The sequence below is a fragment of the Verrucosispora sp. NA02020 genome, assembly GCF_013364215.1.
In the GTDB taxonomy this organism is placed as follows: domain Bacteria; phylum Actinomycetota; class Actinomycetes; order Mycobacteriales; family Micromonosporaceae; genus Micromonospora.
Map to the genome: position 1 here is coordinate 1428908 of NZ_CP054923.1, position 115343 is coordinate 1544250.

The 115343-nt window shown below is 71.7% G+C and carries 88 protein-coding genes and 1 pseudogene (2 of these 89 running past the window's edge); 59 read left to right on the forward strand and 30 right to left on the reverse strand.

The window, feature by feature from the left end; translation table 11 throughout:
* The 16 genes from HUT12_RS06245 to HUT12_RS06320 form a co-directional block, all read left to right on the forward strand.
* Nucleotides 1-785: the 3' portion of an amino acid adenylation domain-containing protein gene (locus HUT12_RS06245; RefSeq protein WP_176092781.1), read on the forward strand. Its footprint begins 1090 nt before the window's first position; only the last 785 of its 1875 coding nucleotides appear in the window; its start codon lies beyond the left edge, outside the window; it ends in the stop codon at nucleotides 783-785.
* A complete protein-coding gene (locus HUT12_RS06250; protein WP_176092782.1) occupies nucleotides 782-2563 on the forward strand; it encodes a carbamoyltransferase C-terminal domain-containing protein in 1782 nt (593 codons plus the stop codon). Before HUT12_RS06245 ends, HUT12_RS06250 begins: the two co-directional genes overlap by 4 nt.
* On the forward strand, nucleotides 2560-6783 hold the full coding sequence (locus tag HUT12_RS06255) for a non-ribosomal peptide synthetase (RefSeq protein WP_176092783.1): 4224 nt from the start codon (nucleotides 2560-2562) through the stop codon (nucleotides 6781-6783). Before HUT12_RS06250 ends, HUT12_RS06255 begins: the two co-directional genes overlap by 4 nt.
* Nucleotides 6770-13390 carry a non-ribosomal peptide synthetase gene (locus HUT12_RS06260; protein WP_176092784.1) on the forward strand — a complete coding sequence of 2207 codons (6621 nt, stop codon included), beginning with the start codon at nucleotides 6770-6772 and terminating at the stop codon, nucleotides 13388-13390. The genes HUT12_RS06255 and HUT12_RS06260 overlap by 14 nt, the downstream gene beginning before the upstream one ends.
* 35 nt (nucleotides 13391-13425) lie before the next feature.
* Nucleotides 13426-23862 carry a non-ribosomal peptide synthetase gene (locus tag HUT12_RS06265; RefSeq protein ID WP_176092785.1) on the forward strand — a complete coding sequence of 3479 codons (10437 nt, stop codon included), beginning with the start codon at nucleotides 13426-13428 and terminating at the stop codon, nucleotides 23860-23862.
* Nucleotides 23863-23874: 12 nt separating this feature from the next.
* Nucleotides 23875-24093, forward strand: coding sequence for an MbtH family protein (locus HUT12_RS06270; RefSeq protein WP_131051449.1), 219 nt, complete (start codon nucleotides 23875-23877; stop codon nucleotides 24091-24093).
* Nucleotides 24090-25646 (forward strand): tryptophan halogenase family protein, encoded by a 1557-nt coding sequence (locus tag HUT12_RS06275; RefSeq protein ID WP_201272278.1) that lies wholly within the window; start codon nucleotides 24090-24092, stop codon nucleotides 25644-25646. Before HUT12_RS06270 ends, HUT12_RS06275 begins: the two co-directional genes overlap by 4 nt.
* Nucleotides 25646-26188, forward strand: a complete 543-nt coding sequence (locus HUT12_RS06280; RefSeq protein WP_131051450.1) for a flavin reductase family protein — start codon at nucleotides 25646-25648, stop codon at nucleotides 26186-26188. Before HUT12_RS06275 ends, HUT12_RS06280 begins: the two co-directional genes overlap by 1 nt.
* Entirely contained in the window at nucleotides 26176-28125 is a 1950-nt protein-coding gene (locus HUT12_RS06285; RefSeq protein WP_176092786.1) for a RiPP maturation radical SAM C-methyltransferase, read from the forward strand. The genes HUT12_RS06280 and HUT12_RS06285 overlap by 13 nt, the downstream gene beginning before the upstream one ends.
* 22 nt (nucleotides 28126-28147) lie before the next feature.
* Nucleotides 28148-28966 carry an alpha/beta fold hydrolase gene (locus HUT12_RS06290; RefSeq protein ID WP_176092787.1) on the forward strand — a complete coding sequence of 273 codons (819 nt, stop codon included), beginning with the start codon at nucleotides 28148-28150 and terminating at the stop codon, nucleotides 28964-28966.
* A 108-nt stretch (nucleotides 28967-29074) separates the two neighbouring features.
* Nucleotides 29075-29836, forward strand: coding sequence for a hypothetical protein (locus HUT12_RS06295; RefSeq protein ID WP_176092788.1), 762 nt, complete (start codon nucleotides 29075-29077; stop codon nucleotides 29834-29836).
* Between the two features lie 10 nt (nucleotides 29837-29846).
* On the forward strand, nucleotides 29847-30887 hold the full coding sequence (locus tag HUT12_RS06300; protein WP_176092789.1) for a class I SAM-dependent methyltransferase: 1041 nt from the start codon (nucleotides 29847-29849) through the stop codon (nucleotides 30885-30887).
* Nucleotide 30888: 1 nt separating this feature from the next.
* Nucleotides 30889-31116, forward strand: a complete 228-nt coding sequence (locus tag HUT12_RS06305; RefSeq protein WP_131051455.1) for an MbtH family protein — start codon at nucleotides 30889-30891, stop codon at nucleotides 31114-31116.
* Nucleotides 31113-32132 (forward strand): guanitoxin biosynthesis L-enduracididine beta-hydroxylase GntD, encoded by a 1020-nt coding sequence (gene gntD, locus HUT12_RS06310; protein ID WP_176092790.1) that lies wholly within the window; start codon nucleotides 31113-31115, stop codon nucleotides 32130-32132. Before HUT12_RS06305 ends, gntD begins: the two co-directional genes overlap by 4 nt.
* A 67-nt stretch (nucleotides 32133-32199) precedes the next feature.
* Nucleotides 32200-33039, forward strand: coding sequence for an SDR family NAD(P)-dependent oxidoreductase (locus tag HUT12_RS06315; RefSeq protein ID WP_131051457.1), 840 nt, complete (start codon nucleotides 32200-32202; stop codon nucleotides 33037-33039).
* Nucleotides 33036-33464: a hypothetical protein gene (locus HUT12_RS06320; RefSeq protein WP_176092791.1), complete on the forward strand. Its 429-nt coding sequence runs from the start codon at nucleotides 33036-33038 to the stop codon at nucleotides 33462-33464. Before HUT12_RS06315 ends, HUT12_RS06320 begins: the two co-directional genes overlap by 4 nt.
* A gap of 64 nt (nucleotides 33465-33528) precedes the next feature.
* On the opposite strand, the gene HUT12_RS06325 is transcribed toward HUT12_RS06320, so the two are convergent.
* Nucleotides 33529-34509 carry a helix-turn-helix transcriptional regulator gene (locus HUT12_RS06325; protein ID WP_131051459.1) on the reverse strand — a complete coding sequence of 327 codons (981 nt, stop codon included), beginning with the start codon at nucleotides 34507-34509 and terminating at the stop codon, nucleotides 33529-33531.
* A gap of 247 nt (nucleotides 34510-34756) precedes the next feature.
* On the opposite strand from HUT12_RS06325, the gene HUT12_RS33120 reads away from it, so the two are divergent.
* Both HUT12_RS33120 and HUT12_RS06330 read left to right on the forward strand, forming a co-directional pair.
* A complete protein-coding gene (locus HUT12_RS33120) occupies nucleotides 34757-34879 on the forward strand; it encodes a hypothetical protein (RefSeq protein WP_255446594.1) in 123 nt (40 codons plus the stop codon).
* A 491-nt stretch (nucleotides 34880-35370) separates the two neighbouring features.
* On the forward strand, nucleotides 35371-36075 hold the full coding sequence (locus tag HUT12_RS06330; protein WP_176092792.1) for a response regulator transcription factor: 705 nt from the start codon (nucleotides 35371-35373) through the stop codon (nucleotides 36073-36075).
* On the opposite strand, the gene HUT12_RS06335 is transcribed toward HUT12_RS06330, so the two are convergent.
* From HUT12_RS06335 to HUT12_RS06345, 3 genes are all read right to left on the reverse strand, one after another.
* A complete protein-coding gene (locus HUT12_RS06335) occupies nucleotides 36076-36639 on the reverse strand; it encodes a DUF5825 family protein (protein WP_176092793.1) in 564 nt (187 codons plus the stop codon).
* A gap of 4 nt (nucleotides 36640-36643) precedes the next feature.
* Entirely contained in the window at nucleotides 36644-38473 is a 1830-nt protein-coding gene (locus HUT12_RS06340; protein WP_176092794.1) for a RiPP maturation radical SAM C-methyltransferase, read from the reverse strand.
* Nucleotides 38474-38648: 175 nt separating this feature from the next.
* Nucleotides 38649-39419: a ferritin-like domain-containing protein gene (locus tag HUT12_RS06345; protein WP_131051463.1), complete on the reverse strand. Its 771-nt coding sequence runs from the start codon at nucleotides 39417-39419 to the stop codon at nucleotides 38649-38651.
* A gap of 241 nt (nucleotides 39420-39660) precedes the next feature.
* Between HUT12_RS06345 and HUT12_RS06350 the strand changes: the two genes are divergently transcribed.
* The 6 genes from HUT12_RS06350 (at nucleotide 39661) to HUT12_RS06375 (ending at nucleotide 46376) form a co-directional block, all read left to right on the forward strand.
* A complete protein-coding gene (locus tag HUT12_RS06350) occupies nucleotides 39661-41019 on the forward strand; it encodes an MFS transporter (RefSeq protein WP_176092795.1) in 1359 nt (452 codons plus the stop codon).
* 91 nt (nucleotides 41020-41110) lie between these two features.
* On the forward strand, nucleotides 41111-42058 hold the full coding sequence (locus tag HUT12_RS06355) for a thiamine pyrophosphate-dependent dehydrogenase E1 component subunit alpha (protein WP_161594891.1): 948 nt from the start codon (nucleotides 41111-41113) through the stop codon (nucleotides 42056-42058).
* The gene (locus tag HUT12_RS06360; RefSeq protein WP_176092796.1) at nucleotides 42055-43020 is read left to right on the forward strand and encodes an alpha-ketoacid dehydrogenase subunit beta; all 966 of its coding nucleotides are present in this window, start codon (nucleotides 42055-42057) and stop codon (nucleotides 43018-43020) included. Before HUT12_RS06355 ends, HUT12_RS06360 begins: the two co-directional genes overlap by 4 nt.
* A 2-nt stretch (nucleotides 43021-43022) precedes the next feature.
* The gene (locus tag HUT12_RS06365; RefSeq protein ID WP_176092797.1) at nucleotides 43023-44336 is read left to right on the forward strand and encodes an aspartate aminotransferase family protein; all 1314 of its coding nucleotides are present in this window, start codon (nucleotides 43023-43025) and stop codon (nucleotides 44334-44336) included.
* A 92-nt stretch (nucleotides 44337-44428) separates the two neighbouring features.
* Nucleotides 44429-45340, forward strand: a complete 912-nt coding sequence (locus HUT12_RS06370; protein WP_176092798.1) for a lytic polysaccharide monooxygenase — start codon at nucleotides 44429-44431, stop codon at nucleotides 45338-45340.
* Nucleotides 45341-45407: 67 nt separating this feature from the next.
* Nucleotides 45408-46376 carry an aldo/keto reductase gene (locus HUT12_RS06375; protein ID WP_131051469.1) on the forward strand — a complete coding sequence of 323 codons (969 nt, stop codon included), beginning with the start codon at nucleotides 45408-45410 and terminating at the stop codon, nucleotides 46374-46376.
* A 398-nt stretch (nucleotides 46377-46774) separates the two neighbouring features.
* Here HUT12_RS06375 and HUT12_RS06380 read toward each other — a convergent pair whose 3' ends face one another.
* Nucleotides 46775-47230: a GNAT family N-acetyltransferase gene (locus HUT12_RS06380; RefSeq protein ID WP_131051470.1), complete on the reverse strand. Its 456-nt coding sequence runs from the start codon at nucleotides 47228-47230 to the stop codon at nucleotides 46775-46777.
* An 81-nt stretch (nucleotides 47231-47311) separates the two neighbouring features.
* Here HUT12_RS06380 and HUT12_RS06385 point away from each other — a divergent pair, with 81 nt between their 5' ends.
* The 4 genes from HUT12_RS06385 to HUT12_RS06400 are packed head-to-tail and all read left to right on the forward strand — an operon-like array spanning nucleotide 47312 to nucleotide 51931.
* Entirely contained in the window at nucleotides 47312-47914 is a 603-nt protein-coding gene (locus HUT12_RS06385; protein ID WP_176092799.1) for a TetR/AcrR family transcriptional regulator, read from the forward strand.
* Between the two features lie 48 nt (nucleotides 47915-47962).
* Nucleotides 47963-49504, forward strand: a complete 1542-nt coding sequence (locus HUT12_RS06390; RefSeq protein WP_176095668.1) for a magnesium chelatase — start codon at nucleotides 47963-47965, stop codon at nucleotides 49502-49504.
* 2 nt (nucleotides 49505-49506) lie between these two features.
* A complete protein-coding gene (locus tag HUT12_RS06395) occupies nucleotides 49507-51459 on the forward strand; it encodes a VWA domain-containing protein (protein WP_131057059.1) in 1953 nt (650 codons plus the stop codon).
* A gap of 10 nt (nucleotides 51460-51469) precedes the next feature.
* Nucleotides 51470-51931 carry a hypothetical protein gene (locus HUT12_RS06400; RefSeq protein ID WP_176092800.1) on the forward strand — a complete coding sequence of 154 codons (462 nt, stop codon included), beginning with the start codon at nucleotides 51470-51472 and terminating at the stop codon, nucleotides 51929-51931.
* A 109-nt stretch (nucleotides 51932-52040) separates the two neighbouring features.
* Here HUT12_RS06400 and HUT12_RS33125 read toward each other — a convergent pair whose 3' ends face one another.
* On the reverse strand, nucleotides 52041-52739 hold the full coding sequence (locus HUT12_RS33125; protein ID WP_176092801.1) for an RICIN domain-containing protein: 699 nt from the start codon (nucleotides 52737-52739) through the stop codon (nucleotides 52041-52043).
* A gap of 102 nt (nucleotides 52740-52841) precedes the next feature.
* Between HUT12_RS33125 and HUT12_RS06410 the strand changes: the two genes are divergently transcribed.
* Nucleotides 52842-54224: an FAD-binding oxidoreductase gene (locus HUT12_RS06410; RefSeq protein ID WP_131055638.1), complete on the forward strand. Its 1383-nt coding sequence runs from the start codon at nucleotides 52842-52844 to the stop codon at nucleotides 54222-54224.
* 76 nt (nucleotides 54225-54300) lie between these two features.
* The gene (locus HUT12_RS06415; protein ID WP_131055636.1) at nucleotides 54301-55644 is read left to right on the forward strand and encodes a class I SAM-dependent methyltransferase; all 1344 of its coding nucleotides are present in this window, start codon (nucleotides 54301-54303) and stop codon (nucleotides 55642-55644) included.
* 153 nt (nucleotides 55645-55797) lie between these two features.
* On the opposite strand, the gene HUT12_RS06420 is transcribed toward HUT12_RS06415, so the two are convergent.
* Nucleotides 55798-56850, reverse strand: a complete 1053-nt coding sequence (locus HUT12_RS06420; RefSeq protein ID WP_131055634.1) for an alpha/beta fold hydrolase — start codon at nucleotides 56848-56850, stop codon at nucleotides 55798-55800.
* A gap of 326 nt (nucleotides 56851-57176) precedes the next feature.
* Between HUT12_RS06420 and HUT12_RS06425 the strand changes: the two genes are divergently transcribed.
* Nucleotides 57177-57356 carry a hypothetical protein gene (locus tag HUT12_RS06425; protein ID WP_117228938.1) on the forward strand — a complete coding sequence of 60 codons (180 nt, stop codon included), beginning with the start codon at nucleotides 57177-57179 and terminating at the stop codon, nucleotides 57354-57356.
* A gap of 26 nt (nucleotides 57357-57382) precedes the next feature.
* A complete protein-coding gene (locus HUT12_RS06430) occupies nucleotides 57383-59236 on the forward strand; it encodes an HEXXH motif domain-containing protein (RefSeq protein WP_176092802.1) in 1854 nt (617 codons plus the stop codon).
* A gap of 48 nt (nucleotides 59237-59284) precedes the next feature.
* Here the strand turns inward: HUT12_RS06430 and fxsT are convergent, their stop codons facing one another.
* The 4 genes from fxsT to HUT12_RS06450 form a co-directional block, all read right to left on the reverse strand.
* Nucleotides 59285-63337 carry an FxSxx-COOH system tetratricopeptide repeat protein gene (gene fxsT, locus HUT12_RS06435; RefSeq protein WP_176092803.1) on the reverse strand — a complete coding sequence of 1351 codons (4053 nt, stop codon included), beginning with the start codon at nucleotides 63335-63337 and terminating at the stop codon, nucleotides 59285-59287.
* A complete protein-coding gene (locus tag HUT12_RS06440; protein WP_131051621.1) occupies nucleotides 63334-64377 on the reverse strand; it encodes an ATP-binding protein in 1044 nt (347 codons plus the stop codon). Before HUT12_RS06440 ends, fxsT begins: the two co-directional genes overlap by 4 nt.
* Nucleotides 64374-65873 (reverse strand): hypothetical protein, encoded by a 1500-nt coding sequence (locus HUT12_RS06445; protein ID WP_131051622.1) that lies wholly within the window; start codon nucleotides 65871-65873, stop codon nucleotides 64374-64376. Before HUT12_RS06445 ends, HUT12_RS06440 begins: the two co-directional genes overlap by 4 nt.
* Nucleotides 65874-66011: 138 nt before the next feature.
* Nucleotides 66012-66260, reverse strand: coding sequence for a hypothetical protein (locus HUT12_RS06450; protein WP_131051623.1), 249 nt, complete (start codon nucleotides 66258-66260; stop codon nucleotides 66012-66014).
* Nucleotides 66261-66572: 312 nt separating this feature from the next.
* Between HUT12_RS06450 and HUT12_RS06455 the strand changes: the two genes are divergently transcribed.
* The 5 genes from HUT12_RS06455 (at nucleotide 66573) to HUT12_RS06475 (ending at nucleotide 72923) form a co-directional block, all read left to right on the forward strand.
* A complete protein-coding gene (locus HUT12_RS06455; RefSeq protein ID WP_176092804.1) occupies nucleotides 66573-67670 on the forward strand; it encodes a hypothetical protein in 1098 nt (365 codons plus the stop codon).
* A gap of 43 nt (nucleotides 67671-67713) precedes the next feature.
* Nucleotides 67714-69195: a hypothetical protein gene (locus tag HUT12_RS06460; RefSeq protein ID WP_176092805.1), complete on the forward strand. Its 1482-nt coding sequence runs from the start codon at nucleotides 67714-67716 to the stop codon at nucleotides 69193-69195.
* Nucleotides 69196-69430: 235 nt separating this feature from the next.
* Complete coding sequence (locus tag HUT12_RS06465) at nucleotides 69431-71719, forward strand: bifunctional diguanylate cyclase/phosphodiesterase (protein WP_176092806.1); 2289 nt, start codon at nucleotides 69431-69433, stop codon at nucleotides 71717-71719.
* Nucleotides 71720-71793: 74 nt separating this feature from the next.
* Nucleotides 71794-72552: a MerR family transcriptional regulator gene (locus HUT12_RS06470; protein ID WP_131051626.1), complete on the forward strand. Its 759-nt coding sequence runs from the start codon at nucleotides 71794-71796 to the stop codon at nucleotides 72550-72552.
* An 86-nt stretch (nucleotides 72553-72638) separates the two neighbouring features.
* On the forward strand, nucleotides 72639-72923 hold the full coding sequence (locus tag HUT12_RS06475) for a putative quinol monooxygenase (RefSeq protein WP_131051627.1): 285 nt from the start codon (nucleotides 72639-72641) through the stop codon (nucleotides 72921-72923).
* Here HUT12_RS06475 and HUT12_RS06480 read toward each other — a convergent pair.
* On the reverse strand, nucleotides 72901-73128 hold the full coding sequence (locus tag HUT12_RS06480) for a hypothetical protein (protein WP_176092807.1): 228 nt from the start codon (nucleotides 73126-73128) through the stop codon (nucleotides 72901-72903). The genes HUT12_RS06475 and HUT12_RS06480 overlap by 23 nt on opposite strands.
* A 289-nt stretch (nucleotides 73129-73417) precedes the next feature.
* Between HUT12_RS06480 and HUT12_RS06485 the strand changes: the two genes are divergently transcribed.
* Nucleotides 73418-74527, forward strand: coding sequence for a hypothetical protein (locus HUT12_RS06485; RefSeq protein WP_176092808.1), 1110 nt, complete (start codon nucleotides 73418-73420; stop codon nucleotides 74525-74527).
* A gap of 58 nt (nucleotides 74528-74585) precedes the next feature.
* On the opposite strand, the gene HUT12_RS06490 is transcribed toward HUT12_RS06485, so the two are convergent.
* The gene (locus HUT12_RS06490; protein WP_131053096.1) at nucleotides 74586-75029 is read right to left on the reverse strand and encodes a MarR family winged helix-turn-helix transcriptional regulator; all 444 of its coding nucleotides are present in this window, start codon (nucleotides 75027-75029) and stop codon (nucleotides 74586-74588) included.
* Nucleotides 75030-75106: 77 nt separating this feature from the next.
* On the opposite strand from HUT12_RS06490, the gene HUT12_RS06495 reads away from it, so the two are divergent.
* Both HUT12_RS06495 and HUT12_RS06500 read left to right on the forward strand, forming a co-directional pair.
* Nucleotides 75107-76345, forward strand: coding sequence for a multidrug effflux MFS transporter (locus HUT12_RS06495; RefSeq protein WP_176092809.1), 1239 nt, complete (start codon nucleotides 75107-75109; stop codon nucleotides 76343-76345).
* Between the two features lie 561 nt (nucleotides 76346-76906).
* Nucleotides 76907-77803, forward strand: coding sequence for a cyclopropane-fatty-acyl-phospholipid synthase family protein (locus HUT12_RS06500; RefSeq protein ID WP_176092810.1), 897 nt, complete (start codon nucleotides 76907-76909; stop codon nucleotides 77801-77803).
* Here the strand turns inward: HUT12_RS06500 and HUT12_RS06505 are convergent.
* Entirely contained in the window at nucleotides 77772-78209 is a 438-nt protein-coding gene (locus tag HUT12_RS06505; RefSeq protein WP_176092811.1) for a VOC family protein, read from the reverse strand. The two genes, HUT12_RS06500 and HUT12_RS06505, sit on opposite strands and share 32 nt — an antisense overlap.
* Before the next feature lie 110 nt (nucleotides 78210-78319).
* The gene (locus tag HUT12_RS06510) at nucleotides 78320-80527 is read right to left on the reverse strand and encodes a choice-of-anchor J domain-containing protein (RefSeq protein ID WP_254876732.1); all 2208 of its coding nucleotides are present in this window, start codon (nucleotides 80525-80527) and stop codon (nucleotides 78320-78322) included.
* A gap of 204 nt (nucleotides 80528-80731) precedes the next feature.
* On the opposite strand from HUT12_RS06510, the gene yidD reads away from it, so the two are divergent.
* Nucleotides 80732-81145, forward strand: coding sequence for a membrane protein insertion efficiency factor YidD (gene yidD, locus HUT12_RS06515; RefSeq protein ID WP_131053100.1), 414 nt, complete (start codon nucleotides 80732-80734; stop codon nucleotides 81143-81145).
* Here the strand turns inward: yidD and HUT12_RS06520 are convergent.
* Nucleotides 81129-81665 carry a hypothetical protein gene (locus HUT12_RS06520; protein WP_217705960.1) on the reverse strand — a complete coding sequence of 179 codons (537 nt, stop codon included), beginning with the start codon at nucleotides 81663-81665 and terminating at the stop codon, nucleotides 81129-81131. The two genes, yidD and HUT12_RS06520, sit on opposite strands and share 17 nt — an antisense overlap.
* Nucleotides 81655-81846 (reverse strand): helix-turn-helix transcriptional regulator, encoded by a 192-nt coding sequence (locus HUT12_RS06525; RefSeq protein ID WP_131053101.1) that lies wholly within the window; start codon nucleotides 81844-81846, stop codon nucleotides 81655-81657. Before HUT12_RS06525 ends, HUT12_RS06520 begins: the two co-directional genes overlap by 11 nt.
* Nucleotides 81847-82281: 435 nt before the next feature.
* On the opposite strand from HUT12_RS06525, the gene HUT12_RS06530 reads away from it, so the two are divergent.
* Both HUT12_RS06530 and HUT12_RS06535 read left to right on the forward strand, forming a co-directional pair.
* Nucleotides 82282-83232, forward strand: a complete 951-nt coding sequence (locus HUT12_RS06530; RefSeq protein ID WP_176092812.1) for a helix-turn-helix domain-containing protein — start codon at nucleotides 82282-82284, stop codon at nucleotides 83230-83232.
* 343 nt (nucleotides 83233-83575) lie between these two features.
* Nucleotides 83576-84031 carry a hypothetical protein gene (locus HUT12_RS06535; protein ID WP_176092813.1) on the forward strand — a complete coding sequence of 152 codons (456 nt, stop codon included), beginning with the start codon at nucleotides 83576-83578 and terminating at the stop codon, nucleotides 84029-84031.
* 104 nt (nucleotides 84032-84135) lie between these two features.
* Here HUT12_RS06535 and HUT12_RS06540 read toward each other — a convergent pair whose 3' ends face one another.
* From HUT12_RS06540 to HUT12_RS06560, 5 genes are all read right to left on the reverse strand, one after another.
* Complete coding sequence (locus HUT12_RS06540; RefSeq protein ID WP_176092814.1) at nucleotides 84136-87204, reverse strand: DUF3427 domain-containing protein; 3069 nt, start codon at nucleotides 87202-87204, stop codon at nucleotides 84136-84138.
* The gene (locus HUT12_RS06545) at nucleotides 87201-87719 is read right to left on the reverse strand and encodes a macro domain-containing protein (protein WP_176092815.1); all 519 of its coding nucleotides are present in this window, start codon (nucleotides 87717-87719) and stop codon (nucleotides 87201-87203) included. The genes HUT12_RS06540 and HUT12_RS06545 overlap by 4 nt, the downstream gene beginning before the upstream one ends.
* A gap of 262 nt (nucleotides 87720-87981) precedes the next feature.
* Nucleotides 87982-88788: an inositol monophosphatase family protein gene (locus tag HUT12_RS06550; protein WP_176092816.1), complete on the reverse strand. Its 807-nt coding sequence runs from the start codon at nucleotides 88786-88788 to the stop codon at nucleotides 87982-87984.
* A 202-nt stretch (nucleotides 88789-88990) separates the two neighbouring features.
* A complete protein-coding gene (locus tag HUT12_RS06555) occupies nucleotides 88991-89470 on the reverse strand; it encodes a flavoprotein (protein WP_254876733.1) in 480 nt (159 codons plus the stop codon).
* Between the two features lie 11 nt (nucleotides 89471-89481).
* Nucleotides 89482-90726: a helix-turn-helix transcriptional regulator gene (locus tag HUT12_RS06560; protein ID WP_176092818.1), complete on the reverse strand. Its 1245-nt coding sequence runs from the start codon at nucleotides 90724-90726 to the stop codon at nucleotides 89482-89484.
* 281 nt (nucleotides 90727-91007) lie between these two features.
* On the opposite strand from HUT12_RS06560, the gene HUT12_RS06565 reads away from it, so the two are divergent.
* The 5 genes from HUT12_RS06565 (at nucleotide 91008) to HUT12_RS06580 (ending at nucleotide 94542) form a co-directional block, all read left to right on the forward strand.
* Nucleotides 91008-91268 (forward strand): DivIVA domain-containing protein, encoded by a 261-nt coding sequence (locus tag HUT12_RS06565; protein WP_176092819.1) that lies wholly within the window; start codon nucleotides 91008-91010, stop codon nucleotides 91266-91268.
* Nucleotides 91265-92290 (forward strand): FAD-binding oxidoreductase, encoded by a 1026-nt coding sequence (locus HUT12_RS06570; protein WP_254876734.1) that lies wholly within the window; start codon nucleotides 91265-91267, stop codon nucleotides 92288-92290. The genes HUT12_RS06565 and HUT12_RS06570 overlap by 4 nt, the downstream gene beginning before the upstream one ends.
* Nucleotides 92291-92300: 10 nt before the next feature.
* Complete coding sequence (locus tag HUT12_RS32700; RefSeq protein WP_254876735.1) at nucleotides 92301-92543, forward strand: hypothetical protein; 243 nt, start codon at nucleotides 92301-92303, stop codon at nucleotides 92541-92543.
* 1077 nt (nucleotides 92544-93620) lie between these two features.
* Nucleotides 93621-93980 (forward strand): hypothetical protein, encoded by a 360-nt coding sequence (locus HUT12_RS06575; RefSeq protein ID WP_176092820.1) that lies wholly within the window; start codon nucleotides 93621-93623, stop codon nucleotides 93978-93980.
* Nucleotides 93981-94173: 193 nt separating this feature from the next.
* Nucleotides 94174-94542 (forward strand): globin, encoded by a 369-nt coding sequence (locus HUT12_RS06580; RefSeq protein WP_254876736.1) that lies wholly within the window; start codon nucleotides 94174-94176, stop codon nucleotides 94540-94542.
* A gap of 45 nt (nucleotides 94543-94587) precedes the next feature.
* On the opposite strand, the gene HUT12_RS06585 is transcribed toward HUT12_RS06580, so the two are convergent.
* Together HUT12_RS06585 and HUT12_RS06590 are read right to left on the reverse strand one after the other, a co-directional pair.
* Complete coding sequence (locus tag HUT12_RS06585) at nucleotides 94588-95607, reverse strand: hypothetical protein (RefSeq protein ID WP_131053105.1); 1020 nt, start codon at nucleotides 95605-95607, stop codon at nucleotides 94588-94590.
* The gene (locus tag HUT12_RS06590) at nucleotides 95604-95954 is read right to left on the reverse strand and encodes a PadR family transcriptional regulator (protein ID WP_176092821.1); all 351 of its coding nucleotides are present in this window, start codon (nucleotides 95952-95954) and stop codon (nucleotides 95604-95606) included. Before HUT12_RS06590 ends, HUT12_RS06585 begins: the two co-directional genes overlap by 4 nt.
* Before the next feature lie 279 nt (nucleotides 95955-96233).
* On the opposite strand from HUT12_RS06590, the gene HUT12_RS06595 reads away from it, so the two are divergent.
* The 3 genes from HUT12_RS06595 (at nucleotide 96234) to HUT12_RS06605 (ending at nucleotide 103078) form a co-directional block, all read left to right on the forward strand.
* Nucleotides 96234-97844, forward strand: coding sequence for a DHA2 family efflux MFS transporter permease subunit (locus HUT12_RS06595; protein WP_176092822.1), 1611 nt, complete (start codon nucleotides 96234-96236; stop codon nucleotides 97842-97844).
* A gap of 472 nt (nucleotides 97845-98316) precedes the next feature.
* On the forward strand, nucleotides 98317-99651 hold the full coding sequence (locus HUT12_RS06600; protein ID WP_131054712.1) for an AAA domain-containing protein: 1335 nt from the start codon (nucleotides 98317-98319) through the stop codon (nucleotides 99649-99651).
* Nucleotides 99652-99826: 175 nt separating this feature from the next.
* Nucleotides 99827-103078, forward strand: a complete 3252-nt coding sequence (locus tag HUT12_RS06605; protein ID WP_176092823.1) for an AAA family ATPase — start codon at nucleotides 99827-99829, stop codon at nucleotides 103076-103078.
* Nucleotides 103079-103145: 67 nt separating this feature from the next.
* On the opposite strand, the gene HUT12_RS06610 is transcribed toward HUT12_RS06605, so the two are convergent.
* The 5 genes from HUT12_RS06610 to HUT12_RS06630 form a co-directional block, all read right to left on the reverse strand.
* On the reverse strand, nucleotides 103146-104003 hold the full coding sequence (locus HUT12_RS06610) for an ABC transporter permease (RefSeq protein ID WP_176092824.1): 858 nt from the start codon (nucleotides 104001-104003) through the stop codon (nucleotides 103146-103148).
* Nucleotides 104000-105016 carry an ATP-binding cassette domain-containing protein gene (locus tag HUT12_RS06615; RefSeq protein WP_176092825.1) on the reverse strand — a complete coding sequence of 339 codons (1017 nt, stop codon included), beginning with the start codon at nucleotides 105014-105016 and terminating at the stop codon, nucleotides 104000-104002. Before HUT12_RS06615 ends, HUT12_RS06610 begins: the two co-directional genes overlap by 4 nt.
* A 160-nt stretch (nucleotides 105017-105176) precedes the next feature.
* Nucleotides 105177-106028, reverse strand: coding sequence for an aldo/keto reductase (locus tag HUT12_RS06620; protein WP_176092826.1), 852 nt, complete (start codon nucleotides 106026-106028; stop codon nucleotides 105177-105179).
* 52 nt (nucleotides 106029-106080) lie between these two features.
* Nucleotides 106081-106317 carry a Rho termination factor N-terminal domain-containing protein gene (locus tag HUT12_RS06625; RefSeq protein WP_176092827.1) on the reverse strand — a complete coding sequence of 79 codons (237 nt, stop codon included), beginning with the start codon at nucleotides 106315-106317 and terminating at the stop codon, nucleotides 106081-106083.
* Nucleotides 106314-107234, reverse strand: coding sequence for an AAA family ATPase (locus HUT12_RS06630; RefSeq protein WP_176092828.1), 921 nt, complete (start codon nucleotides 107232-107234; stop codon nucleotides 106314-106316). The genes HUT12_RS06625 and HUT12_RS06630 overlap by 4 nt, the downstream gene beginning before the upstream one ends.
* A 111-nt stretch (nucleotides 107235-107345) precedes the next feature.
* On the opposite strand from HUT12_RS06630, the gene HUT12_RS06635 reads away from it, so the two are divergent.
* The 8 genes and pseudogenes from HUT12_RS06635 to HUT12_RS33130 form a co-directional block, all read left to right on the forward strand.
* A complete protein-coding gene (locus HUT12_RS06635; protein ID WP_176092829.1) occupies nucleotides 107346-107858 on the forward strand; it encodes a helix-turn-helix transcriptional regulator in 513 nt (170 codons plus the stop codon).
* Between the two features lie 86 nt (nucleotides 107859-107944).
* Entirely contained in the window at nucleotides 107945-109417 is a 1473-nt protein-coding gene (locus tag HUT12_RS06640; RefSeq protein WP_176092830.1) for a serine hydrolase, read from the forward strand.
* Nucleotides 109418-109524: 107 nt separating this feature from the next.
* On the forward strand, nucleotides 109525-111153 hold the full coding sequence (locus HUT12_RS06645; RefSeq protein ID WP_176092831.1) for an AAA family ATPase: 1629 nt from the start codon (nucleotides 109525-109527) through the stop codon (nucleotides 111151-111153).
* 28 nt (nucleotides 111154-111181) lie between these two features.
* The gene (locus HUT12_RS06650) at nucleotides 111182-111637 is read left to right on the forward strand and encodes a hypothetical protein (RefSeq protein WP_131054252.1); all 456 of its coding nucleotides are present in this window, start codon (nucleotides 111182-111184) and stop codon (nucleotides 111635-111637) included.
* Entirely contained in the window at nucleotides 111634-111849 is a 216-nt protein-coding gene (locus HUT12_RS06655; protein WP_131054253.1) for a DUF2997 domain-containing protein, read from the forward strand. Before HUT12_RS06650 ends, HUT12_RS06655 begins: the two co-directional genes overlap by 4 nt.
* Entirely contained in the window at nucleotides 111833-112747 is a 915-nt protein-coding gene (locus HUT12_RS06660) for a helix-hairpin-helix domain-containing protein (RefSeq protein ID WP_176092832.1), read from the forward strand. Before HUT12_RS06655 ends, HUT12_RS06660 begins: the two co-directional genes overlap by 17 nt.
* Nucleotides 112740-113426 (forward strand): 4Fe-4S single cluster domain-containing protein, encoded by a 687-nt coding sequence (locus HUT12_RS06665; protein ID WP_176092833.1) that lies wholly within the window; start codon nucleotides 112740-112742, stop codon nucleotides 113424-113426. The genes HUT12_RS06660 and HUT12_RS06665 overlap by 8 nt, the downstream gene beginning before the upstream one ends.
* 546 nt (nucleotides 113427-113972) lie before the next feature.
* A pseudogene (locus HUT12_RS33130) lies at nucleotides 113973-115043 on the forward strand (M28 family peptidase); the annotation flags it as partial.
* Between the two features lie 182 nt (nucleotides 115044-115225).
* On the opposite strand, the gene HUT12_RS06675 reads toward HUT12_RS33130, so the two are convergent.
* A protein-coding gene (locus HUT12_RS06675) for a hypothetical protein (RefSeq protein WP_176092834.1) crosses the window boundary here: on the reverse strand, nucleotides 115226-115343 show its 3' end. 584 nt of this gene lie beyond the right edge of the window; only the last 118 of its 702 coding nucleotides appear in the window; its start codon lies beyond the right edge, outside the window — the gene reads right to left on this strand; the stop codon is at nucleotides 115226-115228.

The window sequence follows — 115343 nt, forward strand, 5'->3', positions numbered from 1 at the left end:
CGCCGTCGGGCTGGCGGCTGATCCTGCCGCACCTCTCGGGCGACCTGGCCGGGCGGACGCTCCTCTGCGGCGGCGAGGCGGTCACCGCCGACCTGGCGGCCCGCCTGGTGGACACCGGTGCCACCGTGTGGAACGTCTACGGCCCGACCGAGGCCACCATCTGGTGCACCGCCCACCGGCTCGGCCCTCCGGTGCCCGACCCGGTGCCGATCGGCGCACCGCTGCCGGGCACCGTCGCCGTCGTCCGGGGCCGGGACGGGCGGCCGGTCCCGGTGGGCCAGGTCGGTGAGCTGCACGTCGGCGGTCCGCAGCTCGCCGTCGGGTACCTCGGCGACCCCGCGCGCACCGCCGTGGTGTTCCGGGACGACGAGTACCGCACCGGTGACCTGTGCGCCTGGCGTCCGGACGGCACGTTGTCGTACCACGGGCGCGCCGACAACCAGGTCAAGATCCGGGGACACCGGATCGAGCTCGAAGAGATCGAGACGTACGCCGAGCGCCATCCGGCGGTGATCCAGGCGGCGGCGGTGGTCGTCACCGCGGCCGAGGACGACCAGCGGCTCGTGCTGTACGTGCGGACCGGCGGGGACGGTCCGGCCGTCACCGACACGGCGCTCCGCGAGCACCTGGCGGCGTCGCTGCCCACCGCGTTGCTGCCGCAACGGATCGTCGCGCTACCGGAGCTGCCCCTCACGCCCAGCCAGAAGGTCGACCGGCGGGCGTTGCGGGAGGCGGCGACGGCACACATCCACCGTCGGGCCGGCTCCGAGGAGACGCCATCATGAAGGTTCTGGGCATCAGCGGGCTGCACAACAGCGTCGACTTCAAACGCCGCGAGCTGCCGGACCTCAGTGCCCGCGAGTACCGGGTGGTGCAGGGCCTGGACTCGGCGGCGGCACTCGTGGTGGACGGTGTGGTGCGGGCCGCGGCGGCCGAGGAGCGGTACACCGCCGAGAAGGCGACCGGCAGCTTCCCGGCGCACGCGATCCGCGACGCGCTCCGGCGTACCGGCGTCACCCCCGACGAGATCGACGTCGTCGCACACGGTTTCGCCCACCGGTCCGCCGACCTGGACCTGTCCGACCCCTACCTGGCGGCCCGTTACGCCGAGGTCTACGACCCCGACGTGCAGCTGACCTGGCTGCGGCGGGAGTTCCCGAGCGTGGACTGGGCCGCCAAGCTGGTGCCGGTCCCGCACCACCTCGCCCACGCCGCGAGCGCCTACTACCCCAGCGGGTACGACGAGGCGCTGGTCCTGGTCGCGGACGGGATGGGGGAGACGGAGAGCCTGACCGTGGCGGCCGGCACCGGCGGCAAGCTGGAGGTCCTGCACCGCATTCCCGCGCTGCACTCGATCGGCACGCTCTACGGCGTCTTCACCATGTACCTCGGCTTCGACATGATGATGGACGAGTACAAGGTGATGGGCCTGGCCGCCTTCGGGGACCGGCGGGTCCACTACGCCGAGATGTCGAAGCTGGTCAAGCTGCTCGACGGCGGCACGTTCACGGTGTCCGCGCTCGCCGCCGACCGGAACCTGCGGGAGCGGGAGACGCACCGGGGCGTGCTGGCCCTGCTCGCCGAGCGCTTCGGCCCGCCCCGCCAGCCGGGTACGCCGATCGAGCAGCGGCACCGGGACGTCGCCGCCGCCCTCCAGGCGGTGGTGGAACTCTGCCTGGTGCACGTGCTGCGGCACTTCCGGCGCGAGACCGGGCTGCGGGACCTGTGCTACGCCGGTGGTGTCGCCCTGAACTGCTCCGCCAACGGGGTGATCGCCCGCAGTCGACTCTTCGAGCGCATCTTCATCCCGCCGGGCGCGGGCGACGACGGCTCGGCTGTCGGCGCGGCCCTCTACGTGCAGGCCCAGCAGGAGCCGTCGACGCGGATCCCGGCGATGTCCATGCCGTACTGGGGCACCTCCTACACCGACGAGGAGATCGGCGCGGCCGTCGGGAGCCGGACCGACGTGGTGGTGCGGCACGTACCGGAGCGGGCGCGGCTGCTCGCCGAGACCGCCGAGGCGCTGGAGGCCGGCGAGGTCGTCTCGTGGTTCCAGGGCGGGATGGAGTTCGGCCCCCGGGCGCTGGGCAACCGCAGCATCCTCGCCGATCCCCGCGAGGCGCGGATGCGCGACCACATCAACGCGTTGATCAAGCGCCGGGAGGACTTCCGTCCGTTCGCGCCGGTGGTCACCGAAGAGGCGGCGTCCACGTACTTCGAGATCGAGCCGGGGGACGAGGAGCGCTTCCGGCACATGCTGTTCACCACCCGCACCAGGTCGGAACACCGGGACTCGCTGGGCGCGGTCACCCACTTCGACGGCACCGCCCGGGTGCAGGTCGTCACCCGCGAGGGCAACCCGCTGCTCTGGGAGCTGCTCACGGCGTTCGCCGACCGCACCGGCATCCCGGTCCTGCTGAACACCTCCTTCAACCTGCGCGGACAGCCCATCGTGCGGACCCCGGAGATCGCCGTCGACACGCTGCTGCGCGGCGGCCTGTCCCGCCTGGTCATCGGGGCGTACACGGTCACGCCGCCGGATGCCGGCGGGGACCGGCCATGACCGTCGAGGTCAGCCGGGACCCGCTGGTGGCCGCGACGCTGGCCGCCGACGACGAGGTGATGCCCGGCCTGTCGTTCCGTCGTGGTGAGGTCACCCGAGCGCTCGCCGTCGGCGAGGCGGACCTGACCGCCCTCGCCGACGACCTCGGCACCACGACGGCGGCGGTGCTGACCGCCGCGACGCAGGCCCTGGTGGCCGGCGACCGGGGCCGGACGGCCGCGACGACGGCGGTGGTCGGCGTGATCGTCGCCGACGCCACCGACGGCGTCTCCCTGCGCGCGGTGCACTGCGCGGTCGAACCGGAGCTGCCGCTGCGGCGGCTGGCCGAGCGCGCCGCCACGGCGCTGCCGGCGGCGCGTCCGGCGGGCGACGGCGAGGTACGGATCGCCGTGGTCCCGCTCGGCGCGCTCGGCGGCGGACTCGACCCCGGTAATGTGGCCGCCCTCGAACACGAGATCGTCTGGTGCGACGCCGTCCTGGAGGTCACCGCCCGCGACGGCGGGCTGGTGGTGCGCTGCGACCACGACGAGGACCGGTACGGCCCGGTGAGCGTCGCCGCCCACCTGGACCGTCTCGACGGGATCCTGACCGCATTGGTGGCCGGCACCGGACAGCTGCCGGGCGCGGGTGCGGCGGACGCCGTGGCGGCGGCCGTGGAGAGCCTGCCCGCCGGTGAGCCGATCGAGCCCGCCACCCCGACCGAGCGACTGCTCGCCGCCGTCTGGGCCGACGTCCTGCACCTGGACCGGGTCGGCGCCGACGACAACTTCTTCGCCCTCGGCGGGCACTCCCTGCTGGCCGCCAAGGTCGTCGCCCGGACGGCGGCCGAGCGCGGGGTGGCCCTCACCGTGGACCAGCTCTTCGCCCATCCGGTCCTCACCGACTTCGCCGCGCTGGTCGACGCCGGTGAGCCGGCGCCCGCGCTGCCCGCCCTCACCTCGCACGGCGGCGAGCCGGTGGTGTCGTTCGGGCAGGAACGGTTGTGGTATCTGGACCGGCTGCGGGACGGCTCGGCCCTCTACAACGTCCCGGTGCTGGTGCGGCTGACCGGCACGGTCGACCCCGGACGGCTCCACGACGCCGTCCGGGCGGTGGTGGCCGCCCATCCGGCGCTCCGGACGGCGCTGGTGACCGTCGACGGTCGTCCGGTCGCCCGCACCGCCGACCGTACGGAGATCGACTGGACCGTGTCGGACGCCCGCGCCGGAGGTGAGCGGGAGGGGCGACGACTGGCCGCCGCCGGTGTCGCCCGCCCCTTCGACCTGTCACAGGCACCGCTGCTGCGGGGCGGAGTGGTCCGGGTCGCCGACGACGAGTGGCTGCTCTGGCTCTCCGTCCACCACGCCGCCTGCGACGGCTGGTCGCTGGACATCCTGCTCGCCGAGATCCTCACCGGCCGGCCCTCGGGTAAGGAAGGGCCCCCTGCTAACGCCTCGTGTCGTACAGGGGACCCCTCCTTGCTCGCGCCGACGTACGCCGACTTCGCCGCCTGGCAGCGCGAGGTCCTCACCCCGCAGGTGATCGCCGACGAGGTCGCCTGGTGGCGGCAGCGGCTGGCCGGGGCACCGCGCCTGCTGGAACTGCCGGCCGACCGCCGTCGCCCGCCGGTCGCGAGTCACGCCGGTGCGACTCTGCGGCAGCGCCTGCACCCCTCGACGGTGTCGGCGCTGCGGGCCGCCGCGAGGACCCACTCGGTCACCGTCTTCGACCTGCTGATGACCGCGTACCTGCTGCTGGTCGGCCGCTGGTCGGGCCGGACCGACGTGGTGGTGGCGACCCCGGCCGCCGGGCGTCCGCTGCCCGAACTCGACGACCTGGTCGGGTTCTTCGTCAACACCGTCGTGCTCCGGGCCGACCTGGGTGGCACACCCACCTTCGTGGAACTGGTCGAGCGGGTACGCGCCGTCTCGGCCGCCGCCCAGGCCCACCAGCAGATCCCGTTCGCGTCGCTGGTGGACGCGCTCGACCCGGACCGTGACCAGAGCCGGGCCCCGCTCGCACAGGTGGCCTTCGGGATGAACCAGCACGCCCGGGGCCGCTGGGAGTCCGACGGCCTGGTCGCCGAGCTGGACTCGGTGGACACCGGCACCGCGAAGTTCGACCTCACCCTGGCGGTGGTCGACACCGGCGGCCCGGACCTCGGCGTCGAGGTCGAGTACGCGACCGACCTCTTCGACGAGTCGACCGCCGACCGTTTCGCCACCCAGTGGACGGTGCTGCTGGAGCGGCTGCTCGCCGACGTCGACGCCCCGGTCACGTCGGTGTCCGCGCTGCCCGCCGAGGAGGAGCGGCGGCTCCTGGACTGGGCCGGGCAGCCCCGCGACTACCCCGCCGAGTCGACCGTGGACGCGCTGGTGGCCGGGTGGGCCCGGACGTCACCGGACGCGGTGGCGGTGGTGGACGGCGAGATGTCGCTGTCGTACGGGTCGCTGGTGGCCCGGGCCGACGCGGTGGCGGCGCGGTTGACCGGACTGGGGGTGGGTCGGGGTTCCCTGGTGGGTCTCTGTTGTCGGCGGTCGGCCGATCTCGTGGTGGGGATGTTGGGGGTGTTGCGGGCCGGTGGCGCGTACGTGCCGTTGGACCCGGACTATCCGCCGCAGCGGTTGGCTTTCATGCTGGCCGACACGGCCGCGCGGGTGGTGGTCGGGCATCGGGATCTGCTCGACCAACTCCCGCTCGGCGACCGGCACGCCGTCACCCTGCCCGAGGCGACCGGTGCGGTGACCCCGACCGGTGCCGCCCCGGACCGGTCGGCGTGCGGCGGGGACGACGCCGCCTACGTCATCTACACCTCCGGCTCGACCGGCGACCCGAAGGGCGTGGTGGTGCCGCATCGCGGCATCACCCGCCTGGTGGGTGGAGCCGACTACGTCGAGCTGACCCCACGGACCGTCCTCGCCCAGCTCGCCAACGCCAGCTTCGACGCCATCACCTTCGAGGTGTGGGGCGCGCTCGCCAACGGCGGGCAGGTGGTGATCGTGCCCACCGAGACGGTGCTCTCCCCGCCGGGCCTCGCCGCCCTGCTGCGTACCCGGGCGGTGACCACGGTCTTCATCACCACCGCGTTGTTCAACGCCACCGTCAACACGGTGCCCGACGCCTTCGCCGGGGTGGACCAGCTCTACTTCGGCGGCGAGAGCCTCGACCCGGGGACGGTGGGCCGGGTCGTCGAGGGCGGACAGGGTCCGGCGCGGCTGCACAACATCTACGGCCCGACCGAGGTGACCACCTTCGCCACCTACACCCGTTTGACGGCGCGACCCACCAGCACCGGAGGCATCGGTACGGCGATCGCGAACACCTGGGCGTACGTGGTGGACGACGCGGGTCGCCTGGCCGGCGTCGGCATCCCCGGCGAACTGTGGCTGGGCGGCCCGGGAGTGGCCTGGGGGTACTGGGACCGGTCGGGGCTGACCGCCGACCGGTTCGTACCGGACGGCTTCTCCGGCGTGCCGGGTGCCCGGCTGTACCGGACCGGCGACGTGGTGTTCCGCCGGCCGGACGGGTCGCTGGAGTTCGTCGGCCGCGCCGACCACCAGGTGAAGGTCCGGGGTTTCCGGGTCGAGCTGGGCGAGGTCGAGTCGGCGCTGCTGGGGTATCCGGCGGTGGCGTCGGCGGTGGTGGTCGCGGCGCGGTCGGAGGGCGCGCCGGTACGCCTGGTCGGCTACGTGGAGCCGGTGGCGGGTGCCCCGGTCAGCGTGGCGGAGCTGCGGGAGTTCCTGGCCGAACGGCTGCCGGAGCACGCGGTGCCGTCGGCGTTCGTGGTGATGGACACGCTTCCGCTGACTCCGAACGGCAAGATCGACCGGGCGGCGCTGCCCGACCCGGACACCGACCAACGGGCCGACCAGGCCGCCTTCCGGGCGCCGGCCGACCCGCTCGAACAGATCATCGCCGAGGTCTGGGGCGAGGTGCTCGACGTCGCCGGGATCGGTCTCGACGACAACTTCTTCGGCCTCGGCGGGCACTCCCTGCACGCGGTGCAGGTCTGTGGCCGACTGGAACGCACGCTGCGTACCCCGGTCTCCGTGCGCCACCTCGTCGAACAACCCACCGTCGTCGACCTGGCCCGACGCCTGCGCGCCGAGGGACCCGACGCCGGCCGGCTCGACCGGATCGCCGCCGTCGTCATGCAGGTCCGCCGACTCAGCCCCACCGAACGCGCCGCACGACTCGGCACCGCGTCCGCAACGAAGGAGAACACTGGTGACGACCACTGATTCCGCCGGGTCGCTGGGGCCGACCGAGGACGACCTCATCGACCACCTGCTCGCGCAGGCGGGGATCACCGACACCGCCGCCCGTCCGGTCATCGCCGCGACCGGTGCGCCGACGGTGCTGTCGCCGGGCCAGGAACGCCTCTGGTTCCTCGACCGGTGGCGGCCGGGACTGCCGCTCTACAACGTGCCGGTCGCCTTCGCGCTGACCGGCGCGGTGGACCCCGACGCGCTGGGCGCCGCGGTGCAGCTCCTGGTCGACCGGCACGAGTCGCTGCGGACCGCCATCGACACCGAGCAGGGGCGGCCCCGGCTGCTCCGGGCCGAGGCGGGTACGCCGGTGTCGTGGCGCGTCGACGACCTGCGCGCCGCCGGGACGGGAGCCGAGGCGGCGGCGCGGGACGCGGCGCGTGCCGCCGTCGCCGAACCCTTCGACCTGTCGCGGGCACCACTGCTGCGCGCCGGGCTGATCCGGCACGCCGACGACGGGTGGCTGCTCTGGCTGTCGATCCACCACGTCGCCTGCGACGGGCAGTCGCTGGAGATCCTGCTCGGCGAACTCGCCGAGGCGTACCGGGCGCTGGTCGCCGGCACCCGCCCGCCGGCCCGGGACCGGTCCCTCGGCTACGGCGACTTCGCCGCCTGGCAGCGGGACCAGCTCACCGGTGACCGCCTGTCCGACGGCGTCGAGTGGTGGCGGCAGCAGCTCGACGACCTGCCGCCGGTGCTGGAACTGCCCGCCGACCGGGTCCGCCGCCCGGTGCAGAGCTACGCCGGGCACACCCGGCACGCCGAGCTGGCGCCCGACGTGGCCGACGCCGTCCGGGCACTGGCCCGGCAGCGCTCCAGCACCGTCTTCGACGTCCTCTTCGCCAGCTTCGCCCTGCTGCTCGGGCGCTGGTCGCGCCGCACCGACGTGGTGGTGGCCACGCCGGTCGCCGGTCGGCCGGTGCCGGAGGTGGACGACCTGGTCGGGTTCTTCGTCAACACCCTCGCGCTGCGGGTGGACACCTCCGGCGCACCGACCTTCGCCGACCTGGTCGGTCGGGTCCGGGCCGCCTCGGCCGACGCCCAGGACCACCAGGACGTGCCGTTCGCGGCCCTGGTGGAGGCGCTCGCGCCGGAACGGGAGCTGGCCTGGTCGCCGCTGGTGCAGGTGCAGTTCGTGCTGCAACGCCAGGACCCCACCGGATGGCGGCTCGGCGACGGCGTGAACGCCGCCCCGGTCGGCATCGACACCGGCACCGCCAAGTTCGACGTCACCCTGCTGGTCTACGACACCGGCGCCGACGGCATGCGGGTGGAGCTGGAGTACGCCACCGACCTCTTCGACGCCTCCACCATGGACCGCTTCGCCGCGCAGTGGTTCACGCTGGTGCAGCGGTTGGTCGCCGACGCGGACCGGTCCGTCGCCGAGGTCTGCGGCCTGCCGGAGCAGGAGCGCGACACGATCGAGGGCTGGTCGGGCATCACCCGGACCTTCCCCGTCGACGCGCCCATCGGCGACCTGGTCGCCCGGCACGCGCAGCAGCGCCCCGACCACGTCGCGGTGCTCGACGGCGAGACCCGCACCACGTACGCGGACCTGCTGGCCGCCGCCGACGCGGTGGCCGCCACCCTGCGCCGGGCCGGTGTCGGTCGGGGCGACATGGTGGGGGTGTGCTGCCGCCGCTCGACCGACCTGGTCGTCGGGATGCTCGGTGCGCTGCGGGCGGGGGCGGCCTACGTGCCGCTGGACCCCAACTACCCGGCCGACCGGCTCGACTTCATCGTGCGCGACAGCGGCCTGCGGGTCGTGGTGGCCCAGAGCGACGCGATCCCGGCCGACCTGACGCTGCCCGAGGACGTCCGCACCGTGGCGATCGAGCAGGCGGTACGCGTCGACACCGCCGACGCCCCGGACCTCGTCCCACCGGCGGTCGACGACCCCGCGTACCTCATCTACACCTCCGGATCGACCGGGCTGCCGAAGGCGGTCATGGTCTCGCACCGCAACGTGCTGCGGCTGTTCGCGGCCACCGAGGAGCAGTTCCACTTCGGCCCGCAGGACGTGTTCAGCCTCTTCCACTCCGCCTCGTTCGACGTCTCCGTCTTCGAGGCGTGGGGCGCGCTGACCCACGGCGCCACGCTGGCGGTGGTGCGCTACTGGGAGAGCCGCGACCCGGAGGCGTTCTACGAGTTGGTGGAGCGCGCCGGAGTCACCGTGCTCAGCCAGACGCCGGGGGCGTTCCGGCAGTTCGAGGCCGTCGACGAGCGGCGTCGGGCGGACCTGGCCGTCCGGGTGGTCATCTTCGCGGGCGAGGCGCTGGACCCCGACGCGGTGCGTCGCTGGTGGACCCGGCACCCGGAGACCAGCCCCGAGATGGTCAACATGTACGGCATCACCGAGACCACGGTGCACACCACGTACTGCCTGCTCACCGCCGATCTGCTGGCCGAGCGGCACAGCCCGATCGGGCGGCAGGTGGCCGACCTGAGCCTGCACGTGCTGGACGAGTACGGCCGTCCCGCCCCGATCGGCGTACCCGGTGAGCTCTATGTCGGCGGTGACGGCGTGGCGCACGGCTACTGGCGTCGGCCGGAGCTGACCGCGCAGCGTTTCGTCGCCGACCCGGTGGTCCCGGGCGGACGGCGCTACCGCAGCGGCGACCTGGCGACCTGGCGTCCCGACGGCACGCTGGAGTACCTGGGCCGCCTCGACCACCAGGTCAAGATCCGGGGCTTCCGGATCGAACCGGCCGAGGTCGAGGCCGCGCTGCTGGCCCACCCCGCGGTGAGCGCCTGCCTGGTGATCGCGCACGGCGAGGCGGGCACCGAACGTCGGCTCGTCGCCTACCTGGTCGCCGACGGCGACCTGACCGTTCCCGAGGTGCACGAGTTCCTCGAACCGACGCTGCCCAGCCACATGATCCCGTCGGTGGTGACGGTGCTCGACGCCTTCCCGCTGACCGCCAACGGCAAGATCGACCGGCGACGGCTGCCGGAGCCCGGCGTCGACCGCCCGGCGCTGGCCCGGGCGTACGTGGCGCCCCGCAACGAGACCGAGCAGGCTCTCGCCGAGATCTGGGCGACCGTGCTGGAACTCGACCAGGTCAGCGTCGAGGACAACTTCTTCCACCTCGGCGGCGACTCGATCCGCAGCGTCCAGGTGATCGGCCTGGCCCGCGCCAAGGGGCTCGACTTCTCGTTGCAGCAACTGTTCCAGCGCACCACCATCGCCGCGCTGGCCGGTGAGGTCACCACCGCGCAGGCGCCCGCCGCCGAGCGGCGGCCCTTCGCGCTGATCTCCGAGGCGGACCGGGAGCGGCTGCCCGAGGACGCGGTGGACGCGTACCCGATGGCGGTGCTCCAGGCCGGGATGATCTTCCACATGGAGGCCGACGAGGGACGTCGGCTGTACCAGAACGTCGACAGCTTCCACGTCCGCGCGCCGTTCGACGAGGCGTTGATCCGGCGGGCCGTCGGGCAGATCGTCGACCGGCACGACATCCTGCGGACCTCGTTCCACCTCAGCGAGTACAGCGAGATGCTCCAGGTGGTGCACCGCGAGGCGGACCTGCCGATCGAGGTGTACGACGTCCGCGAGCTGGACGAGCAGGAGCAGGACCGCCGCATCGTCGAGGTGATCGAGGGGCTGCGCGAGGTCCCGTTCGACCTGGCCCGGCCGCCGCTGTGGCGCTTCGTCTTCCACTGGCGCAGCGCGGAGTCCTTCGAGTGGACCCTGGTCGAGCACCACGCCATCCTCGACGGCTGGAGCCTGCACTCCTCGATCACCGAGATCCTGCAGCGCTATATGGAACTGATGCGCGACCCGTCGAGCAGCGCCGATCCGAAGCCCGCCTCGACCTACCGCGAGTTCGTCGAGGCCGAGCGGGAGGCGCTCGCCTCGACGGAGGAGCGGGAGTTCTGGTCGGCGCGGGTCCGGCAGGCCAACCGCCTCCGGCTGCCGCGCTGGCCGCAGGGCGCCGAGGTGGAGCCGCTGCCGGAGCCGGAGCCCGCCGCGGACGAGCAGCCGCTGCTGGAGTGGGAACTGCCGCCGGGACACTCCGACTTCTACCGCTGGCTGGAGACGAAGATCCCGGACGACCTCTGTGCCGGGTTGGAGCGGGTGGCCGCCGGTGTCGGCGTACCGCTGAAGAGCGTGCTGCTCGCCGCGCACATGCGGGTGCTGGCCCACCTGACCGGCAGCCGTGAGGTGTCCACCGGGATGGCCTTCAACGGCCGCCTGGAGGTGCTCGACGGCACCGAGTCGCGGGGCCTGTTCCTCAACTCGTTGCCGGTCACCGCGACCGTGGCCGGTGGCACCTGGGCGGACCTGATCCGGGCGATGCTCGACGAGGAGAACGAGCTGCTGCCGCACCGCCGCTTCCCGATGGCGGAGATCCAGCGCCTGGCCGGCGGGGAGTCGCTCTACGAGTCGCACTTCGTCTACAACCACTTCCACGTCATGCGGGGCCTGGCCGACCGGGACGTCCGGATCGTCGATCCGAAGATCAACTCCTTCACCACCATGCGGGTCGAGCCGACCAACTACCCGTTCGTCTGCGGCTTCCTACGTGACCCGGGCGCCAGCGGGCTGCTGATGGGGCTCGACTACCACACCACCGAGTTCTCGCCGGAGCAGATCCGGCGCGTACGCGGCTACTACCTGGCCGCGCTGCGCTCCATCGCGGCCGACCCGGACCGCTCGTTGGTCGAGGTGGACCTCACCTCGCCCGCCGAACGCGCCCAGGTCGACGGGTGGAACCGGACCGGGCGGGAGCAGTCCCCGGAGCTGACCGTGGACGCGCTGGTGGCCGGCTGGGCGCAGGCGACGCCGGATGCCGTCGCGGTGGTCGACGGCGAGGTGTCGGTGTCGTACGCGTCGCTGCTGGCCCGCGCGGACGCGCTGGCGGCGCGCTTGACGGAGTCCGGCGTGGGCCGGGGTTCGTTGGTCGGCCTGTGCTGCCGGCGCTCCGCCGACCTCGTGGTGGGGATGCTCGGCGTGCTGCGGGCCGGTGGCGCGTACGTGCCGCTGGACCCGGACTACCCGGCGCAGCGGTTGGAGTTCATGCTGACCGACACCGACGTGCGGGTGGTGGTGGGGCACCGGGACCTGCTCGACCAGCTCCCGCTGACCGGCCGCGAGACCGTCGACATCACCGACGTGCCGCCGCTGCCCGACGGCCGGGGGACGCCGACCGTGGCCGGCACCGTCACCGAGGACGCCGCGTCGCTCATCTACACCTCCGGTTCGACCGGTCGGCCCAAGGGCGCGGTCGTGCCGCACCGTGGCATCGTCCGCCTGGTCCGCGACACCGACCTGATCCGGCCCGAGGAACTGCGCGCCGTCGGCCAGGTCTCCAACGCCTCCTTCGACCCGCTGCTGTTCGAGGTCTGGGGGCCGCTGCTCAACGGCGGCCGGGTGGTGGTGGTCCCCACCGACGTGGCGCTCTCGCCGCCGCGCTTCGTCGAACTGCTGCGCCGGGAGAACGTCAGCGCCGTCGCGATCGTCACCGCGTTGTTCAACTCCACGGTCAACGAGATCCCGGACGCCTTCACCACGCTCCAGCAGGTCTACATCGGCGGTGAGCGGATCAACCTCGGCGCGATCGACGCCGCGGTGCGGGCGGGCGGTGCCCGGATGAACAACATCTACGGCCCGACCGAGGTCACCAGCATCTCGACCTGCAACCCGCTGCCCGAGGTCCCGGCCAGCTCCGGCGCGATCGGTGCGGCGATCACCAACACCACCACGTACGTGGTGGACGAGTGGGGCCGTCCGGTCGGCGTGGGGGTTCCCGGCGAGCTGTGGCTGGGCGGCCCCGGTGTCGCCTGGTGCTACTGGAACCGGCCGGGGCTGACCGCCGACCGGTTCGTGCCGGACGCCTTCTCCGGTGTGCCCGGTGCCCGGCTCTACCGGACCGGGGACGTGGTCTCCTGGCGTGCCGACGGGACGTTGGAGTTCGTCGGCCGCGCCGACCACCAGGTCAAGGTCCGGGGTTTCCGGGTCGAGCTGGGTGAGGTCGAGGCGGTGCTGGTGGCGCACCCGACGGTGGCCTCCGGGGTGGTGCTGGCGCTGCGGTCCGGCACCGGCCCGGTGCGCCTGGTCGGCTACGTCGAGCCGGCGGCCGGCACGTCCGTGGACGTGGCCGGGCTGCGCGCGTTCATGGCCGAGCGCCTGCCGGAGTACGAGGTGCCGTCCGCGTTCGTGGTGATGGGCACGCTGCCGCTCACCCCGAACGGGAAGATCGACCGGGCGGTGCTGCCGGAGCCCGACCCCGAGCGGCCGGAGGCCGCAGGTGCGCACGTTGCCCCGCGCGACGCCCTGGAACGGGAGGTCGCCGCCGTCTGGGCCGACATCCTCGGCGTCGAGCGGGTCGGCATCGGCGACAACTTCTTCGCCCTCGGCGGGCACTCGCTCCAGGCCGTGCAGGTGGCGTTCCGCATCCGCACCACGTTCGGGGTGGACCTGGAACTGCGCCGGATCCTCGAAGCGCCGTACGTCGAGGACCTGGCCAAGGCCATCAACGAGGCGCTCGGCGAACAGGACGACCTCCTCGCCGAGGCGCTGGAGAGCGTCGAGTCGATGTCCGACGAGGACGTCCGGGCGCTCCTGGCGAACTCCTAGCCGGCCACCGACGGCCCAGTTCCGAAGGGACCTCCATGTCTGACACCCTCGCCGAGCGGCTCGCCCAGCTCTCCCCGGAGCGACGCCGGCTGCTGCTGGAGCGGCTCGGCCGCGGCGACGCCCGTCCCACCGGGATTCCGCGTGCCCCGCGCGACGAGGCCCTGCCGCTGTCGTTCGCCCAGGAACGGCTCTACTTCCTGTGGCGGCTGGCGCCGGCCTCGGCGGCGTACCACGCGCCGGTGGCGGTGCGGCTGACGGGGCGGGTGGACGTGGCGGCGCTGGGCACCGCGCTGTCGGCGGTGGTGGCTCGGCACGAGGTGCTGCGGACCCGGTACGTCGACGGGGCGCAGGGCCCGGAGCAGGTGGTCGAGGCGGCGGCCCCGGTGCCGCTGCCGGTGGTGGACGTACCGGCCGGGGCCGGGGCGCAGGCGGCGCTGCGGGAGCTGATCGACGCCGAGACGCTGCGGCCGTTCGACCTGGCCGAGGGGCCGGTGCTGCGGGCCACGCTGTTCCGGCGGTCACCCGAGGAACACGTACTGCTGCTGGTGATGCACCACATCGCCTGCGACGGGTGGTCCCTGCCGATCATGTGGCGGGAGCTGTCCACGGTCTACCGGGACGGCGCGGCGGCGGCCCAGCGGCTGCCCGCGCTACCGGTGCAGGTCGCCGACGTCGCCTGGTGGCAGCGACGCCGCCAGGCCGACGGCGGGTACGAGCCCGGCCTGCGGCACTGGCAGGAGCAACTGACCGACGTTCCGGTGCTGGACCTGCCGGTCGCCCGGCCCCGCCCGACCACCCCCACCTTCGCCGGTGACCGGGTGCCGGTCCGGCTGCCCGTTGCGGTCGCCGACGGGCTGCGGGAACTCGGCCGGTCCACCGGCTGCACCCCGTTCGTCGTGCTGCTCGCCGCCTTCCAGGTGCTGCTGTCCCGGCTCTCCGGCCAGCCGGACATCGCCGTCGGCACGCCGGTCGCCGGCCGGGACTCCGACGCCGTCGCCGGGCTGGTCGGCTTCTTCGCCAACACCGTCGTGCTCCGCGGTGACCTCTCCGGCAACCCCACCTTCACCGAGCTGCTCGGCCGCGTCCGGAGCGTCGTGCTCGACGGACTGGCCCACCAGGACGTGCCGTTCGACCAGGTCGTCGAGCGGATCAACCCGGCCCGGGACGCCAGCGCCACCCCGCTGTTCCAGGTCATGTTCACCACCGACGGCGACGCGGCCGGCGCCAACGACGCCTGGGACCTGGGCGACGTCGACGTCGAGCCGTACTCGGGGGCGGCCCAGGGCGCGCAGGTCGACCTCACGCTCGGCCTGCGGGACGGTCCCGAGGGGCTGACCGGTGAACTCGAGTACAGCGTGGACCTCTTCGACGCCGACGCCGCCGAGCGGATCGTGGAGCACCTGGAACAGTTGCTCACCGGCATCGCCGAGGCACCGGACCGCCCGATCGGCGACTACCGCCTCTCCACCAGCCACGAGCGCCGTCTGGTGCGGGACTGGAACAGCACCCGGCTCAGCTACTCGCCGTCGATCTCCGTGGAGCAGCACTTCGAGGCGTACGCGGACGCCACCCCGGACGCACCCGCGCTGGTCTGGGACGGACGGACGCTCGACTACGGCACCGTCGAGGACCGCGCGAACCGGATCGCGAACCTGCTGCGCGGGCTCGGTGTCGGCATCGACGACCGGGTGGCGATCTGTGTCGGACGCGGCCACGACACCGTGGTCGCGCCGCTGGCCGTGCTCAAGGCCGACGCCGCGTTCATGCCGGTGGACCCGGAGCAGCCGGCGGCCCGCATCGCCGTGCTGCTCGACGACGCCGCGCCGACGGTGGTGCTCTGTGACGCCAGCACCGCAGCCGACCTGCCCACCGGTCCGTGGCGGCAGGTCCGGCTCGACGACCCGGCCACGCTCGCCGACGTGTCGGCCGCCCGTCCGCCGCGTACCGCCCCGCCGTCCGCCCTCGCGTACGTGATCTACACCTCCGGTTCGACCGGTACGCCGAAGGGCGTGATGGTCACCCGGGGCGGCACGGCGAACCTGCGCGCGGCCTGGACCACCTGGGACCCGGGACCGCTGCGCCGCTGGATGACGATCGCCAGCTCCGCCTTTGACGTCTTCGTCGGTGACGTCGTCCGTAGCCTGGCCTTCGGTAGCTGTCTGGTGCTCGGCCCCCGCTCGCTGGCCCGTGACCCGCAGGCGCTGGTGGGCGAGTTGGCGGCGGAGCGCGTCGACGCCTTCGACACGGTGCCCGCCGTGCTGACCGCCGTCACCGCGCACCTGACCGAGAGCGGCCGGCGGCTGCCCGACCTCAAGCTGCTGATGGTCGGCGCGGACAGCTTCGCGATCAGCGACTACGCCGCCGCGCTGGAGGTGCTGCCGCCCGGGGTGCGGATCGTCAACGCCTGGGGTGCCACCGAGACGTCGATCGACAGCACCATGTTCGCGGCCCGGCCCGGCGTGAGCACCGCCTCCGGCATCGTGCCGGTGGGTTCCCCGGTGGCCAACACCGCCGTGTACGTGCTCGACGAGCGGCTGCGTCCGGTCCCGATCGGAGTGGTCGGTGACCTGTACGTCGGCGGCCACGGGGTGACCCGGGGCTACCTCAACCGGCCCGGCCTCACCGCCGACCGGTTCCTGCCCGACCCGTACGGCAGCGACAGCGGCAGTCGGCTCTACCGCACCGGTGACCGGGGCCGGTGGCTCGCCGACGGGGCCGTCGAGTTCATCGGCCGCAGCGACGACCAGGTGCAGATCCGGGGTCACCGGGTCGAGCCGGGCGAGATCGAGGCGGTGCTGCGCGGGCACCACGCGGTCAGCGAGGCGTGCGTGGTGGCGGTCCGGGACGGGGTCTCCCACCACCGGCTGGTGGCGTACGTGGTGGCCGCGACCGGCACCGCGCCCACCGGCGGCGACCTCCGCGCGTACCTGGACGAGCGCCTGCCGGCGCAGTTGCGGGTCTCGGCGTTCGTGCCGATCGACCGGCTGCCCCGCACGCTCAGCGGCAAGGTGGACAAGTCCCGGCTGCCGGCGGTCACGCCCGAGGACGGCACGGTGGACCGGGTCGCCCCGCGCGACGAGACCGAACGGGCCGTGGCGCAGGTGTGGCAGCAGGTGCTGGGCCGGACCGACCCGATCGGCGTGCACGACGACTTCTTCGAGATCGGCGGGCACTCGCTGCTGGCCACCCGGGTCGTCTTCGGCCTGCGTCAGGCGCTCGGGATCGAGCTGCCGGTGCAGGCGGTGTTCGACGCCCCCACGGTCGCCTCGATGGCCGCCCGGCTCGCCACCACCGTGCACATCGCCGGCCCGGCCCCGATACCGGTGCCCCGCCTCTCCGACGGGATGCCGCTGTCGTACGCGCAGGAGCGGCTCTACTTCCTCTGGCAGTACGCGCCGGAGTCACCGGCGTACAACATGCCGGTCGCGGTGCGGCTGCACGGCGCGCTCGACGTGGACGCCCTGGCCGGCGCGCTCGGTGACGTGGTCGCCCGGCACGAGATCCTGCGGACCCACTACGTCGCCACCGACGACGGCCCGGTGCAGGTGGTCGACGCGCCGTACCCGGTCGAGCTGCCCGTGGTCACGGTCACCGGCCTCGCCGACGACCTGATCACCCGGGTCCTGCACGACGAGTGGGCCCGCCCGTTCGACCTGGGCAGCGGCCCGGTGCTGCGCGGTTTCCTGCTGCGGGTCGGCGAGCACGACCACGTGCTGCTGGTGGTGCTGCACCACATCGCCTACGACGGCTGGTCCCACCAGGTCGTGTGGCGCGAGGTGACCGAGTGCTACCGGGCCCGGCGGGCCGGCAGCGCGCCCGACCTCGACCCGGTGACCCTGCACTACGCCGACTTCGCCTGGTGGCAGCGGGAGCGGCGGGACAGCGGCCGGTACGAGGAGGCGCTCGACTACTGGCAGGGGCAACTCGCCGACCTGCCGGTGCTGCGACTGCCGCTGGACCGGCCGCGCCCGGCGACGCCCAGCTTCGCCGCCGACCGGGTCCGGCTGGAGGTGCCGGCCGAGACCGTCCGGCGGCTGCGCGACCTCTCCGCGGCACGCGGCGTCACGCCGTTCATGGTGCTGCTGGCCGCCTTCCAGGTGCTCCTGGCGCGGGTGAGCGGCCAGCGCGACATCGCCGTCGGCACCCCGGTCACCGGCCGTGACCACCCCGAACTCGCCGACGTGGTCGGCTTCCTGGTCAACAGCGTGGTGGTCCGCACCGAGCTCGGCGACGGCCCGCACGGCCCGACCTTCGCCGAACTGCTGGAGCGGGTACGCGGCACGGTGCTCGGCGCGCTCAGCCACGCCGAGGTGCCCTTCGACCAGGTGGTGGAGCGGCTCAACCCGGTCCGGGACCAGAGCATGTCGCCGCTGTTCCAGGTGATGTTCACGCTGGCCGGGGCCGAGGACGAGCCCACCGGCCTGGCCGACGTCGAGGTGCGGACGCAGGATCTCGCGCTCTCGTCGCTCCAGTTCGACCTGGCGCTGATGATGCACCTGGTCGACGACCGGCTCACCGGTGAGGTCTACTTCGCCACCGACCTGTTCGACCACACCACCGTGGAGCTGCTGGCCGACCGGCTGGTCCGGCTGGTGGGCAACCTGGTGGCGGAGCCGACGGCACCGGTCTGTGCGGTGGAGATCCTGGCCGAGCGGGAACGGCGGGAACTGCTCACCACCTGGGCGGGCAGTGCCGGTGCGGTGTCCGCCCTGACCCTGCCGGAACTGTTCGAGGCGCAGGTCGCGGCCACCCCGTCGGCCCCCGCCGTCGAGGCGGACGGGCGCACGCTGCGCTACACCGAACTCAACGAGCGGGCCAACCGCCTGGCCCGTACCCTCGTCGCCCGGGGCGTCGGCCCGGAGCGGACGGTCGCGCTCGCGTTGCCCCGCTCGATCGACCTGATCGTCGCCATCGTCGCGGTCGCCAAGACCGGTGCGGCCTACCTGGCGGTGGACCTCACGTATCCCGCCGAGCGGCTCGCCTTCCTGCTCGACGACAGCGCGCCCACGGTGGTGCTCACCACCCGGGCGGGGCTGGCCGTGCCACCGGTGGCGGCGGCGTCCACCGCGGTGGTGCTGGAGGAGATCGACCTGGCGGCGGCCTCTCCGGCGAACCTCTCCGACACCGACCGGCTCGGCCCGCTGCGGGTTGCCGACCCGGCGTACCTCATCTACACCTCGGGCTCCACCGGCGTGCCCAAGGGCGTCGAGGTGACCCACGCCGGTCTGGCCGGGCTGCTGGCCAACCAGATCGTCCGGCACGACGCCCGGCCCGGCGCGCGAGTGTCGCAGCTGGTGTCGCCGAGCTTCGACGTGATGGTGGCGGAGGTGTCGATGGCGCTGCTGGCCGGCGGCTGCCTCGTGGTGTCGCCGACCACCGTGGCCGGCGAGGAACTCCACGCCTACCTGGCCGAGCACCGGATCAGCCACGCGCACATCCCGCCGTCGGTGCTGGCCACCGTCCCGCAACGGGAACTGCCGCACCTGAGAGCGATCATCACGGGCGGCGAGGGCTGCCCGCCCGACGTGGCCGCGTACTGGTCGACGGGCCGTCGCATGGTCATCGCCTACGGGCCGACCGAGGCGACCATCGACGTCAGCTCCCGGGTGTACGAGGCCGACGGCCCGCCCGACCCGCAGTCGGTCCGCTCCGACATCGGTCGCCCCATCTCGGGTGCCCGGGTCTACGTGCTGGACGAGGGGCTGCGGCTGGTGGCGCCCGGGGCGGCCGGCGAACTGTACGTGGCCGGTCCCGGGCTGGCCCGTGGCTACCGGGGACGGCCCGGCCTGACCGCCTCGCGGTTCGTCGCCGATCCGTACGGACCGGCCGGATCGCGTATGTACCGCACCGGTGACCTGGTGCGGTGGCGGCCCGACGGCGGGTTGAGCTTCCTCGGCCGCGCCGACGAGCAGGTCAAGGTCCGCGGGTTCCGGGTCGAGCTGGGTGAGATCGAGGCGGTGCTGGCGGCGGGCCCCGGAGTGGGCCAGGTCGCGGTGGTGGTCCGCGAGGACCGCCCCGGCGACCAGCGGCTGGTGGGTTACGTCTGTGCGGCGGACGGTGCCCGGGTCGACGTGGAGGAGCTGCGGGCCTCGGCGGCCGAGCGGCTGCCCGGTTTCATGGTGCCGTCGGCGATCGTGAAGCTGTCGGCGCTGCCGCTGACGCCGAACGGCAAGCTGGACCGGGCCGCGTTGCCGGCACCGACCCGTGGCGCCGGTGGCGGCCGCCGGCCGGTCGGTCCCCGCGAGTCGGTGCTGTGCGGGCTCTTCGCCGAGGTGCTCGGCGTCGACCGGGTCGGCGTCGACGACGGCTTCTTCGACCTGGGCGGGCACTCGCTGCTGGCCACCCGCCTGGTCTCCCGGGTGCGGTCGGTGCTGGGGGTGGAGCTGACCATCCGGGCGTTGTTCGAGAACCCGACCGTGGCCGCGCTCGCCAAGGCGATCGACCCCACGGTGACGGCCCGACCGGCGGTCCGCCCGGTGCCGCGCGGCGAGCGGATCCCGCTCTCCTTCGGCCAGCAGCGCCTCTGGTTCCTGGACCGGATGGACGGCACCGACACCGGTGCCCGCAACACGCCGATCGCGTTGCGGCTGGCCGGTTCGCTCGACGCCGACGCGCTCGCCGCCGCCGTCGCCGACCTGGTGGCGCGGCACGAGCCGCTGCGCACCGTGTTCGGCGAGGAGGGCGGGGTGCCGTTCCAGACGGTCCTGCCGCCGACCCGGCCGCCGATGCCGGTGCGGGACATCACCGAGGCGGACCTCGCCGACGCGCTGGCCTCGGCCACCGCGCAGGGTTTCGACCTCGCCGCGCAGATCCCGCTGCGGGCGCAGCTGTTCCGGATCGACCCGGAACTGCACGTGCTGCTGCTGGTCATGCACCACATCGCGGTCGACGGGGCGTCGCTCGCCCCGCTGAGCCGGGATCTGGCCGACGCCTACTCGCTGCGCCGGCAGGGCAGGGCCCCGCAGTGGTCGCCGCTGCCGGTGCAGTACGCCGACTACGCGGTCTGGCAGCGGGAGATCCTCGGCGACGACGGCGACCGGGACAGCGAGGTCAACCGGCAGCTCGACTACTGGCGGGCCAACCTGGCCGGTGCGCCGGAGGAACTGTCGCTGCCCACCGACCGGGCCCGCCCGCCGGTGGCCAGCTACGCGGGGGACACCGTCGCCCTGCGGCTCGACTCCGACCAGCACGACGGGCTGCTGCGCCTGGCCCGCGACCGGCGACTGAGCCTGTTCATGGTGGTGCAGGCCGGGCTCGCCGCGCTGCTGTCCCGGATGGGCGCGGGCACCGACATCCCGATCGGCACCCCGTCGGCGGGCCGGGGTGACCCGGCGCTGGAGGCGATGGTCGGCTACTTCGTCAACACGCTGGTGTTGCGCACCGACGTCGGCGGCGACCCGAGCTTCGCCGAGCTGCTCGACCGGGTACGTGACACCGACCTGGCCGCCTACGACCACCAGGACGTGCCCTTCGAGCGTGTCGTGGAGGCGGTCAGCCCGACCCGTTCGCTGGCCCGGTTCCCGCTGTTCCAGGTGCTGCTGGCCTTCCAGAACAACGCCTCGGCCGCGTTCGACTTCGCCGGGTTGCAGGTCAGCCACGAGGCGGTCCGGCACGGGGTGTCCGAGTACGACCTGACGCTCGACGTGTTCGAGGACTACGGTCCGGACGGCTCTCCGGCGGGCCTGCGCGGCTACCTGGAGTACTCGACCGACCTGTTCGACGAGCCGTCGGTGGCGGCCCTGGCCGAGCGCCTGGTGCGGCTGCTCTCCGCCGCGGCGACCGACCCGCACCTGCCGGTCAGCGAGCTGGAGGTGATGTCGGCGCAGGAACGTCAGGCGCTCACCGTGGACTGGATGGGCCCGAGTCGGCCCGCGCCGCCGGTGCGGCTGATCGACCTGCTCGCCGAGCAGGTGGCCGCCACCGGTGACGAGGTGGCGGTGGTCCACGACGACACCCGGATGACCTTCGCCGAGCTGGACGGGCGGGCCAACCGGCTGGCCCGGTTGCTGGTCGACCGGGGGGTCGGCCCGGAGCGGGTGGTCGCGCTGGCCGTACCGAGGTCGGCGGAGATGGTCGTGGCGCTGTTCGCGGTACTCAAGGCCGGTGGCGCGTACCTGCCGCTGGACCTGGAGCATCCGGCGGACCGGCTGGCGTTCATGCTGGCCGACGCCGCGCCGGTGGTGGTGCTCGGCACCGCCGCCGGGCTCGCGGCGCTGCCCCCGCTGACCACCCCCGTGGTCCGGCTCGACGACGAGGCGGTCCGCACCGAGCTGGCCGCGCTCTCCGACGCGGAGCTGGCCGACCCGGAACGCCTTGCGCCGCTGCGGCCTGAGAACCCCGCGTACGTCATCTACACCTCCGGGTCGACGGGTCGGCCGAAGGCCGTCGTGATCGAACACCGGGGCATGGTCAACCTGTACTGGAGCCACCGCACCACGTTCTTCCGGCCCGAGGTGGCGGCGGCCGGCGGCGGCCGGTTGCGGATCGGCTTCACCGCGCCGCTGACGTTCGACACCTCGTGGGACTCGCTGCTCTGGATGCTCGACGGGCACGAGCTGCACGTCATCAACGACTTCGTGCGCCGCGACGCGGAGGCCTTCGTCGACTACATCGACCGGCAGCGCATCGGGTTCGTGGACCTGACGCCGTCGTTCATGCAGCAGCTCGTCGCGGCCGGCATGTTCGCCGACGGCCGGCACCACCCGACCGTGCTGATGGTCGGCGGCGAGGCCGTCACCGAGACGCTGTGGAACGCGATGCGGGCCACCCCGGACACCGCCAGCTACAACTTCTACGGCCAGACCGAGTGCTCGAACGACACCGCGTCGTACCGGGTCTCCGACGGGGACGTGCCGCTGATCGGCAAGCCGATCCTCAACTCCCGGCTGTACGTGCTGGACGAGGCGCTGCGGATGGTGGCACCCGGCGCCGCCGGTGAGCTGTACGTGGCCGGTGCCGGCCTGGGCCGGGGCTACTGGGGACGCGCCGGACTCACCGCGACCCGGTTCGTCGCCGACCCGTTCGGCCCGCCCGGATCGCGCATGTACCGCACCGGCGACGTGGTGCGCTGGGGGCTGGACGGCAACCTGAGCTTCGTCGGCCGCGCCGACGACCAGGTGAAGGTCCGCGGGTTCCGGGTGGAGCTCGGCGAGATCGAGGCCGTCCTGGCCGCCGACCCCGCCGTCGGACAGGTCGCCGTGGTGGTACGCGAGGACCGCCCCGGCGACCAGCGACTGGTCGGGTACGTCTGCCCGGTCGCCGGTGGCCAGGTCGACCTGGCCGCCCTGCGGGCGCAGGCCGGCGAACAACTCCCCGGCTTCATGGTGCCCTCGGCGCTGGTGCCGATGGACTCGCTGCCGCTGACTCCCAACGGCAAGCTGGACCGCACGGCGCTGCCCGTCCCGGAGTCGACCGGCGGCTCCGGTGGCCGGGGACCGGTGGGCCCCCGCGAGACGGTGCTCTGCGGCCTGTTCGCCGAGGTGCTGGGCCTGGACACGGTCGGTGTCGACGACGGCTTCTTCGACCTGGGCGGTCACTCGCTGCTGGCGACCCGCCTGGTCTCCCGGGTGCGGGCCGCGCTGGGCGTGGAGCTGACCATCCGGGCGCTGTTCGAGAACCCGACCGTGGCCAGCCTCGCGTCGGCCGTCGAGTCCGGGGTGGCCGCCGACCCGTTCGACGTGCTGATGCCGATGCGCGTGCACGGCGACGGCGCGCCGCTGTTCTGCGTACACCCGGTCGGTGGTCTGAGCTGGTGCTACTCGGGGCTGCTCCGGCAGTCGGGCATCGACCGGCCGATCTACGGGTTGCAGGCGCGCGGCGCGGACGGCGGTGAGGTGCTGGCCGGCAGCGTCGAGGAGATGGCCGCCGACTACCTCGCCGAGATCCGGCGGATCCAGCCGCACGGCCCCTACCACCTGCTCGGCTGGTCCTTCGGTGGTCTGGTCGCGCACGCCATGGCCACCCGCCTGCAGGCCGACGGGGAGCAGGTCGCGGTGCTCACGCTGATCGACAGCTACCCGGCGATGGACGTGGAGGACGTCCGGGTGGAGACCGCGGCCGAGGCCCGGGCGCTGCTCTTCGACGCCCTCGGCCGGCCGGGTGCGGCCACCGACCGGGACGCGACGACCGGGGACCCGGAGGACGGGGAGCGGCCCGATCCGGGCGACGAACTGCTCGACGCGAAGACCGTGGAGGCGCTGACCGGGGTGGTGCTCAACAACGCCCGCCTGATGGACGCGTTCACGCCCGAACGCTTCCACGGCGACGTGCAGTTGTTCGTGGCCACCCGGACCTGGGACGACCGCCTCGACCCGGCCACGGTCTGGCAGGCGTACGTCGACGGCCGCGTCGACGTGCTGCCGGTCGACGACGAGCACGACCGGATGACGCAGGCTCCGGCACTGGACACCATCGGCCCGGCGTTGGCCGACCGGTTGCGGCACGCCCGTGACCACGAGATCCCCACGGCATGAGAGGAACCACCGATGACGCAGCCGGATGACGTCCGTTTCAAGGTCGTGGTCAACCACGAGGAGCAGTACTCGGTGTGGTGGTCGGACCGGCCCAACCCGCCGGGCTGGCAGGACGAGGGCACCGACGGCACCCGTCAGGAGTGCCTCGACCACATCGACCGGGTGTGGAAGGACATGCGGCCGCGCAGCGTGCGGACCGTTCGGGAAGCGATCCAGGGAGCGCAGGCATGATGATCCGCGACGTTGTCATCGTCGGTGGCGGGACCGCCGGCTGGATGACCGCCACCTACCTCAAGACCGCCTTCCAGGACCGGATCTCGGTCACCCTCGTGGAGTCGGCGGCGGTCGGCACGATCGGCGTCGGCGAGGCGACGTTCAGCACCATCCGGCACTTCTTCGACTACCTGGGGCTGGACGAGCGGGAGTGGATGCCGCAGTGCAGCGGCTCCTACAAGCTGGCCATCAAGTACGACAACTGGCGCGGCGACGGCAGCCACTTCTTCCACCCGTTCGAGCGGCTGCGGACCTCCGACGGGTTCACCGCGGCGGAGTGGAACCTGGCCCTCGGCGACCCGACCGAGAGCTTCGACCGGGGCTCGTTCATCACGCCGTACCTCTGCGAGGCGCAGCGCTCCCCGCGCATGCTCGACGGCAGCCTGTTCACCGCGAGCCTCGACGGTGAGCTGGGCCGCTCCACCCTGGACGAGCAGCGGGCGCAGTTCCCGTACGCCTACCACTTCGACGCCGCGCTGATGGCCCGCTACCTGACCAAGCTCGGTGTCGCGCAGGGCGTCCGGCACGTCGTCGACGACGTGGTGGGTGTCGGGCAGGACGAGCGCGGCTGGATCACCCACGTCTCCACCCGCGACCAGGGCGACGTCACCGGTGACCTCTTCGTCGACTGCACCGGCTTCCGGGGCCTGCTGATCAACCAGACGTTGAAGGAGAAGTTCGTCTCCTTCACCGACGTGCTGCCGAACAACCGCGCGGTGGCGCTGCGGGTGCCCCGCGACATGGCGGAGCACGGGATCGCCCCCTACACCAGGGCCACCGCCAAGGACGCCGGCTGGATCTGGACCATCCCGCTGTACGGCCGGATCGGCACCGGCTACGTCTACTCCGACGAGTTCTGCGAGCCGGAGGAGGCGGAGCGCACGCTGCGCGAGTTCGCCGCGCCCGGTCAGGACGACCTGCAGGCCAACCACATCCGGATGCGGATCGGTCGCAACGAGCGGTCCTGGGTGAACAACTGCGTCGCGGTCGGCCTCTCCAGCGGTTTCGTCGAGCCGCTGGAGTCCACCGGCATCTTCTTCATCCAGCACGCCATCGAGCAGTTGGTGAAGCACTTCCCGGACAACACCTGGGACGAGACGCTCATCCGTGGCTACAACGACAAGGTCGCGCGGGTGATCGACGGGGTCAAGGAGTTCCTGGTCCTGCACTACGTCGCCTCGCCCCGGCAGGACACCGACTACTGGCGGGAGACCAAGGTCCGGGCGATTCCGGACGGGCTGGCCGAGCGCCTGGAGACCGCGGCCGTGCGGCTGCTCGACGAGAGCACCATCTACCCGTACTACCACGGGTTCGAGGTCTACTCGTGGATCACGATCTGCCTCGGGATGGGTCTCGCCCCGAAGAGTCCCCGGCCGGCGCTGGCGCACATCGACCCCACCCGCGCGTCGGCCGAGCTGGCCGCGATCCGGGCCGACGCGGAGCGGCTGGTGAGCACCCTGCCGAGCGCGTACGAGTACCTGAGCACCATCCAACCGGCGGCGGAGGGGTGATGACGGTCGTACCGATGCGTCCCGGGTCCGAGCCGTCGCTGGCCGACGGCTGCCGGACCTTCATGAGCGGTTTCCCGACCGGCGTGGCGGTGGTGACCAGTGTGGACGGCGAGGGGGCGCCGTGGGGGCTGACCTGCTCGTCGCTGATGAGCGTCACGCTGGAGCCGCCGACGCTGCTGGTCAGCCTCAAGGTGGGCAGCCGCACGCTGGCCGCCATCGAGGACCGGGGGAGGTTCGGGGTCAACCTGCTGCACGCCGGGGGCCAGCGGGCCGCCGAGGTCTTCGCCACCGGTCAGGCGGACCGCTTCCACCAGGTGAGGTGGCAGCCCCGAGGCGACGACCGGTTGCCGTGGCTGGTGGAGGACGCCTGCGGGTTCGCCGCCTGCGCCCTCTCCGACGTCCGGGTCGTCGGTGACCACGCGCTGGTGGTGGGCCAGGTCTCCGACGTCCAGTACACCGCCGACACCCCGCTGCTGTACGGGTTGCGCCAGTACTCGCGCTGGCAGCCCTCGATCGTGGAAGGGTCCACGTGCGCCAGCTAGTCCTCGTCAACATGCCCTTCGCCGACCGGCGTCGACCGTCGTTCGCGCTCAGTCAGCTCTCCGCGTTGGTCCGCCGGGACTTCCCGGACGACTTCGACGTGCGGGTCTGCTACCTCAACCACGACTTCGTCCGCTACTTCGGCGCGCAGGAGTACGACGCCATCGCCGGGGACATGGACTTCCACGTCGCCGGGGTGGGGGACTGGATGTTCCGGCAGCTCGCCTTCCCGGAGCTGCCGGACAACGTGGACGAGTACTTCAGCCGCTACTTCACCGGCCCGGCAAAGGCCGACCTGCGGCGTACCGTGCTGCGCCGGCGCGAGGGTCTCAAGGACTTCCTCCGTGGCATGGTGGAGAAGTACCGCCTCGACGAGGCGGACCTGCTCGGCTTCAGCTCGATGTTCACGCAGAACCTGCCCAGCCTCGCGGCGGCCCGGATGGTCAAGGACCGCAACCCGGCGGTGACCACGCTGATCGGCGGCGCCAACTGCGAGGCGCCGATGGGCGCGGCGTTGGCGCAGAACTGCCCGCAGCTCGACTTCGTCTTCTCCGGCCCGGCGCTGGTCACGTTCCCCGAGTTCCTGCGCAGCGTGCTCGACGACGACCTGGAGCGGGCGCACCGGATCCGTGGGGTCGTCACCCGGCGGAACCAGATGGAGAGCCGCTACCGCAAGGGGATCGGCCCCAACGCCGACATCGACGACTACTTCGACCCCGACTACACCGAGTTCCGCGAGTCGTTCGACCAGATGGTGCAGCTACCGGCCGCCGCGGCGGAGCCGATGCTGTTCTTCGAGACCTCGCGGGGCTGCTGGTGGGGGGAGCGGGCACACTGCACGTTCTGCGGCCTCAACGGTCAGACCATGGCCTACCGGGCGATGCGACCGGAGAACGCGCTCAAGCAGTTCGACTGGCTCTTCTCGCACGCGCCGTGGGCGAAGAAGTACTGCTGCACGGACAACATCATGCCGATGGACTACCTCACCGACGTGTTCCCGAAGCTCGATCCGCCCGAGGGCATCTCGATCTTCTACGAGGTGAAGGTCGGCCTGGACATCGAGGACATGACGGTGCTGGAACGCGCCGGGGTGAACGAGATCCAGCCGGGCATCGAGGCGATGGCGACGCCGACGCTCAAGCTGATGCGCAAGGGCACGTCGTCGTTCCAGAACATCCAGTTCCTGAAGAACTGCCTGCGGCTCGGGATCAGCCCGGTGTGGAACCTGCTGATCGGGTTCCCCGGCGAGGCCGAGGAGACCTACCGGCGCTACGTCGAGGACCTGCCGCTGCTGGCCCATCTGCCGCCGCCGCAGGGCTGCTTCCCGGTGCGGTTCGACCGGTTCAGCCCGTACTTCAACAACGCCGCCGAGTACGGGCTGGACCTGGAACCGGTGGACCACTACCGGCTGACGTACCCGTTCGACCGCGACGGCCTGCGCGACGTGGCCTACTACTTCGCCGACCAGAACGTCTCCGACTACATGATCTCGTCGGCGACCTGGCTGCGTCCGCTGCGCGAGCGGGTCGGGCAGTGGAACTCGGCGTGGGCGGCGGGCAGCGGCCCGGCGCTGACCCTGACCCGGACCGCCGGTGGCACCACGATCCGGGACACCCGCGCGGGTGCGGAGCTGGTCTACCCGATCGACGAGGTCGACACCGAGCTGCTGCTGCACCTCGACAAGCCGGTACGGGTGGACAAGCTGGGCGCCGAGCTGCCGCATCTGGCCGAGGTGCTGGAGGCGCGGCTGGCCGGACTGCGGGAACGCGGGCTGCTCTTCTTCGAGGGACACCGGGTCATGAGCGTCTGCGTCTCCGACAGCGACGTCGACCCGATGCCCCGCCCCCGCCGCACCGTGGTCGGCGGGACGCGGTCGCTGCCGCTGTCGCCGACCCGGCCGCCCCGGGACGTCCGGAACCTGTCCCTTCCGGTGGCCTGACCCAGGAGCGAGGGAGTCAGTCATGCCACTCGTCGTGGCCAACGGCACGAAGATCAGCTATGCCGAGCGCGGCACCGGGGAACCCGTCGTCCTGGTGATGGGGACCGGTAGCCCGGGCAGCGTGTGGCAGCTGCACCAGGTGCCGGCGCTGGTGACGGCCGGGTACCGGGTCGTCACCTTCGACAACCGTGGCGTCGCGCCGGTGCCGCCGGGCGCGGCGAAGCCGACCGTGGAAGACCTCGTCGGCGACGTCGTCGCCCTGGTCGAGCGAATCTGCGGCGGCCGGGCCCGGCTGGTCGGCACGTCGATGGGCGCGCACGTGGTGCAGGAGGTGATGGTCACCCGGCCGGACCTGGTGCGGCAGGCGGTGCTGATGGCGACGCGGGGCCGGACCGACACGTTCCGGGGCGCGCTCGCCACGGCGGAGGCGGCCATCGCGCTGGGGGAGGCGACGCTGCCGCCGCAGGCGTACGCCGTGTGGCGGCTGATCCAGAGCCTGTCCCCGCACACGCTCAACGACGAGAAGCAGGCCCGCTCCTGGCTGGACCTGATGGAGTTCTTCCCGCCCTCTCTGGAGGTGGCCGAGGCCCAGACCGAACTGGAACGGATGGCGGACCGGCTCGACGCGTACCGGGCCGTCACACCGCCGACGGACGGCACTCTGGTGGTCGGCTTCGCCGACGACCTGGTGACTCCGCCGCATCTCGGTCGGGAGGTCGCCGAGGCGATCCCCGGCGCCCGGTTCACCGAGGTCGCCCGGTGCGGGCACTTCGGTTATCTGGAACGGCCGGACGCCGTCAACGCCCTGCTCGTCGAGTTCTTCCGGTCAACCGTGGCGTGACCGTGTTCCTTCCGCATGTTCGACGCGATGAAAGTGCGTTGTCCGCGCCGCGGCCGGTGGCTCGGGCATGGGCGAAAACGGCGTAAGAGAAGCGAATAGGAGGTAACTGTGGAAGCTTCTGTGGTGGATCCCCTCGCGAAACTCGCGGCGCACGAGGTCAGCTCGGAACAGCTGACCGAGGCACGTGAGCACCTCGCGAAGTTCGGTTTCACGAAAGTGTCCTTCGTCGTTCCGGAGGAGTTGAAGGAGACCGTCGCGACCGAGGTGCTGAACCTGGTCGGCGAGGCCGGTGTCCGACGCGACCTGCGGTTCGCCGCGACCGGCAACACCCTGCGCCGGATGCGCAACGTGCGACGGGACGAGGTGGCCGAGCGCAGCACGGTCATCCCGGCGGTGTACCAGTCCGAGGCCCTGCTCGCGCTGCTCTCGAAGGTGGCCGGCGAAGCCGTGCTGCCCTGCCCGTACGAGCCGGAGCAGTACGTGATCACCCGGCTCGAGGAGAGCGGGGACACGCACGGCTGGCACTGGGACGACTACGCCTTCGCGCTGGTCTGGATCATCGAGTGCCCGGCGGTCGAGCACGGCGGCTTCGTGCAGTGCGTGCCGGGGACGACGTGGAACAAGGAGAACCCGGAGATCCACCGGGCCTTCCTGGCCGGCCCGACCTATTCGGCCTCCTTCGTGCCCGGTGACCTCTATCTGATGCGCACCGACACCACCTTGCACAGGGTCTATCCGATCACCGGGGGAGTACGGACGATCATCAATATGGGTTACGCCGCCACCACCGATCTGGAACGGCACATCTCACACGAGACGATGGACGCGTTGTGGGCTGAGTCGTCTCCGGCGGCGCCACAAATCCGCTAAGGAGGAAACAATGACCGACACCATCGTCGAGACTAATTCTGCGGACGCTCCCTCGTACACGGTCGGAGCAGCCGCGAGCCTCTTCTCGTCCTATGTGGTCACCTCGGCGATCTCCGCCAGCCACCAGATCGGCCTGCTCGACCTGTTGCACGCCGAGGGCGGCACGGACGTGGCCACGGCCGCCGGCAACCGCCTCGACCACGGCGTGGTCCGGGGGCTGCTGGACACGCTGGTCTGGGCGAAGGTGGTCGAGGCCGACGGGGACCGGTACCGGACCGGGCCGGGCTTCGCCGACGTCTACGCCGCCCGGGGCTACTTCTACTGGGTGGTCAAGGGGTGCGGCGAACTGTTCTCCATCGCCCCGGACGTCGCCGCACCCGAACAGCGGACGGGCGACTTCTACCACCGCGACATGCGGGCCGTGGCGATCGGCTCCCGGCTGATCGGCGACAGCGAGGTGGAGCCGCTCTTCGACGAGATCGTCACCGGGCTCGACTTCGCCGTGATCGCCGACCTCGGCTGCGGCTCCGGGCAGCGCCTGATCCGGATCGCCCAGCGCGACCCGTCGGTGAGCGCGGTCGGCGTCGACATCGCCCGGGGCTCGGTGGAACTGGCCGAGAAGTCGGTGGCCGACGCGGGCCTGGAGGGTCGCGTCCACATCGTCCAGGGTGACGTGCTGGCCCTGGAGCCCACCGAGGTCTTCGCCGACGTGGAGGTGGTGACCTGCGTCTTCATGGGCCACGACTTCTGGCCGATGCAGCGGTGCGTCGACGGGCTGGCCAACCTGCGCCGGGCGTTCCCGAACGTCAAGCGACTGATGCTCTGCGACGTGGTCCGTACCCCGGGTCCGGCCAGCCCGGAGACGACCACCATCTTCACCCTCGGCTTCGAGCTGATCCACGCCCTGATGGGCGTCTACATCCCCAGTCGGGAGGAGTGGTTGGAGGCGTTCGAGGCAGCCGGGTGGGACCTGGTCCGCGAGCGTCACGTCGCCGCGCCTCCGTCCGGGATCCTCTTCGAGCTGGTCCCGTCGGCCCCCAGGAGCGCCTGAGATGTCCAACCCGTTCGACCGGCCGGACGGCACATACCTGGTGCTGGTCAACGCCGAAGCGCAGTACTCCCTGTGGCCCGAGTCGAACCCGGTGCCCGACGGCTGGTCGGTGGCGCACGGCCCGGCCGGGCGCGACGACTGCCTCGCCTTCGTCGAGATCACCTGGGCGGACATGCGGCCGGCGAGCCTCGCCCGGGCGATGGCGGCGGACTCCGGAGCGTCCCGGTGACCACCGACTGGCCCCGATACCAGCTCAGCGACGCCGATCTGACGGCGTTGCGCGCGATCAGCGAGACCGTACGCGCGACGCCCGACGTGGACCCCCGGCAGCCGGACTTCTACGACCGCCACCGGTACGCGGTGCGGCACCTGCCGGCCGGTCTCTGGGAGTTCCTGGACGAGTTCCGGCACGGCGAGCCGGCCGCGGCCTGCTCGGTGCTCGGCTTCCCGGTCGACGACGGGCAGGTCGGGCCGACGCCGACGCACTGGGACGCCGAGCGGCGCGGCAGCCACGTCACCGAGGTCGAGGTGTTCATGGCGCTGTGCGGCATGGCGCTGGGGGATCCGTTCACCTGGACCACCCTCCAGGGCGGGCGGCTCATCCAGAACATCGTGCCGATCGCCGGTGACGAGGTGCGGCAGAACGGTCACGGCAGCGAGGCGTTGCTGGAGTTCCACACCGAGGACGCCTTCCACCCGAGCCGCTGCGACTACCTGCTGCTGTTCGGCGTCCGCAACGAGGACAAGGTGGCCACCACGGTGGCGTCGGTCCGGGAACTGGACCTGGACCCGGCCGACGTCGAGGTGCTGCGGCAGCCGCGCTATCACATCCTTCCCGACGACGAGCACATCCGTCAGCTCACCCTGAGCCAGCCGGACCATCCGGCCCTCAAGCTGGTCGAGCGGATGCGGGACGACCCGGATCCGGTCGCCGTGCTGTTCGGCGATCCGTCCCGGCCGTACCTGCGGATCGACCTGCCGTTCATGCGGTGCGTGGGCGGTGACGACGACGCGGCCGCCCGGCGGGCGCTGGACGCGCTGCACTCGCAGTTGCTCGCCCACCAGCACGACGTGGTGGTGGAGCACGGCACGCTGCTCATCGTCGACAACTACCAGGCGGTGCACGGCCGCAAGTCGTTCCGGGCCCGGTACGACGGGACCGATCGGTGGCTCAAGAAGTTGACGGTCAGCCGCAACCTGCGGTCGGGCAGCGGGTCGCCGGCGGGCGGCCGGGTGCTGGTCTGACCGGGAACACCGGTGGTGGGCGCGGTCACCGCGCCCACCACGACCCAACGAGAACTGGGAGAGTTCGATGCGGACGGTAATCATCTCCGGTGCCTCCAGCGGCATCGGCTGGGCCACGGCCCAACGGTTCGCCGCGGGCGGGGACCGGGTGTTCAACCTGGACGTGCAGGCCCCCGCCGATCCGCAGAACCCGGCGGTGCAGTGGATCGAGACCGACGTCGCGGACTGGTCGGCGGTCCGCGACGCGGTCACTCAGGTCGCCGAGACCGCCCCGATCGACGTGGTGATCGCCAATGCCGGCATCAGCGTGCGGCACGGGGTGCTGGACCTGTCCGAGGCCGACGCGCGCCGCGTCATCGACGTCAATCTGCTGGGCGTGCTCGGACTGTGGCAGGCGGCGGCCCGGGTGATGGTGCGGCAGCGGGCCGGCGTCCTGCTGGCCACCGCATCGGTCAACGGCGCGCGCGGATACCCGCTCTACGCCGACTACAACGCGACCAAGGCCGGCATCGTGGCGCTGTGCCGCACGTTCGCCCTGGAGCTGAGCCCGTGGATCCGGGTCGCCTGCGTCAGCCCGGGTGCGGTGCTCACGCCGATGCAGTTGGCCGAGTACACGCCGGCGATGCTCGACGAGGTGAACGCGAAGATCCCTGCCGGACGGCACGCGTCACCGGACGAGATCGCGGCGGCGTTCCACTATCTCGCCTCCCCGGAGGCGAGCTTCCTGACCGGGCAGGAGTTGGTGATCGACGGCGCGGAGACCGCCGGCGCGACCACCGCCGTGTTCGGCGCCGACACGAGCGAACGGAGTGAGCAGATCATCGAGGCAGACGCGCCCGGGGGCGGCACGCAGGGCGGTGCCGGTCGCAGGGAGCAGGGGACGACGCGGAGCGGAGTGCCGGCATGAGGAAGCAGGAGTCGGAACAGACCAGGAAGACGGTGTTGCTGGTGGTGATCGGTGCGGTCGTGTTGCTGGTGCTCGCCGGAGCGGGGTCGGCCGTGTTCCTGACGGCCCGCAGTGGTGGTGTCGCCAAGGACGTGGTGGACGACTACTACCGTGCGTTGGAGGAGCGGCGCTTCGACGACGCGTACGGGTCGCTCTGCGCCGACGTCCGCGCCGACCAGTCCCGGGAGGCGTTCACCTCGGCGGCCGAGGCGCGGCTGCCCAGCTCCCACGAGATGACCGGTGAGCTGCGGGTCAACGGCCTGCCGTGGAAGACCACCGGCACGGTCGGGGTCAGCGTCAGCTACGCCGACGGCACCACCCAGGCACGGCTGGTGTCGATGCTCCGCGAGGACGGCGACTGGTTCATCTGCGAACCGTCGGTATGACCCGCCGCGCCCTCGCCCCGTGGTCCCGCGTCGCGGGACCTCCCGGGGCGGGGCGCGGACCGGATCACAGCCAGCGTTGCCGCACCGCGTTGGCGCCGGCCTGGAAACGGCTCTCCGCGCCCAGCCGGGTGGTCAGGTCGGACATCATCCGTTGCACGGTGCGGACCGACAGGCCGAGTTTGCGGGCGGTGGCCTCGTCGGTGTAGCCGTCACCGAGGAGTTGGAGCAACTGCCGCTCGGTCGGTTCCAACCCGTTCTCGTCGGCGTTCGCGGCGGCGCCGAACGGTGTCGCGGTGGACCAGGCGTGGTCGAACAGCGCACTGAGGGCGGCGGTGACGCCCGGGTTGTGGATCTCGACGGCGCCCTTGCGGGCGTCGGTGGGGTCGACCGGCAACAGGGCGATCCGACGGTCCACGATGATCATCTGGAACAGCACCACCGGCAGGCAGCGGGTCTCGCCGCCGAGGTTGTTGAACCAGCGGGCGTAGGCCAGCGTGTCCGGGTCGTTCCGGAAACTCTCCTGATAGATCGACTTGATGGTCACGCCCCGCTCCAGGGCCTCCTGGTTGACCGGCTTGCTGGCGGCCATCGCGTCCGGCCGGTGCGCCCCGCCCGGGTTGAACGAGAGGCACTCCACCTGCGTCAGCCGGGCGAGTTGCTGGAGGCGTTGGCGCACCGAGTCGAGCTGCACGATCTGGATCAGTTGGTCCTGCTGGTCGGGCTGGTCGACGTGGTGCGCCTCGGAGAGCGCGTCGATGGCCGCCTGGGTCGCCTCGATCTCGTACTGCTGTTGGGCGATGTCCGCCTTGGCGCGGGCGAGCAGCGCCGCGAGACCGACCTTGGGACTGGTCGGCGTGATCTTGCCAGGGCTGACGGGCGACTCGCGGACCAGAGCGAGTTCGATCAGCTCGTCGAGTGCGTCGTGCACCTGCCGCGCGTCGATGCGTAGGGACTCGGCGATCTCGGCGACCCCCCAGGTCGACTGGCGCAACATGGTCATGTAAACGGCCTCTGCGGTGGTCGATATGCCCAGGGTGCTGAACACGCTGCTCCCTTCCACTAGTACTCCGTGCCTGACCGGTGGCGTGCCGGGAAAGAGATTGTCAGATGGCAAAGACGGCTGGCAAGATCCTGCCACGCTGACGTGAACCCGCCTGGCGCGATCCCGTCACTTCGATCTTGTTGACCGTATCCGGGCGTCGCAAGAGACTGGCTTCGCCGACGCGGTAATCGGGGAAACCGTTAGGCAGGTTGCCTGATTCGGGAAGGAAAGACGCCGTATGTCTCGTCGCATGAAGTTCGCCCTTGCCGCCCTGGCTCTCGTGGTCAGCGCCTCCGCTCCGGTGCTCGGAGACCGGGTTCCCAAAACCGACGGGCCGACCGCCGGGTACTCCTGGGGAATGCCGCTGCGCTAGGTCGCGGATGCCGTTCGCTGAACGTGGGGGTGTGTTGGCGGGGGGATGTCTACGACACATTGGATGGAAACGTGCAGCTGTCAGCCGTAACGCTCATTCCGGTGACGACGGCACGGACGCCGCTGACGCCCGAACGGCTAAGGGACCTGATTCTCGGCTGTCGTGTGGACGGCGATCGGGTCGAACACGTCAAGGTTATAGAACGAGCGGGTTTGATGTGGATAGGGGCCTATGTCGCTATCTGTGACATGAGATCCGCCGAACTGAGTCTGGCTGATCTTTGTGTACGGGCCGCCGAGCGACTCGACGGCTGGGAGGTGATCCGGCAGTGGGAGCTGTGATCATCGTCCGGTCGCGCGGCGTCCGACACCCGCTCTGAATGGGCGGCGGAGGGTCCGACTTTCACTCTCCGTGGTCCGGTGGAAATGCAGCAGGACCGTGCCGGCCGATGGTCGGTCGGTGACGCGTGCCGTTATCGATGGGCATATAAGGTGATATACGATAGCCCAAGCTCAATACCCGTCCGTTCCACCATTACTGATAGAAACCTCGTCCAGCGGGCTGCTTATCAGGATCGGCGCGTACTCAGCGCCGACATCAGCGCCCTGCTGCTCAGCGCCGAGTTGACCGACCTCACCCGGACCGAACTCCTGGTCGTGGCGCCCGTACCCGGTCAGATGCCGCTGCCGGCGGAGGTGTTCGGCGAGCTACGGGCCCGCAACCTGACGGTCCGCCTGCTCTTCACGCCCGGCCGGGAGTCGCCGGCCGAGCCGGTGGCCGCCCTCGCCCGGGACGGGATCGCCCTGCCGGCCCCGGTGGACCTGCCCTACTTCCTCGTGGTGCGGGACCGGGCCGTGGTCTATCTGCCCCACCAGGATCCGGTGAACCCGTGCAACGGCCGGCTCACGCGGATCCGTAGCGTGGTGATGGGTGACTCGATGGCCACGGTGTTCGGCCTGATGTGGGACACCGCGGTGCAGCGCACCCGGGCCGCCCGCACCACGACCGCCCGGGTCGACGAGGGCGAGGAGCTGATCCGCGCGCTCGGCGAGGGACTCACCGACGACCAGGCCGCGGCGACGTTGCACATGAGCCGGCGGACCTTTGCCCGGCGGGTGTCCGACATGATGCACCGGCTCGACGCCAACACCCGATTCCAGGCCGGTGTCCATGCCGCGCGGCGCGGCCTGGTCTGATCAGACCGCCAGGTATGGCACCGGCCAGTGCCGCATCCGGAACGGGAGTACGAGCGTGCGGCCGTCGGCTTCGACGGCCAGACCTGCCTCGACCGCGTCAGCGACCAGCTCCGCGTCGTCGGCCTCCGGGCGGCCGTCCGCCGACTCGGCGAGAATTTCGAACCGGTCGGCACCGTCCTCGATGACCATCCGCGAGGCCGGCTGGCCGGGCCGGACGTCCTTGATCGTGACGATCCCGGGCCCCCGGCGGTAGTAGAACGACCCGTAGCGGTAGTCCCGCGCCCACGCCACCGTGTGGGTGACGTCGTCCAGCTTCACGCCGAGGCACGGTGGCAACAGGTGCGAGTAGGTGTGCAGCGGGAACGACGGACGACCGCTCAGCGTCCACCGCAGCCGCACCGCGTGGCTGGTGACCGCACGGAGCAGCCGCAGCAGGTCGAGGTCCTGCGCCGGGGACTGCCCGAACCGCAACGGCTCGGGCAGCTCGACCGCGAGCAGGCTGTACGCCGCCGGGTCCGTCCGCAGTGCGTCGAAGGCGATCACCGCGCTCGTCGCCGTCGTCATGGGATCAGCTCACCTTCAACGGTTCGGTGGGGGTGGCCAGGGAGATCCAGTGGCCCTGCTCGGTGAAGAGCAGCCCGTCACCGGCCAGCTTCGCCAACCAGTCCTGCAACTCCTCCGGGGGCAGGCCGTACTCGGCGACCCGGGCGGCCAGGGCCTTCGCGGTCCGCCCGTTCTCCAACTCGCGGTACGCGGCCACGAACCCGGCCCCGGTGATCCGGTGGTCCTGCTCCGGCCAGCCGACCCGCCGGTCCTCGATCACGATCTCCTCGTCGTCGGCGTGCAGGATCCGCAGCGAGCTGGACGGGTACGCGTCGATCCAGATCCCGATGAGCTTGTGCAGCCCCTCGGCGTCGGTCTCGGAGAGCCCGGCCGGATCGGTGTCGAACAGATAGACCATGTCGGTCAGCTGTTCCGGCGCGAGTGCGTAGACGTGGTCGTACATCCTGGCGGGCCGGCGGTTCGGGAACCCCAGCAGCGGGTTCTCGAAGTACGGGCTGAAGCGCTCCAGCAGGATCCGGGCGGCACCGGCCGGTGGTTGCAGGTGCACCAGTGCCGGTAGTTGCCGCAGGACCGCCTCGTAGTCGGCGGTGGACTCGGTCGGGAATCCGTAGAGCCAGCTCCAGGAGACGGTCAGCGAGGCGGCCTCGCAGTCGCGCAGCGTGCGGACGTTGCGTACCCCGGTGACGCCCTTGTCCATCAGCTTGAGGACCGGGCTGACCAGCGACTCGATGCCCGGCTGCACGTGGGTGACGCCGGCCTGCCGCAACACGGTGATCTCGTCCGGGCGCAGGTTCGACTTGACCTCGTAGTGGATGCGCAGGTCCCAGTCGAGCGCGGCCACGCTGGGCAGCAGGTCACGGTAGTAGCGGTTGTCGATGATGTTGTCGACCATGATCGCGTCCAGCGTCTGGTGCCGGCGGACCAGCGAGGTCAGCTCCTCGATGACCGTCTCCGGCGCCTTGGCCCGGAACTGCATGCCGGTGCCGTTCAGGCCGCAGAAGGTGCAGTGGTGCTTCTCGCCCCACCAGCAGCCCCGGGCACTCTCCAGCACCAGCTTCGGCTCCACGTACTCGCCGACCGGCGACTCGGCGATGAGCGCGAACCAGTCGTCGTAGTCCGGCACCGGCATCAGGGCCGGCGGGATCAGCTTTCCCTGCGGGTTGTCGTGCCGGCCGTCCTGGTCACGCCAGCACAGTCCGGGTACGGCGGCCAGGGCTATCCGGCCGTCCAGCGCGTCGAGCAGGGCGGGGAAGGCGATCTCGCCCTCGCCGCGGACGACGTAGTCGACGAAGGGGAAGTTCTCGTGGATCGCGGCGCCCATCATCCCGTCGCAGTTGCCGCCGCCGAGCACGATGGGCACGTGCGGAGCCAGCTCCTTGATCCGCTTGGCGGTGGCGAGGCTCGGCGCGTTCTGCATGAACGTCGTGGTGAAGCCGACCAGGGTCGGTTCGGTGGCGAGGATCTCGCGGGCCGCGACCTCGACGAAGCCGGCGGCGTACTCGCGCATCCGGGTGACCCGGTCGATGTCGAGGCCACGGTCCTCGGCGTAGCGGCGCAACTCCGGCACACCGAACGCGTCGTCGCCGCGCAACACTCCGGCGAACACCCAGTCGCCGAGCCCGTGGAACAGCCCCTCCTCCGCGACCTCGGTGTACTCCGGCGGTCCCAGTTCGCCGCCGGAGGCCTCAAGCAGGTACTCGGCCCACCGGATGCCGCCGTGGTAGCTGAGTGGTTCCGGTCGGCCGGCGGCGACGGTGACGGCCTTCAGTAGTCCGATGGGCAGCGACGGGCAGTCCAGGGACTGCCACGGCATGGCCGCGAGGCAGATGGTCATCGTCTCGTCTCCGGGATCCGGCGCGGGTGGCAGGAACTGGTGGGCAGCGCGGGCTACCGGTGGTCCGGGCGGGTCACCCCACCCGGACCACCGGATCAGTCACCTGTGTTTCACAGGATGACGGCGTACTTGCAGGAGCCGTGCGTGACCTTCTTGATCGCCACCTTCTTGATCTTCATTTACGTTCACCTCCTTCGAGGTCGAGGAAGGACAGACCGGCGGCCCGCAGTCGGGCCCGGTGCCGCCGGACGAACCAGGACCGCACCTTCTCGGGGTCGCGGCCGGTCAACGTGGCGCACGACGTCGCGATGCTGTTCAGCGCCGTGATGTCGAAGCCGATGTCGTGCCACTCCTGACCGTGCGCGCGCCAGAGTTCGGCGCCGGCCGGGGTGGCGGAGACCCGGGAGAGATAGTTCAGCCCGATGGCGATGTGCTGCATCTCGTCGGTCCGCACCGCCTCGTACAGGCGGGCGAGCGGGTCACCGGCGAAGATCTCGCTGAAGAGGATGAACTCGTCCGACGCGAGCCCTTCGAGGATCGTGTGGACCAGCGCCCGACCCATGTGCGGCAGGCTCAGCAGCATCTCGTCGAGCGGTTCCATCGTCTCCTGCGCGTCCGGCTCGACGTCGCCGCCGATCGCGCGGGCGTACTGGTAGAAGGCGTCCGCGTGGCGTGCCTCGTCGGCGGTGGCCAGGGCCAGGCTGAAGCGGAACGGCGCGTCCTCGGTGTTCGCCGCCAGCGTGGCGGCGGCGACCAGTCCGGCCTGCTCGGCGTAGTACCCGCGCGAGGCGGCCCGCCAGGCGATCTCGGTGCGGTCCCAGTCCTTGCGGCGCAGTCCGTCGCCGATGATGTCGCTCGCGCGCCAGGCCTTCTTGTCCCGGGTCACACCGAAGACGCGGTACGCGACGGCGTCGCTGTCGAGTTCATCGTGACGAATGAGTGCCATGACCAGCTCCACTACCGACAGGGGAAGGGATCTCGGCCTCACGTCTGGCAGGGCGATCCGGCGGCGAACCCGTGGGTTCGGCTGGGACCGGCCACGCGCCTCGTGTCCTGCCTGCGGCCGGTGCTACCAGCCACTTCTCCGCCCGGAGCTTGGCGCCACGGTAACGGCGGTGTGAACCATGGTCAAGGTGCCCGTCGGGCGGTGGCACGGACCTGCCACCCGGGCGGCATACCCTGCGCTGATGACTGCGGGACTGGGGCGGCTACGGCGCCGGGTGGAGGGTCTGGGCCCGCTGGTCGCGGCGCACGGGGCCGGTGTCGTCGGCACCGAGATCACCGCGCTGGCGCTGCCCACGCTGGCGATCCTCCACCTGGGAGCGTCGCCGCTGGTGGCCAGCGCGTTGTTCGCGATCGAGTTCGGCACGCATGCCCTCGCGTCCCCGATGCTCGGGGTGGTGGTCGACCGGACCCGCTCGCCGCGCCGCCTGCTCGTCGGTGGGAGTCTCGGCTACGCGGCCGTGGTGGCCACGGTGCCGGTCGCCGCTCTGCTGGACGTGCTCACCATCCCGATGCTGGCCGTGGTCGCGGTCGTCGCCGGTGGCCTGGGTGCCCTGGTCACGATCGGCCTCCAGGCCTCGATACCCCGCCTGGTGCCGGCGGAGCGGCTGGTCCAGGCGAACTCGGCGATGGCCGGGGCGCGGTCGGTCGGGCAGGTGGCCGGGCCCGCCCTGGCCGGCTGGCTGATCCAGGTGGCCGGCGCCGCCGCCGCGATGGGCGTCGACGCGCTGGCCCGGCTGGTCAGCGTGGTCGCGTACGCCCGGCTGCGGATCGGCCCCCGCACCGACCCCGCCGCCACCTCCGCAGGTGCGACGGCCGGACTGCTCGACCAGCTGCGCGAGGGCGTGGCCGCGATGCGTCAGCGCCCGGTCCTGGTGCGGGTGGCGGTGACGGCGGCGGCCCTCAACTTCGGCGGCTCGGCGCTCGGTGCCCTCTATCTCGTCTACGCCTACCAGCACCTGCACCTGTCACCCGGGCTGATCGGGATCACCTACGTGGTCAGCAGCGTGGTGTCCATGCTGGCCGTCACGGTGGCGGGCCGGGTCATCCGCCGGCTGGGCATGACCCGGGTGGTGCCGGTGTTCGCCCCGCTGGCCGGTGCCGCGCTGTTCCTCATCCCGGCCGCCACCGTCGCCCCGCCCTTCGTCACGCTCGTGGTCTACGAGGCGATCTTCTCGTTCTGCGCCACCGTCTGGTTCATCGCGACCACCACCCTCCAGCAGTCGCTGGTGCCCACTCACCAACTCGGCCGGGTGATCGCCCTCGGGCGGGCCGCGACGACCTTCGCGATCCCGGTCGGCGCACTGCTCGGCGGAGCCCTGGCGCAGTGGTGGGGACTGGTGCCCACGCTGATCCTGTTCGCCTCCGCCGCGCTGCTCGGCGGCTGCGTGAGCAGCCTGCGCGGCACCGGTACGGACCTGTCCGGCCCGGAAGATGGCACGATCTCGCCAATCGACGATTCCGACGGCGGCGACCAGGTTGGCAGCATCGCGCCATCCTCGGAGCCAGCCGTTGACGCCGCACCCCGCCGACCCGAAAGTTGAACCGGCATCACGTTTGGCGCACCGCGTTCTGCGATCTCCGCCCGGGACCGCACTCGCTGAGAAGCCAACGACGGGAAGCACCATGGACCTGTTGTCCGCCTACCGTGACATGCTCACCATCCGACTCTTCGAGGAAAGCCTGCTGCGGTGCGCGGAACAGGGCCTGGTGCCCGGCGCGATCCATCCGTACACCGGCCAGGAGGCGGTCGCCGTCGGTGTGCTGGGCGCCCGGGACCCCGCCGAGTGGGTGGTCAGCTTCTACCGCTGCCACGGGCACGCCCTCGCCGCCGGTTGCCCGCCCGACCGGGTGATGCGCGAGGTGCTCGGCCGCAGCGGTGGTCTGTGCGGCGGCAAGTCCGGCTCGATGCACCTCGCCGACCGGGACCACCGTCTGCTCGGCTCGACGTCGATCGTCGCCGCCCAACTCCCGATCGCCGCCGGTGCCGCGATGGCCGCCCGGCTCGACGGTGACGGGCGGGCCGTACTGGTCTTCTGCGGTGACGGCGCGCTCGGTGCCGGCGGCGCGTACGAGACCCTCACCATCGCCGCCGCCCAGCGGCTGCCGCTGCTGGTGGTCTGCGAGGACAACGGCTGGCAGGACCAGACGGCGAGTGCCCTGGTACGCCATCTCAGCCCCGTCGAACTCGTCGCCGGGTTGAAGCTGCCGTACGTCGAGGTCGACGGCAACGACGTCGAGGCGGTGCACGACGCGGCCGACACCGCGTTGGCGGCCTGCCGTGCCGGCACCGGACCGCAGGTCGTCGTGGCGCACACCTACCTGCGCGACTTCCACACCCAACTCGGGCAGCATCCGCCGCCACAGTACCGGCCCGAGGAGGAACGGCGACGGTGGGCGGAACGCGATCCACTGACCGTCGCCGCCGGACGGCTCACGGTCGACCTGACCGCCCTGCACGCCGAGGTGGCCGCCGAGGTCGACGCGCTGCTGCAGGCGGCGCTGGACGCCGAGGAGCCGGATCCGGCGACCGCGACCACCGGCGTGACCGTCACCGGGGACCTGATCGGGGCGGGCCGGTGAGCCGCCGGCACCCGATCGGTGAGGCGGTCCGGGAGGCGTTCACCGAGCAGCCGACGCTGAGCCACTTCAGCACCTTCCAGCAGGAGGACCTGGTCGCGCAGTACGGCCCTGAGCGGATGGTCCGGATGCCGATCGCGGAGAACGCGATGCTCGGCATGGCGCTGGGTATGGCCCTGGTGGGTCGGCGGGTGCTGTTCACCGTCCACCGGGCGGCCTTCCTGTTCAGCGCGTTCGACCAACTGGTCAACCAGGTCACCACCTGGCGGTACATGAGCGACGGCCAGTTCTCGGTGCCGCTGGTGATCCGGGGCGTCACCCAGGGCGGCGAGCACCTCGGCGCGCAGCACGAACACGTGCCGTACGGCCTGCTCAGCCAGATCCCCGGCCTGGTCGTCGCCGTACCCGGCTCGCCGAACGCCGTCGGCGGCCTGCTGCGGACCGCGTTGCGGCACCCCGACCCGGTCGTCCTGCTGGAGTCCCCGCGCCTGTTCACCCCCACCTGGACCGACCTGCCCGAGCCCGAGCCGTCGGCGGCCCCGCTGCCGTTCGGCGTCGCCGGGCTGGCCCGGCCCGGTGACGACCTGACGCTGGTCGGGATCGGCAACACGGTCATCGAGAGTCTGCTGGCTGCACGACGGCTGGCGGAGCACGGCGTACAGGCCCGGGTGGTCGACCTGCGGACGGCGGCGCCCCTGGACCGGGACGGCGTCGCCGCGATGGTGGTGCCCGACCGGCCGGTGATCCTGGTGGACGAACAGCCCCGGGCCGGGTCCGTCCTCACCGATCTGGCCTATCACCTGGTACGCACCGGCGCCGCCCGCCCCGAGCACGTCGAGCTGCTCACCGGCGTCCCGGTGCCCGCGCCGGTGAGCCCGGCGCTGCTCGACGGCCTGCTCCCCGACGCGGACCGCATCGTCCGCGCGGCACTCGACACCCCGGCCCCCCTCACCCCGCGGAGATGACCATGACGAACAGCGAGTACGCGGTCTGGCACGGCCTCACGCCGATGGGCCCCCACCTGCGGGAGAACGGCCCCGACCTGTTCCTGGTCAGCGGCGCCGGCAGCCACCTGGAGGACGCCGCCGGGCGGCGCTACCTGGACGCCCGCTCGTCGATGTGGAACGTCACGCTGGGGTACTCGTGCGAGTCGGTGAAGCAGGCGATGACCCGTCAGCTCGACGTGCTGCCCAGCGGCACCGTGATGCGCTACGAGCATCCGCCGCAGGTCACCGTCGACTACGCCGCCGCGCTCGTGGCGCTGCTGCCGCAGCCGCTGCGACACGTACGCTTCGGCAACACCGGCAGCCAGATGACCGAGGCGGCGGCGATGCTGTCCCGGTTCTACCGCCGGATGACCGGTGAGACGGACCGGCACACCGTGATCGCGCTGCACGACGCATACCACGGGACCGGACCGCTGGCCACGGCGCTGACCGACGAGCCGATCCTGCACGACTACTCCGCCCCGATCGACGGGCACGTGGTGCACGTGTCGACGCCGCCGCCGGTGACCTGCGACCCCGACGCGTGCACCGGCGAGTGCGTACGCCCGGTCCTCGACGCCGTCGAGTCGGTCGGCGCGGAGCGGGTGACGGCGGTGATGTTCGAGCCGGTCTCCGGCACCTCGTTCCTGCCCGCGCCGGAGCACTACCTGGAGACGCTCATCGTCGAGTGCCGTCGCCGGGGCATCCACACCATCGCCGACGAGGTGACCACCGGTGCCGGCCGGGTCGCCGCGATGAGCTACGTCGAGCGGCTCGCCGAGGTCCCCGACATGCTGGTCCTCGGCAAGGGCCTGAGCGCCGGCTACTTCCCGCTCGCCGCACTCGTCGTGGCGAGCGACATCTACGAGGCCCTCGCCGACCCGCCCGTGCGGCTCGGCTTCCCCAACGGCTCCACCACCGACGGCCACCCGATCGGCGCGGCGGCCGGCCTGGCGGTGCTCGACATCCTCACCGCCGACGGTTTCCTTCCCGCGGTCCGCCGTCGCGGCGCCGAACTGGTCGAGATGCTGGACGCCGCCTCGCAGGCGGATCCCCGCATCGGCGCGGTCCGGGGCATCGGCATGATGCTCGGCGTGGAGCTGCGGGACGCCGACGGCGAACTCTGGTCGTTGCGCGACGTGCACAACCTGCGCGGGGTGTGCCGCGAGTACGGGCTGCTGACCAGCTACGCGAGCGGCGTGATGCCACTGCTGCCGCACCTGACCGTCTCCACCGACGACTGCCGTGAACTGGTGGAACGGTTCGCCAAGGCGGTGGCCGCGTACCGCTCCTGACGCCGGTCGATCGGGCCGCCCGCCGATCCGGGCCGGAGAGATCGAACTCTCGACGCCTCCGGCCCGTACTGGTGCGTGGGAGGTCCGAAATCATGGCCGTACGTCGAGTTGTCGTCGTCGCGTTGGTCGCCCTCGTCGGGACGACGACCGGTGCGCTGCCCGCCGCCGCGCAGGGTGCCCCGACGTACCCGGTCAGCCGCTCGGCCGGCTGCGCGCCCGGCGGGCCGCACGTGGGCACGTCGGCCTGCCTGGCGGCGGAGAAGGAGGGCGCCGCGCTGCGCGAGTGGGACAACGTCCGGGTGTACGGCGTCGACGGCCGGGACCGGGAGACGATCCCCGACGGGGAGCTGTGCAGCGGCGGCCTGTCCGCGTACCGGGGGCTGGACCTGCCGCGCACCGACTGGCCGGCGACGCCGCTGACCGCCGGCGCGGAGTTCGCCTTCCAGTACCGCGCCACCGCCGCCCAGAAGGGCACCTTCCGGCTCTATCTGACCCGGCCGGGCTACACCCCGTCGAGGGCGTTGACCTGGGCGGACCTGGACAGGCTGCCCTTCCTGCGGATCACCGACCCGCCGCTGCGGGACGGGACGTACCTGATGTCCGGCCGGCTGCCGACGGACCGCAGCGGCCGGCACGTGATCTACACGATCTGGCAGCACTCGGAGACCGCCGACACCTACTACTCCTGCTCGGACGTGGACGTCGTGGCGGTCGACGCGCTCCGCCCCGGCACCACACCGGCCAGCGCGGTCGGCGGCACCCCGGAGACCACGGACGCGCTGCCGGGCACCGGTGCCGACGCGGGGACCGAGGCCGCCGAGAACGTACCCGTCGCCGCGGTTACCTACCTGGACGGCCGTCGCTGGCCGCTGGTCGCGGGCGGCCTGCTGGTCACGTTGCTGCTCGTGTCGATCGTCCGGTGGCTGCGCGGCTCGCGCGGCGGGCCACCGCCGGGACCCGTCTGCACGGTCCGCAACCACCGGGCCAACCCGCGCCCCTGGTGACCGCCCGGCGCGGCCTCGCCCGCCGGACCGGCGGCCGGGGCACAGCGCGGCGGGTACGGTCGACATCATGCGCTACGTGCAGCTCGACACCCCGAAGCCCCTCTCCAAGATCGGTCTCGGCACCTGGCAGTTCGGTTCGCGGGAGTGGGGTTACGGCCCCGACTACGAACGGTTGGCGGCGGACATCGTCCGGCGTGCCGTCGAGCTGGGAGTGACCGTCTTCGACACCGCCGAGATCTACGGCCTCGGTCGCAGCGAGCGCATCCTCGGCGCCGCGTTGGCCGCCGACCGGGACAAGGTCACCGTGGCTACCAAGATCTTTCCGGTGCTGCCGGTGGCGGCGGTGGTGCAGCAGCGGGCGGTCGCCTCGGCGGCCCGGCTCGGCGTCAGCAGCATCGACCTGTACCAGGTGCACTCGCCCAACCCGCTCGTCGCCGACGGCACCACCATGCGGGGCATGCGCGCGTTGCAGGACGTCGGCCTGGTCGGCGAGGTCGGGGTGAGCAACTACAGCCTGCGCCGCTGGCAGGTGGCCGAGACCGTGCTGGGGCGCCGGGTGCTGAGCAATCAGGTCCGCTACAGCATGGTGGACCGCAAACCGGAGCAGGACCTGTTGCCGTACGCGGCCCAGGCGGGTCGGGTCGTCATCGCGTACAGCCCGCTGGCCCAGGGTTTCCTCTCCGGGCGGTACGACGCACACCACCCACCGGTCGGCGCGATCCGCCGGGCCAACCCGTACTTCCTGCCGGAGAACCTGGCCCGAGGCACCGCCCTGATCGAGACGCTGCGCCAGGTGGCCGCCGCCCACGACGCCACGCCGAGCCAGATCGCCCTGGCGTACGTGCTGCGCCACCCGAACGTGGTGGCCATCCCCGGGGCGTCCAGCGTGGAGCAGATGGAGCGCAACGCCGCCGCCGCCGAGATCGACCTGACCGACGACGAGTACGCCGCCCTGGTCAACGCCGCCCGGGCGTTCCGCCCCCTGACCGGCCTGGCCGCCGTACCACGCATGATCAAGGCCCGCGCCGGCCGCTGACCGGCCCACCGTCCGCCCGGCCCACCGTCCGCCCGGCCCACCGTCCGCCCGGCCCACCATCGGCCCGGTCCTCGGCCGCTGCCGGTCCTCTGCCGCGCCCGGTGCCCCGCTCCCGGTGCTCCATCGCTCCCGGTGCCCCGCTCCGGGGCGGCCACCGACCTTCCCTCCGTGCCCTTTGCTCTGCTTCAACGGACGCGGCAGTCACCCTCGGTGGTCGGCGGTCCTTCTGCGGTCGGTCCCTGCCCGTGGATCACTCCTGCTCAGCCGCTATTGCGTGGGTTGAAGCAGAGCAAAGGGCCCGGAGTGGTAGAGAGGGGAACTGCCGACGCAGGTACGGAGGGTAGCTGCCCCGTCTGCGGCTCGGATCCTCGCGAGATGCGGCAGGGAGCGGTGCTCGCTCAGGGCAGGTCTCGGGCGTAGCAGACGGAGAGCGCCGCACCGTGGTACGGGCCGAAGTTGTCGATGCGCCGATAGCCCTCGCGTTCGTAGAAGCGCTGCGCGTCGGGCTGGGCGGTGCCGGTCTCCAGCAGCAGGGTGCGTACGCCGGCCTGACGGGCCGCCTCCTCCAGGGCGCGCAGGACGGCGACGGCCACACCGGTGCCCCGGGCGGGCGGGACCACGTACATCCGCTTGATCTCGGCCGAGTCGGGCCCGAGCAGGCGCAGGCCGCCGCAGCCCACGGCGGTGCCGGTGGCGTCGCGGGCGACGAGGAAGACGCTGATCGTCTCGGCGCTCGGCGGCGTCCCCGGCTCGTGGTCGTCGCAGCCGTAGCGGGCGTCGAGTTCGGCCCGTTGCGCGGCGCGCAGGCGGGTCGCGTCGGTCGAGCCCCACGGTTCGTGGTCGATGGAGACCATCGTCGTTCCCTCTCAGGTTTCCGTAACAAGCGTTACCGTAACGTACGCTACGGTAACGGGCCACGGCCAGGGGAGGGACAGATGCCCAGACGGCGGGACCTCGCCGACCAGCGACAGCGCCTCTCGGCGGCCACTTGGTCGGTGCTTGCCGAGCGGGGGCTGCCCGGCCTCACCCTGCGCGCGGTCGCGGAACGGGCCGGCTGCACCACCGGCATGGTGCTGCACACCTTCGCCGACAAGCAGGCGCTGCTGGCGCACGCCCGGGAGCTGTTGCACCGTCGTACCGGCCAGCGCGCCGACGCCGTCGAAGCCGCCGCCGACTCGCCCCGGGCGGCACTGCGGGCCGTGCTGTGGCAGGCCGCCTCGCCGACCGAGGAGAAGCGCGAGGAAGCGCGGGTGTGGGTCGGCTTCCTCGCCGCCGCGCTGGCCGACCCGGTCCTCGCCGACTTGCATCGCGCCTACAACCGGCGGTTCCTGGACCGCATCGGCGGCCTGGTCGCCGAGGTCCGCCCGGACTGGCCGCCGGCCGCCAGCGCGGAGACCGCGATCAGCCTGGTCGCGGTGGTCGAAGGGCTGAACGCGCTGGCAGCGGTCGATCCGCAGACCTACTCCGAGGAGTCGCAGCGGGCCGCCATCGACGCCGCACTCACCCGGCTGAGCCGGGGATCCGACGGGGAGAGCTGAAAGCCACCCGAGCGCGCTAGCGTTGGGCGGGTGACTGCACCGACCTCGATGACCCCGGTCCCACCGGCCGACCTGCCCGGCACGCTCGGTGCGCTGCGCGCCGCCGGCCACCGGTACCGCAGCGTCAAGCAGGAACTGCGGGACAACCTGCTGGCCCGGATGCGCAGCGGCGTGCCACGCTTCCCCGGCATCGTCGGGTACGACGACACGGTGCTGCCGGAGGTGGAGCGGGCGCTGCTGGCCGGGCACGACATGGTGCTGCTCGGCGAGCGGGGCCAGGGCAAGACCCGGCTCATCCGGTCGTTGGTGACGCTGCTGGACGAGTGGACCCCGGTGATCCCCGGGTCGGTGCTGAACGAGCACCCGCTGCACCCGGTCACCCCGGCGTCGCGGACGCTGGTCGCCGAGTCCGGCGACGACCTGCCGATCGGCTGGCTGCACCGCTCGATGCGGTACGGCGAGAAGCTGGCCACCCCGGACACCAGCGTCGGTGACCTGATCGGTGACGTCGACCCGATCCGGCTGGCCCAGGGCCGTACGCTCGGCGACCCCGAGACGATCCACTTCGGGCTGGTGCCGCGCACCAACCGGGGGATTTTCGCCGTCAACGAGCTGCCGGACCTGGCCGAACGCATCCAGGTGGCGATGCTGAACGTGCTGGAGGAGCGGGACATCCAGGTCCGTGGCTACCAGCTCCGGCTCCCGCTGGACCTGCTCCTGGTCGCCAGCGCCAACCCGGAGGACTACACCAACCGGGGGCGGATCATCACCCCGCTCAAGGACCGGTTCGGCGCCGAGGTCCGCACCCACTACCCGACCGACCTGGAGCGGGAACTGGAGCTGATCCGGCAGGAGGCCGACCTGGTCGCCGAGGTGCCGGAACACGTGCTGGAGGTCCTCGCCCGGTTCGCCCGCGCGGTCCGCGAGTCGCCCTCGGTCGACCCGCGCTCCGGCGTCTCCGCCCGGTTCGCTGTCGCCGCCGCCGAGACGGTGGCCGCTGCCGCACTGCGCCGGGCCGGCCTGCTGGCCGCCGAGTCCACCGCGGCGGGCACGTCTGCCGGGCCGGGCGCTGCTGCCGCGTCGGGTGCGTCTGCCGCTCGGGGTGAGGTGTTAGCAGGGGACCCTTCCTCTACCGCAGACGTTAACAAGGTGCCCTTCCTTGCGCTCGACGCGGTAGCGCGGGTGGGTGACGCCGTGTCGGTGACCTCCACCCTGCGCGGCAAGGTCGAGTTCGAGAGCGGCGAGGAGGGCCGCGAGATCGAGATCCTCGGCCACCTGCTGCGCACCGCCACCGCCGACACGTTCCGGGCCCGGCTGGCCGGGCTCGACCTGTCCGGGTTCACGACGCTGGTCGAGGAGGGCGAGACCGTCGAGACCGGGGAACTGGTGTCTGCGGCCGAGCTGCTGCGCCAGGTGGGCACCGTGCCGGGGCTGGCCAAGGTGCTCGACCGGCTCGGCGTCGGTGACGCGCCCAGCCCCGGGCAGGCCGCTGCGGCGGTCGAGTTCGTGCTGGAAGGGCTGCACCTGAGTCGACGGTTGGACAAGGACGTGACCGACTCGGGGCGGACCCGCTACGGCGGCCGGGACTGACCATGGCGGGCAACCGGTTCCGGTACGGGCAGTGGCGGGGTGGCCCCGATCCGCTGGCGCCGCCGTACGACGTGCAGTCGGCGGTGGACCAGGTCGGCCAGGAGGTGCTGGCCGGCGGCAGCCTGCGGGACGCGTTGCGGGAGCTGCTGCGTCGGGGACCGCAGGAACGGGGCGGACTGGACCCGTTGACCGCCCGCGCCCGTCGGCTCCGGCGGGAGGCACTGCGCCGGGGCGACCTGGACGGTGCGGTGACCCGGGCACAGGCCCTGCTGGACCAGGCACTCGCCGCCGAGCGGGACGAGTTGTCCGGGCGCTCGGACGAGGCGGCCCGGTTCGCCGAGGCGATGCTGGACGACCTGCCCCGCTCCACCGCCCAGGCGGTGCGGGAACTCTCCGAGTACCGGTGGGCCAGTGAGGACGCCCGGCAGACCTACCAGCGGATCCTCGACGGGTTGCGGGACGACGTACTCGGCCAGCGTTTCGCCGGGCTGCGCTCCTCGACCCAGATGGCCGCCGACCCGGCCGTGCAGGAGCGGCTGGTCGAGATGATGCGGGACCTGAACGCCCTGCTGGCCCGGCACGCCCGCGCCGAGGACACGACCGACGCGTTCGCCGAGTTCATGCGCCGGCACGGCGACTTCTTCCCGGAACGTCCGGCCGACGTCGACGAGCTGATCGACCTGCTGGCCCGGCGGTCGGCGGCCGGGCAACGGCTGATGAACTCGCTCTCCGACCGGCAGCGGGAGGAACTCGCCGGCCTGATGCGCCAGTCGCTCGGCGACCGGCTGGCCGGCGAACTGGCCGACCTGGAGGGCAACCTGCGGGCGCTCCGCCCCGACCTGCGTTGGGGCCGGGGCGAGCGGATGCGCGGCGAGCAGCCGCTCGGCTACGGCGAGGCGACGGGGGCGCTGGACGAGATCGCCGAGCTGGACGACCTGCTGGACCAGTTGGGGCAGGAGTACCCGGGGGCGACCCTGGACGACATCGACGTCGAGTCGGTGGCCCGTACCCTCGGCCGGGACGCCGCCGACGACGTACGCCGACTCCGGGAACTGGAGCGGGAGCTGCGGCGGCAGGGCTGGGTGACCCGGGACGCCGAGGGCCTGACCCTGAGTCCGAAGGCGCTGCGCCGTCTCGGCGGCACCGCGTTGCGGCAGGTCTTCGCCGAGTTGACCGCCGGGCCCCGGGGAGAGCACGACCTGCGGTCGGCGGGCGCGGCCGGCGAGGTCACCGGCGCGTCCCGACCCTGGGGGTACGGCGACGAGCAGCCCATCGACGTGGTGCGGACGCTGACCCGGGCGGTACGCCGGGCCGGCCCCGGAGTGCCGCTGCACCTGGCCGTCGAGGACTTCGAGGTGGTCGAGACCGAGCGACGGGCCTCGGCGGCGGTGGCACTCTGCGTGGACCTGTCGTACTCGATGATCTCGCAGGGCCGGTGGGGTCCGATGAAGCAGACCGGACTCGCGCTGGCCCACCTGATGGCGACCCGGTTCCCGCAGGACGCGCTCCAGATCATCGGGTTCGGTCGGCGGGCGGCGACGCTGACCCAGCAGGAGTTGGCCGCCGCCGAGCCGGACATGACCCAGGGCACCAACCTGCAACACGCCCTGCGGCTCGCCGGCCGGCACCTGCGCCGCCACCCGGACGCCGAACCGGTGGTACTGGTGGTGACCGACGGCGAGCCGACCGCCCACCTGGACCCGGCCGACGGCGAGGCGGTGTTCCACTGGCCGTCGTTGCCGGAGACCGTCGAGGCGACCATCCGCGAGGTGGACCGGATCGGCCGGTACGGCGCGACGCTGAACCTGTTCATGCTCGGTGACGATCCGGGGCTGCGCCGCTTCGTGGACGCGGTGGCCCGGCGCAGCGGCGGCCGGGTCTTCACCCCGGACACCGAGGACCTCGGCGAGTACGTGGTCAGCGACTACCTGCGGTCACGGCGCGGTCGCCGCTAGGCTCGGCAGGGTGGAGGTCGACGGGTTGCGGCAGGCGTACGACGCGCTGCTGACCGAGATCGACGTGGGCGGGTTCGGGCCGCCGCCGACCGGCCGCTACAGCGCCGAACAGATCGTGGCGCACCTGGTCACCAGCGACGAGCTGATGAGCGAGGCGACCGAAGCGGTGCTCGCCGGCTCCCCGTACGCCTTCTATGAGCTGGACGAGATCCACCGGCCGGAACTGGACGCGTTGGTCGCCGAGGCGGGTGGCCTGGCCGGGCTGGCCGACCGGCTCCGGCACAGCAGCGATCGCCTGGTCGCCCTGGTGGCCCGGCTCGGCGCGGGGGCCGACACGCCGGTGGAGACGCACCTGCGCGAGGGTTTCGACCTCGTCGTCGACGAGCCGTTGCCCTGGGGTCGCGTCATCGACCTGCACACCCGCGTCCACCTGCCCCGACACCTGACGGAGCTGCGGACACTGCGCCCCTGACGCCCTGGCCTCGCGCGCTTCCCGGCACCGCTGTCTTGCGCTCGCTGTCCGGCACCTGTTAGCAGGGGACCCCTGCTATACCGCAGGCGTTAGTAGGGGGCCCTTCCTTTCACTGCGGCGACCAGCGCTGCGCCGGGTTGCCGTCGCACGGGGCCTGGACGACGTCGATGCCGGCCTCGCCGCCACCGTCGCGGACCTGGGCGCACTTTCCGCTGTGCACGGCCACCAGCAGCACGGCGCCGTCGTCGGCCGGCTGGAGACGCCACTGCTGGTTGTCCTCGCCGTGGCAGCCGAACTGCTGCAACCGCGCGCCGTCGTCGCCGCTGCGCCCCTCCACGTCGAGGCACTGGTTGTGGGCGGCGTTGGTCAGCGTCACCGTGTCCGGGCCGAACGGGTTGACCACCCACTGCTGCTCCGGCCCGCCGGTGCAGCCGGCCAGCTTGGCCACCGCCCGCTCGCCGTCGCCATCCAGCCCGAGGCAGAGGCCGGAGCCGACGCCCCGGAGCACCTTCGGCCCGCTGTTCGGGTCGGCTTCGCTGGGCGTGGGCGACGGGGTGGGCGTCGGCTCGGGGCTCTCCACGGTCGGCGGTGCGACGCTCTCGCTCGGGCTCGGCGCGGCCGGCGTCGGGCTGCCGGCCACCGGGGTCGGCGCCGGGTCGTCGCCGCCACCGAGCAGGCCGGTGGCGAAGAGCACCCCGGCCAGTACGCCGGCCAGTCCGACCGCACCGGCCGCCAGTAGCACCGGGTCCCGGGGCGGTCCGGAACGGCGGGTGCCGTAGACGGTGCCCGATCCATCGGTTTCCGACATGCCGGCATCCTGGCCCACCCCCGGGCCGGTACGCCATGGCAGGTGCGGTAACTCTCGCGTGGACGGCCCGCCGGTGACGCCGCCGACGCGTAAAGTGACCACATGCACGCTTTGCGTGATCATGACGTGGCGGTGGCTCAGCTGCGACGGTCGTACGCTGCGGTGCCACCGGGTCGGCCCGTGCGGCTGGCCAAACGGACCTCCAACCTGTTCCGCCCGCGCGCCGCCCCGCGCACGGCGGGTCTGGACGTCAGCGGGCTCGGTGGTGTGCTCAGCGTCGACCCGGTCGCCCGCACCGCCGACGTGCAGGGCATGTGCACCTACGAGCGGCTGGTCGAGGCGACCCTGCCGTACGCCCTGATGCCGCTGGTGGTGCCGCAGCTACGCACCATCACCCTGGGTGGGGCGGTCACCGGGTTGGGCATCGAGTCGACCTCGTTCCGCAACGGCCTGCCGCACGAGTCGGTGACCGAGATGGACGTGTTCACCGGGGCGGGCGAGCTGGTCACCGCCCGGCCGGCGGGCGAACACGCGGACCTCTTCGCCGCCTTCCCCAACTCGCTGGGCAGCCTCGGCTACGCCACCCGGCTGCGCATCGAGCTGCAACCGGTCCGGCGGCACGTGGCGCTGCGCAACGTCCGATTCACCGACCTGACCGCGTTGACCGAGGCGATCGGCGAGATCTCCGCCAGCCGCGCCTGGGCGGGGGAGAGCGTCGACGCGATGGACGGGGTGATGTTCAGCCCCGGCGAGGCGTACCTGGTGCTGGCCCGCTTCACCGACGATCCGGGCCGGGTCTCCGACTACACCGGTCAGGACATCTACTACCGCTCGCTGCGCCGGCTGCCGCACGACACCCTCACCGTCCACGACTACCTGTGGCGCTGGGACACCGACTGGTTCTGGTGCTCGGCGGCGTTCGGGGCGCAACATCCGCTGGTGCGGCGGCTGTGGCCGGCCCGGTGGCGGCGCAGCGACGTCTACCACCGCATCGTGCGGCTGGAACACCGCCACCAGGTGGCCGCCCGGATCGACCGGTGGCGTGGCCAGCCGGCCCGGGAGCGCGTGGTGCAGGACGTCGAGGTCCCGCTGGACCGCACCGCCGACTTCCTGCACTGGTTCGCCCGCCGGGTGGGGATGACCCCGGTGTGGCTGTGCCCGCTGCGGCTGCGAGAGCCGGCGGGCGGTGGAAGCGCCCGGTCCTGGCCGTTGTATCCGCTCCGGCCGGGGCAGGACTACGTCAACATCGGGTTCTGGGGGAGCGTGCCGATCACCGAGGGTGCCGTCGACGGTGCCGTGAACCGGGAGATCGAGCGCGCGGTGTCGGAGGCGGGCGGACACAAGTCGCTCTACTCCGACGCGTACTACGACCGGGATGCGTTCGACCGGCTCTACGGCGGTGACATATGGCGCGCCGTGCGGGACCGGTACGACCCGGAACATCGGCTCACCGGACTGTACGAAAAGGCGGTAACGCGCGCATGAGCGAGCGTAGCGAGCGAATCATCAGGTTCAGTGCGATCGAGCCTCATGGTGGCACGGAGCGAAGCGGAGTGCCGGCATGAGCCTTGTTGATCGAGAGCAGGGGGCGGGTGGTGCTCCCGCCACACCGCCGGACGGGAGCGGCCGACGTGGTCTGCGTGTCGCGGACGTGGTCCGGGCACTCACCGCCGGCCCGCTGCCGGTCCGGGTCACCGGGTACGACGGCAGTCGCCTCGGCCCGGCCGACGCCGGGATCACCCTGTCGATCCGCTCCGAGCGGGGACTGTCGTATCTGCTCACGGCGCCGGGCGATCTGGGTATGGCGCGGGCGTACGTGAGCGGTGACCTGGCGCTGGAGGGGGTGCACCCGGGCGACCCGTACGAGGCGTTGCGGGTGCTCAAGGACGAGTTGCGGGTACGCACACCGACGGTGGCCGAGGGGTTGGCGCTGGTACGCAGGCTGGGCTGGGAACGGTTGTTGCCGCCACCGGCACCGCCGCAGGAGGCGCTGCCCCGCTGGAGGCGGATCGTGAGCGGCCTACGGCACTCCCGGTTCCGGGACAGCAGCGCGATCAGCCACCACTACGACGTCTCCAACGCCTTCTACGAGAAGGTGCTCGGGCCGTCGATGACGTACACCTGCGCGGTTTTCCGCAGTCCCGAGGACACGCTGGAGGAGGCCCAGGCGAGCAAGTACGACCTGGTCGCGGGCAAGCTCGCGCTGCGTCCGGGGATGCGCCTGCTCGACGTGGGCTGCGGCTGGGGCGGCATGGTCCGGCACGCGGCCCGCGAGTACGGCGTCAAGGCCCTCGGGGTGACCCTGTCGCGTGCCCAGGCGCAGTGGGCGCAGGCGGCGATCGCGCGTGAGGGGTTGACCGGGCTGGCCGAGGTGCGGCACATGGACTACCGCGACGCGCCCCGGCGGGAGTTCGACGCGGTCTCCTCGATCGGGCTGACCGAGCACATCGGGGTGCGCAACTACCCGGCGTACTTCGGTTTCCTGCGGGACCGGCTGCGTCCGCAGGGGCGGCTGCTCAACCACTGCATCACCCGGGCCGACAACCGGGCGCCGCACCGGTCGGGCGCCTTCATCGACCGGTACGTCTTCCCCGACGGGGAGCTGGCCGGTCCCGGGCGGGTGATCAGTGGACTGCACGACGTGGGGCTGGAGGTGCACCACGAGGAGAACCTGCGCCAGCACTACGCGCTGACCCTGGCGGCGTGGTGCCGCAACCTGGTGGAGCACTGGGACTTCTGCGTCGCCGAGGTGGGCAGTGGCACGGCCCGGGTGTGGGGGCTCTACATGGCCGGTTCGCGGCTGGCGTTCGAGCGCAACGGCATCCAGTTGCACCAGGTGCTGGCCACGCGCAACGGCCCGGACGCGGTCAACGGCTATCCGCTGCGGCCGGACTGGCTGCCCTGACCCGCTGACCTCGTCGGTACGAAGCCGCGCCGAATCCATCGGCGCGGCGCGTCGATGGGGACGCCTCCGAGATCGCCGTGGCCGGCTACCCGGTCGTCCGGCTGTGAGGAGGGGACCCCTGCTCTACCCGAGGCGTTAGCAGGGTGCCCTTCCTTACATCGGCCGGGCGAGGGTGTCGAGCCGGGCGAGCAGGGCGACGGTGGCCGGGTGGTCGGGGACGAGCGCGGTGAGACCTGCGCCGAGGGCCTGCCAGCCGTCCAGGTGGCGGTAGCGCCACAGCGTGCTCAGCATCCCGATCAGCTCCAACCGGGCCACCGGGCTGCGCGGCAACTGCTCCTGCACCGGCCGGGGCAGAAGCGAGTAGAGCTGCTGCCGGAACGACGGATCGTGGATGTTGGGCAGGTCGAGCAGGAGCCGGACCAGTTCGGCGTACTCGTCACCGGTCGGCTCCACCGCCGGCCCGGCGGTCTGCGGCGTTCCCGTGTCCGGGTCGCGGACGTCCGGGAGTGCTTCGGGGGAGGGTGCGGGATCGTCGAGGGCGAGCAGGGCCCGCCGCAGCACCACATAGGAGCGGTGTTCGTGGGAATCCGGCTGGATGATGGAGAAGTGGTCGCCGGGCAGTACGCCCGCGTCCGGGAAGACGCTGCGAGCCGAGGCGGGCGGGACCACGCCGTCGCTGGCACCGGCGTAGACCTTGACCCGGACGGTCGGCTGCGGCGCGTGGACGATCTGGCGGAGCACCACCCGTTGGGCGTCCAGCACGGCGGCGCGCAACGGGCGCAGGTCCGCCTCCTGTGGGTGCCAGCGCAGCAAGCTCCGGCGCAGCGGCAGGGCCAGGTCCGACCCGGCGTTCGGACAGGCGTACATGAGCACCAGGCGGAGGCGGTCGAGTTCGCCGGGGTTGTCGGCGAGCATCCGGGCCAGGGCCCGTTGGACCACCAGACCGCCCTGGCTGTGCGAGACGAGCGCGAGCCGGGAGTGGTCGGCCAGGTCCTGGGACAGGTAGGTGCGCAGGTCGTCGGCGATGTCGTCGATGTGCGGTATCCGGCGTAGCGGATTGAGCGAGACCAACGGCGATTCGTACCCGAAGGTGTGCACGTGAAGGCCGGTCAGGGCGTCGTCCTGGGCAACGAGTCGGACGAATTCTCCCCAGGTGTCGGCCGAGGACAAGAATCCGTGTACGAACACGACGGCTGTTCCGGACACGAGATCACGCTAACACCACCGCGCCACCGGATGTGGACCACGGTCCATTGTGGTGAGCAGCGCATTTCGCGCTCCGCCGCCGAAATCGACACGACCGGTGAGCGGGCCGTGGACCGGCTGCGGTCGTCCCTCAACCCGAGGCGCGCGCAGGCGACCCGACTGGACCGTCAAGAACCGCTCTGACCTGCGGCGACGATCACAGCGCGGGGGTGTTGGGGGATCGGTGGCGGTGACATCCCGGGTGCTATCGGTCCATTCACCGACGAATGCGCGTTCTGCCGCGTCCATTGCCCTCATCGGGCGCGGAGTGTGGTAATGGTATGCCGGTGAATCAACCGTTCGCTGTCGAGGTCGACTCGGAACTCGTCGATCTCGCGGATGTGTCTCTTGATCTCCTGGTCGACTATGACCAGGAGATTCTCGGCCCGATCATGCGGCGACTCCTCCGTCGTGTCGACGATCCCGAAAGTATCACCAGTGGCTACAATCCCCAGCGTCTCGACTGACGGGGCCGGCCTTCCTTGGAGAAGTTGTGACCGCTCACCATCTGGCGGCGGAGCCGGTCGGTCGACCCGCGCGCCATCGCCTGGACCCACGCCACTTCGGGGCCCTGGCCACCGGGTCCGCTGACGCCGACACCATCGCCGAACTGCTGGCTGCCGAGAGCAGCTGGCGCAAGATCCAACTGCGGGCGGTCCTGGACGCCGCCGCCGGCGTACCCGACGCCACCGGCCCGCTGCCGCCGGTCGCCGAGGCATGGCGGCTGCTCGTCGCCGCGCAGCGACGCGACCGCGAGGTCGTGGAGAAGCTGATCCTGCATCCGCAGGTCGGCACCTGGGCCGGGTACGCGCTGCGCCGGATGCGGGGCACCACGGTCACCGCCACCGGCCCGCTCTGGGTGGACCTCGGGTACCTGCACGCACTGGCGGTGGCTGCGGCCGTCCGCACCGGATGCGACTTCACCATGCGGGTGCCGGTGCGGGACGGCTTCGTCGTCCTGCCGACGCTCGGCGGTGCCCGGGTCCCCAAGGCCCACGAGTGGGACGAGGCGGAGATCGTCGGCGGGGACGGGCGGGCCACGGTGACCGTGGCCGGCACGGTCGTCGAGTTCGACGCCACCGGCGGTGGCACCGACGGCTGGGTGCCGTTGCCGACCGTACGCTCCACGGCCGGCGGGCACACCCTGGAGGTCACGCTCGACTTCATCGACCCCTACCGCAACCTGCGTACGCCCACCGCGCCGCACCTGGACATCGCCGCCGACGTGCGGCGGTGGCGGGAACTGCTCGACCAGGCGTGGGCACTGCTGGTGCGGGCCTGCCCGGACCTGGCGGTGCCGATCGCCCGGGGCCTGACCTCGGTGGTGCCCCAACCGGCCGCCGAACGGTTCCGGACCATGAGCGCCTCGGCGGGCGACGCCTTCGGCAGCATGATCGTCTCCGAGCCGGAGGACGCTCCCGAGCTGGCGGTCACGCTGGTCCACGAGTTCCAGCACATCAAGCTCGGCGGACTGCTGCACCTGGCCCCACTGATCGAGGGCGAACCGCCGCACCGGCTGTACGCGCCCTGGCGCGACGATCCCCGCCCGCTCGGCGGTCTGATCCAGGGCGTGTACGCCTTCGTCGGGATCGTCGAGTTCTGGCGGGCGTACCGGCAGGTGGCGACCGGCACCGCCGCCGGGCTGGCGCACTTCGAGTTCGCCCGGTGGCGGGAGCAGGTGTGGGCGACCCTGCGGATGATGCGCGACCTGCCGCAGCTCACCGACGTCGGGCGGCACCTGGTCGAGGGACTGACCACCACCGCCTTGGGGTGGCAGGAGGAGCCGGTGCCGGCGGACCCGCTCGCGGCGGCGCGGGCAGCGGTGGCCGACCACCGGGCGCGGTGGCGCACCCACCACCTGAGGCCCGCCCCCGAGGTGGTGTCGGCGGTGGTCGCGGCGTGGATAGCGGGACAGCCCGTGCCCACCGCGCCAGATGTCGCGCCGACCGTCGAGGCGGACGCCGCCGCCCGCCGTCTCGACACCCGTGCGGTGCTGGAGCTGTGGCGGATCACCGACCCGGAGGGCTTCGACCGGCTCCGTACCGACGCGTCGGCGGTCGGCGCGCGGGTCTCCGGCGCCGGGCCGGCCGAACTGGCCCACGTCTGTGGCGAGGTGGCGCAGGCCCAGGCGGGCTACCTGAGGGCGCTGTCGACCGAACCGGGTTCGCCGGCCGCCTGGGCCGGTCTCGGCCAGACCGCCGGGGACATCTACCCGGGACCGGCCGCCGACGCGCTTCGCGACCGGCCGGAACTGGTCCGTGCGGTCTACCTCGGGCTGCGTGACCAGGGCACTCCGGTGCCGGAGCCGTTGGAACTGGCCGCCTGGATCGGCGCCGGCAAGCACTGAGAGCCGGATGCCGGGGTGGAGGCCGCCACCCCGGCTCTCCGGAGGCCGCTACAACGGCATCGGGTCCAGGTCGCAGTCGCCCCGGATGGTCAGGTCGGTGCCGGCCACGGTGGCCGGGTGCTCCTCGCCGAGCACCCGGGCGAACTTCTCGCTGATCGCGACGTGCAGGCTGTTCGCCTCCTCCTCCCGATCGAGCGAGACGAGATCCTGGGCGAGATTGCCGAGGCAGATCAGCGTGGTGGGATGGTCCGGCCCGAAGACCTCGGCGCAGCGGTCGGCGGTGCGCCGGTCGAGGTCGTACGCGGCGGCGTGCTCCCCGAGCGCGTAGAGATCGCTGCCGAGGTTGATCATTGCGGCCAGGGTCAGCGGATGGTCCGGCCCGAGCCGCCGGGTCAGCACCGCCGACCCCTTCTCGTTGGTGCTGCGGGCGCGCGCCACGTCGCCGCGCAACCGGTCCACGATCGCGCCGTTGAGCTGAGTCGCCACCGTGTAGGGATGGTCGGAGTCGAAGAGTTCCCGATACCAGCCGACGAGTTCGGCGGTGAGCGTGGCGGCGGCCTCCAGGTCACCCGTGGCACGCAGGTCGACGGCCAGACCGAAGGCGGCCAGCAGGGTGTCCGGGTGGTGCTCGCCGAAGCGGGCCGCGAAGCCGTCGCGTACCTCCTGGGAGAGCGCCAGGGCCGCGCGGTGGTCACCGGCCTTGCGGATCGCGGAGGCCAGTCGCCGTCGCGCGGTCAACGTCTGCGTCTGCGCCGAGCCCCAGACCCGGGGCAGCCGGTCCACGACGTTCTGCATCTCGGCCCGGGCGGGGAGGTACTCGCCGAGTTCCCGGCGGTCGATGATGAGGTTGAGGTGGGATTCCAGCGTCTGCGCGTGGTCCTCGCCGAAGAGCAGCACCCGGTGGTCGTACGTCGCCCGGTCGACCTCGTAGGCGCGCCGGATGTCACCGGTCAGGCGGAGGCTGACCGCCAGGTTGTGCGCCGCGTTGAGCGTGTTCGGGTCGTCCTCGCCGAGCGCCTGGATGTGCCGCTGGTAGAGGTCCTCGTCCATCTCCAGGGCGCGACGGAAGTCCCCGGACGCCCGCAGGTCGGCCGCCACCTGGCCGATGGCCCGCAACAGCTCCTCGGTGTCCTCGACGGTGCTGCGTTGGTAGAGCTCCAGGATGCGGGCGTTGTGCTGGGCCGCCTCGCGGTGCCGGCCCAGGCGGTAGAGCATGAAGCCGAGCCAGTGGCCGATGGTGAGCGTCATCGGTGCGTCCTCGCCCAGGCTGCTGCTCCAGGCCCGCCACGCCTGTTCGGCCAGTTCCAGCGACGCGGTGAAGTCGCCCCACCAGTAGAGATACCGCGCCTCGTTGAAGACCAGTTGCTGCACCCACGGCTGGTGGGAGTGCACCGCGTCGGAGGCCATCACGTGCGGGTACAGCTCGGCGTAACTGGCCCAGTTGGCCGGCGAGTCGGGGTCGTTGCGGTCGCCGGAGGCGAGCAGCAGGTGCGCGCTGTTGCGGACGGTCTCCCGGTCCGGCCGGGCCATCCGGTCGATGAGGACGGCCTGGATCAGCCGGTGCATCTGGATCGAGTTGGTCCGGTGGATGACCCGGGCGAGCGCGTACCGGTTGATGTCGCGGATCGCGCGGTTGAGCCGCATCGGGTCGCGCAGCGCGGCGTTCAGTTCCGGGTGGATGTCGTCGTTCTGCGCGCCGCTGAACAGGGTGCGCGGGATGGGCTCCGGGGCGAGGAACGAGCAGACCTGTAGGAGCCGGAAGGCGGCCGGATTGGAGACGACGAGTCGGTCCAGCGAGACGTTCCACGCGGCGGCTACGGGCAGTTGATAGTCCATCGGCGGGGCCTGTTCGAGAAGCTCGATGCGCTTCTCCTCGAACAGTCGCAGGTACTCCTCGGCCGGCATGCCGGTCTCGGCCCGCCAGGCCGCCGCCTGCTCCAACGCGAGCGGCAGGTCACCGAGCGCCTCGGCCAGCCGGTCCGCCTGTTCGATGGTCAGCTCCGGACCCCGGCGGCGCAACAGCTCGATGCTCTCCTCCCGGGGGAAGACGTCGACCTCCAACGTGCGGGCGACGTTGGCCCAGCCCGGGTTCCGGGACGTGATGATGATGTCGCCGGAACCGCCGGTGGGGAGGTACGGCACCAACGCCTCGGGGCTCTCGGCGTTGTCGAAGACGAGGAGCCAGCGAGGGTGCGGCCGACCGAGCCGTAGGGCCTCCTGGACGGCGACGCGGGCGCTGCCGATGTCGGGCCCGGAGGCGAGGTTCATCCGCGCCGCGAGCTCCACGATGGAGGCGTTGATCTGGGTGGGCCGCTCGGCCGGGATCCACCAGACCAGGTCGTATTCGCCCTGGTGCTGGTAGACGTACTCGACGGCCAGATGGGACTTGCCGACGCCGCCCATCCCGTGCAGGGCGTGCGGCAGGACTGCCGTGGTGCCGCCGCGCACCTGCCGGTGCAGCAGGGCGAGCGGCTCCTTGCGGCCGGTGAAGTTCGGGTTCCGCGGCGGGATGTTGCCCCAGACGGCCGGGGTGCGGGCTGGGGCGGTGGCGTCTGCGGGAGTGCTGGACGACAAGCCGGCTCCTTCGGTACCTACGCTACGGTCTGCGTCGGCATCAGCGCCGACAGCTATCATCGCATCCCGACCGGCAGGTGCGGGAGTCCTGACGACCGGCTCGGTGCCGCCCTCCTGGTCGACCGCTGCCAGCGCCTCGCCGAGCAGCCGCGCCCGGGGAAGGTACCGCCCGGAGAGCGCCCGCATCACGTCCTGCTCGATCCGGACCAGCGCGACGTCGGCCGGGGCCACCGTCGGAATCTCGACACCCGCCGGGTCGTCGAGCACCCGTCCCCAGTGCGCGATCGCGGGACGGACCCGTCCGAGCCGGGCCGAGAGGAGCTGCCAGACCCGTACGGTGTCGGCGCGGCGACCGGCCGCCAGCAACTCGGCCCGTACGCCGGGGAGGAACTCGAAGGTGCGGTCGTCACCGGTGCCGACGGTCCGCACCAGCGGGCTGGTCAGCACCTCGGCCAGGTGCAGGGTGGTGGACCGGGGCAGCAGCGTCCGCTGCACCACCCGGACGGCCGACCGGTCCAGTGGCGCGGCGGCCAGGTGGGTGGCCAGGCGCAGCGCCTCCGGCGAGGCCCACGAGATGAACTCGCGCACCCGTCGGGCGGCGTCCGGCCCGACGGTGGGCCGGGGCGTCCGGTCCGGGGCCGGTCGGTCGGTGGTGAGCAGGGCGGGCATGTCGATCCAGCGTGGTGCCCGGCAGGCGAGCAGCTCCACCCAGGCCGCCAGCCAGCGCGGGCGCAGCTCCACCACCGGCACCGGCACCGGCCCGCCGGCAGGTCGGGGCTCCTCGGCGAGCAGCGCCTGGAGCGTGTTGTGGTGACGCCACTCCCACCGCGAGTTGGCCGTCGCCGGTGCGGCGGCCCGCAGGCGCAGCCGCAGCGGCTGCACGCCGGTGCGGTGCCACATCTGTTGGGGCAGCAGGTGCACCATCGCCACGGGTTGCCGGCTCGCCCACTCGTGCAGGTGCGGAAGGACCGCACCGGAGTGCCAGGCCGGTCCGGCCCCGTCGCTGAGCACCAGCACCAGGCGGCGGCGGCCGACCGGCGGCAACGCCGTCGACGGACCGGCGACCGGGCCGCCGCGTCGGCCGCGCAGCACCACCCCGGCCGGGTCCGTGGTGTCGGTGACCAGCCGGCAGACGCGTACGTCGTGGAAGGCGACGTGCCGGCGCAGCAGTTTGACGAAGCTGCGGATCCGGCCGGACCAGACGGCCATCGACAGGTGGTCGTCGACGACCACCACGGCGTCCCAGCCGGCGCGGGGCGTGCGCCGCAGGACCGGCCAGGCCACTCCCGCCGCGAGGTGTTCGGCGGTGCCGTCCTCGTCGAACTCGTAGCGTTCGCGCCCGGGCACCAACTGCCGGAACGGGTGCAGGACCTCCGACAGCGGCGGGCCGCCGTCCGGGCGGGACGGGTCGGCGGTGAGCGCGGTGCCGGGTGGTCCGGCGAGCCCGGCGCCGGGCCCGAGGCGGGCGGCCAGCCAGATCGAGTCGGCCAGTTCGGCGCGGGTGAGCCCACCGCCGGAACCGGTCACTCGGTGCCGTCCGGCGGCAGCCGACGCCACAGTGCCTCGATCAGCCGCCGCCACTCACCCCGGTCCTGTGGGGTGAAGGCGCCGGAGGTGCGCAGGTGGACGGCGTCGAGCAGTTGGTCCACCGCCGGGGGATCCCACTCGCCACGCCGGGAGAGGTACTCCTGGATGAGTTCGGTGGATCCCTCCGCGCCGTCCGGGAAGTGCGCGGCGACCATCGAGGCGAGCCCCGCCTCGCCCGCCTCGGGCAGGCGCAGGCGCAGGCAGTGCCGCAGGAACGCCGCCGGGAAGTCGCGGTCCTCGCTGCACGTCATCACCACCAGCGGGAACTCGTGGCAGGCCACCCGTCCGCCGCGTACGGTGGCGGTCCGCCCCGGGTCGGCGGTGTGCACCGTCGCCTCCGGCGTGCGACCGGCGACCCGGACCAGCTCCGGGATCTCGAACCCACCGTCCTCGAAGACACTGCGCAACTGCTGCGGCAGGTCGATGTCACTCTGGTCCAGCTCGTCGATGAGCAACACCCGGGGCAGCCCGTACGGCAGCAGCGCGGTCCCGAGCGGTCCGAGGCGGACGTAGTCGCCGACCTGGGGCGGCGGAGCGTCCGGGCCCTGTGCCGCCGCCCGGCCGGTGGCCTGGACCAACCCGACGGCGTCGTAGTCGTACAACCCGTGGCGCAGGCTCACCTGGGTGGTCACCGGCCAGCGCAGCACCCGGCCGAGCCGCAGCTCCCGGGCGATCCGATAGGCCAGGCTGGACCGACCGGTCCCCGGGCGCCCGGTCACCAGCAGGGGCCGCCGCAGGTGCAGCGCGGCGTTGACCACGTCGACCTCGTACTCGTCTGCCGGGTGCGAGACGATCGGCTCGCCCAGCCGGCGGCCCAGCTCCGGGTCCTCCTGGGGCGGTGGTGGCTCGTCCGGACCGCCGTCGAAGGCCCGCCAGCGCGGCGGTGCCGGCCACCGTCGGTCGCGTTCGGCGGCGTCGACGGCGTGTCCGAGGCCGGTGTAGATGCGCCAGCCGATCGGCGCCCTGGTCGGGTCCGTCATCCGGTCACCTCCGGGGTGCCGTGGTGCGTGTCCAGTTCCGGTGTGCGGTACGGGTCGTCCCAGAGGACGACGAGGTGCCGGCCGTGGTGCCGCTCCTGCTCGGGCGGCGGGGCCTGTAACGCCGACAGGCGGGACCGTTTGGCAAGCTCCGGCAGGCGCACCACACCGGCGCGGGCGGTCATCGACCGGATCTCGTCCCAGAAGTCCGTGTCGGTGGGCGCGGTGCGGTGCCAGACGACCACCGGCAGGCCGGCCCGGAGCGCGGTCATGATCTCCTTGACGGTCGCCTCGGCATCGGTCGTGGGCGGTGCGCTCAGCACCACCGTGGCCAGGCTCTGGTCGGAGTTCAGGTCCGCCTCCATCCGGGTCAGGTAGCCGGGGCCGTCCGGCGCGCTGCGATAGAGCCCGCTGTTCCACGGCTCGGCCTGGAGCCGGTCCCAGCGCAGCAGCCACGCCCGACGCCAGGAGGTGGTGCGCAACCGGTCCAGGCTGCGCACCACGACCGGGTAGTCCATCGCCAGCACCTTCTGGTCGAGGTACTGACTGGCGCGCTCCTTGCGCCACCAGGGCACGTCCTCGTTGAGCAGCTCGATGGGGAGCACCAGCTCCACCGCCACCTCGGCCGGGCGGTCCGCCCACTCGACCTCCATCTGGTGGACGATCTGCTCCACGGTGGACTCCAGGTCGTCGTAGCCGACCTCGGGGATGCGTCCGCGCAGCTTCGAGTTCCACTCGCCGCCGCCGTGCCACTGCCGGTAGTGCGACACCGTGTACCGCTCGCTGCCCGGCTCCAGGTCGTTCTCGATCTGGATGACCAGGTACGCGTACCGCGTCGTCGCCTCGCCCCCGGCGTTGACCAGGACCCGGCGTCGGTCCAGCTCCTCGGTGAGGCCGAGTGAGGTGGCCTCCTGCCGGTTGCGCCGACGGATCAGCGTCGCGGTCCCGGAGTCCACCTCGTTCTCGAGCAGGGCGAGGAACAGCATGCCCGGCGGCAGTCCGCGCGGCGGGGCGTTCTGCCCGGTGAGATAGACGAAGACGTCCCACGCGTTGGCGCACCACGGGGGCAGGCTGGCGAGCTTGTGTTCGCTGGCGCGCTGCAACAGCCGCGTCAGCGGAGCCAGCCGGACGGCCAGCAGAGCGGTCCGCAGCTCGGCCCAGTCGCTGTCGGCAAGGACGCCGATCGCGTCCGCCTCGTAGCGCAGCCGTTCCAGGTCGGGCAGCTCGTCGGCGGCGGGATCGAACAACCGCACCAGCTCGACCAGCGTGTCCACCTCGGGCGGCTCGCCGAGGCAGGCGTTCGCGATCTCCAGGCTCTGGCCCCGAGGATTGGCCACGTCGTCGAGCCGGTCGCCGTGGTGCAGTTCCCGGCGCAGACGCTGCACCATTTGCCGGCGACTGTCCGCATGCCCCATCAGCGGCATCGCGGCGAGCATGTCGACCAGCTCCCTCTCGATGCGGCGGCGCTGATTATCGCCCGGCAGTGGAAGATGGGTCATGGACCATCCGGTCTGTCGAACGTTTCCGACGGTTGTGTAAAGGCCAGGTTACCGGCCGAGGCAAGGGCCGAGTTGCCCTTTGTTTTCGGCGTGGAGCCGATAATGCGGGCGATAGATCACCGATGTCCGAAGTGGACCTTATCCCCGCGACTGCTCGGCTGTCTCCTTTCCGACATCGCGCGCTGGGCGGGGTTCCGGGACGGCCGCCGACGGATGCGCCGTCGGGGCGGTGGCCTGCGCGATGTCGATCAGCGTGCGGGTCAGCAAGGTGGCCAGTGCCAACAGGATGCACCCGCAGACGAGCATCCGCAGCGCCGGGACGTCCGGCAGTGCGCCGGCCAGCACCAGGACTGCGAGGGCGGTGCCGAGCACACTCGTGGTCGCCACGAAACCGGCGTAGAGACCGACTCGGCGTCTGGTCCAGAACCGTACGCCGTGCACCGGGTCCTCACTCCGTGGCCGTCGCGGTTGCGTCTGAATTCGCTCCAGGAATCGGGACTCCCAGAGCAAGGCGAGCATCAATACCGGAAGTACCTGCGCGGAAGTTGCGTACAGATCGGAGAACACGACGTGGGACTCCTCGGATCGTGACACCTCGATGCCGCATACAGTGTCGCAAACACCACGTAGCGCGATGGTCCCGTGTGGTCGTGGCGGGTCGGCCGGGTCGGTGGGTCCGCGCGGCTATCGTGGCCTGTCGTGACGAGCAGCGAGCAGCGACTGGCCGCGATCCGGGGCGGAATCCCCCCGCGTCGGCACAACGCCCGGACGATCGCCGCGCTGACCGGCAACCCGGGCTGCACCCGCCGGGCGGTGCTGGACGGTGCCGGGGTGGACAAGCCACTGCTGGCCGAGCGGATCGGTTTTCCCGCCCGGTTCGGGCAGTCCCGGTTCGCCATCACCCGGGGCAACGCGTTCGAGGCGCAGGTGAAGGCCGACGACGGTGCCGAGTTGCTGCGGCTGGTCGCCGAGCGGCTGGGCGTACCGGTGCCGGCCTCGGCGCGGTGGACGGCGCTCGGCGTCGGCGACGACGTGGCGGCCCGCCAGCGCCGCTCGGCCGCGCTCCTGACCACCGCGCCGGACGGCCCCGACGACTCGGCCGCGTTGTTCGACCACCCGATGCTCGCCCTGGACGTCGCCGGGCAGCGGGTGCACCTGGAGCCGGACCTGGTGGCCGCCCGGCTCGGCGGCCGGTTCCACGTGGTCGAGGTCAAGTCCTTCCCGGTGATCGACGGTCAGGCCGACCCGGCAAAGCTGGCCGCCGCCGCGATCCAGTCGGCGGTGTACGTGTTGGCCCTGCGGGACCTGCTCGTCGCCGCCGGCCGACCGCCGGAGTCGGTGTCGCACGAGGTGGTGCTGGTCTGTCCGCGCGACTTCACCAACCAGCCGGTGGCGCACCTGCTCGACGTGCGCAAACAACTGCTGGTGGTACGCCGGCAACTGGGCCGGATGGACCGGCTGGACACGCTGCTCGACGACGTGCCGGTCGACTTCACCGCCGACCCGGGTGCCGACCCGTCGGCGCTGCTCGCCTCGTTGGGCACGGTGCCGGCCCGCTACGCCCCCGACTGCCTGGCGACCTGCGAGCTGGCGTACTTCTGCCGGCACGAGGCGGGTGGGAACACCGGTGCGCTGGGCCGCCCGGTGCGGGAGGCGCTCGGCGGCATCGAGGACGTCGACCGGGTGCTGGCGCTCGCCGGTGGTGAACCCGCCGCCGATCCGGAGCAGGAGCAGGCCGCCGCGCTGCTGCGGACCGCCGCCCGCCTGCGCGCCGACGCCCTGGCCGGGTCGGCGTGAGGCGTCCGGCGGGCGGCCCGACCACGCCCGGCAGAGCACCGGCATGAGTACGCTGCGCGCGCTCGCGGCGGCGCAGGCGGTGGCCGCCGGGATAGCCCAGCCGGTGGCGACCGTCCGGCACGTGCACCTGTCGGCCCGGCCGTTGGTGCTGGTGCCGCTGGCCATGGCGGGTGAGGCGAACGCCCCGCTGGCGGCGATGGTCGGCACCGCGCCGGGCCGGGGCCACCTGCTCGTCGTGCCGCAGCCGCGTAACCGGGACCAGCGGTTCGGGTTCGCCGCCGCGCTCGCCGACATCCTGCTGCCCTACATCGACACGCATCGGCTCGGCTCCGAGACGGTCGCGGTCGACCGGGGCAAGGACGTCCGGCAGCGGTACCTCGACGCCCCGCAACTGGTGGTGCCGAACCCGGCGGGCGTCACGTTCCTGCGGCTGCTGGGCCGTGCCACCCGGTTCCGTCGCATCGACGGCGACTACCCGGTGCCCCCGTCGGTGCCGCTGCTCGGCCGCTGGCTGACCTTCCTGGCCGAACGCGCGGAACATCCGGGCTCGTCGACGCTGCTGGCATTGACCCAGGCCCTGAGCATGCACTGGGCGACCGGGCAGAGCGCGGTGGAGGACCTGCACCTGCCGGCGCTGCTCGGCTGGATCGCCCCGCCGTCCGGGCTGACCGGTGCCGAGGCGGCGGCGCGGGCCGAGGACCCGACCGTCTGCCCGCCCGCCGGACCGGCCACCGATCCCGACTTCGACAACCGGCGGCTCGCCCCGGCGATCGAGGCGTACGCCGGGGCCGACGCGGACTCCTCGGCGCGCGCCGAGGCGTACGCGGAGCTGGAGAGGCTGCTGCGTGACCAGCTGGAGCCCACCTGGGACCTGATGTGGCGCGGCCTGGGGTTGCTGCGCGCGTTGCCGCCCGGCGCCCGGGTGGCGGGCCGGTGGACCGGCGACCGGGACGCCTTCACCGCGCACGCCACGCACGTCGACGAGGGCGGCGTGCCGCAGCCCAGCCGCGACGGCGCGGTGGCGGCCGCCAGCCGGCTGCACCGTCTGGAGCGGGCCGCCGCGAGCTATGCCGTGCAGCGCGCCTACGACGACCCGCTGGTGATGGCGGAGTACCGGCTGACCGGTGAGGCGTTCGTCGGTGAGGTGGTGCTGGCCGACCCGGCACGGGTGGACGACACCGGACGCCGACCGGTGCTGCGTCCGCGCATCCAACTGGTGACCACCGAACCGGTGCTGGTGCCGGTCGGCGCGAGCTTGTTCAACCCGGCCCGACCGGCGCAGAAGGCCCGGGTGGTCTTCGTGACCCCGACTGCCGACGGCAAGACCGAGGTGGTGCTGGAGCTCTCCGGCGGGATGGGACGCGGGCTGACCGCGAGCCCCGGCAGCGTGCCCGAGGTGGGGCAGCGGCTCTGCTACACCACGCTCAGCGAGGCGTTCGTGCCCAGCGGGACGTTCCCGACCGTGGCGGAGACCCCGTGGACCCACGGCGGTCCGCCCACGTCCGACCCACCCGCCGAGATGTAAGGAAGGGACCCTTCCTATACACCAGGCGTTAGAAAGGGTCCCTTCCTTACATGCCGCCCCCGGTGTACGTGAAGATGTTTGTGGATGGACGGATGGGCCGTCGGGTTGCCGACTGGCGTCCGGGCGGCTCTGGCGGGGCCCTCGCTCGCGTGGCTAGGCTTTCGGGGTTTGCCGGGACCGGTCCTCGCCGTCGAGGGTGCACGTGCACGTACGAGAGAGGGCCGGAGCGAGCGCTGTGTCGCGAGAGGACGTCGGGCGGGCTGCCGCGCGGTGGCCCGGGCGGGACCGGGTCGGCTGGGCGGGGCTGTCGGCCGCCGGTCTGGTGGTGGTCGTCGAGGCGATCTGGCTGCTGCTGAAACTGCCCGCCGGTGCGCTGGTCAGCGACCTCGGCGCGCTCGTCGTCGCGGGTCTGGCCGGGGCGGCCTGCGTGGGTGCCGCCCGCCGGCAACCGCCGGTGCGGCGGTTCTGGCTGCTGCTGGCGGCGACCATGGCTCTGGCGATGGCCGGCCGAGCACTCTGGACGGTGCTGCGGCTGGTCGGCGAGGACCTGCCGCACACGCTGCCGGTCGGGCTGCTGTTCGTGGCCGGTCTGGTCACCGGCACCACGGCCCTGCTGTCCTCGGTGACCGCCCCGCGGACCACGGTGGGCCGGGTACGCACGCTGCTCGACGGGGTGATCGTCGGGCTGGCGCTGATCCCGGTCGGCTGGATGCTGATCTTCCGCAACGTCGCGATGGCGGATCTCGACGAGCCGCTGCGCACCGCCGGTCTGCTCTATCCCATGTTCGACCTGATGCAGTTGACCATCCTGGTCGCGGTGATCGGTCCGAGCCGACCGGTCTGGCCGGTGCTGACGGTGCTCGGCGCGAGCCTCACCGTCCGCGGGGTGGGCGACGCCGCGTACGTGTCGCTGGTGGCCGCCGGCACCTATCAGCCGGGTCGACTGGTCGACGTGCTCTGGCCGCTGAGCTACCTGTTGATCGCGGCGGCCACCCGGCTCGGGCCACCCCGCTACCGGGCCGATCCCGACGAGGCGGCCGAGTCGCCGTTGCCGCCCTGGTGGCGGGTGGCGTTGCCGTACCTGCCGGTGGGTGGGGCGATCGTGGCGGTGGTGTGGGCCAGCCAGCCCGACGGCTACATCCCGCAACCGATCTTCATCGCGCTGCTGGCACTTCTGGCGACGCTCGCACTGCGGCAGGGACTGGCCGCCAACGAGAACCTGCGACTGGTCGGCCGGCTGCGGCAGCTCGCCTACATGGACCAGCTCACCGGGCTGCCCAACCGGTTGGCGTTCACCCGCCGGCTGCGTGCGGCGCTGCTCGGCACGAACCGGGTCGCCGTGCTCTTGTTGGACCTGGACGGGTTCAAGCAGGTCAACGACAGGTTCGGGCACACCACCGGCGACACGCTGCTGACCGGGCTGTCCCGGCGGATGCGGCGCGCGGTCGGCGACGACGGGATGATCGCCCGGATCGGCGGCGACGAGTTCGCCGTACTGGTCACCGGCAGTCCGCCCGCCGAGCCGGAACGCCTGGCGGAACGGCTGCTGGCCGCGCTGCAGCCCTCGCCCGGCGAGGAGCTGGTCGGGGTGCACCCGTCGGCCAGCATCGGCATCGCCGAGTACGGGCCGCAGCACATCTCCTACACCGACCTGCTGCGCGACGCCGACATCGCGATGTACGCGGCCAAGGCGGCGGGCAAGTCGGCGTACCGGCGGAGTACTCCGGCGTTGCGGGAGTCGGCGGTGAGCCGGGCCGAACTGATCGCCGACCTGCGGCGGGCCGTCGACGAGGAGCAACTGCACCTGGAGTTCCAGCCGATCGTCGACCTGGCCACCGGGGCGGTCCGCAGCGCCGAGGCGCTGGTGCGTTGGCGGCACCCGAGACTGGGCATGCTCAGTCCGGCCCGGTTCCTGCCGCTGGCCGAGGAGACCGGGCTGATCCTGCCGATCGACAGGTGGGTCATCAAGGAGGCGTGCCGGGCGGCGGCCACCTGGCAGGGGCGGGTGCCCAGCGCGACGGTGGCGGTGAACATCGCCGCCGCGCACCTGCGCCGCCCGGATCTGATCGCCACGGTCACCGAGGCCACCGCCGGGGCGGGTCTGGCGCCCCGGGCGCTGACCCTGGAGCTGACCGAGTCGGCGCTGATCGAGGGCAGCGACGCGGTGCTCGACCGGCTGGGGCAACTGCGCGAACTCGGCATCCGGATCGCCATCGACGACTTCGGCACCGGGTACTCCTCGCTGAGCTACCTGCACCGCATCCCGGCCACCGAGTTGAAGATCGACCGCTCGTTCGTGTCCCGGATCTCCGACGACGCGCGGGCGTACGCGACCGTGGAGATGGTCACCCGGCTGGCCCACGCCTTCGACCTCGGCGTGGTGGCCGAGGGGGTGGAGACCGAGCGGCAGCACGACGCGGTGGCCGCCATCGGTTGTGTCCAGGGGCAGGGTTACCGCTACGGCCGCCCGGCGGCGCTGGCCGAGTTGCGGACCGTCCTGGCCGGTCCGGTCCGCCCCGTATGAGCGGTGTCGCAGAATCGGACTTGACCCTCACGTAGCGGCAGGCGGGAGCGTGGTTCCCAGGAAGGGAGGGAACCATGGCGTACCGCGTGGGCGAGGTGGCCCGGCTGGCCGGGGTGACGGTCCGGACGTTGCACCACTACGACGAGATCGGGCTGTTGTCGCCCAGCGGGCGTAGCGGCGCGGGCTACCGGAGCTACTCCGAGGCCGATCTGGAGCGGTTGCAGGTGATCCGCTACTACCGCGAGCTGGGGTTCCCGTTGGAAGAGATCGCCGCGATCCTCGACGACCCGGCGAGCGACCCGGAGGCGCACCTGCGGCGTCAGCACGAGCTGCTGACCGTACGGATCAAGCGCCTGCAGGAGATGGTCGCGGCGATCGAGTTCGCGATGGAGGCGAGTAAGTTGGACATCCGATTGACCCCGCAGGAACGGTTCGAGGTGTTCGGGGACTTCGATCCGGAGGCGCACGCCGAGGAGGCGGAGCAGCGCTGGGGTGGCACTGAGGCGTACCGGGAGTCGAACCGGCGCGTGTCGCGCTACACGAAGGAGGACTGGGCGCGGATCAAGGCCGAGAGCGAGGACTGGGGGCGGCGGACCGTCGCGCTGATGGAGTCCGGTGCACCGGCGGACGGACCGGACGCGCGCGAGTTGGCCGAGGAGCACCGCCGGCAGATCAGCCAGTCGTTCTACGAGTGCTCGTACGAGATGCACACCTGCTTGGCCGACATGTACCTGGCCGACGAGCGGTTCACCGCCCACTACGAGGCGATCGCCCCGGGGCTGACCGCGTACCTGGCCGAGGCCATCCACGCGAACGCGATCAATCGGGCCTGACCCGGGGTGGCGATCGGCGGGCGGAAACCGTCGGAGCGGGGGAGTATGACTGACATCGTCGACTCCACGATCTTCCGGAGGCCCCCTTGCTGATCGTCGCCGGCACGCTCTACGTCGATCCGGCCGAGCGGGACGACTACCTTGCCACCTGCGCCGAGATCGTGCGGGCGGCCCGCTCGGCGCCCGGCTGCGTCGACTTCTCGATCAGCCCGGACGTGGTCGAGCCGGGGCGGATCAACGTCTACGAGCGGTGGGAGTCCGACGAGCAGTTGCTGGACTTCCGCGGTGCCGGTCCGGAGCCGGAGCAGCAGGTCGCCATCGTCGGTGCCGAGGTGCACAAGTTCCGGATCAACTCCGTCGAGTCGCCCTGAGCGTGGGGGTGGTCGGGCGGCGGGCGGCGGCACGGAAGGCCGCCACCGCCGCCTGCTCTCCCGCCAGTTCGTCGCGCCGGGCGGGGGCGCGGGCCGCGCGCAGGGGCGCGGCGATCCGGCCGGCCCGGCGCAGGGCGACCGGGTCGCCGTCGAGCAGCCGGTCGACGAGGTGTCGGTCTCGGCGGCGCGGTGGTGCGTGGCTCATCTCGCGTTCCCTGGCGTAGTCCCGGATCTCGGCGTCGCCGCATCGGTCGCGGGCGGGCGTCCGGCACACCCGCTCGATTGATTGGCGTCACCGTCGCCGGTGGCGTCACAGTCACCCGCACGTCGCCGTCCGGCCACGCAGCGAAACCACCATCTTGTCCTTATTAGTCCACCGATCGGGTATTTGACCCACTCTTGGCCGTGTCCATGGCGGTTCCCGAGGTCGTTAACACTGTGACACCCCACTTAGGTGGCCTGCGGTTGGTGGCCTGCGCGGCGAAGGAGTCGGCGTGGCAAGGACTGATTCGACGGGTTCGACATGGCGGTACCGGTGGGCGCGCCGGCAGAACGAGCGCCGGCTGCGGACGTTCCGCAGCGCCGAGGGGGACTGGCGACGACGCGACGACGACCTGCGTCGCCTGCGGACGCTGGCGGAGCAGTGCCAGGGGTCCGCCACGGCGGGGTGCGGCCTCCCGCTCGAACTGGACGCCGACGAGGTGGTGCTGCGGGTGGTGCCCGCCGCCCAACTGGTGGAGGTGCGGCACAACGCCGTCCTGCCCGCTCCGGACCTGACCGTGGCCCCGCCGATCGGCCGGCTGCGCCCGCGCCTCCCCGAAGGGGTACGGGCCACCGACGCCGGAATGGCGGTGATCACCAGCCGTCGACTGGTGCTGCTCGGCGGGCGGGGTCGCCGCGACTGGGCGTACGCGCGGATGACCGGGCTCGCCCACGACCCGCACGCGCCGGTCACGCTGATCCAGGTGCTGGACCGCCGACGCGGCTCCGGCGTGCTGCTGCCTCCCGACGCGGCACCCGATTTCCGGTTCGTGCTCACGCTGGCGTTCGCCGACGCGATCGAGCAGCGTGCCACGGTGATCGCGCAGCTCGACGAGCTGATCGCCGAGCACGCCCGGCTGCGTCCGTCCCGGCCGGGCATCGCCACCCCCGGTCAGGCCCGGTTGTCGGCGCTGATCCCCGGTGGTCGGCGGACCGCCGTGGTCGCCGCCGCGCTGGCCGTGATGGTGCCGGTGGCGCTGGCGAACTCCGGCGCGGACCCGGCCGGCACGGACACGGCGGTCGCGGCCACCCCGGCGCCGGTCGCCGCCACCGGCACGTCCACGGCGGCCGGCGCCAGCGGCTCGTCCGCGCCGCGGCGGGACGCGCCGACACCGGAGCGGCGGTGCGGCGCCCCGGTCAACCCGATGGGGTACGACTTCTGCGGCGGCGAGCGGATCCGTGAGCCGGCCCGTGACGTGTGCGAGCACTTCGACTGCGTACCCGGGTTCTGGAACGGTCGGGGTTACCTGGTGCAGTGCGAGGACGGCAAGGTCAGCCTGGCCGGCGGGAGCCCGCGCGCCTGCGGCACGCACGGCGGTGTCCGCCGCACCGTCTGGGGATGAGACCTCCGGCGGGACGTGGGCGCGGGTCCGCCCACGACTCGCCGGTCTCCCCGGCGGCTCAGCGCTGCTCGGCGGCGAGGTCGGCCAGACGGGACAGGGCCGGCGCGGCGGCGAGCAGTCGTTCCCGTTCGGCGGTGTCGAGCCCGGAAAGCGCGGCGGCGAGCAGGTCACGCCGGTGCTGCTCGTGGACGGCGATCCGTTCCCGCGCCGTGGCGGTCAACGTCAGCCGGACGCTCCGCCGGTCGACCGGATCCCGGTCGCGGCTCAGCAGGCCGGCGGTGGTCAACTCGCCGACCAGGGTGCTCACCGTGTTCGGAGCGGTGCCGAGCCGCTGGGCGGCCTCCCGGACGCTGACCCCCGGCTGTCGCTGCACCAGGCGCAGCACCTCCACCTGCGCGTCCGGCAGGGCGACGCGGCCGGTCCGTTGGGCGGCCGTCCGGCGCAGCACCCGTTGCAGGTCGCCCAGAGCGCCGCTGAGCTGCCCGAGCGTCTCTTCCGTCACAGAACGGCCCTCTCCACGGCAATAACTCTGTAAGCAGAGCTATCGTAGCCCGGCGAACCGACGCCGAGGGGGCCACGATGCCGCAGACCGCCGCCGCGCCGACAGTCGGGCAGCCGGAACGGGCCGTCGCACCCACCGGCCGGGCCGCCATCGGTCTGCTGGTGCTGCTCGGCGCGCTCACCGCGATCGGGCCCCTGTCGCTGGACACCTACCTGCCGGCGTTCCCGGAGATGGCCCGTGACCTGTCCGCCAGCCAGGCGCAGATCCAGCTCTCGCTGACCACCTGCCTGGTCGGTATGGCCATCGGGCAACTCGTCACCGGCCCGCTCAGTGACCGCTGGGGGCGCCGCCTGCCGGTGCTGATCGGGGTCGGCGCGTACGTCCTGATGTCGTTGGCCTGCGCTTTCGCGCCGTCGGCGGAGACTCTCGCCGCGCTCCGCTTCGCCCAGGGCTTCGCCGGAGGCATGGGCACCGTCGTCGCCCGCGCCGTCGTCCGCGACCTCTACAGCGGACGCGCCGCCGCGAAGTACTTTTCCCGACTCGTCCTGATCTTCGGCATCGCCCCGATGGCCGCGCCCGCGCTCGGCAGCCTGGTGCTGGGCTTCGGCGGCTGGGAGACCATCTTCCTGGCCCTGGCCCTGGTCGGCGTGCTGCTCGTCGCCGCCGTCGCGTGGCGGCTGCCGGAGACGCTGCCCGTCGCACGCCGCAACACCGGCGGCCTGTCCGCGACCGCCGCCGCCGGGCGCGCGGTGCTCGCCGACCGCGTCTTCCTCGGGTACGCGTTGACCCAGGGCCTCGCCTTCGCCGGTCTGTTCGCCTACCTCTCCGGCTCCTCGTTCGTCCTCCAGGACGTCTTCGGCCTCTCCGCCGGTGCGTTCAGCCTGCTCTTCGGCGTCAACGCCGTGGCCTTCGTCGCCGTCGGTCAAGTCAACGCCCGGCTGCTGGACCGCCACGACCCCCGACCGCTGCTGATCTGGGGTCTGGGTCTCGGCCTGTTCTCCGCGCTCGGCCTGCTCGTCGGGGCCCTGCTCGGGTCCCTGCCGCTGGTCGTCGTCGCCCTCTTCCTCTTCCTCGGCTCGTTGGGCACGGTGATGCCCAACGGCACCGCCCTCGCCCTCGAACGCCACTCCTCGCACGCCGGTACGGCCGCCGCCCTGCTCGGCAGCCTCCAGGCGGTGATCGCGGCCGGTGCCGCGCCGCTGGTCGGGCTCGGCGGCGAGGGCAGCGCGGTGCCGATGGCCGTCGTGGTCACCGGCGCGGCGGCCGGCTCGCTGCTGGTCGTGCTCACCCTGGCCCGCTCCCGCCGCCCTTCCTGACCCGCCGCCCCGCCGCCCCGCAGCCCCACCGGTCCCGTCGATCATGGAGTTGTGGTATCACGAAACGCTCTGACAAGGGGCGATTCGCTGACCACAAGTCCATGATCGGAGAGCGGATTCGGAAAGGCGAAGCAAAGGCAGGATTTGCCGCTATATTCATTTGCTTGACCGGTTGAGACGCCCCGGTTACAGTGACGTTACTGAACGTTGTTCCCCCTTCCTCTTTCGGCGGCCGGAGTCGCACTTCGACTCCCGCCGGAAAGGGGATGACGCGTCCTCGCCGCGCTGGCGGCGATCCGGGCGCGAGGTGCCGCTCACCCGTTGTTGCCGCAGGTGAGTCCGCATGTCCAGCCACCGGCTCCGGCTCGGGGCGGAGCGAACGGTGCGGTGATCCCGCCACTCGCGACGTCAATCAGGAATCGGACAGTGGTGAATTCCGGTACGTCTGCAACGGTTCGGAATCTGCATTTCCCACGAGTCGGTGATCGCGCATTCGCCGGGCAATTCTGCCTGCGTCTGTCCGACCCGGCACTCCTCGACGAGCAGGAAGCGGTGACAGCGGTGCACACTGACCTCGAAGGGCCGACACCGAAATCCGTCGGAGCCTTCTACGACCAGGTGAACTCGATCGTCGCCCGGGTCCAGGGCGGCTCCATGCACCACGGCTACTGGACCGGGCCCGACGACGACAGCGACTTCGCCACGGCCAGCGTCCGGTTGACCGACATGATGATCGAACGGGTCGCCGCCCGGCCGGGCGCACGGGTGCTGGACGCCGGCTGCGGGCTGGGCCGCCCCGGCGTACGGCTGGCCAAGATCGCCGGTGCCCGGCTCGTCGGGGTCTCGGTCAGCGAACAGGACGTACGCCTGGCCAACGACCTGGCCCACGCCGAGTCGGTGGCCGACCGGGTGCGCTTCGAGCAGGCCGACATGGCCGAGTTGCCTTTCCCCGACGACTCCTTCGACCACGCGATGGCCTTCGAGTCGATCATGCACGTGCCCGACCGGATGCGGGCACTGCGGGAGATCGCCCGAGTGGTCCGCCCCGGCGGGCGCATCGTGCTGACCGACTTCACGGTCCAGGCGCACGGGCGCGACGACGACACCCTGGTCAAGGTGTACGACTCCTGGCGGGTCGCCGCGACGCCGATCGGCGCGGAGGACTACCCGGAGATCGCCGCCCAGGCCGGCATCGTGCTCGACGAGGTCACCGACATCACCGACCACGTGAAGTACAGCAGCATGTGGACATACCTCGAACTGCGGCGGTACGCCCGGGACAATCCGGTGCCAGCGGAGGTGGATCAGATCCTCGACGTCTTCGCACCGACGCTCAAGGGCACCGCGGACCGGCCGCCGCTCACCGACACCGAGCTCGAACACGGGTGGCGCCAGATGCTGACCGAGGAACAGACACAGGGCATGGTCATCGTGGTGGCCCGAATTCCGGCACCCTGATCGTGCCGTCCTCGGCGATCGGGAAGCCCGGGTTCCAGGCGATCTCCCAGAGGTGGCCGTCCGGGTCGGCGAAGTAGCCGGCGTACCCGCCGTAGGACGTCTCGCGGGCCGGCCGGGTGACGACCGCGCCCGCCTCGGCGGCGACGGCCAGCACCCGGTCCACCTCGTCGCGTTCGCGTACGTTGTGCGCCAACCCGATCCCGCCGAATCCGTCGGCGGCCCGCGCGTCGACACCGGCGTCCTCGGCCAGCGACTCGCGGGCCCAGAGCACCACGGCGATCCCGCCGGCCTGGATGAACACCGTCCGCTGCACCTCCTGGCCCCGCCAGCCGAGCCGTTCGTAGAAGGCTCGGGATCGGGCCAGGTCGGTGACGCCGAGGGTGATCAGGCTGAGGCGCTGTTCCATCCGGGCAATCTAACCCGGCACGGGTCGCCTAGCCGCCTGCCGAAGGTCCCACGGAACGCAGAACTCCCGGTGCCGCGACCACGGCACCGGGAGTCCTCGTCAACGGCCGGTCAGCTCAGCGGGGCTCCGCCGGGCTGCACGACCTTGTTCACCGTCAACTGGTACGGCGCGTACTGCGTGACCTGCTCGGTCGGCTCGTCGTAGGCGACGATGGCGACCACCGTGGGGAAGGCGGTGAGCAGCGCCGTCTGCACCACCCCCAGGGTGAAGTTGGTCTTGCCGTCGACCTCGAACTGCACGGCCGTCCGGAGCTTCTCGTCGAAGCCGACGAAGCGGACGTTCCAGTTCGCCACCGGCGTCGGGTAGACCTGTGACGGCGAGTCGAACGCGTCCAGGTTCGACCCGTCGCTGACCAGCGTGCCGCCGACCGTGATGTCGTCGATCAGCAGACCGCCCTCGTTGACCCCACCGTCACTGACGTAGCGGAAGCTGAGCAGGACGTCCTGCCCCGCGTACGCCGACAGGTCGAACGAGTGCGGCTCGAAGCCGTTGGTGGTGCCGTTCAGCGACGGCCCGAGCGGCCCGGCGACGGTCTTGTCGCCCTCGATCGCGGTGTAACTCCTGCCACCGTCGGTCGAGACGCTGACGTAGCCGTAGTCGTAGCCGGTCTCCGCGCCATACTTGGCGAGGAAGGTCAGCGTCGGGTTGCCGGCCGGCACGCTCACCGGCGTCACGGCGGCGGCGTCGGTGCTGTTGCCGTTGCCGGACCAGATCACCGGGTTGCCCGGACGGTCCGGGTCGTCGGTCACCGTCGTCCAGGCCAGCGGCACCGACGGCAGGGTCTTGGCACCCTTGAAGCTGATCGACCGCAGGTCGCCCCGGCCCAACGGCTTGCCGTTCGCCTTGCGCAACTGGACGTAGTCGGCACCGTTCGGTGCCGCACCCGGCGTCGCGTGCGTGGCCGGGTTGGCCAGGTTCACCGTGGCGTTCAGGCTGGCCGTGGTGACCTTGCGCTTGTCACGGCCGAGCATCACACCCAGCTTCGAGTTGCCGACGATCCGGTCCACCAGGTTCATCGTCTGGTAGTCGTGGATCACGCCGTAGAGGTCGTTCACCCCCTCGGCGGCGAGTGCCGCCTTGATGCTGGCCAGGCCCTGCGACTCACCGTCGCGGTGCAGCCGGGAGATGAAGTCCAGGCCGTACCGGTCGTAGAGGAACAACATCAACGAGTACGCGTTGCCGTAGTCGGCGAGTACCGCGTTCGGGTTGCCGCCCTCGTCCCACAGGTTCAGTGAGTTCTCCGGCCCGCCGCAGTCCCGTGGATTCGTGTTGTAGGCCGTCTGGACCGTGCCGAAGCCCTGGAAGCAGTAGATGTGGCTGTCCGCGCCCGGCTGGTCGACCCGGGCCGAGGCGTCGGCATAGCCGCCGAGCGTCTGGGCGAAGTCGGAGAGCCCCTCGTTGATCAGGATGCTCTCGAACGGGTCGGTGTAGTAGTGCGCCAGGTGCTGCCACTCGTGGATGAACGTCGACTCGTACAGGTTGGGACGCGCCGGTCGGCTGGTGCACAGATCGTCGGTCGGCTCGTTCGCCGGGCTGACGCCCGTCCGGTGCGCCCAGTCGAACGCGTCGATCGTCATGATGTTGCGGTCGAGCAGCTCGTTGAAGAGCGAGAAGAAGAACCCGGCAATGTACGTCGGCGCGGCCGGGAAGTCGTAGAAGTTGTCGTCCCGGACGTTGTCGACGAGCGTCACCGTACGGTTGCCGGCACCGCTGTAGTCGCCGTCGATCTGCGCGTTGCTGCCGTCGCGCTCCGGCGGCGTGCTGAACGCGGCCGTCGACTTCGGATACATGTTGTTGTCGAACTCGTCGACCAGGCGCGTCACCTGCGCGTCGGTGACCACCGTCGAGTTCGCGATCTGCCGGCGGCAGTCACCCACGGGGAACTCGGTGTCGTTGGCGACCCAGACCTCGATGTTGTCGCCCACACCCCGCAGCGTGTAGTCCTTGAGGTAGATCACGCCCTGGTAGTCGTCGAGCGCGAGCCACTGCCGCACCGTGCCCACCGCCGGCGTCTCGGCGGCCTGCGCCGACCTGCGCTGCGCCTGCGGCTGGTACTGCCGGGGCACCTCGACGGGCTTGCCGTTGAAGGTGAAGTCCTTCCTGGTGAGGTCGCGGACGTCACTCGCTATCCCGGTTGCCGGTGCCGGGGCGGACTCGGCCGCCACGGTGCTCGGACTGGCCGCCGCCGACTGGGCGACGACGAAGAACGGTAGGACGATGGCGCAGGCTGCTATCCCCGCAAAGCGGCGTCGAGCCACAGAACCTCCTCATAGCCGACAGACCCACTCAACCCCGCGTGACCAGGGGTGATGGATCTACGCACGCTGATCGAGCGCCCTCGTATCCTTTGCACAAGTGCATCGATCAATCAAGCCTTGACGCGACATACGTCTGTGGATCGCTGCCCGTACCCCTCGAATCCCGGACGTGGCCGGGTGGCGCGGCGGGATCATGATGTCGCCATGACGAAGATCGCCGGGCGCCGGCAGAAGAAGGGAAACACCTGCAGCGACCCGGGGTGCGGTGCCCTGTCCGCCTGCGACTGTTCCCTGTTCTCGATACTGTTGACGGTCGGCGCGGCAGTCGCGCGGGTGATCCCGGCACCGGTGGCCGACGGCTCCGGACGGGCGGCCATCCTCGGCTACCGCCGCTGGCTGTCCCACCGCTGGCCGGGGAAGTGCCGCTTCACCCCCACCTGTAGCGCGTACGGCCTGGCGGCCGTCGAACGGTACGGCCTGGCGGTCGGTGGCCGGATGGCCGCGGACCGGCTGCGACGCTGCACCGCACACACTCCACCCGGTACCCACGACCCGGTGCCCGTCTCCCCGGGCGCTTCCCGGGCTGCCCGTTCCCGCCCGGTCAGTTCCGGCGGTTGATCACCACGAAGGCGACACCGCCGACGACGATCTCGGCGAAGAGCAGCAGCGCGAACACCATGCTCGGCTCGGCACCGAGAGCGACGGCGACGGCCGCCACCGACGTGAGCGGGAACGCGGCCAGGCCCAGCACGGCCAGAGCACGGGTCAGAACGGCGTCGTCGCGCTCGTCCCCGGTCTGCGACCAGGCCCGCTCGAACGTGGTGGCGCGGTCCGGCCGCTTGCTCAGCCGCCACAGCATCACCAGGAAGGCGAGCAGGCCGACCGCCGCTCCCTGGAGGAACCCGACACCCATGTTGCCGGGCGCATGCTCCCGCAGCAGCAAACCCACGGCGACGACCAGCGCAGCGACTGCCAGCAGGATGACGGCGACCGAGAGTTTCCGCAGGGCACTGCGACCTCCGGTCGTGGGGTGGCCCTCAGGTGTGTGGGGACCCTGGGCCGTGGGGCGGCCCTCGGTGGTGCGGTGGTCCTTTGGGGTGCGGTGGTCCTTTGGGGTGCCGCGGCCCTCAGTCGACATGGAAGATCTCCTCTACGGGGCGGTGGAAGTGACGGGCGATGGCGATCGCCAGGGGTAACGACGGGTCGTAGCGGCCCGTCTCGATCGAGTTGATCGTCTGTCGGGAGACGTTCAGGGCCTCGGCCATCTCCCGCTGCGACAGCCCGGCGGCCTGCCGAAGCTCACGGAGATCGTTCCGCAACCAGCACCTCCGATGTCAAGCAACCTTGTCACGTCAAGGATGCTTGACACTGCTGGCAGATGTCAAGCGTGCTTGTCTGCTGGGCGGCGGGCGGCGGGCTGGGGCGGTGGGTGGGGCGGCGTGCGGGTGGGGGCGCAGGATCGTGGCAGTGCAGCTGCTGTGCGCGCGGCGTGTCGAGCAGCTGCACTGCCACGCTCTTCGCGGCAGGTGCTCGTGTTGATCAGGCGGTGGCCGGTTGGTGGTCGCCCGCACCTTCGACTTCGGCCCGGTGTGCCGCACTGGAGCCCACGACTCGCCGCCGTGCGCGGCGGCGAGTCGTGCTCGATGCGGCTGAGGGCACGGCGACGAGGGGGTATAAGTTTTATCTAAGGGGGTTGGGTAATGCTTATATCGGAGTCTGTCTGGCGCGCCCTTACTGAAGCGGGTGTTTCGCTCGTGCCGACCGGTGCCGACCGCGCCGAGCTGCGCTACGGAAAAGCCCGTGCCACGCTGACCGTCATCGCGTCCCCGACCCCACTGACCCCGAGCACCGTTGCCGCCTCAATCAGCCGCCATCCGAACCCGTGCCTGGTCATCGTTCCAGCGGCGACGGTAGCGGTGCGGCAAGCAATCGCGGCGGCGGGCTGGTCATGGCTGGTCGATACCGGACAGCAGGTGACAGGTGTGCTGTGCCTCGATGGGGAACGAGTCGCGCTGCGGCCCCCCGTCGAGACGACCAAGCGGTCCACCACGCGCGGTCGAGTGCCATGGGGCACCTTCACCCTGGTCCGCCGGCTGATCCAACATCCATACGTCACTCAGCGGGAGTTGGCCGCCATCGTCGGAATCTCCCAACCCCGGGTCTCCCAGGCGCTGGCTTCGCTGGCCGACCAAGACCTTGTACACCGCTCGTCGCGTGGCTGGATCGTGCGGGACGTTGACGAGGCGATCCGGTGGTGGTTGTCGACCTATCCCGGGCCGGGTGGCATCAGCACCTATTGGTTTGGCTTGGGGCCCGTGGTCGAGCAGGCCCGGACCGTCATCGAGGAGTTTGCCGCGACTGCCGATGCGACTCACGTTGTGGTCTCGGGTGATGTCGCGGCCGACATCATCGCCCCTTGGCATGCCCCGACCCGTGCCATTCTCTATGCGCATACCGGGTTGGAACTGGCGGCCGCAGGCTTCGTTCCTGCCGGCGAGGAAGAGGCGACGCTCGAACTCATCGTGCCGAGAGACCTGGGTCTGTGGCCGCCGTCCGGCAAGACGCCGCCAGGCATTCCGCTCGTCGATCCGCTTCAGATCCTCTGGGACCTAGGAAGATCGCCTGGTCCGGACAGCGACGAGGCCGCTCAACGCGTCTGGGATGTGCTCCGTCGCGGGTACCATGAGCGGAGGTGCGCGGCATGAACGGGCCGGCCCCAGCGGAGCAACGTACCGTCTCGCTTGTCTCCACCAGCCGAGCAGCAGACGCCGGATTCCTTACCCTTGCGGATCTGGCGGACATCACCACGGCCCTGGACCTGGATCACCGCATCGTTGGCGGTCACATGGTCACCCTCCTCGTCGCACTGCATGGCGTCGCTGAGCAGGTGCCCCTGCGTGAGACGGCGGACGCGACTTCGCCGCCCTGCCGACCGTCATCGCAGACCCCCGCCTACCGGCCGCGCTCGTCGCGCGGGGTTACGCATCGCGGGAGGCGGCTAACCGGTTCGCCCGCGAGGTCGAAGATCCGCAGGGGCTTCTTACGCTGGTGGTCGACATCCTTGCGCCGTCCTATCAGAACTCGTTGGTGCCCAACCAGCGGCACGGCGATCTGGTGGTCGACGAGGTGCCGGGCCTCGTGCTCGCTCTGCATCGACCTGCCGAGTCACTCACGGCCCACGTCCAGCTCACCAGCGGTAGGGGTCTGAGCCTGCGTGTCGTGCTCCCGGATGTGACGTCTGCGCTCTGCCTGAAGGCGCTCGCCTACCGTGGACGATTTGCGGCGAAGGACGCCGTTGACCTGTGGCGTCTCATCAACGCTGCTTACGCCGCCGGGCTGCGGGTCGCAGACTGGCCGGGCAGCGTTACCGGGCGCCAAGCCGCCGCTGTCCTTCACCGCTTCTTCGGTGCACCTGGAGCGGCTGGTCTCAAGCAGGCATCTCCCAGGGTGGGGGACCGAACTCGGCTGCGGGCATTGCTGCGAGAGGTGGTGCCCGTCTGGTAGCTACTCGGTCGGCGATAGTGCGGGCGGCGGCGTGGAGCGTGGCAGTGCAGGCGGCGTGGGCGCGGCGTGTCGAACAGTTGCACCGCCATGCTCTTCAGGATCGGTCAGGCGGCGATGGTGCGGGCGGCGGCGTACACGTCGGCGGGAAGCGGATGGTGGAGTTGCCACAGGATGCGCATCGGCCGGTCACCGGTGTGCTGTTGGTAGGTCATCGGCCCGGCGTACAGGTAGGCAGGTGCACCCAGCTCGCGGTCCGGAACCCGGGTCTCCCGCACGAACAGGTGCACCGTGGAGCCGCGTGCGGCGTGGTGGACGTAGCGCTGCCCGGTCGGTGAGGCGGACGAGGTGGTGCTCTGCGACTCCCACTGAAACAGCGACTCGGTGACGGCCCGGTCGGCGTACATGGTGGTGGGGGAGTAGTGCCGCGCCGACTTGATCAGTGTGACGAAGAAGAGGTCGGCCTGGGCGTCCGGAAGCCACTTCACGCCTTCGCGCAGCGAGCCCGGGTTCGGCATGCCGAAGGCGGCGCACGCCTCGTTGCGGCTGTATCGGGCGTGTACCCGCAGCGGCAGCCCGTCGACCGGCGCGGTGACCCGGTGGATGCGTTCGCGCAGGACCTCGGCGACCTGGCGTAGCTCGGCACAACGCGTCGGCTCGGACCAGAGGCGGGACAGCCGTTCCTCGCGCTCGGTCAGCGGGGCGTTCGGCCCCCAGAGGTCGAAGTGCAGCATGTCCCAGAGCCGTCCGGCCTCGGGCCGCTCACCGGCGGCCACCCGGGCCAACAGGTCGAGCCGGTCCGGGTCGTCCAGGTGCAGCATCCGCCCGATCGCCCGGCCCAGCTCGCGGTCGTCCGGTCCGCCCGGCGAGGTCTCCATCTCGGCGAGCCGCCGCAGCCCGGTCCACCCGCCGATGCTCGCCGACCGGTAGACGTCTTCGATCTCCACACCCGCCTCGTGCAGGAACTCGGCCAGGCGCACGTCCCCGAGCTGGCGCAACTCGGCCAGCAGGCCGGGTTTCGACGTGGGCAGTGCCGAGCGCAGGTTGCGCAGCACGATGTCCTTGGCCACCCGGTCGAGCTGGATGTGGCAGCCGCTCGGCAGAGACGGGAAGTCGTCGCGTACCGCTTCGGTGATGGCGCGGCGGCTGACCCCGGTCAGCGCCCGCCAGCGCAGGTCGAAGCGGAAGTTGGCGTGTTGCCCACCGATGAAGTCGAGCACGGTCAGGCAGGGCTTGTCGTCGTCCAGCCGCAGCCCACGGCCGAGCTGCTGGAGGAAGATCGTGGCGCTCTCGGTGGGCCGCAGCATCAGGATCGTGTCGACCATCGGCAGGTCGACGCCCTCGTTGAAGAGGTCGACGGTGAACAGCACCCTGACCGCACCATCCCGCAGGCTCTTGATCAGAGCCTGCCGCTCGGTGGGGCTGGTCCGGGAGGTCACCGCCGCCGACGGCACACCGTGCCGAGTGCACCAGTCCGCCATGAACTCGGCGTGCCCGATGCTGACGCAGAACCCCAGCGCCCGCATCCGCTCGACGTCCACGGTGTCGCGTACCGCCCGCAACACCATCCGTGCCCGCGCGTGGTTGCCGGTGTAGACGCCGTCCAGCTCCGTCGGGTCGTACCCCTGCCCGCGCTTCCACCCCAACTGCGACAGGTCCACATCGTCGTGCAGGCCGAAATACTGGAACGGCGCCAGCAACTGCCGCTCCAGCGCCTCCCACAGATGCAGCTCCACGGCGGCGCGGCCATCGAACCACCGCCGCACGTCGCCGCCGTCACTGCGGTCGGGCGTCGCCGTCAATCCCAGGAGTACGCGCGGACGCAGCCGCTCCAACAACCGGGCGTACGTCGGCGCCTCCGCGTGATGGAACTCGTCGACGATCACCATGTCGTACGCCTCGGGGTCGATCTCCCGCCGGTGCAGCGACTGGACGGATGCGAAGACGTACCGCCAGTTCTGCGGCTCCCGCCCCCCGACGAGCGTCTCGCCGAAGCTTCCGTCCCCCATGACCTGCCGGAACGTCGCCACACTCTGTCGCAGGATCTGCTCCTGATGCGCGACGAAGAGCAGCGAGTCGACGGCCTTCTCCCGGTGCAGCCGGCGGTAGTCGAGCGCCGCGACCACCGTCTTGCCCGTGCCGGTGGCCATCACCACCAGGTTCCGCCAGCGACCATGGACCTTGCGCTCGGCGTCCAGGTCGGCCAGGACCTCCGACTGGTACGGGTACGGCCGCACGTCCAGATTGGCGATCTCGGTCGGCGCCTCGTCGCGACGCTCCCCGCGCAGCGCGGTGCGAAGCCGGTCCGCATCCTGGCCCGGGTCGTAGTCCTCGAACGCGGGGTCGTGCCAGTAGTCCTCGAACGTCGCGGTGAACGTGTCGATGACGTACGGCTGCTCGACGTTCGAGATCCGGACGTTCCACTCCACGCCGTCCATCAGCGCGGTCCTCGACAGGTTCGAGGAGCCGACGTACGCGGTGGTCATGCGGTTGTGGCGACGGAACAGCCACGCTTTGGCGTGCAGGCGGGTCGTCCGGGTCTCGTAGGACACCTTGATCTCGGCACCCAGCTCGGCGAGCCGGTCCAGGGCACGCTGGTCGGTCGCGCCGAGATACGTCGTGGTGATCACCCGCAGTCGACCGCCACGGCCGATCAGCTCACGGATCGCCCCCTGGACCTGGAGCAGACCGTGCCACTTGATGAACGCGCAGAGCAGGTCCACCTGCACTGCCGAGGCCATCTCGTGGGTGACCTCGTGGCCGATACGCGGCTGGTGCCGACCGTTGACCAGCAGCGCGCCGGTGGAGAGCGGAGTGGTGGGCCGCTGCGGAAAGGCGGGCGCGGCCGGCGGGGTCGGCGGCGCGGCGATGGCGTGCAGCAGATGCTTCGCGTCGGTGACCTGGTCATCGAGGGTGGCTGCCTGCGGGCTGAGGGTGGCGATGGCGTCCGCGATGCGGTTCGCCAACTCGACCTGCCGGTGAAGCTTGTCGTCACCACCGCCGACGGCGTGCAGGGCGCGGTGCGTCAGGGTGGCGATGTGGCGGGCCAGGGCATCCGGGGCGTCAGCCGGATCGAGCTTTCCGTGCTGAACCAGCGCAGGGTCGACGCGCTGGAGCCGATCGGCGAGTTCACGGGTGACGACGTGCTCGTAGACACCCCGCTCAAGGTCAGTCACCCGGTGATCCTGCCAATTCTCGGGGCTGTTGTCTCTCGCTCTCCATCCGGTGTCTCTCGCTCTCCATCCGGCACGAAGAGCACCACTCGCACGTCGGGAAGCTCGGCGAAGGCTCGCTCGATGACCGGGTGGACCTCAGCCCAGGCAAGCCCGCCGTGGCCGCAGCCCAGCGCGGGCACCGCGATCGAGGTGATCTGCCGTTCGCGCACCACCCGACCGAGGTCAGCGAGGCCCGCGTGGACGTCGGAGAGCTTAGAGGCGGCGCGCCAGTGGCCCTTGGTGGGGAAGTTGATCACGTATCTGCGGGGGCCGGGACGGGCCGCATCGTGAACGAACATCCGACCCAGGTGGACCTCGTTCTTCGCGCATGCCGCTCGGTAGGCGGCGTAGTTGGCCGGGTAGGCGCGCTTGAACTGGAGAGCGATGCCCTTGCCCATCACTCCGACCGTGTTCACGGCGTTGACCAGCGCGTCGACGTCGGCGTTCAGCAGGTCCCCACGACTCAAGGTGATCATCAACCCCACCTCCTCCCGCCTCGAACCCGTTGTACCAGTAGGGCCCGACACGAACGGTCGGCCGAAAGCGAGGACCGTGTCGTTGATCCCGGGCGTCTATTGGACAGACCTGGGCTCTCAACTTCACCGCAAGGTCACGCTCGATCCTGGATCGAGTGGTCATTGCCGCCGGCGGATACCACTCGATCCAGGATCGAGCGTGATCTTCACCCGTAAGCGACCTGCGCGCTGATCGGCTACATCTGTGCGTCGAAGAAGAATGTCAGTGTTTCTCCGTCTCGCGAGCGACGGCTTTTCTATACGCCGCCAGGATGGAGCCAGCGAGTCCGGGTGTGACGGCAAGCGTCGTTGTGGAGGCGATGTCGTGGCGGGCACCATTTCCGTCGATGACGGTGGCTCCCGCCTCTCTGGCGATGATTACCCCGGCCGCCATGTCCCAGGGATGGTTGGACAAGGTCAGAGCAGCGTCGAGCCTGCCCTCGGCGAGCCATGCCAGGTCGAGCGCCGCGCTGCCGGTCATCCGGATCCTTTGAACCTCGGCTGCCAGTTGGCCAGTCAAGGCGAGCCGTAGCCGGTTTCGCGCCTCCGCGTCAAGGCCAACCGCGTAGTCCCCGATGGCGACGAGGGCCTGACTCATGCGGGTGGTGCTGCTGACAGTGATCGGCTGCCCGTTGGCGTGCGCACCTGCACCCTTCGCGGCGGTGTAGGTAGCGGAGAGAAACGGCAGTTCGATGACGCCGAGTACTGCTTCGTCGCCGTGCACGAGCGCGAGCGACACCGCGCACAGCGGCAGGCCACGCACGAAGTTCGACGTGCCGTCGATGGGATCGAGAACCCACCGCTTGCTTGTCGAACCGCTCGATCCTTCCTCTTCGCCGAGGAATCCGATCTCGGGCGTCTCTGCTTTCAGGAATTCTCGTAGGTTGCGTTCGATCGCATAGTCCAGTTCGGAGACGACATCCCGGTCACCCTTGCTGGCGAGCGCTCCAGGTGCCTGCCGTTGCATCGCATTTGCCGCCCGCCGCGTAGCCTCGACCGCGAGTGGCAGATAGTCAGAATAATCGCTCACAGTTCACGCCTGCCCTGCCACTGCAACTCGAAGACCTGTTCAAACACGGATACAGTCCTGCCCCCGGCTGTCGGGCGGCATCGAGAGCAACGTCGAACGGTGGCGTACGTCCTCGGCGGAGGTGGCGTCCGCGAAGTGGTCGGTCGGTCCAGTCGGCTGAAGCTCGTCCTGACGACTGCTGGACAGGCACTCCATGGCCACGCTATAGCGTGGCATTGAGCATTTCGATAACTGTTCCCCAGCCCGACTCGGCGTTGAGGGGTGCTGCTGCGACGCCTGCATCACGGAGTAGCTGCAGGTGCCGGTCGTAGCTTGGGTGGGCGGCCAGTTGAGGCTTTACGGTGGGAAAGGCGTGGACGGGGATGCCGGCACCGAGTGCTTCATTGAGAATGCCGAGTGCGAGAGTGTCATTGATGCCTTGAGCCCATTTGTTGATCACGTTGAAGGTAGCCGGTACGACCGCCACAGCCGTAGCTGGCGGATGCGGCTCCGGCTCGCCGGGCTTTCGCCATTCCGCCCGCACCGGGTAGCCGGTCTGCTCCGCAAGCGCCTCCCGGTCGATCCAGGTCGCAGCGGTCGGCGTAGCGGTGACGCAAACGGTCCAGCCGTCCTCCAGCAGCAGTTCGATCAGCTCACCGATCCGCAGCGCCGGAGGTGCCGCGCAGACGACCAGGGCGAGCACTCGTGGTGGGGTCATGCCAGCAGTCCGGCACGCTCCGCAAGTGGTCGCAGCCCTGGCGTCGCGGCCCGACGCTCCTTCGCCAGTAGGTCGAGCAGCAGCGTGCGGGCTTGTACGTTCGCGTGCACCGTCTCGGCAGCTACCCGCTCCGCTTCGAGCAGGTGCAGCACGGCAGCCGACCTGTCACTGGACGACATCAACGCGGCTGCGGCCAGGTCGACGTGGACTTGGGCTCTCCGGCCGACCAGCACTGTGGGCATCCGGGACGTGTCCAGCCGTGTCCCGATCTCCATGGCCTCGTTCGCGTTGCCTGCTCGGACGGCCGCCGACACCGAGTGAATGACGACGTTCGTCGGACCGAAGCCTGTCCACAACCGGTTCCGGTCAGAGCCCAGTGTCGTCGCCAGCCCATCGGCGCGCTTCAGCAATTGGCTCGCTCTCTTCGGGTTCCCTTGTCCAGCAGCGATGATGGCAGCCAAGAGCAGCAGTGCCCCGTGAGCGGAGATCAGGTCAGGATCGGAAACTGGACCAGCCGAAGTCAGAGCTTCGACGCTGGTCCGCACGACCCGTTCGGCCGCTTCCGCTCTGGCAGGAAGTCGCATGAGCCCGCACGCCGCCTGATAGGCCGCAACAGCGGCCAGCGCCTGGTCGTCGCTGAGGCGGGCGGCGGTGGACGCCCGGTCAGCAGTCAACAGGGCTACATCACCATCTCCCACCTTGACCGCGAGCTTCGATGCAGCGATGTAGGCGGCACCGAGCAGTCGAAAGGCGCTGCTGCGGTGAATGCCTGAGGCGTTGCTGCTCAGGGCTGTCGCCTGGGTCAGGACTTCCGGGATCAAGCGGGCCGCCGAGGTGTAGCTCGCCCGCTGGTAAAGGTTGTGCACCCTGCCCACAGCGCGCCGGACCTCGACGAGAGGCGGCGGGGGTGGGGTGTCGATGAGATAGCCGGTCAGATAGTTCCGGAGGCCGGCCAAGAGGTCAGGCATGGCGGCGGGGGATACGGGATCACGCTCCATGTCCTTCACAACCTGCCCTCGATGCGCTGTCACCGATACGTCGACGAGCATCCCGTCGAGTTGTTCGAGCGTAACGCCCAGCGCGGAGGCAATTCGGTTTCGATGCCACGGCTGCGGATCGGTCTCCGCATTCTCCCAGCGCACCACAGTGGATCGCTCCACCCCGAGAAGTGTGGCGAGGCGTTCCTGGCTGTACCCGAGCGCCTTGCGGCGTTGGCAGAGCCGGTGTCGCTTCAGGGCCACGGCCGTTCTCCCTCCGTTGTTCCGCCACTGTAGTAACACTGCGTCGACCGTGCGGGCACGCAGACGCCTCATTTCTGCCTCATACAGGCTCCTTCGGTGCTGTAGTCCACGATCCGCTTCTCGCCAAGGCTGTTTGCAGGGCCCGGGGCGGGTGCTGGGCTCCGGTGGCGTCGACCCGAACGACGCGTACCGACCCCGCCCGCCCCGGTGCCGCATCACATGAGCGAAACGAGCGTGCCGAGGCCGCCGTACGTGACCGCCGAGCAGGAGGTAGCGCAGCGATGATCTACGTGACCGGGGAACGCCTCCAGTCGCACCACGTCCGGGCCGTCGACTTCGGTCGTCGTTGGCGGGGGCTGGACCCGGCCCAGGTGTACGACTACCTCGACCGGGTCGCCGACGAACTGGATCGCCTGCAACGGCAGCTCGTCACGGCGAACACCGAGGCCGAGCGGGTCCGGCAGGCGTTGCGGCAGTGGCAGTCCCGGCAGACCGAGAACCGGCCGGCATGGCACGCACACCCGGTGGGGGAGCGCCGGTGACCGAGGCGGCGGCACGGGCGGCGGTCGCCCGGTGGCTGCGGCTGGTGCAGGCGGATACGGAGCTGTCCGCGTACCTCATCGGGGTCGATCTGGACCGGCTCGCCGCGCACCTGATCCGGCAGCTCGTGGGCGGCGGGCCGGTGTTGGAGGGGTGGCCGGGGCTGCCGGAGGCACCGCGGCGGCGGGCCGGTGACTACCTGGCGGGAGCGCTCGCGACCGGCGGCCCTGCGGTGATCGACGAGGTCGCCGCCGAGTTCCGGGCCAGTCTGGCGGGGCACTGCCCGCTACCGGCATCGGAGCTGGCTCTCGTCGTCGCCGCCCTGGCCCGGCTGGTCGGCGGCGGCGGCGGTGGCCGGGCCGAGCGGTGGGCACTGCTGGCGGTACTCGGCCGGGTCCACCACCGGCATCGGCTTCGTCCCGAGCACGGTCCGCTGATCGGCGCCGCCCTGGCGACGGTGGCTCCGCGCCTCTGTCCGCCGCCGGTCGACGTCGGCTGGGAGCGCCGGTGGCGGCGGTCCTGGGCGCTCGTCGTGCGCGCCGCCGGGCGGATGGGCGACGGGTCGGCGTTCTGGTCGGCCGAGGTGACCGGCCGTGACCTGTCCGCCGAGGGCATCGCCATTCTGGCTGTACGCCCGTGGCACCCGCTGCCGTTCCGGCCCGGCCAGGCGGTGCCGCTCTGCCTGCCGCAACACCCGGGCCGGTGGCGCTGGTACTGCCCGGCCAACGCCCCACGCCCCGACGGCACCGTCGAGCTGCACGTCCGCGCGGTGGCCGCCGGCACCGTCTCCCGCAGCCTCGTCCACGAGGTACGCCCCGGCGACCCGCTCCACCTCGGCCCACCCGTCGATGTCGGCCTCATCCTGCCCACTGTCTCGCCGTCGGTCCCTCGCCGGGACCTGCTGCTGGTGGCCGGTGGCACCGGGCTGGCCCCGCTGCGCGCCCTGGTCGAGCAGGTCGCCGCTGCACCGGCCGGCCGGCGGGTGACCCTGATCGTCGGCGTACGTACCGTCGCCGACCTCTGACGCGATTGCCTTGGACAAGCTCGACCAGGCGCACCCCTGGCTGACCGTCGTGCCGGTCTTCTCCCGCGACCCGCTCGCGGTGTCGGAGGAGAACGGTGACGCCCTCACCGTGGCCTTGGGTCACCTCCGTTCCGATCAGGAGGTGTACGTCTGCGGGCCACCCGCGATGCTGGCCGGCTCCCGATTGCGGCTGCTCGCTGCGGCGGTGCCTGCTGAGCGGATCCACCTACCTGGACTGATGTCGTTGTCTTGATCGTTAACCGCAGCCATAACGTGATCATCTCGGACCGAAATCACTTCCACAGGATTAGGTCATCCAAGCTGACTGATTGTCGCTGTCGCGGGTCTGTCCGGCGGATGGCGGTCCCGTTGACGGGAGTCAAAAGTGTCCTGGTGCATCCTGAGCAACCGATGATTCCGGGCAACGACGGTCCGAACGCACCTGATCCGGCATATCCGCCGACCGCACCCTTGCCGTACCAGGGCGCGCCAGTTGTCTATCCGCCACAGTCGGCCGTTCCCTATTCGGGTCCGCCGGTGGCCTACCCTCCGCAATCCGGTGTGCCCTACTCCGCCACACCCGCCGTCTATCCGCCCGGACCGTATGCTCCCCCGCCGCCACACCCGCACCAGAAGGCCTACCCGTATCCGGCGCAGGCGATGGTGTACCCGCCGCCGCAGTATGCTGCGCCGCCTCTACCCGCTTACACCAGGGAATACATCGGTGCGGGTTTCCATGTCGTCCACGTCATCCTATGTCTCATGACCGCCGGCTGCTGGCTGCCCGTTTACGGACTTGCCTACTACATGAAGTCCCGGCCGAAGACCGTGACGACCTACGGTCGGTGACTCTCGGACGCCCTCCCCCAGCCGGACCGCAGTTCCCCGCTACCGGTTCTGTCACCGCCTGGCCGACAGTGTGGTCCGTCGGTGCTGTGCCCGAGCAGCACCGCACGGCGTCCCACGATCATTCGCCGAGGCAATATCGCACCGCCTTGACCGAGTGGAAGCGACGGGTGCACTGGCAGCCCTTCCCAACCGACCGGTCACATCCTCGGTCGCCTATCCGACAACCTGTGGGTGTACAGCGTCCGCGCTGAGCAGCATCGACGGGCCAAACAATGTGGAGAACCAGAGAATGGCCTATCCGTACCCGAGTCAGCCGCCGCACCAGGTGGCGGAGCCAGCGAATCCGGGCCAGCAGCACCGGCCGGCTGGTCACGAAGCTCCCGAGCCGGCTCCCAGCGGCTGGGGACATGCTTCGGTGCCGCTCCCGAATGGGACTATTCCACCGATCGCTCCGGTGAGCGTCAGGCGCAGTAAGCTGCCCGTGATTCTCGCTGTCGCCAGCCTCACTGTGGCTCTGATCGCCGTCGCCGTCGCCGCCGTCGTAGTTACCAGCAAGGACAGTCTGACCTTGCAGGCGGCTCAACGAGAATGTCGGACTGCGCTGGAGCGCGAAGCTAACAGGCGGGCCGGTCGGGCTGGACCGGACGGGATTCTTGTCTCCTTGACCGAGGTTGAGCTGCAAGAGGCGTGGCAGACAGATTCGGGCTTCGCGGTCAACGGCACCGCTCGCTATACGCTGACAAGCGCCTTGCTGCCCCAGGTGAACCAGTCGGTGGGGTTGACGTGTGAAGCGACATCGGTAGATGGGCAGGTCCTGACGACGGTGAAAAACCGTCTCTGATCGCGGAACGGCGGCGGAGGTCGATCGCATCTTGGTCCGCCGTTCACCTGTGCCGGCTCCTGCGATCCGTTGACGCCGTCAGCTCGACAGGGCTCGCATCCGACACGGCCGCACTGGGCCCGCCCCGCATCCTGTGCCCGCCGCCTGGCCGGGGCACGATGGGTGAACTGATCCACCAGAATGGTCCGTACTGATGGTCATGCGGACGACGGAGTTGGTGGCCTGCACGCGCAACGCGATCGACTGGCTCGGGCCGGCCGGGGTACGTGGGGTGGTGCACCGCTGGATGCGTCTGGTGGCGGCCGACGCGGAACTGGCGCCGTACCTGCTGGGGATCGACCGGCGGCGGCTCGCCACCCATCTCGCGGCTCAGCTCACTCCGGCCCTGGGTGGTCCGGGTCGGGCGATCGGGTCGGTCGGCGGGGTGTGGCTGCGGCTGGGGTTGACCACGGAGCAGCACTGGCGGGTGCTCGACTACCTGGCGGCGGTGCTGTGGCGACTCGACCTGCCGACGGACGCGATCATCGGTGTGCAACGCGCCGTGCGCGCGGAGCGCGGGTAGGGCGACGCCCTCTCGCTGCAGGTGACGAGAGGGCATCGGGCCAGGTCAGCCGCGCTTGCGCAGGCGTAGGGCCAGCCGGACGGCGACACCGAGGCCGACCACGGCGCAGGGCAGGGCGACGCCGTACGCGGCCCAGAGGTGCCCCTCGTCGGTCCAGTTGAAGAAGGCGGCGATGCCGAGGTGGACGGCGACCAGGGTGGCGACCAGTTCCGCCCAGGTGGTGCGCCAGAAGGGTACGCGTCGCTGCGGCTCGTGCTCGGCGAGGTCGCGGGCGTACTCCTCGACCGGGCCGAACTCGACGGTCGGGGTGCCGCCGGTGGCGCTGAGGTGGTCGTGGGCCTCGCGGGCCAGGTCGGCGGCGCGGTCGGGCGGGAGGTCGTAGCGGCCGACCAGCAGGCCCGACAGGCGGCGGTACCAGGCGTCCGGGTCGTCGTCGGGTGCGGTGCGCGGGGTGGGCGGCACGTAGTCGACCGGCTGCTTCGGCGGGGCCGGCCGTCGGGTCATCAGCCAGAGCAGCAGCAGTGCGACCACGACGATGCCGAGCACCGGGATGCGGGCGGCCGGCTCCTCGGGCAGGAGTACGAAGCTCGTCGCGCCCAGCCCGACGAAGAGGCCGACCACCGCGAACGACCAGGTGGCCAGTTGTGGGCGCCCGGCGGCGCGCAGGGCGTTGGGGAGGGCGCAGGCGGTGAAGGCCAGGCAGACCATGATCAGACCGGCCAGCCTGGCGGGTGTGGTGGTGAAGGTGAGGGTGCGTTCCAGGATCGCGTAGAAGATCGTGGCGCTCAGGCCGAAGACGACCAAGGTGAAGACCGAGCCGGTCAGGTAGTCGGCCGAGAGCATGCCGTTGCGGTCCACCTTCTCCCGCAGGTGTGCCGGCTGTTCGGCCGCCGCGGTCAGGGCGAACTCCTCCGGGTCGCCGAAGGCGTCGTACGGGCTCTCGCCGCTGAGCTCGCAGTGGGTACGGACGTCCGCGATGATCGGGTTCGCCAGGTGGTAGCCGACGCCCTGGTCGCTGAGGGCCAGCCGGGTCGGCAACTCCCAACGCTCGAACGGCTCCGTCATCTCGTGTCCTCTCCGGTTGCGGTCAGGAGCCGGTCGAACGCCGACGTGAACTCGCCCCAGCGGGCGCGCTCCTCCGCCAGCCGTTGCCGGCCTGCCGTGGTGATCGAGTAGGCCTTGCGTCCGGGGCCGCGTTCGCCGGGCAGCCAGTCGGAGCGCACCGCCCCGTCGGCCTCCAGCCGGCCCAGCACCGGATAGAGCGCGCCACCGCGTACGGCGCCGAGGCCGTGGTCGGCCAGTCGCTGCGCCAGGGCGTAGCCGTGCCGTTCGCCCTCGGTGAGAACGGCCAGGATGGCCAGCCCCAGGCTCGCGCGGAGCCAACCTGTCGCCGGGTCGACCGTGGCACTCATCGCTCGTAACACCGCCTTCCGACTAGTCGCTTCGGGAGGGTATTCCGTCTGCTCGACTAGTTCTATCTCAGAGTAGTCGGGTTCGGCAAGTAGTCGCGGGATCGGGTGGTGACGAGGAACACCGGTCTGCCGGCCGCTAAACGGGCGGCGGAGTGTCGGCGGCGGGAGCTAATGTGCGCTGCGGGCATCGCCCCCTCCGCACGTCGGGCCGGTCTTCCGCCGGCACCGCGTCGGCCACCACCGCTCGTCCTACGGTCAGATCCGACAACAGGAGACTTCGTGGCACAGCAATCTGTCGCGGCACCGCAACCTGTCCCGACATCGGACAAACTCGACGCTGCGGTGCTCAAGGTGGCCGGCGTCGTCGTGCTCGGTGCGATCATGTCGATCCTCGACGTGACGGTGGTCAGCGTCGCGCTGCCGACCTTCCAGAGTGAGTTCGACGCCTCGTACGCCCGCGTCGCGTGGACGATGACCGGCTACACGCTGGCGTTGGCCACGGTCATCCCGCTCAGCGGGTGGGCGGCCGACCGATTCGGCACCAAACGCCTCTACATGATCGCGTTGGCGCTGTTCACCATCGGGTCCGGCCTCTGCGCCACGGCCGACACCATCGGGCAGCTGATCGGGTACCGGGTGCTCCAGGGGCTCGGTGGCGGCATGCTCATGCCGATCGGCATGGCGATCATGACGCGGGCGGCCGGCCCGAATCGGATCGGCCGGTTGATGGCCGTGCTCGGTATCCCGATGCTGCTCGGCCCGATCAGCGGCCCGATCCTCGGCGGCTGGCTGATCGACGTGGCGAGCTGGCACTGGATCTTCCTGATCAACCTGCCGATCGGTGTGGTCGCGCTGATCTACGCCCAGATGGCGCTGCCGAAGGACGCCGCGCAGCCCTCGCAGTCGTTCGACTTCGTCGGCATGCTGATGCTCTCGCCGGGTCTGGCCCTGTTCCTCTACGGCGTCTCCACGCTGCCCGAGACCGGCACGTTCGCCGAGCCGGAGGTCTGGGGCCCGATGCTGGTCGGCGCCGTCCTGGTGGTGGCGTTCGTGTTCTACTCCTTCAAGCCCGAACACCCGCTGCTCGACCTGCGGCTGTTCCGCAACCGCCGGTTGACCGTCGCGGCGGTGACCATGTTCGTCTTCATCATCGCGTTCATGGGCGCGGGGCTGCTCTTCCCCAGCTACTTCCTCCAGGTGCGCGGCGAGTCGACGCTGCACGCCGGTCTGCTGATGGCGCCGCAGGGCCTCGGCGCCATGGTCACCATGCCCATCGCCGGCATGCTCGCCGACAAGGTGCCGGTCGGCCGGACGGTGCCGTTCGCGCTGGTGCTGATCCTCGCCGGGTTCTTCACCTTCACCCAGCTCGACGCGGACACCTCGTACGTGCTGCTCTGCGGCTCGCTGTTCGTGATGGGCCTGGGCATGGGCGGCACGATGATGCCGATCATGACCTCGGCGTTGAAGACGCTGACCGGGCACGAGGTCGCCCGAGGGTCGACGCTGGTGAACATCCTCCAGCAGATCGGCGGTTCGGTCGGCGCGGCGGTGATGTCGGTGATCCTCACCAACGAGCTCAACAAGTCCCAGCCGATCCCCGGCCTGACCGGCCCCAACGGCGAGCCGGTCACCGAGGCCGGGTTGGCCGTCGCCGCCCAGCAGCGGCCGGAACTCGCCGAACAATTGCCCGATCCGTCGATCATCGAGCGTGGTCTCGACTTCGCCGCCAACTCCTTCGCGACCACGTTCTGGGTCGCGTTCGCCCTGGTGGCGGCAACGTTCATCCCGGCCGCGTTCCTGCCCCGGCGGCGGGAACGGTCGCACCTGCTCGACGACCAGCCCGGTGAGCAGCCCGGCGAGGCGCCCCGCGCCCCGGTCATCGTGCACTGAACGCACCAGGTCACCGCTGACGATTCGAGACCACTGGCACGGAGCGCGGCCACCCGATTCGGGATGGCCGCGCCGCGCTCCGCTCCGCGCCCGTGTCCCGTGCAAGATCGCGCCCGATCCAGGATCGAGTGGTCTCGTCGCGCTCGCGAAGCCACTCGATCCTGGATCGAGCACGATCTTGGCTGGTCAGCGCGTCGGATGCGGCAGGTCGGGGCGCCCTTACGACGACGCCGACCTGCCCGGCCAGCGGTGGGCGGCGGATCGGCCCGATGAGGGTCGGTGCGCACCGTGGTCGGGTGCGGCGCGCGCGGCGGCGGTCGGGTCTGGCGCGGTGAGCGCGGTGCGTGCGGCGGTGCGTGCGGCGGTGGGGTGCGGCGCGGCGAGTGTGAGTGCGTGCGGCGGTCGGGTGCGGCGTACCGGGTGGTGGTGCGTACGGCGGTAGGGTCGCGGGACGCCGAATGGGGGTGGGGAGATGCTGCCGCAGCTGACGGTGCCGCCGGGTACGGAGGCGGAGCGGGTGATCACGACGGTGCTGTCCGACCTGCGGTCCGGCGAGCACCGGGGCGTGGTGGTCGACTCTCCACCCGGGGCGGGCAAGTCCACGCTGGTGGTGCGGGCCGCCGTCGAGCTGGCCGGCACCGGTGAGCCGTTGATGATCATCGCGCAGACCAACGAGCAGGTCGACGACCTGATCGACCGGCTCGCCCGGAAGGCACCCGAGCTGCGGATCGGTCGGCTCTCCGCCGGGGACTACCGGCCGTCGGAACGGGTGGGCTCGCACGACCAGGTCCGGGTCGCCGCGAAGGTCACCGACCTCGCCGCCTCGGCCGTGGTCATCGGTACGGCCGCCAAGTGGGCCACGGTCGCCGAGGGCTCGTGGCCTTGGGCGATCGTGGACGAGGCGTACCAGATGCGCTCGGACGCGTTGCTGCGCGTGGCCGGCAGGTTCGAACGGGCGCTGTTCGTCGGCGATCCCGGTCAGCTCGACCCGTTCTCCACGGTGGAGACCGGCCGGTGGGCGGGTTTGACCTGGGATCCGATGCAGTCGGCGGTGGCTGTGCTGCTGCGGCACAACCCGCAGTTGCCGGTGCACCGGCTGCCGGTGTCGTGGCGGCTGCCCGCCTCGGCCGCCCCGGTCGTGTCGCGGGCGTTCTATCCCTTCACCGAGTTCCGTGCCGGCACGGTCTCCACCCAGCGGGCGCTGCACTTCACCGAGACGGGGCCGGGGGACGCCCTCGACCGGGCGGTGGAACTGGCCGCCACCGACGGATGGGCGCTCTACGAACTGCCGGCCCGGCACACCCTGCGGACCGACGCCGAAGCCGCCGCCGCGTGCGCCGCGCTCGCCATCCGGGTGCTGCGGCGTGGGGCGGTCGCGATCTGCGAGCAGTCGCCCGGCGGCGCGCCGGTGACGGCGGAGCGGATCGCCGTCGGTGCCGCGCACCGTGACCAGGTCGCGGTGATCCGGTCGCTGCTCGGCGAGGAGGGAGCGGGCATCACGGTGGACACCGCCAACCGGCTCCAGGGGCGTGAGTACGACATGACGATCGTGCTGCACCCGCTCTCCGGCCGCCGTGACGCGACCGCCTTCCACCTGGAGTCGGGGCGGCTCTGCGTGCTGGCGTCGCGGCACCGGCAGGCCTGCGTGGTGGTGGCCCGTGCGGGTATCGGCGAGCTGCTGGACGCCCATCCGTCGACCGAGGCCCCGCAGTTGGACGTGCCGGTGAAGTTCCCCGACGGCTGGGAGGCCAACCAGGCTGTCCTCGCCCACCTGGCGGCGCTCGGCCCGGTCGGCCCGGACAGGTGACCCGGCGCGCCCCGGCCCGGTGGCCGCTCGCGCACGCCGTCACCGACGCCCCGTGCACCGACGGTCTGCGCACCGACGCCTCGTGCACCGAGGGCCGGCGCACCGACGTGGGTCAGCCCAGCGTCGTCGCCGATCGGTGCGGGTCTGTCGGTGGTGTCGGATACCGTCGGGTGCCATGAGGGCGCGGCCCAGCGGCGTGATGATCGGACGGGACCATCCCGCCGGTCTGTTGCGCGCCGAGGTCGACCGGGCCGCTGCCAGTCACGGCGGGCTGGTCCTGGTCACCGGCGAGCCGGGGATCGGCAAGACCACCCTGGTGACGTCCGCCGCCGACGAGGCACGCCGGCAGGGTGCGCTGGTGCTCGGTGCGGCCTGCTGGGATTCCGCCAGCGCGCCCGGTTACTGGCCCTGGGTGCAGGTGCTGCGCGGTCTGCGCCGCTCGCCGGAGGACTGGGCGGTGGCCCGCGAGTCGGCCGAGCCGGCGTTGCGGCTGCTGCTCGGTGAGGTGGATCCGACGTCGAGGTCGCACGGTCCGTCGTTGATGACCCCGGTCACGGCCAGTGGCGACGGGCTGCTGCCGACGACGGTCGGGCCCGGTGACGGTGACACGGCCGAGCGGGAGGCGTTCGCGCTCTACGACTCGGTCACCGCCGCCCTGGTCGCGGTCTCCCAGCGTCGGCCGGTGCTGGTGGTCCTGGACGACCTGCACTGGGCCGACGCGGCGTCGGTGCGGCTGCTGCGGTTCGCCGCCCAGCACACCTGGTTCGAGCGGTTGCTGCTGGTCGGCACGTACCGGGACGCGGAGGTGGAGGCGGAGGACCATCCGCTGCGACCGCTGCTGATGTCGCTGGTGGCCAAGAGCACCCCGATCACTCTCACCGGCCTGTCCCGGGACGAGGTCGGCGCGTTGATGACCCGCACCGCCGGCCGGGAACCGGATCCGCACTGCGTCGACGACGTGCACCGGCGCACCGGCGGCAATCCGTTCTTCGTGGAGCAGACCGCCCGGCTGTGGCACTCCGACGGGCAACTGGCCGGCATCCCGCCCGGCGTACGCGAGGTGGTGCGCCGACGGCTCGACCGGTTGCCCGCTGAGGTGGTCGACGTGCTGACCGTCGCCGCGGTCCTCGGGCGGGAGTTCCACGCGGCTGTCCTGGCGGCGAGTGCCGGTCGGCCACCGGCCCGGCTCGACGCCCTGCTGGACGTGGCGGTGGCCGCACGGCTGGTGCTCTCGGGCGGCGACGGCCGGTACACCTTCGCGCACGACCTGGTCCGCGAGACGTTGTACGACGGTCTCGCCGACGGTGAGCGCCGGCTGCGGCACGCCGCCGTCGTCCGCGCCGTCGACGAGCACGCCGCGCTCGCCGAGTGGCTGATCCCGGCCGACCTGGCCCGGCACGCGTGGCTCGCCGACGCGCACCTGGAGGCGTACCGTCGCGCGGAACTGCTGCTCGCCGCCGCGCGGGACGCCGCCTGCCGGTTGGCGTTGGAGGAGTCGGCCGTGCACCTGCGGCGGGCGGCGACGGTGGCGACGGACCCGTCCCAACGCATCAAGATCATGATTGAGTTGGCCGACCGCCTCTTCCACACCGGGGGCCGGGACGAGGCCGACCAGATCCTTGCCGACACCGCCGCCCTGGCGCTGACCACCGACGAGCCGGCCCTTCTGGCCCGGTTCGCCCTCAACGTGCACCGGCACTGCCAGACCAATCCCCGGATCGCCGTCGACGCCGAGGGCCTGGTCCGTGAGGCGTACCGCAGGCTCGTCGGCGAGCCCGCCGACGTGGCCCCGGTCCGCCGGTTGGAAGCCGACCTGATCACCGCCACCGAAGCCCTCGCCCGGCGGGTGCACGACGACGACGCGCTCGCCTTCAGCCTCTGGGCCCGCCACGACGCCACCTGGGGGCCGGGCACCGCCGCCGACCGGGTCGCGCTGACCGCCGAGATCCGGGAGGTGGCCCGGCGGGGTGGCGACCAGGAGACCGAGTTGTGGGCCACGTCGTTGCGGTGGGTGGCGTTGCTCGAACTCGGCGATCCCCGCTACCAGGACGAGCTGACCGCGTTCGTGACGACCGCCCGACAGACCGGCAGACCGCGCCACCAGATGGCGGCGGCCATCGACGGTGGCATCACCAGCGCCTTCCGGGGCGACTTCGCCGAGGCCGACACCTGCTTCTTCGAGCTGGGTGACCTCGACGAGTGGGAGCACGCCGACCACAGCTTCCTCGGCCACCACCTGCGCTGGTCGTACCTCATCCTGCGGGGCGATTTCGACGCGGCGGACGAAATGGTCGACGGGCTGAACGACGGCGAGCACCCGCACCGGGTGCTGCTGCGGGGCATCACCGCCGCCGAACGCGGCGACCACCGCACCGCCACCCGGATCAGTGCCGAACTCGACGCCGCCGGAGTCACGTACACCGGTCCGGTCGCCCCGCTCTGGCTGCGACTGCGCGCGCAGGCCACGGTCGCCGACCCGGGGCGGTGCGCGGAGGCGCGACAGGCGCTGCTGCCGTACCAGGGGCAGTGGCTGGTCTCGTTGTTCGGATGCGACCTCAGCGGCCCGGTGGACCACTGGCTGGGCGTGATCGACGCCGCCGACCGGCGGTGGGACGACGCGGTCACCCGGTTCACCGCCGCCCGCGACGCCGCCGACCGGATGGGTTCCCGGCCGTGGTCCCTCTTCGTCCGGGTGGCGCTCGTGGACGCCCTCCGCGCCCGGGGCCGTCCGGGGGACGCCGCCACCGCCGACGCGATCCGGGTGACGGCCCGGGACGAGGCTCGTGAACTCGACCTGCCGCAGGTGCTCGCCCGGCTCGCCGAGGACACTCCGGGCGGTCGGTCCACACCGGCTCCGACCGGCCCGGTCCCCACGTCACCGGCGTACGAGTTCCGCCGCGAGGGGGCGGTCTGGCGACTCACCTATCAGGGCGCGACCGTGCACCTGCCGGACGCCAAGGGGCTGCACGACCTGCGGCTGCTGTTGGGACGGCCCGGTGTCGACGTGCCCGCCGTCGAGCTGCTCGACCCGGCCGCCGGCCCGGAGCTGGTGGCGGCCCGGCGGATGGGCGGCGACGATCTGCTCGACGAGGAGGCGAGGAACCGCTACCGGCAGCACCTGATCCGCCTCGACGACGAGATCGACCGGGCGGCCGGCCGTGGCGACACGCCGAAGGTGGCCGCGCTGGAAGCCGAGCGTGGTGCGTTGATCGCGCAGTTGCGGTCGGCCGCCGGGCTGGCCGGGCGGACCCGCCGACTGGGTGACGAGGCGGAGCGGGCCCGCAAGACGGTCACGGCCAGGATCAGGGACACGCTGCGCCGTCTCGACGAACGGCATCCGCCGCTGGCGGAGCACCTGCGCGGGACCGTCTCCACCGGTGCCGCCTGCCGCTATCTGCCCGCCGCGCCGGTGTCCTGGCGGTTGTGACCGGCCGGCTCCGGGCAGCACCCTCCTGGTCGGGGGCGCTGCCCGGAGCCGGTCCGGCGGTCGAGGGTCAGCGGCGGTTGTAGCGGTACATGGTGAGGCTGCCGAAGACCACCACGAACAGCACGCTCCAGCCGAGGGTCCACAGCATGGCCGACGTGTCCGACGTACCGGCCATCGCGGCGCGTACCGAGGACACCAGGTGGGTGATCGGGTTGGCCTTGACGAACGCCTGGAGCCAGCCGGGCATGGTGGAGGGGTCGACGAAGACGTTGCTCAGGAAGGTCAGCGGGAACAGCACCATCATGCTGACGCCCATCACCGACTTCTCGCTTCGCATGATCAGCCCGAACAGCGTCCAGACCCAGGAGAACGCGAACGAGAAGACCACCAGCAGGCCGATCCCGGCCAGCACCCCGAGCAGACCGCCGTCGGGACGGAAGCCGAGCACCAGCCCCAGGGTGAGGATCACCGTGGCGGCGAGGACGTAGCGCAGCACGTCCCCGAAGATCATGCCGACCAGGGCGGCGGGCCGCCACACGGGCAGCGTCCGGAACCGGTCGAAGATGCCCTTCTCGATGTCGGTGTTCAGCCCGACGGCGGTGTACATGGTGATCATCACGACGCTGGTCACCATGATGCCCGGCAGGAAGAACTGCAGGTAGTCACGCGGATCGCCGGCGAGCGCACCGCCGAACAGGTACGTGAACATCAGCACCATGATGATCGGGAACATGGTGACGTCGAAGAGCTGCTCCGGTACGTGCTTGATCTTCAGTATGGCGCGCCAGCTGAAGGTCAGTGACGCCGCGAGCGGGCTCGGGCGCGGCGGGCGCGCCGCCGGTGCGAGCACCGTCGCCAACGCCTCCGAGGAGGGTACGAAGACCGACGGTGCCGGGCCGGTCGAGGTGGCGGTGTCGCTGCTCATCGGGCTGCCTCCAGCTCGTCGTCGCGCTCGCCGGCGGTCGGCTCGGCGGGACGGTCGGTCAGGGCCAGGAAGACCTCGTCCAGGCTCGGCTGGCCGAGTGAGAAGTCGTCCACCACGATGCCGGCGCGGGTCAGCTCGCCCAGCCCCCGGGCGGCCTGTGCGCTGGCGTCGAGATCGCTGCCGGCCTCACCGACCCGCGCGGTGATCGCCACCGGGTCGGCGTCCAGTTGCACCGCCACGCCGAGCACGCTCTCCAGCAACCGTTGCGCCTCGGGGCGCTGGTCCGCGTCCCGCAACCGCAGGTGCACGGTGCCGGATCCGACCGAGGACTTGAGTTCGCCCGGGGTGCCCTCCGCGATCACCCGGCCGTGATCGATCACCGCGATCCGTCCGGCCAACTGGTCGGCCTCGTCCAGGTACTGCGTGGTCAGCAGCACCGTCGTGCCGTGTGCCACCACCGCGCGGACGATCTCCCACACCTGGTTGCGGCTGCGTGGGTCGAGCCCGGTCGTGGGCTCGTCGAGGAAGAGCAGATCCGGGGTGCTGAGGATGCTCGCCGCGATGTCGATGCGTCGGCGCATGCCGCCGGAGTACTTCTTGACCTGTCGTCCGGCCGCCTCGGTCAACCCGAACGCGGCCAGCAACTGCGCGGCCCGTTCCCGCGCGGCGGGCTTGCGCAGGCCGAGCAGCCGGCCCAGCAGGACCAGGTTCTCGGTGCCGGTCAGGTCCTCGTCCACCGAGGCGTACTGGCCGGTCAGGCTGACCCGGGCGCGGACCTCTTCGGCCTCGGTGACCACGTCGTGCCCGAAGACACGGGCCCGACCACCGTCCGGACGCAGCAACGTCGCCAGGATCCGTACCGCGGTGGTCTTCCCGGCGCCGTTCGGCCCGAGTACCCCGTACACGGCACCTGCGGGCACCTGGAGGTCGAGTCCGGCGAGCGCCCGCGTCTCACCGAACGACCGGGTCAGGCCCTCGGCCTCGATGGCGAGGCCGGTGGTGCGTCTGTTCATGATCTCGGTGTTTCCTTCCGTTCGTCCCGTCGCCGTCCGCCTGCTACAACGACGTCGTCGTGATGGAGGCGCGAGACGACGGACAGCCGCCGCTAGATCGGATCTAGCGGCGGCCGTGGTGCGCCGGTTCGCCGGGGGTGGGGGCCCACCGCCCGGGGGATCAGGCCGGAATGTAGTCGAAGGTGTCCGGGTGGGCACCCTGCCGACCGGCCTCGCCCCGGCCCAGCAGCGTGATCCGTTCCATGGTGGCGTCGTCGAGCGTGAAGTCGAAGATGCCGATGTTCTCCTCGATCCGCTTCGGGGTGGTCGACTTGGGGAAGATCACGTCGCCCCGCTGTACGTGCCAGCGCAGCACCACCTGGGCCGGTGTCCGGCCGACCTGCTCGGCGATGTCGGCGATGGTCGGGTCACCGAGCACCGCGCCCTGGGCGATCGGCGACCACGCCTGGGTGACGATGCCGTTCCTGGCGCCGTACTCGCGTACCTCGTCGTTCGGGAAGTACGGGTGCGCCTCGATCTGGTTGACCGCCGGCACCACCTCGGTCTCGGCGGCCAGCCGCTCCAGGTGCGGCACCTGGAAGTTGGAGACGCCGATCGACTTCGCCCGGCCGTCGGCGCGGAACTCCTCCAGCACCTTCCAGGTGGAGACGAAGTCGCCGTCGTAGCGGGTCGGCAGCGGCCAGTGGATGAGGAAGAGGTCGACGTAGTCGGTCCGCAGCGCGTCGAGCGTCGCCTGGAACGCGGTGCGGGCGTCGTCGGGGCGGTGGCAGGCGTTGCTCAGCTTGCTCGTGATGAAGACGTCCTCCCGGGCCACCCCGGCCGTGCGTACGCCCTGGCCGACCTCGGCCTCGTTGCCGTACATCTCGGCGGTGTCGACGTGCCGGTAGCCGACGTCCAGCGCGGTGCGTACCGCGTCGGCGGTGTCCTTCGGGTCGATCTGGAACACCCCGAAGCCCAGTTGCGGGATCGGGTTGCCGTCGTTGAGGGGAATGTCCGGAATCGTGCTCGTCATGGGGGTCGACATACCCGCTGACCGGCCCCTTCTCACGCACTCGTGGCGGCCGTCAGAGGCGGCGCAGGGCGGTGGAGTCCAGCCGGTAGCCGATGGTGGCGTCCACGATCCGCTCGACCAGGTCGGCCTTGCGCAGTCCGCCGAGGCCGCGTAGCCCGACCTGCGCGGCCAGCTCCCGCAGCTCGCGTGTCGACCGCTCCGACAGGTACGCCGTACCGTCGGCGCGGCTGGTCATGGCCGCCAGCCGGGCGGCCACCGGCGCCGGGTCGGCGGCCTCCGTCGCCCTCACGCCGGTTGCAGGTGGTCGAGGAACTCAGTGGCGAGCTGGCGCAGCTCCGCGCGGACGGCGGGCACGGTGACCCGGTCGCGCAGCACCACCGGCACCCCGCGCGGGGTGTTCGTGGCGTAGAGGGTGACGTTCTCCCGCAGCGCCGTCGGGAAGACCGGCAGCCCCAGGTTGCGGACCTGGTCCATGTAGCCCTGGTGGGTGGCGATCGGCCGCTGCGCGAGCAACTGGATCATCGTGAAGACCACGCCGGCCACGCCGGGGGCGACCTTCTGGTGTCGGCGTACGGTGGCGAACCGCCGGGCGTCGGCGTTGTACTGCTCGACCAGCTCCCGCACGTTGCCGTGCAGGTAGTCGATGCCGAGGGTGGACAGGTAGTCGGCCTTGGCCGGGATCACCAGATGGTCGCTGGCGATGATGGCGGACTGGGTGACCACGTTGAAGTTCGGCGGACAGTCGATCAACACCATGTCGTACGGCTCCAGCCCGTCGGCGAGCAGCCCCTCGGCGAGCGAGCCGCGGACCCGGAACAGCTCGGCGTCGTACTCCTCGCCACCGGCGACGCTGCGGGCCAGTGCCAGGTCGATGTCGACGAGTTGCAGATGCGAGGCGATCAGGTCGAGTCGGCCCGCTCCGGAGAGCCGGGTGTTCGCCGGACCGGGGGAGACCACCAGGTCACCGAGAGTGATGGCGGTGTCGCCCTCGCGCAGGCCGTCGTACCACCGCTTGATGGTCCGGGAGTCGCGTAACCGCTCCCGCCAGTCGTCCGGGTCGTAGAAGCCGAAGGTCAGGCTGGCCTGCGGGTCGAGGTCGATGAGCAGCACCTTCATGCCTCGGTTGGCCAGTTCGGCCCCGAGGTTGGCGGTCACGGTGGTCTTGCCGACCCCACCCTTGTAGTTGATAACGGACACCACGTACATCGACGTACCTCCCCAGACCTGGGAACGGTAGTCGGCCACCCTGGGTGAATTCGATCATCCGCGCGACTTTTCCGTGTAGCACGTAACTACGTATGTTCGTATTATTGAGTCATGGCGGATGTGGAGGAGCGGCTGGCGGCGCTGGAAGCGCAGGTCGCGGCACTTGTCGAGCGGCTCGGCGCGACGACCGGGCCGGTCACCCCGGAGGCCCCGGCGGAGGGCGTCTTCTGGGCCCTCGACGGGCTCAAGCAGCGCCTGCCCGCCGAGAGCGCGGGCGCCGTGCTCTACACCGGCACCGTCCGGGTCGCCGGGAGGTCCTACGACTGGCAGTACGGCCGAGAGGTGGACGACCTGCTGGCCGGCGACTGGGCCGAGCTGCCCGGCATCCTCTCCGCCCTGGGCCACCCGGTGCGGCTGCGCCTGCTGCGGGAGATCCTCACCGGCCGGCAGGGCACCGCCGAGCTGGCCGACATCGAGGAGCTCGGCACCACCGGCCAGCTGCACCACCACCTGCGCCAGCTCACCGCGGCGGGCTGGTTGCACAGCACCGGGCGCGGCCGGTACGCCGTCCCCGCCGAACGGGTGGTGCCGCTGCTGGCCATCCTCACCGCCGCCCGCCGTTGACCACCCCGACCGACCCCGACCCCGACCGTTGACCACCCCGACCGGTGGGTAGATCACCGGCCACCCCGCACGGAAGGACCACCCCTATGCGTAAGCCGACCGCCGTCGCGCTGGTCGTCGGGATCGTCGCGGGCCTCGCCGGCCTCGCCGCCCATCCCCGGGAACCCCGGCTGACCGCCTCGACCACCGGTGACGCCGACGTCGCCGCCTCGGCCCGCGCCGCCGTGGCCGACCCGGACGGATATCGCGGCCTCGCCGTCGCGCTGATCGACGACGGCCGGGTCCGCACCGCCGGCCTCGGCGACCGTGACCGGCACGGCGCGCCGGTCGAATCCGGCACCCCGTTCGAGATCGGCTCGGTGACGAAGGTGCTCACCGGCATGCTGCTGGCCCGGCAGGCCGAGACCGGGGCGGTGCGGCCCGAGGACACCCTCGGCACCGTCTGGCCGGCGGTCGAGGGCCCGGTGCGCGAGGTCACCCTCACCGAGCTGGCCAGCCACCGGTCCGGCCTGCCCCGGATCGACCTCGGGTCGGTGGGCGCCTGGGTCCGGGTGCTCCAGGCCAACGTCGCCGCCGGCAACCCGTACGCCGGACTGGACGTCGACCGGGTGCGGGACACCGCCGACGCGCACGCGCCCGGCGACGACCGGGGTCGGGTCGGCTACTCGAACCTCGGTTCGGCGGTGCTCGGGCAGGCCCTCGCCGCCGACGCCGGACTCGCCTTCCCCGAGCTGCTCGACCGGGAGCTGCTGACTCCGCTCGGCATGACCGCGACCGTCCACGCCACCGATTCCGGTGCCCTGCCGGACGAGCGCGCGCAGGGCGCCCGTGGCAACGGACGCGTCGCGGACCCGTGGACCGGCAGCGGGTACGCCCCCGCCGGCATCGGCTACTGGTCCACCGTCGAGGACCTGGCCCGACTGGTCACCGCCACCACCGCCGGCACCGCACCCGGCGCCGACGCCCGTGACCCGCGCTTCGACGACGACGACCGCACCCGCATCGGGTACGGCTGGTTCACCACCCGCTACGACGACCAGGAGATCACCTGGCACAACGGCGGCACCGGCGGCTTCCGCTCGTACGTCGGCTTCGACCGGGCCACCGGGCGCGGGGTGGTGGTGCTCGGCAACACCGACAAGGCAGTGGAGCCGATCGGGCTGCGGCTGCTCGGCGTACCGCCGGACCAGGCCGGCGAGCCCGCACCTGCACTGCCGGTCTGGGCCGGTGCGGGCATCGCCCTGGTGTTCACCGTCATCGGCGGGCTGTCGCTGCTCGGCGTCGCGTACCGCCCGACGCTGGACCGGCTGACCGTGCTCTCCTCCGGGGCCTGGGCGGTGGCCTACCCCGCGCTGGGGCGTCAGCTCGGCGACTGGTCGGCGGTGCCCGGCTGGCTCTGGGCGGTCGGTCCGGCGCTGAGTGCCGCCGGGCTGGCGCTGGTCGCGCACCGCTGGCGTGATCTGCCGACGAACCGGGCCGCCGTGCCGTGGCGGCGGGTCGTGGTGACGGTCGCCTCGCTGGTCGGGGCGGTGGTGGCAGTGGTCGTCGTGCTCGGCTGAGCATGGCCGGCGGTCGATGCGCAGCTCGGCGGTGTTCGGTCGCGCCGCTTCGAGCTTGATCAAAGCTGTTAAAGTCCGCCCAGTCCAGGCCGGCTGGGGAGGCGAGGATGGCACTGTCGTTCCGGGATGCGTTGTCGCAGATGCTCAAGGCGCGGTTCCCGATCCTGTACATCGAGTCCGCCGAGGAACAGCGCGCGGTCGCCGAGGTCGCGGCTGTGGCCCACGACGCCGTGCTGGTGCGTACCCCGCGTGCGGTGTGGACCTGGTCGCTGACCACCGGTCTGGTGCAGCCGGACGGCGTCTGGCGGACCGGCACCACCGAGCCGGCCGACGCCCTGGACGCCGTACTGCGGATCGACCAGCCGAGTGTGGTGATTTTCAAGGATCTGCACACCTCGCACGGCGACGGCGAGCGGCCCGGTAACGCCGGGGTGGTCCGCCGGCTGCGGGACGTGGCGGCGGCGTTCAAGTCCGGCGCGATGCCGCGCACCCTGATCCTGGTCTCGCCGGTGCTGCGCATCCCGGTCGAGTTGGAGAAGGACGTCACGATCGTCGACTTCCCGCTGCCCAGCGAGACGGAGATCCGGCAGGTGCTGGAGGCGATCATCCACGCCAACTCCGCCGACGGCCGGATCCAGATAGCCCTCGACGAGTTGGGGCGCGAGCGGTTCGCCAAGGCCGCCCTCGGGCTGACCCTGCACGAGGCGGAGAACGCCTTCGCCCGGGCGATGGTCAACGACGGCGTGCTGGACGGTCGCGACCTCGACGTGGTGCACGAGGAGAAGCGACAGACCGTCCGCAAGTCCGGGCTGCTGGAGTTTGTCGAGGCGGACGTGAACCTCGCCGACGTCGGCGGTCTGGAGAACCTCAAGCGGTGGCTGGCCAAGCGGGACGGCTCCTGGCTGGCCGAAGCGGCGGCGTACGGCCTGCCCGCACCCCGGGGGGTCCTGATCACCGGCGTGCCCGGGTGCGGTAAGTCGTTGACCGCGAAGGCGATCGCGGCGGCCTGGGAGCTGCCGTTGCTGCGGCTGGACGTGGGCCGGGTCTTCGCCGGGCTGGTGGGCAGCAGCGAGCAGAACATGCGCACCGCCATCCGCACCGCCGAGGCGACCGCACCCTGCGTGCTCTGGGTGGACGAGATCGAGAAGGGCTTCGCCGGGGGTGGCGGCGACTCCGGCACCTCCACCCGGGTCTTCGGGTCCTTCCTCACCTGGATGCAGGAGAAGAACCGACCCGTCTTCGTCATCGCCACCGCCAACGACATCGAGAAACTGCCGCCGGAGCTGCTCCGCAAGGGACGCTTCGACGAGATCTTCTTCGTCGACCTGCCGACCCGGGCCGAACGGGCCGCCATCTGGCGGGTCCACCTCGCCCGGCGGCTGCGTAACCCGGCCGTGGCCGGTGGGCTCGCGCTCGACGAGACGCTGCTCGCCGAGCTTGCCGATCTCAGCGAGGGCTACTCCGGCGCCGAGATCGAGCAGGCGGTCATCGCCGGGCTCTTCGACGCGTTCGGCGAACGCCGTCCGCTGCGCCGCGACGACCTGGCCCAGGCGGTGGTCGGCATGGTTCCGCTCAGCGTCACCCAGGCCGAACGGATCGACGCCATCCGCGCCTGGGCCGACGCCCGCGCGGTGGCCGCCACCGCCGCCGAGGACTGGGACAGCGGCGCGTCCGTCGACCGGAGTGCCCGGCCCGCCACGCCGACCCAACGTGGTGGACGGGCGGTCGAGTTCTGATGGCCGAGTTGACCGGAAGGAGCCCGCGGTGAGTATCTCGCTCGTGCTGCTACCCCTCGCCGTCGCCGCGGTGGCCGCCGCCCACGGCGTCACCTCCCGTTCCGAACAGGAGGGCCGGATCGTCTGCGAGGTGCAGACCCGGATGCGGGACGAGAACCTGCTCGCCGCCGCGTTGCACGACACCGCCGCCGTGGTCGCCGTCGCGCCGGATTCGATCACCGCGGACTGGGCCGGTGTCCGGGCGAGCTTCCAGCGCGACGAGGCCGGCATCTGGTCGGCGCACTTCACCGGCGACATCGACGAGCCGAGGGCCGTGGAGGTGGTCCGCGCGGTCGACGTCGCGTACGGCCGGCAGGTCCAGCGGGCGGTGTTGGACCGGCTGCGGCAGCAGGCACCGGCCGCCGGGCTGCGGCTGGAGTCAGAGCAGGTCACCGACGACGACGCGGTCCGCCTGGTCTTCGCCGTGCAGGGAGCCCGCTCGTGACCGCCGAGCAGCCACGACTCGTGGTCACCGTGAGCAGCGAGGGCGTGGTCAGCGCCGAGACCCGGGGCATCCTGGGCGACCGGTGCCTGGACTACGTCGCGGTGCTGGAGGACCTGTTGGCCGCCCGGACGGTCAGCAGCGCCTACACCGCCGACCATGCCCGAACCCGGGACGTCGTACGACAGGAGGACCGAGATGTCGACCGCGCCTGACCCGGCCTGGACGCAGCAGGGCGTACCGGCGGCGCGAGCGGCGAACCCGGCCGCGAGTTGGAAGTGGCGCGTGCTGCACAGTTGGTGGCTGCTGCTGCCGATCGTCGGCATGAGCTGCCTCGGCGGCTTCGGGTTCCTCTTTGTCGGGCTGAAGGCGCGGCGGGCGGCGTGGTGGGTCTCCGGCATTGCCTACCTGGTGCTCGGCTGGACCGCCTTCATCCTGGTCGGCGAACTGGGCGAGACGGTCACCGACTGGGCCGTCGGGGGCGTCCTGGCGATCTGGATGACCAGCATCGTGCACGCGCTTGTGATCAACCCGTCCTGGCTGCGCTGGCGGGCGGGCTACCGCCCCTGGTACGCCGAGCCCGGTGGCCCGTACCCGCCCGTCGCGCTGGCCCCACCGCCCGGTGCGCCCGGCACGTCGTACCCGCCCCAGACCGGCTGGACCCCACCGCCCAGCCAGGCGTTTCCGCCCACCACGGCGTACCCGCCGGTCACCGGCGCCCAGCCGCCGGCCTACCCGCCGGCCCCGCTGTCGTCGGACTTCCCGCCGCCCCTGCCGGACTATCCGTCGGCGTTGTCCGAGCACCCGCCGCCGTTGCCGAGCCAGCAGTCGGGGGCGACGACCGTCGACCATGGTGGCGCGCCTGGCTCGCTCGACGTCAACTCCGCCCGGTGGGAGGAGTTCGCGGTGCTGCCCGGCTTCGACCCGGGCCGGGCGCGGCAGGTCGTCGACGCGCGGGACCGCCGGGGCGGGTTCGGCGGGCTCGCCGAGTTCACCGCCGCCGCGAATCTGGCCCCGCACGAGTACGCCCGGCTGCGTGACCGCCTCACCTGCACGCCGCCGGGCGGCCACCGGCCGGGATATCCGCCGTCCGGTCGCGTCCTGGATGTCTGAGGGCGGTCCGGCCCCGCGACGCGCGGCGACGACCGTCGCGCTGGCCCGCTTCCTGGCCGCCACCCGGGCCGAAGGTCCGGGGCTGCGCACCGCCGTCTGGGTCCAGGGCTGCGCGGTGCGCTGCGTCGGCTGCTTCAACCCGCACCTGTGGAGCTTCCGGGGCGGCGACGAGGTAGACCCGGCCGACCTGGTGCGGCGCGTGCTCGACGCACCGACCGAGGGGCTGACCCTGCTCGGCGGGGAGCCCTTCGACCAGGCGGCCGCGCTCGCCGAGGTGGCCGCCGGGGTACGCGACGCGGGTCGCTCGGTGATGACCTTCAGCGGCTACACGTACGCGCGACTGCGCGCGGCGGCCGGTGCCGGTCGGGACGACGTCGCCGCCCTGCTGGCCGCGACCGACCTGCTGGTCGCCGGGCCCTTCGAGGCCGACCGGATCGACCGGCGGCGACCCTGGGTGGGCTCCACCAACCAGGAGTTCGTGCTGCTCAGCAACACTTTTCCGAATCTGCTCGACGAGGTGTCGGGCAGCCCGGACCGGGTGGAGATCACTGTGGACACCAGCGGGCGGATCGCGGTGAACGGGTGGGCCGAGGCGGACGCCCTCGACGAGCTGCTGGCCTCGGTGAGCCGTCCGCAGCCGACGCGACACGGCGTGATCGGCTGGCCCGAACGGACCTGACGGCGGCCTGAGGTGGCCGAACAGTCCCGTTGCCGTGGTCATCGATGTGTATCAGGATGGCCGCAGCATCCGGCACACGGGGGTCGGGAGTCGGATATCCGAAGAGGAAGGACGTGGCACATCGTGGTGCCTTTCTCCGGCAGGAGGGTGATCGCCGCCATCGCGGCGGGCACCCTGGTGGGCACGGTGGCGCTGGTAGGACCGGCGACGGCGAGCCCGAACAACAACACGGTCAAGAAGCTCACCAAGGCGGTGACGGTCAAGGGCGTCATCACACACCTCGACCGGTTCCAGGCCATCGCCGACGCCAACGACGGCACCCGTGCCTCCGGTACGCCGGGCTACGACGCGAGCGCCGACTACGTGGCGAAGCTGCTCAAGAAGGCCGGCTACCAGGTCACCCGCCAGCAGTTCGACTTCGCTTTCTATGAGGAGTTCGGCTCCTCGTTCGCCCAGGTGGCGCCGAACGCGACCGACTACGCCGAGGGCGTCGACTACGAGCTGATGGACTACTCCGGCGACGGGGTGGGCCAGGGCCAGGTCGTCGCGGTGGACCTCAGCCTGACGCCGCCGCGCGCCTCCACGTCCGGCTGCGAGGCCAGCGACTTCGCCACCGTCGACGTGGTCGGCAAGATCGCTCTGATGCAGCGCGGCACCTGCGGGTTCGGCGACAAGGTGGCCAACGCCGAGGCCGCTGGCGCGGTCGGCGCGATCGTGATGAACCAGGGCAACGGTACGCCGGAGGCCAACCCGGACCGCTACGACCTGTTCGCCGGCACCCTCGGTGCACCGGTCGGCATCCCGGCCGTCAGCGTCTCGTACGACGCCGGGGCGCAGTTCGCGGCGACGGCGGGTCTGGTCCTGCGGATCGAGGCCGACACCACCTCGGAGGTCCGCAGCACCGAGAACGTCTTCGCGCAGACCCGGCACGGCCGCACCGACAACGTCGTCATGGCTGGCGCGCACCTCGACTCGGACCCGGCCGGGCCGGGCTACAACGACAACGGCACCGGCAGCGCCGCGCTGCTGGAGGTGGCCCTCCAGATGGCGAAGGTCAAGCCGGCCAACGCGGTCCGGTTCGCCTGGTGGGGCGCGGAGGAGGCGGGCCTGGTCGGCTCGCAGTACTACGTGGACAGCCTGACCGAGCAGCAGGTCGGCGACATCGCCCTCTACCTCAACTTCGACATGATCGGGTCGCCGAACTACGTGTTCGGGGTCTACGACGGTGACGACTCGGCGCAGCAGGGTGCCGGACCGGGGCCGGAGGGGTCGGCACAGATCGAGCAGGTGTTCGAGAGGTTCTTCGCCTCCCGCAAGCTGCCGACCGTGCCGTCGGACTTCACCGGTCGCTCGGACTACGGCGCGTTCATCGCCGTCGACATCCCGGCCGGTGGCCTGTTCACCGGCGCGGAGGGCATCAAGACGGCCGAGGAGGCCGCCCTCTTCGGCGGGCTGGCGGGGGAGGCGTACGACCCCTGCTACCACCAGGCGTGCGACAGCCTGACGCCGGTCGCCGACGGTGCCGACCCGGCGTTGTACCGCGCCCTGAACAAGAAGTACAAGCTCCGGGGCAACGTCAACGTGCACGCGCTGGACGTCAACTCCGACGCGATCGCCGCCTCGGTGATCACGTTCGCGTACGACACCTCGGCCGTGAACGGTGTGCCGGGCAAGACGCCCGGCAAGGGGAAGGGCAAGGGCAAGGGGCACGGCCCCAAGCACGGACACCACCACCATGGGCACTCCTGGCGGTGACGCCGACCGGGCCGGGCTCCTCCGTGGGGCCCGGCCCACACCGCTCACTGCCCGGGCACGGCCGAGCGGGTCAGCCGCCAGTGCTGCCGTCCGCCCTCGTCCCGGACGACCACGCCGTAGCGGGCCAGTTCGGTCCGCAGCTCGCCGGCCTCTTTGCCCCGG

Excerpts from the sequence above, each read along its gene's own strand:
- HUT12_RS06250 (WP_176092782.1), top strand. The coding sequence starts at position 782 with ATGAAGGTTCTGGGCATCAGCGGGCTGCACAACAGCGTCGACTTCAAA.
- HUT12_RS06255 (WP_176092783.1), top strand. The coding sequence starts at position 2,560 with ATGACCGTCGAGGTCAGCCGGGACCCGCTGGTGGCCGCGACGCTGGCC.
- HUT12_RS06265 (WP_176092785.1), top strand. The coding sequence starts at position 13,426 with ATGTCTGACACCCTCGCCGAGCGGCTCGCCCAGCTCTCCCCGGAGCGA.
- HUT12_RS06270 (WP_131051449.1), top strand. The coding sequence starts at position 23,875 with ATGACGCAGCCGGATGACGTCCGTTTCAAGGTCGTGGTCAACCACGAG.
- HUT12_RS06275 (WP_201272278.1), top strand. The coding sequence starts at position 24,090 with ATGATGATCCGCGACGTTGTCATCGTCGGTGGCGGGACCGCCGGCTGG.
- HUT12_RS06280 (WP_131051450.1), top strand. The coding sequence starts at position 25,646 with ATGACGGTCGTACCGATGCGTCCCGGGTCCGAGCCGTCGCTGGCCGAC.
- HUT12_RS06290 (WP_176092787.1), top strand. The coding sequence starts at position 28,148 with ATGCCACTCGTCGTGGCCAACGGCACGAAGATCAGCTATGCCGAGCGC.
- HUT12_RS06300 (WP_176092789.1), top strand. The coding sequence starts at position 29,847 with ATGACCGACACCATCGTCGAGACTAATTCTGCGGACGCTCCCTCGTAC.
- HUT12_RS06305 (WP_131051455.1), top strand. The coding sequence starts at position 30,889 with ATGTCCAACCCGTTCGACCGGCCGGACGGCACATACCTGGTGCTGGTC.
- HUT12_RS06315 (WP_131051457.1), top strand. The coding sequence starts at position 32,200 with ATGCGGACGGTAATCATCTCCGGTGCCTCCAGCGGCATCGGCTGGGCC.
- HUT12_RS06320 (WP_176092791.1), top strand. The coding sequence starts at position 33,036 with ATGAGGAAGCAGGAGTCGGAACAGACCAGGAAGACGGTGTTGCTGGTG.
- HUT12_RS33120 (WP_255446594.1), top strand. The coding sequence starts at position 34,757 with ATGAAGTTCGCCCTTGCCGCCCTGGCTCTCGTGGTCAGCGCCTCCGCT.
- HUT12_RS06335 (WP_176092793.1), bottom strand. The coding sequence starts at position 36,639 with ATGACGACGGCGACGAGCGCGGTGATCGCCTTCGACGCACTGCGGACG.
- HUT12_RS06340 (WP_176092794.1), bottom strand. The coding sequence starts at position 38,473 with ATGACCATCTGCCTCGCGGCCATGCCGTGGCAGTCCCTGGACTGCCCG.
- HUT12_RS06345 (WP_131051463.1), bottom strand. The coding sequence starts at position 39,419 with ATGGCACTCATTCGTCACGATGAACTCGACAGCGACGCCGTCGCGTAC.
- HUT12_RS06350 (WP_176092795.1), top strand. The coding sequence starts at position 39,661 with ATGACTGCGGGACTGGGGCGGCTACGGCGCCGGGTGGAGGGTCTGGGC.
- HUT12_RS06365 (WP_176092797.1), top strand. The coding sequence starts at position 43,023 with ATGACGAACAGCGAGTACGCGGTCTGGCACGGCCTCACGCCGATGGGC.
- HUT12_RS06370 (WP_176092798.1), top strand. The coding sequence starts at position 44,429 with ATGGCCGTACGTCGAGTTGTCGTCGTCGCGTTGGTCGCCCTCGTCGGG.
- HUT12_RS06375 (WP_131051469.1), top strand. The coding sequence starts at position 45,408 with ATGCGCTACGTGCAGCTCGACACCCCGAAGCCCCTCTCCAAGATCGGT.
- HUT12_RS06380 (WP_131051470.1), bottom strand. The coding sequence starts at position 47,230 with ATGGTCTCCATCGACCACGAACCGTGGGGCTCGACCGACGCGACCCGC.
- HUT12_RS06385 (WP_176092799.1), top strand. The coding sequence starts at position 47,312 with ATGCCCAGACGGCGGGACCTCGCCGACCAGCGACAGCGCCTCTCGGCG.
- HUT12_RS06390 (WP_176095668.1), top strand. The coding sequence starts at position 47,963 with ATGACCCCGGTCCCACCGGCCGACCTGCCCGGCACGCTCGGTGCGCTG.
- HUT12_RS06395 (WP_131057059.1), top strand. The coding sequence starts at position 49,507 with ATGGCGGGCAACCGGTTCCGGTACGGGCAGTGGCGGGGTGGCCCCGAT.
- HUT12_RS33125 (WP_176092801.1), bottom strand. The coding sequence starts at position 52,739 with ATGTCGGAAACCGATGGATCGGGCACCGTCTACGGCACCCGCCGTTCC.
- HUT12_RS06410 (WP_131055638.1), top strand. The coding sequence starts at position 52,842 with ATGCACGCTTTGCGTGATCATGACGTGGCGGTGGCTCAGCTGCGACGG.
- HUT12_RS06415 (WP_131055636.1), top strand. The coding sequence starts at position 54,301 with ATGAGCCTTGTTGATCGAGAGCAGGGGGCGGGTGGTGCTCCCGCCACA.
- HUT12_RS06440 (WP_131051621.1), bottom strand. The coding sequence starts at position 64,377 with ATGACGGACCCGACCAGGGCGCCGATCGGCTGGCGCATCTACACCGGC.
- HUT12_RS06445 (WP_131051622.1), bottom strand. The coding sequence starts at position 65,873 with ATGACCCATCTTCCACTGCCGGGCGATAATCAGCGCCGCCGCATCGAG.
- HUT12_RS06460 (WP_176092805.1), top strand. The coding sequence starts at position 67,714 with ATGAGTACGCTGCGCGCGCTCGCGGCGGCGCAGGCGGTGGCCGCCGGG.
- HUT12_RS06470 (WP_131051626.1), top strand. The coding sequence starts at position 71,794 with ATGGCGTACCGCGTGGGCGAGGTGGCCCGGCTGGCCGGGGTGACGGTC.
- HUT12_RS06480 (WP_176092807.1), bottom strand. The coding sequence starts at position 73,128 with ATGAGCCACGCACCACCGCGCCGCCGAGACCGACACCTCGTCGACCGG.
- HUT12_RS06495 (WP_176092809.1), top strand. The coding sequence starts at position 75,107 with ATGCCGCAGACCGCCGCCGCGCCGACAGTCGGGCAGCCGGAACGGGCC.
- HUT12_RS06505 (WP_176092811.1), bottom strand. The coding sequence starts at position 78,209 with ATGGAACAGCGCCTCAGCCTGATCACCCTCGGCGTCACCGACCTGGCC.
- yidD (WP_131053100.1), top strand. The coding sequence starts at position 80,732 with ATGACGAAGATCGCCGGGCGCCGGCAGAAGAAGGGAAACACCTGCAGC.
- HUT12_RS06520 (WP_217705960.1), bottom strand. The coding sequence starts at position 81,665 with ATGTCGACTGAGGGCCGCGGCACCCCAAAGGACCACCGCACCCCAAAG.
- HUT12_RS06545 (WP_176092815.1), bottom strand. The coding sequence starts at position 87,719 with ATGATCACCTTGAGTCGTGGGGACCTGCTGAACGCCGACGTCGACGCG.
- HUT12_RS06565 (WP_176092819.1), top strand. The coding sequence starts at position 91,008 with ATGATCTACGTGACCGGGGAACGCCTCCAGTCGCACCACGTCCGGGCC.
- HUT12_RS06580 (WP_254876736.1), top strand. The coding sequence starts at position 94,174 with ATGGTCATGCGGACGACGGAGTTGGTGGCCTGCACGCGCAACGCGATC.
- HUT12_RS06585 (WP_131053105.1), bottom strand. The coding sequence starts at position 95,607 with ATGACGGAGCCGTTCGAGCGTTGGGAGTTGCCGACCCGGCTGGCCCTC.
- HUT12_RS06590 (WP_176092821.1), bottom strand. The coding sequence starts at position 95,954 with ATGAGTGCCACGGTCGACCCGGCGACAGGTTGGCTCCGCGCGAGCCTG.
- HUT12_RS06600 (WP_131054712.1), top strand. The coding sequence starts at position 98,317 with ATGCTGCCGCAGCTGACGGTGCCGCCGGGTACGGAGGCGGAGCGGGTG.
- HUT12_RS06605 (WP_176092823.1), top strand. The coding sequence starts at position 99,827 with ATGAGGGCGCGGCCCAGCGGCGTGATGATCGGACGGGACCATCCCGCC.
- HUT12_RS06610 (WP_176092824.1), bottom strand. The coding sequence starts at position 104,003 with ATGAGCAGCGACACCGCCACCTCGACCGGCCCGGCACCGTCGGTCTTC.
- HUT12_RS06615 (WP_176092825.1), bottom strand. The coding sequence starts at position 105,016 with ATGAACAGACGCACCACCGGCCTCGCCATCGAGGCCGAGGGCCTGACC.
- HUT12_RS06620 (WP_176092826.1), bottom strand. The coding sequence starts at position 106,028 with ATGACGAGCACGATTCCGGACATTCCCCTCAACGACGGCAACCCGATC.
- HUT12_RS06630 (WP_176092828.1), bottom strand. The coding sequence starts at position 107,234 with ATGTACGTGGTGTCCGTTATCAACTACAAGGGTGGGGTCGGCAAGACC.
- HUT12_RS06635 (WP_176092829.1), top strand. The coding sequence starts at position 107,346 with ATGGCGGATGTGGAGGAGCGGCTGGCGGCGCTGGAAGCGCAGGTCGCG.
- HUT12_RS06640 (WP_176092830.1), top strand. The coding sequence starts at position 107,945 with ATGCGTAAGCCGACCGCCGTCGCGCTGGTCGTCGGGATCGTCGCGGGC.
- HUT12_RS06645 (WP_176092831.1), top strand. The coding sequence starts at position 109,525 with ATGGCACTGTCGTTCCGGGATGCGTTGTCGCAGATGCTCAAGGCGCGG.
- HUT12_RS06660 (WP_176092832.1), top strand. The coding sequence starts at position 111,833 with ATGTCGACCGCGCCTGACCCGGCCTGGACGCAGCAGGGCGTACCGGCG.
- HUT12_RS06665 (WP_176092833.1), top strand. The coding sequence starts at position 112,740 with ATGTCTGAGGGCGGTCCGGCCCCGCGACGCGCGGCGACGACCGTCGCG.